The sequence below is a fragment of the Promicromonospora xylanilytica genome, assembly GCF_054782895.1.
Genome location: NZ_BAAGRP010000020.1, coordinates 1 through 115343 on the forward strand (window position 1 = coordinate 1; position 115343 = coordinate 115343).

Genomic DNA, 115343 nt, shown 5'->3' on the forward strand with positions numbered 1-115343 from the left:
GGGGGCGGGTGGGTGGGTGGGAACTGAGGGATGTCCACAACCAGGCCGTCCGCAACCGACCCTCCCGGGGCCACGCCATGTCTGAATCCTCCAAACGGCCCGCGCCGGGGTTGGTCTGGGCTCCAGACTTTTCGCCGGGTGTCCCGAGGCGGTACGTCGGCCCGGTACCAGCGGGTTACGGTGAGCCGTGCCCAGTTCCAGCCTGCCCCGAACCATCTCGAAGGTGCTCATCGCCAACCGCGGTGAGATCGCCGTCCGCGTGGCCCGTGGATGCGCCGATGCGGGGCTGACGTCCGTCGCCGTGTACGCCGACCAGGAGCGCGAGGCGCTGCACGTCCGCATCGCCGACGAGGCGTTCGCGCTCGGCGGTGCCCGCGCGGCCGACACGTACCTGGACCCGGCCAAGCTGCTCGACGTCGCGCGCCGCTCGGGGGCCGACGCCGTGCACCCCGGCTACGGGTTCCTGTCCGAGAACGCGGAGTTCGCCCAGGCGGTGATCGACGCCGGACTGACCTGGATCGGGCCGCCGCCGTCGGCCATCGAGTCGCTCGGCGACAAGGTGAGCGCGCGCCACATCGCGCAGCGCGCCGGAGCGCCCCTCGTTCCCGGCACGCCCGACCCGGTCAAGGACAGCAGCGAGGTCAGGGCGTTCGCCGAGCAGCACGGCCTGCCCATCGCCATCAAGGCGGCATTCGGTGGCGGCGGCCGCGGTCTGAAGGTCGCGCGGACCTTCGACGAGATCGACGAGATGTTCGACTCCGCGGTCCGCGAGGCCGTGGCGGCGTTCGGCCGGGGCGAGTGCTTCGTGGAGCGCTACCTGGACAAGCCGCGCCACGTGGAGACGCAGTGCCTCGCGGACACCCACGGCAACGTCGTGGTGGTCTCGACCCGTGACTGCTCGCTGCAGCGCCGCCACCAGAAGCTGGTCGAGGAGGCGCCGGCGCCGTTCCTGACGCCGGAGCAGGAGAAGACCCTGTACGCGGCGTCGGAGGCGATCCTCCGTGAGGCGGGCTACGTGGGCGCCGGCACCTGTGAGTTCCTCGTCGGGGTGGACGGCACCATCTCCTTCCTCGAGGTGAACACGCGGCTCCAGGTGGAGCACCCCGTGACCGAGGAGGTCACCGGCATCGACCTGGTGCGCGAGCAGCTGCGTATCGCGGCGGGCGAGAAGCTCGAGTACCACTCCCCCGCCGTGCGGGGGCACTCCATCGAGTTCCGCATCAACGGCGAGGACCCCGCGATGGGCTTCCTGCCGGCGCCGGGCCGCCTCAACACGATCGCCTGGCCGTCGGGCCCGGGCGTGCGCGTCGACACCGGTGTCGTCGCGGGCGACTCGGTGTCCGGGGCGTTCGACTCCATGATCGCCAAGCTCATCGTCACGGGCGCCACGCGCACCGAGGCCGTCGAGCGGGCCCGTCGCGCGCTGCGCGAGCTCGTGGTCGAAGGCATCCCGACGGTGGTCCCCTTCCACAAGGCGGTCCTCGAGGCCGACGCGTTCGTCCCGGCCGACGGCTCGCCGTTCCGGGTGCACACCCGCTGGATCGAGACCGAGTTCGCCGACACGCTCAAGACGCTGGCTCCCGCGGCGGCCGCACCGGCTCCGGAGGCCGACGAGGAAGAGGTGGCCGCGGAACGGGTGGTCGTCGAGGTGGGCGGACGCCGGCTCGAGGTCGTGCTGCCCGCAGGCCTCGGTGTCGCCGCCGGTCGCGCCCGGTCGGCCAACGCCGCTCGCCGGCCCACGCGACGCGCCGCCGGGGCGAAGGCCTCGGGCGGCTCGGCGGGAAACACGCTCGCGTCGCCCATGCAGGGCACCATCGTCAAGGTGGCGGTCGAGGACGGCACCCAGGTGGCCGAGGGCGACCTCGTCGTCGTGCTGGAGGCCATGAAGATGGAGCAGCCGATCCTGGCCCACCGCGCGGGCACGGTGCGGTCCCTGACGGCTGCGCCCGGTGCCGGGGTGACGGCCGGCGCCGCGATCTGCGAGATCGTCGACTGAGCCGGATTCGCCCTCTGATGGGTGAATTCGAGACCAGCTCGGGTGAAAAGCGCCCAATGAGCACGGATATCCACGAGAAGCGCGATGAAGGCTCCCTTTGATCCGCTAGGTTCTGCGACGTGACACACGTCGTAGTACTCAGCCCCGAAGAGGCCATCGCCCTCGTCCGTCCCCGCAAGTCCCTTCCGTCGTTCGTCAGCGAGCTGACCTGCGACGACGGGGTCATCTCCGTGACAGCGGACCTGCGCCGCCTGACCTATGCCCCGCTGCCCGTCAAGATCGCGGCCAAGGCCGTCCCGGTCGTGCACGCGTCAGCGCGGATCACCTCGTTCTGGCAGAACATCGCGGTGCTCCAGGTCGACGCCGACGCGGCGGGCCTGCCGGCCACCAAGCTGCTCCCGCTGGCCTCCGGCACGGTCGCCAAGATGGCGCGCAAGAGCGGACTGCCGGACAACGCCGTGCAGCTCCGCAAGGACGGCACCGTCTCGCTGGACGTGCTGGCCCTGATGCGCGGCCGGTTCACCGAGGTGACCGGCTTCCGGTTCGAGGGCGGCAAGGTGATCGTCGAAGGCGTCCCCGCCGACGTCTGAGCCGGCCGAGGCCGTGCCCCGCCACCGGCTCGATCCGACGGATCGGTGGCGGACACACCTCGGCACCCACCCGCCACGTCGCACGCCAAGACCTGACAGACTGGCGCTGTGCCGAACGCGACAGTGCCTCCGACCGACCTGCACCGGCACGGAGGCGACGGCTGGGTGACGTGCGGGGACCATCGGCACTGGGGGCTGTTCGGCGCCGCCGGACTGCTCCTCGTCCGCCGGGACCCCGACGGCAAGCCCTCGCACGTCGTGCTGCAGCACCGCGCACTGTGGTCGCACATGGGCGGTACATGGGGCATCCCCGGCGGTGCCCTCGCACCGGACGAGAAGCCGGCCGCGGGTGCGCTGCGCGAGGCCGCCGAGGAGGCCGCGATCGACCCGGCCGCCGTGCACGTCGTGGGCACGCACGTGCTGGAGCACCCGGCCTGGAGCTACACGACGGTCGTGGCCGACGTCGCACCAGGTCACCGCGTGGAGCCTCGCGCCGCGGACCCCGAGAGCCTGGAGGTCCGCTGGACGGGACTCGACGACCTCGGCGGGCTGACGCTGCTCCCCGCCTTCGGCGAGGCGCTCCCGCGGCTGCTGACCATGCTGCGCTGATCTGGATCGACCTGACGCGGGGCGGGCCGGCCCGGTAACACCCGACCCTTTTCGCCCGCTCTCGCACCCCAGGAAATGGCAGGAAGCGCAAGAATGAAAAGCGTGGCACCTCTGCCTGCTGACGCCGCGCCACGTCCAGGCGCCCGCCTCCCCGAGATCCACGGCCTCCGTGGTCTCGCGCTCGTGCTCGTCGCACTGTTCCATCTCTTCGGCAACGGCCGGGTCTCGGGTGGGGTCGACGTCTTTCTCGTGGTCTCCGGCTACCTGGTGACCCGCTCGCTGGTCCGCCGGGCCGACGACGGGACGCTCCGGCTCGGCGCCGTCTGGGCGCGGAACGCCGCACGCCTCGCGCCGTCGGCCCTCACGGTGCTCGCCGCCGTCGCGGTTGGCGCGTGGCTGCTCCTGCCGGAGTCCACCTGGGAGAGCATCTGGCGACAGGTCGTGGCCTCCGCGGTGTACATGGAGAACTGGGACCTCGTCACGAACGAGCTGAGCTACGGAGCGGCCGGCCCGGCGGCCAGCCCGTTGCAGCACTTCTGGTCGCTGTCCGTGCAGGGCCAGTTCCTCCTCGCGTGGCCACTGCTCGTGCTGCTCATCGGCCTGGCCGTGCGCCGTAGCCGCCTGCGCGTCGGCACCGTGCTGCTACCGCTGCTCGCCGTGGCGACGGCGGCCTCGCTCGTCTTCGCCGTCCAGCTCACCGCCGAGCTGCAGCCGGTGGCCTACTTTCACACGGCGGCCCGCTTCTGGGAGATGGGTGCCGGTGCGCTGCTCGGCCTGGTGCCGCTCGGCGCCCCCCGCCGCCTCCGTGCCGTCGGCGCCTGGGTGGGTCTCGGGCTCGTGGTCGCCTCCGGGTTCGTGCTCGACGGCGGCAGCCTGTTCCCCGGCCTGTGGACGCTCTGGCCGGTGGTCGGCGCCCTGCTCGTGATCGCGGGCGCCGGCACGCCGACGTCCTGGGGACCACGGAGCATGCTGGCGTTCCCGCCGCTGCGCTTTCTCGCGGACATCTCCTACGAGCTGTACCTGTGGCACTGGCCGATACTCATCTTCCTCATGGCGCTGACCGACGTGACCGCGGTCGGGTGGCAGGAGGCCACCGTGGTCCTCACCGTCTCGGTGCTCCTGGCCTGGGCCACCCAGCGCCTGGTGGCTCAGCCGGTGGCGCGGGTGGTACCGCGGACCCTGCCGACCGGCCGGGCGCTCGTGGCGCTCGGCGGTGCCGTGACCGCGACCGCCCTCGTCGTGGTGCCCGTGCTCAGCCTCCAGGCCGACCTCCAGCGCCAGGTCACCGCCGCGGCCGCGGAGTTCGGCCAGGTCGACACGGCGCATCCCGGCGCGACGGCGATCCGTACGGCGGACGCCGCACCGGTCACGGACCTCCGCCCGGCGGCCGAGGCCGCCCAGGCGGACAAGAGCCTGCACTTCACCGACTCCGACTGCGTCCAGCCGGGTGGCAGCGGCCCCGGCTACGAGGAGGCGGTCTGGTGCGATCTGCACGCCCCGGAGGAACCCACCGCCACGGTGCTGCTGGCCGGAGGGTCGCACACGTACCAGTGGTCGGACGTGTTCCTGGAGATCGCGCAGGAGAACGACTGGCGGCTGGTGCTCGCGGGCAAGGGGCAGTGCCGGGTCAAGCACGTCCCCGACCCGCAGCACGGGTGCGTGCAGTGGGGCGACAACGTGATCGAGCTGGCGGCGGAGCTGCGGCCGGACGCCATGGTCGTCGACGGCACGCACACCCACTACAAGGGCGAGCTGGAGGACATCCCCGCCGAGCAGGTGGCGGCGTGGCAGCTGCTCGACCAGGCCGGGATCCGGCTGATCGGGATCCGGGACAACCCGCGCAGCGGCGAGCCCCTCGTGCGTGACTGCCTCGCGGAGCACGGCGCGAGCACCGCCCTGTGCGACCTGACCCGGTCGAGGGTGTATCCAGAGGTGTCACCCGCGCTGACCACCCCGGGCGTGCCCGAGTCGATGGTGCACATCGACCTGACGGACTGGTACTGCCGGGAGTCCGACGACCGCTGCCCCGCCGTGATCGGCAACGTGCTCGTGTACCGCGACGCCAGCCACCTCACCAACACCTTCCTGATGTCGATGCGACCGATGCTCGCCGAGGCGCTCCGCGCGCAGGCTCCGTGGCTGTTCTCGCAGGTCCCTGCCGGGGGTGGTCTGTCGCGATAGGGTCGACCCGTGCATATCCGGATCGCTCCCGAAGAGGTGCTGGGCCTGGCGAGGATCGCCAAGCAGGCGCCGCCCGTCATCACGTCCGTCGTCGGCGACGGGGACGTGATTCGCGTGGTCGCGGACCTGCGCCGTCTCGAGACCCTCCCCGGCCCGCTCAAGCTGGCCGTGAAGATCGCGCCGATCGTGCGGGCCGACGTGAAGCTCGCCGCCTTCGAGCGTGGCGTCGCCACGCTCACCGTCGAGGTGAACGCCGCGGGTCTGCCCGCGCACCGGCTGCTCAGCCTCGCCGCGGCCCCCATCGAGCAGGAGGTCGCCAAGCAGGGGCTGCCCCCGGGTGTCGTGGACGTCCAGCCGGACGCGCGCATCGCCGTCGACGTCGAGCGCCTGCTGGAGGTCAAGGTGCCCGGCCTGACGGTCTCGGGCGCGAAGGTCGAGGGCGGTCAGATCGTCCTGGACGCGTCCGTCGCCTGAGCCTGAGCCCTACTTCCCCACTCGCGCGTCCAGCACTCGCGCACCCTCGGCGATCGAGCCGGACAGCGACGGGTAGATGGTGAACGCCGAGGCCACGTCCTCCACGGTGAGCCGGTGCTGCACGGCGAGCGTGATCGGGAAGATCAGCTCGGACGCCCGCGGTGCCACGACCACGCCACCGAGCACGACGCCCGCCTCGGGGTGCGCGAAGAGCTTCACGAACCCGTCCTTGACGCCGAGCATCTTGGCGCGCGGGTTCCGGGCGAGCGGCAGCGTCGTCGTGATGAAGCGGGAGCTCTGCGCGCGCAGCTTCTCCTCGCTGTAGCCGACGGTGGCGATCTCGGGCGCGGTGAAGATATTGGAGGCCACGGTGCGCAGCGCGAGCGGCTGCACGGCGTCGCCCAGGGCGTGTGCCACGGCGATGCGGCCCTGCATGGCGGCGACGGACGCGAGCGGCAGCACGCCGGTGCAGTCACCGGACGCGTAGATGCCGCGCACCGAGGTGCGCGAGACCCGGTCCACGACGACGTGGCCCGACTCCGACAGCCGCACCCCCGCCTCCTCGAGCCCCAGGCCCGCCGTTGCGGGCACCCCGCCGACCGCCACCAGGACGTGCGAGCCGTGCACCACGCGGCCGTCGGACAGCGTCACCTCGACGCCGTCGTCGGTGCGCACGGCCGACGCCGCGCGCGAGCGGGACAGCACGGTCATGCCCCGCGCACGGAACACGCCCTCGAGCAGCTCCGCAGCGTCCTCGTCCTCGCCGGGCAGCACCCGGTCCCGGCTGGAGACGAGCACCACGTCCGCGCCGAGGGCGTTGTAGGCACCGGCGAACTCCGCGCCGGTGACACCGGAGCCGACCACGATCAGCCGCTCCGGCAGCTCGCGCAGGTTGTACATCTGCGTCCAGGTGAGGATCCGCTCGCCGTCGGGCACCGCTGTGGGCAGGGTGCGCGGGGTGGCGCCGAGCGCGAGGAGGATCGAGTCCGCCTCGAGCGTCTCGGTGGCGCCGTCCGCCGTCTCGGCGACCACGCGCGCCGGGCCGTCCAGCCGGCCCTTGCCCGCGACGATCCGGATGCCCTCGCGCTCCAGGCGGCCACGGATGTCCGCGCTCTGCGCGCGCGCGAGCGCGAGCACACGCTTGTTCACGGCCTGCAGGTCCACGAAGTGCTTGCGCTTCTCCTCCGCCGTCCCGGCCGCCGACGCCGCCGCCTGCACCCCGGCGCCGCCCAGCGCAGGGGCCGCGTAGGCGGACACCACGGGGATGCCGCCGGTGGCCAGCGAGACGTTCACGTCGGACAACGGGTCCAGGACGTCGTCGGGCGTGCGGATGCCGAGCTCGGGGGCACGGTCGGCGATGGTCATCCACTCGGCGGTCGCGATGAGCGTCTTCGACGGGACGACGTCGGTCAGGACCGCCGCACCGCCCAGGCCCTGCTGTTCGACCACGGTGACCTGCGCGCCGTGGCTGCGCGCCACGAGCGCCGCCTCGTAGCCGCCGGGTCCACCTCCCACGACGACGACATGGGGCGGGACAGCTGCGGGATCGAGGGGGGTCACGGTTCCATTCTCGCATCGTCCGCGAGTGTCACGGATCCCGTGCGCTCGTGGGCGCGTGCCACGGCGAAAGTGGCGTTAACCTCGGACCATGAGCACGGAGCCAGATCTGGACGACCCGACGACCGACCCCTTCGACGTCGCCGCCGCCGCCGCCGAGTACATCGCGGCCAAGACGGGGGTGCCGGGGCACGACGTCGCGCTCGTCCTCGGGTCCGGATGGGGTGGTGCGGCCGAGCTGGTCGGCGACGTCGTCGCCGAGATCCCCACGGCCGAGATCCCCGGCTTCGTCAAGCCCGCGGTCGACGGGCACCGGTCGACGACCCGCTCGATCCGCATCGAACGGCCCGACGGCTCGGTACGGCACGCACTCGTGCTCGGCTCCCGCACGCACCTCTACGAGGGCATCGGGGTGCGCCGCGTGGCGCACGGCGTCCGCACCGCCGCGGCCGCCGGCTGCGAGACCGCGATCCTCACGAACGGTTGCGGCAGCGTGCACATCGGCTGGCGGCCCGGACAGGTGGTGCTCATCAAGGACCACCTGAACTTCACGGGGCAGACGCCGCTCGAGGGTGCCAAGTTCGCCGACATGACCGACATCTACACGCCGCGCCTGCGCGAGATCGCCCGGAGCGTCGACCCCGACCTGCCCGAGGGCGTGTACGCGCAGTTCCACGGCCCGCAGTACGAGACCCCGGCCGAGGTGAAGATGGCGAGCCTCCTGGGCGCCGACCTCGTCGGCATGTCGACGGCGCTGGAGGCCGTCGCCGCCCGCCACTGCCGCATGGACGTGCTCGGCATCTCGCTGGCCACGAACCTCGCCGCAGGCATCAGCCCCCGCCCGCTCTCCCACGAGGAGGTGCTGGAGGCGGGCCGGGAAGCCGGCCCGCGCATCAGCGACCTGCTCGCGCGAGTCATCAAGCAGATCTGATGCCCGTGTCCGCCAACCAGCCGACCACCGCGGGAGCGCTCGACGCGCCCGACCTCCTCGCGCGCGCCGAGGCCTGGATGGCCGCCGACGTCGACGCGGCCGACGTCGCGGACCTGCGCGCCCTGATCGCCAGGACCACCGGCAGCGGCGTGCGCTCGCGTGCGGTCGCCGAGCTCGCGGACCGGTTCTCCGGCACGCTGCAGTTCGGCACGGCGGGCCTGCGCGGCGCCATGGCGGCAGGGCCCAACCGGATGAACCGTGCCGTGGTGATCGCGGCCGCAGCCGGGCTCGCCGCCTTCCTCAGGGCTGAGGCCGGAGCGTCCCCGCGGGTCGTGGTCGGGTTCGACGCCAGGCACCGCTCCGCCGACTTCGCCCGCGACACGGCAGCGGTGCTCGTCGCCGCGGGCGCAGAGGTGCACCTGATGCCCGCGCCCGGTCCCACACCTGTGCTCGCCTTCGCGGTGCGCCACCTGGACGCCGACGCCGGCGTGATGGTCACCGCGAGCCACAACCCCGCAGCGGACAACGGCTACAAGGTGTTCCTCGGTGGGCGGGTCGTCACCGACGCGGGCCAGGGCGCGCAGATCGTCCCGCCTGCCGACATCCGGATCGCCGAGGAGATCGCCCGGGTCGGCCCGGCCAAGGACGTGCCGCGCGCCGAGTCCGGCTGGACGGTGCTGGGCTCCCGCATCACCGACGAGTACCACGCCGCGGTGGCCGGCCTGCACGACGGCGAGCCCCGCACCAAGCTCCGTATCGTGACCACGTCCCTGCACGGTGTGGGCGGCGCCGCCGTCGCACGCGTGCTGGCGGAGGCCGGATTCACCGACGTCGTACCGGTGGAGGAGCAGGCCGAGCCCGACCCGGACTTCCCGACCGTCGCGTTCCCCAACCCCGAGGAGCCCGGGGCCATCGACATGGCCCTCGCCCTGGCGCAGGACGCCCACGCCGACCTGGTCATCGCGAACGACCCCGACGCCGACCGGTGCGCCGTCGCCGTGCTCGACCCGCAGTACGGGACGTACCAGGGTGCCGAGACCGCGTTCTCGCAGGGTTGGCGCATGCTGCACGGCGACGAGGTCGGCATGCTGCTCGGCTGGGACGCCGCCGAACGTGCGGCGCGCGCCGGCACGGGCGGCACGCTGGCCTGTTCGATCGTGTCGTCGCGCGCACTTGCCGCGATCGCCGCACGGCACCGGCTCGACCACGCGACCACGCTCACCGGCTTCAAGTGGATCTCGCGGACCCCGGACCTCGTGTTCGGGTACGAGGAGGCGCTCGGCTACTGCGTGGACCCCGCGCACGTGCGCGACAAGGACGGCCTCTCCGCGGCGGTCGCCGTCGCGCAGCTGGCCAACCGGCTGGCCGCCGACGGCAGGACCCTGCTGGACCGGCTCGACGACATCGCCCGCGCCTGCGGGCTCCACGTCACCGGCCAGGTGTCGGCGCGGTTCGAGGACCTCACACAGATCGAGTCGACCATGGCGGCGCTCCGCACGTCGCCGCCGAAGATCCTGGCGGGCTCCCCCGTCAACTCGGTCCGCGACCTCGCCGAGGGCTTGGACGGCCTGCCCCCGACCGACGGCGTGGTGCTGCTGACCGCCGACGACACCCGGGTGATCGTGCGCCCCAGCGGCACCGAGCCCAAGGTCAAGTGCTACATCGAGGTGGTCTCGCCGGTCGAGCCGAACGCCTCGGCGAGCGCCCTGTCGACGGCCAGGGTCGCGGCACGCGACCGTCTGGCCCAGGTCCAGGCCGACCTCCGAGCGGCACTGGGCCTCTGACACGACCGGCCCCGCGGCCCCGAGGGTGCGGCGGGACCGGTCGCGGGATGTCAGGTCGTCCTACTGCACGACCGCCGGCAGCACGTCCATGGCAGCCGGGTTGTCGGCCAGGAAGTCCGGCACCTCGTCCTTCGCCACGGCCTTCATGAGCGGGTCGAACGTCGCGCGGTCGAGCACCACGATGGACTGGCCGTCGGCGCTTCGTCCGGTGCCCGAGTAGGGGGCCGTCATGAACGTGATCTCGTTCGTCGAGATGTCCCCCGAGCCCGCGAACAGCTCCTGGATGCGGTCGAGGGTGAGGTCCTGGTCGACCGCGACCGAGCTGGTGATGGCCTCGAGGAAGCTGGCCATCTTCAGGGGCTCGCTCATGCTGTTCTTGGCCTTCGCCACGATGGCCCGCATCCAGGCCTGCTGCCGCTGCACGCGGCCGAAGTCACCGTTGGACAGGGCGTAGCGCTCCCGGGTGAAGGCCAGTGCCTCCTCGCCGGTCATCGCCTGCCGCATGGAACCGCCCTCACCGTCGGGCACCGTGATCTCGACGCCGTCCAGGGAGTCGGTCAGGGCCTTGAACGACTCGAAGTCGGTGACGGCGAAGTGGTCGATGCGCACGCCCGTCAGCTCCTCGACCGTCTGGATCATCAGCGGCGGACCGCCGTAGGAGAACGCCGCGTTGATCTTCGCCTCGCCGTAACCCGGGATCGGCACCCAGGAGTCGCGAGGGATCGAGATGGCCGCCGCCGACTGCCGGTCCGCGGCCAGGTGCACGAGCATGATCGCGTCCGTGCGCTGCGCGCCGGCCTCCCAGGCGTTCGGGTCGCCGGCCGAGATCCGGCTGTCCGAGCCGAGCACCAGGATGTTGACGGGTGCCTTCGGTCCCTCTACCGGCTCCGCGCTGGGGCGGGTCGAGGGGTCGATCTCGGCGAACGGGTCGATGCGCTCCATGTTGTTGTCGAGGGACGCGCGGTACCCGAAGTACGCCGCGGCACCGCCACCAGCGACGAGCACGAGCGCCCCGATGACGAGGCCGGCGACGAATCCCTTGCCCCGACGGCGGCGGCGTGCGTGACGGAGAGCACCGTCGACAGGATTAGGTACGGCGAGAAGATCGTTCTTTCGATCGGGTGCGGCCATAGGTCGTGATCCTAGTGTTGTTTTGGGCTACTACCCTTATGCCTGCACCGCAACCGGAAGACGCCCTTCGGGGCGAAATTCGATGAGTCCTGGCGGGGCGCCGAACAAAGAGGGGAGTCGCAGTGATCGCTCGCGTGAAACGCTCGCAGAACCGCACGATCCTCCTGGTCACACACCATTATGCGCCTGAGTCGGGTGCGCCCCAGCGGCGCTGGGGAGCCCTCGCCGGCCACTTGGTACCTGCTGGATATCCGCTTACCGTTCTGACGCCCCCACCGCACTACCCGTCGGGAAAGATCACCCATTTTTCACCCGAATACCGCCCCGGATCAGTCGGTTCAGGAAGCCATGGGGAAAAGATCATCCGGGTGAATTACCGCGAGCATTCTCAAGGGCTCGGTTCGCGCGCCGCCGACCAGGTCGTCGCCGCCGTCAGCTCGGTGCTGCGTGGGGTCGGGCCGGCGGCTGGCCGACCCGCCGTCGTGATCGCGACCGTCCCCGGCATCCCGAGCGTCGTCGCGGGCTGGGCGCTCGCCCGGTGGCACCGTGCTCGCTTCGTCGTCGAGATGCGGGACGCGTGGCCGGACCTCATCCAGCCCAGCGGGATCCTGCGGCGTCGCGGACGCGGCGGCGGCCTGCGGCGCGGCCTGCGCGACCTCGCGGCACGCGTGGTGCACCGCACCGTCACACGGCTCCAGGCGCGCGCAGATCTCGTGGTCACCACCACCGCCGCGTTCGCGGAGGTGCTGCGGTCCCGCGGCGTGCGCAACGTCGCGGTGGTGCGCAACGGGACCGCGTTCGCGCCCGTTCGTGCCAACGCGTCCGTCGCCGTGACCGGTCGCCCGCTGCGGGTCGTCTACGCGGGCACCGTCGGCCGGTCCCAGGGCCTCGAGGTCGCGGTGCGGGCGGCCGCCCTGGTCAAGGCGCGCGGCCACGCGCTCGACGTGCGCATCGTGGGGCACGGCAACGAGCTGGAGCCGCTGCGCCTGCTGGCGGCCGAGCTGGGCGCGCCCGTCCGCGTCGAGCCCAGCGTGCCCTCCACCGAGGTGCGCGAGCTGTACGCGTGGGCCGACACCGTGATCGTCTCCCTGCGCGACTGGGAACCGTTCGAGTGGACCGTCCCGTCCAAGCTGTACGAGGTCATGGCGTCCGGCGTGGCCGCGTCGGCGTGCCTCGCCGGCGAGGCCGCCAGCCTGGTCGCGGCGAACGGCGCCGGCGCCGTCGTCGCGCCCGGCGACGTCGAGGGCCTCGCCGACCTGTGGTGCGGCTGGCTGTCCGACGGCGTCGTGCCCGCCGCGTCGCCGGAGGCCGCCACCTGGGTGGCGGAGCACGCGAGCGACGCGGTGCTCGGCCACCGCTACTCCGAGCTGCTCGACGAGCTGCTCCCCCACCCGTTGACGGCTGAGAGCGCCGGCCGAGGGGCACGGTACTGATGGCGCCATCGCTGCGGCGCGCGGGTGAGCTCGCGCGCAACCTGAGCTTCACCACGTCCTTCGTGGCCAGGACCCTCGTCGAGGACCCGCTCTGGCTCGCCGTCCAGACCGCCCGGCGCGCCCCGGAGCCGCTGCGCCGTCCGCTCGTGCGCGCCCTGGGGTTTTCGCCGACGCCGTCCGCCCCGCACGCCCTGGGCCGCATGCTCGCCGGCGATACCACGCGCGCCGTGGACGAGGCACAGGAGCTGCTCGCGCGCCGCGACGGCCGGGGCCTGCGGGTCGCGGCAGAGGTCGCGGTGGCGGTGGGCCGGCCTGATCTGCTCGACGGCGTCGACGGGGCCGGCCCCGCGCGCTACCGCGCGGCGTGGCTGCTCGGCGACGCCGACGCGATCGGTCCCGATGCACCCGCCGGACTGCGGGCGCAGGTGGCCCTGCTGCACGCCGAGCCGCAGGCCGACTCGCCTGGTCGGGCGGCCCCGGCCGGCGGTACCCGGAAGGGGCCGGCCCGGCCCACGAGCCCGGACCGCATCACCGTGCTGCACCACCTGACCAACTCGCTGCCGCACACGCAGAGCGGCTACACGCTCCGTTCGCACGCGATCCTGGTGGCGCAGCGCGCGGGCGGGCTCACCGCGTCAGCGACCACCCGTCCCGGCTACCCGCTGACCATCGGGTCGCTCGCGGCGCGCGGGACCGACGTCGTGGACGGCGTCGGCTACCACCGCCTGGTCCCTGCCCGCGTGCCTGCGGATTCCACGCTGCGGAGCGCGCAGGAGGCAGACCTGCTGACCGAGGCCGCCCGCGAGGCGGGTGCCTCCGTCCTGCACACCACGACGCCGTCGGCCAACGGCGTGCTGGCCCGTACGGCGGCTCGGCGCCTCGGGATCCCCTGGGTCTACGAGGTGCGCGGCCTGCCCGAGGAGACCTGGGTGGCCTCGCACGGCACGCCGGAGGGCCGTGCCCGGGCTGCGACGTCCCGTCGTCGCGCCCTGATGCAGGCCAAGGAGACAGAGCTCGCGCTCACCGCCGACGCCGTGGTGACGCTCAGCGGCACCATGCGTGACGCGCTCGTGGCCCGCGGCGTGCCCGCCGCGCGCATCACGGTGGTCCCGAACGCCGTGTCGGACTCCCTGCTCACCACCGAGCACCCGACGCCGGAGGTGGCGCGGGCCGCCCTGGGCCTGCCCGCGGGACCCGCGATCGGCACGGTGAGCAGCCTGGTCGACTACGAGGGCCTGGAGACCGTGGTCCGTACGGTAGCGACACTGCGAGCGCGCGGGCACGACGTGACGGGACTGCTGGTGGGCGACGGTGTCTCGCGGCCCGGGCTGGCGCGCCTCGCGCGCGAGCTGGGCGTGGCCGACCACGTGGTGCTTCCCGGGCGCGTGCCGTCCGGCGTCGCGCTGACCTGGCTGGCCGCGCTGGACGTCGTGCTGGTGCCGCGCCGTGACCACGAGGTCACCCGGCTGGTGACCCCCCTCAAGCCCGTCGAGGCCATGGCGGTGGGCCGCCCGGTGGTCGCGAGCGACCTCCCTGCCCTGGTGGAGGCGGTCGGCGGTGCGGGACTGCACGTCGGGGCCGACGACGCGGAGGGCTGGGCGACCTCCGTCGGCACCCTCCTTGAAGACGCGGGACGGCGCGCCGAGCTGGTCGAGCGCGGCCGAGTGGTAGCAGCCGAGAGGACATGGGTGCGCAACGCGGAGACGTATCTGGGGATCTACCGAGCCTGCCTGGGGGTGCCGGTATGAGCGGCCCCGAGACCGGGTCGTACGCGGCACTGTTCGACGCGTCGCCGACGACCACCAAGCTGGTGACGCTCGGCAACCTGTCGCGCGTCGGGGCACGGCCGCCGCTGGGCAAGTACATCGAGCTGCTCTGGGAGCGGCGGCACTTCCTGTGGGCGGACGCGCGGGCGAAGGTGACCAGCGGGACCAGGCAGAGCCTGCTGGGCAACGCCTGGCTGATCCTGAACCCGCTGATCAACGGCGCCGTGTACTACCTGGTGTTCGGTCTGCTGATGAAGAACGCGCGCGGCATCGACAACTTCGTCGGGTACCTGCTGATCGGTGTGTTCCTGTTCCAGTTCACCACCCAGTCGATCAACGGCGGTGCCCGTTCGGTGCAGGCGGGCAAGAACCTGATCCGCGCGTTCACGTTCCCGCGGGCGGCGCTGCCGATCTCCGTGATGCTGCGCAACCTCCTCAGCCTGGGCCCCACCCTGCTGACGCTGGCCGCGCTGATCTACTTCGTGCCACCTGCCGAGGAGTACACCTGGCGCATCGCGCTGGTGGCAGGTGCCCTGGCGCTACAGGTCATGTTCACGACGGGACTCACGCTCCTGGTGGCTCGCTGGGCGGCAGCTCTGCCCGACGTCACCAACCTCATCGGCATGGTGATGCGCATCTGGCTGTACGCGTCGGCGGTGTTCTTCTCGTTCGACCGGCTGGTCGACGACCCGGACCTGCTGGTGTGGCTCGAGGCCAACCCGATGTTCATCGTGCTGGACATCGTGCGGGACTGCGTGCTGTACGCCACCACGCCCGACCCGATGCGCTGGGTGGTACTCGGCGCCTGGGCGGTGGGCACCTTGGTGATCGGGTTCGTCACCTTCTGGCGAGCGGAGGAGAGCTATGGCCGCTGACCTCGACTACCCGATGCCCGCACAGCTCGGTCAGGGCGGCCCCGCCTCGATGCCGGTGCCGGCCCAGGGACCACTGTCAGCAGCAGCTCCCATGTCGGTGCAGGCGCCACCGCACACGGGTCAGATCGCGGCCGTCGCGCCGCGGTCCGGCAGCACCCCCGTGCTGTGGCCCACGGTCGCCGTGCAGGGTCTGCGGATGTTCTACCGGACGCCGTCGACCGACACGACCCGCGGACGCCGCGCCAAGCTGAAGCGGTCCGTGCTCAACGCACTGGGCCAGGAGCCCAAGGTGACGGTGCGCGCGCTGACGGACATCTCGTTCGTCGCGAACTCCGGCGAGCAGATCGGCCTCGTGGGTCAGAACGGGTCCGGCAAGAGCACGCTCCTGCGGCTCATCGCAGGCCTGGAGAAGCCCACCAAGGGCCAGGTGCTGGCCGAGAGCACGCCCGTGCTCATCGGCGTCAACGCCGCCCTGGTGCCCGATCTGCCGGGTGAGGAGAACGTGCGGCTCGGCTGCCTGGCCATGGGCCTGTCCCCCGCCGAGGCGGAGGCCGCCATCCCCGACGTCATCGAGCTCGCCGGCCTCGGCAAGTCGATCTACCTGCCCATGCGCACCTACTCCTCGGGCATGGCGGCGCGTCTGCGCTTCGCCATCGCGACGGCGGCTCGCCCGCACATCCTGCTCATCGACGAGGCCCTCGCCACGGGCGACGCCGCGTTCAAGGAGCGCAGCGAGGTGCGTATGGAGCGCTTGCGGAAGGAGGCAGGCACGGTGTTCCTGGTGAGCCATGCGGCGCAGACCATCGAGGAGTCGTGCACGCGTGCCATCTGGCTGCACCACGGCCGCCTGGTGCTCGACGGCGAGGCGCAGGACGTCGCGGTGCGGTACCGCAAGTGGGCGTGGGCCCACGCGAAGGACAAGCCGGAGGAAGCGAAGCGGGTCCTCGAGGACGCGTTCGCAGAACGACGGGAGACACAGGTGCGATTCGATACGCCCGAACCCCCCAAGGGGCGGGTCCGGGAGCGGCACGCGCGGCCCACGGGGCGCGACGCCAAGCAGGCCAGAGCCACGGCCGCCCGTGCCGCCGCCCTGCGCGCGGAGGTGGGCGACCTGTGAGCCGTCCCCTTGTCATGACGATCTACGGGACCCGCCCCGAGGCCATCAAGGTCGCGCCGGTCGTGGCGGCCCTCGAGGCCGACGACCGGTTCGACTCGCTGACCGTCGTCACGGGTCAGCACCGGGAGATGCTCGACCAGGTCAACGAGGTCTTCGGCATCGTGCCGGACCACGACCTGGACATCATGAGCCACGGTCAGACGCTCGGGCAGATCTTCGCGCGCGTCGTCAGCCTGCTCGACCCGATCCTGGAGGCACGCCGGCCCGACGCCGTCATCGTGCAGGGTGACACGTCGACCTCGACAGCCGCTGCCCTGGCGGCCTTCTACCGGCAGATCCCGGTGATCCACCTGGAGGCCGGCCTGCGCAGCGGCGACATCACGTCGCCGTTCCCCGAGGAGGCGAACCGCAAGATCACGTCGCAGATCGCGTCCCTGCACCTCGCGCCCACCCTGCGCAGCCTCGCCAACCTGGTGGCGGAGGGCGTCCAGCTCGACGACATCGTCGTGACCGGCAACACCGTCATCGACGCCCTCTACCTTGCCGTGGAGCGGCGGACGGCCTTCACGGACCCGGCGCTCGCCCGCGTCGCGGCGTCGGGCCGTCGCATCGTGCTGGTGACGACCCATCGCCGGGAGAACTGGGGCGACGCCATGGAGGGTGTCGGCCGTGCGCTGGCACGGATCGCGCGCCGGTTCCCGGATTCCGAGATCGTCCTCCCGGTGCACCGCAATCCCGTGGTGCGCGACGCCGTGCTGCCCCACCTCGAAGGGCTGCCCAACGTGACGGTCACGGAACCGCTCGGCTACGGCGAGTTCACGCATCTGCTCTCGCTGTCCACCCTGGTGCTCACCGATTCCGGTGGGCTCCAGGAGGAGGCGCCGAGCCTCGGCAAGCCGGTGCTGGTGATGCGGGACAACACCGAACGCCCCGAAGCGGTCGAGGCCGGTACCGCCCGGCTGATCGGCACGCTCGAGGAACGCATCGTCGGCGAGGTGTACCGGCTGCTGACGAACGAGAAGGCCTACGCCGCCATGGCACAGGCCGTCAACCCGTACGGCGACGGGCGCAGCGCCGGTCGGGTGCTGGACGCGACCGCACGGATGCTCACGCCCGTGCTGCCCGACGTCCTGCCGGACTTCGACCTGGTCGACGAACAATTCACCGCAGTTTCCGCAGAGGGTGGGGCATGAGCAAGACCAGGGTCTTCATCTACGGCTCGTGCGTGTCACGCGACACGTTCGAGCATCTCGATCCCGAGCAGTTCGAGCTCGTGGAGTACGTCGCGCGGCAGTCGGTGCTCAGCGCCTACACGAAGCCGGTGGAGCTGATGGCGCCGCCTACGCTCAAGTCGCGGTTCCAGCAGCGCATGATCACCGGCGACTTCTCGTCCAGCCTGCGTTCGCAGATGGCGACGCACAGCGCCGCCACGGACTTCGTGCTCGTCGACCTGACCGATGAGCGGCTCGGGGCGTACCTGCTGCCGGACGGCTCCATCGTGACTCGCTCGGTAGAGCTCATCGAGTCCGGCGGAGAGCAGTATCTGCCGCAGGGCACGCAGCACCTCGCCTTCGGCACCCAGCAGCACTTCGAGTACTGGACCACCGCGATGGAGTACATCGGCGAGCAGATGCGGACCCAGATGCCGCAGGCCACGATCGTGCTGCTCGACATCCCGTGGGCGGAGTGGTCCGAGTCGGGCACGGAGACCCCTGGCAGCTTCGGGATGCGGGCCGCGGACGCCAACCCTGTCTTCCGGACGTACGTCCGGACGGCCGCCCAGGCACTGGGCGCCCATGTGATCTCCATGGAGCCGTCCGAGGTGGTCTCCAGCCCGGACCATCCCTGGGGGGACGCGCCCTTCCACTACTCGGAGAACGTGTACCTGGAGATCGTCCGACGCCTGACGGGGGCTGAGGGGCGGGTGGTGTGGGGGCCGGGAGCCAAGGCCACCAACCCCTCGAGCACGCCGACCGCTGCGACCCGGCCGGCAACGCCCACCACACCGGCTACGCCTTCCTCTCCCGCGGAGAAGCCTCGTGTGGCACGCCTCCAGTACGGACCGAACCTGATCCTCGCCGGGACGCAGAAGGGTGGCGTGGAATGGCTCAAGCGAAACCTCGCGAACCATCCGGACGTCTTCATGGCAGACACTTCGGGATCCAACTTCTTCAATCAGCGCACACGCGTGCGCGACTCAGGGGCCGCTGCGTCCTACCAGGCGGCCTTCGCCGATGGGCGGCAGTCGCCTCTTCGGGTCGACGCGTCGCCGAACTATTTCTGGCAGGGTGACGGCAGCGCACTGTCGGTGACACCGCACGAGACGGCAGAGAACATACGCGCCATCGCACCCGACGACGCGCAGATTGCGATCATTCTTCGCAATCCGGTGGAACGGGCGCTTTCTGCCTACTGGGCGCAGTTCGCGACAGGATCGTTCGACCTGCCCCACAGCATCTTGCAGCGCCCGTCATCCGCCGGTGTCATCGATATCGGGTTCTACGAGCGGCACTACACCCATTGGGCCAACACCCTGGGCGAGCACAGGATCAACGTCTTTCTCTATGACGACCTGGTCGCCGACCCGCAGAACTTCCTGACCTCGGCACTGCGCGCCCTCGAGCTCGGCGACTCTCCCGAGTTCTGGGCCAAGGCCGTCGTCAAAGCTCCGAGCGACAGCACCAAGTGGGTGGTTCCGTTCAAGAAGCGCCACCCTGTGACGAAGCGAGAACTGTCGGTGCTCAGTCGGATATACGAGAGTGACATCAGATTCGTCGAGCAGCTCACCGGCCGAGATCTTTCCTCCTGGAGAAAGCTCGGGCAGTAGGAGAGAAAGGTGGGGGCAGCAGAAGCTGCACTCGTCAGGAGTTCCGGTCACAGGTGCGGGCTCGCGCCTGTGACCGGCGCACCCCGACTACCCCTTCGCCCGGGACAGACGCCGCTCGGCGCGCTCCCACATTCGACCAAGAACGAAATCTTCGTCGGCTGACGGCTGGTAGTGCTTACCAAAGTAGAACCCACCAGGGACGAGCGTCATCTCACCGAGCACCGCCCCCTCGGCTGTCGCGTACATGTCCACCCTGACGAAAGGTGTCGGGGCGGCCACCGAGGCCCTTCTGGCAAGCTCGAGGAGATCGCGCCACGCCTGAGGCCGGCTCGGCGACTCCTCCAGTTCTAGATACCGCAGGTTCGTCGTCACTCGAGAGAGATCCATCGGGTCGAAGTTCTCGTCGAACCACGACAGCCGGGTCTTCTTTCCGTTTCGGTCGAACCCGATGACGAACGCGATCTCGCCCTGGAACGCGTACGCCTTGTAATCCATCGGGACCGCACGCCCGGACTCGTCGACGATCCGCTCCTCGACAATGGTCATCCTGTTGGGCTTCGTCGACCGGTCATATATTTCCTGATGCCTGGCGACGATATCGTCGAACGACAGGTCCACGGACCGCATCGATTCATGGTAACCGTCGCCCGTGCGAGCAAGAACCATCACTCCAATTGAGGAGGACTCGTAGGTGGGCTTCAGCACGAACCTGTCCGGAAGTCCGTTCAGGTCGATCTGACCAGGGTCGTCGAACGTGCGGAGGATCTCGACGACTGGAACTCCGATGAGCTTGGCAAACTCGTAGCACTTGATCTTGTCGTGCAAGAACCAGGGAACTCGGGACTCTTTGCCGCTACCTCGCAGCTGAAGGTGCTCGATAAATCTCATGTCTTGATCCTTAGTTGACGACTGCAGACAGCTCGGAAACAAGTCGACGATCCACCTCGGACTGCGTTCGACCATTGCTCACGACGTCGCGTCCTGCCTTCTGAAAATGGCCGTAGGGCTCATCAGCCATGATTTCACGGAGAGATTCCGCGACCGACACGTTGAGATCCGCCGCGGGGACGTAGTCGCCGAAGTTGCAGTCAGCGGCGACCTCGAGCGCATCGGCCCCTGAGATCCCGACGCTCGCACGCGCACCGGCCCCGTACACCGGCGTGCCGACCGCAAGGGACTGGAGGGCTCCTCGACCGGCAGAGACACAGATCAAGGACGAGCCCAGCCGGCCGGGAACCTCAGCCGGGTCGAGCCATCCATCCATCGCGACCCGGTCGGCTCCGAGCGCGGCACGAAGCCTCCTCTCGAAGTCCCCTCGCCGAGGCCCGTCCCCCAGGACGCGGACCTGTGCGTGAATGCCGTGGTCGGACTCCAGTGTGCGAGCGACTGCGATTCCACCGTCGATCATGCGCAGCTTGTCATGGGAAAGCCGACCGACGATCGCGACGACGGGAGATGTCAGCTTGTCCGACAACGGGATCGTCGGCCGCTCGAGGATGGCGTCATCAATTCCATTTGGAATGACCGTGATCTTGTCTCGAGGCACGAAGGAGTATCCCTCGACTGCTGCACCGATTGACGGCGCTGTCACCAGCAGCCGATCCAGCCCGTCGTGCCACAGATGGATGTTGTCGTGCGCGATACCGTGAAACATGACAACGAAGCTTGCGCCAGTGGCTTCACTGATCTCCTGGCCCAGTTCACGGGAGTTGAATGGTTGCGAGAACACCAGGTCCGGGTGCCAGTCGATCGCTTGCTGACGGACCGCTGCGATACCAGTGTTCCAGTCAACACCGATGACGAACGGGATCCCGAGCCTTCGCGCCGCGTCACATACGGCGCCCTCGGTGCCGATGAACATCACCTGAGCACCTGCCTCGTGCAATGCCTTGCAGGCACCGATGACGTTCTCGTGCAGCCCGCCCCAGCTCGCCACCGTGAACGCCGTCAGCACGATCCGAACACCGTTCATCAGATTCCCTCCGCATCGAGCCGGACACCCGCGGACAGCGCCAGCCGCGCGGCAGGCAAGAGCTCTTTGGGCGACACGCCGTATCCGACGAGCCGAACATGACCGACGTCCAGCCGCGATGCTGCGAGAAGAGCCCCGGCGACGTCGACCCTCCACGCGTCCTGCAGACCGAGATGCGCCGCGAAGAACTGCGAGTTGGACGGGATCGCCAGCGCACCTCGTGATGCCTGTTGTCCGTAGTGCATGTCGCCGGCGACCAGGTGCAGGTTCAATGCATCGACCCCAGGTGCCTGATGATCCACCGCTTGACCGGAATGAAGCCGGAGTGTTTGTGCTCCCCGGCTCCGGACCGCGTCATTCGAGACTCTGACCGGTCTCAGATGCCGCTTTCCCAGGTAGACGAATACTGCTTCTGCCATATGGGATGACATCCCCCACGGCGGATCGAAGACCGAGCCCACAAGGTTCCCGAAGGCGAGGGCCGCGGCAGCGGCAGCCATGTCCGGAGTGGGATCGGCAAGAGGGCTGTCTATCCAGAGCCACGGGTTCCCGACCCTGCCGTCATCTGCGTCGAACCTGTCGACGCGGACACCGGCCCGCCCGTCGGGCTCGCGATGAAATTCGAAGCGCACGCTACAGAACCCCTTCAGTGACGTCACCGCTGAGGCTGTCTACAAGCTCCTGCGGATGGCTTCGCGCAAGTCGCGCCATCAATCCTTCGGACCGGTCCTGCTCGACGATCCACAAGGTGAGTTCGACGAGACCGGTCATGTCGGACCGAAGAACGATCGCGCAGGACTCGGTCACGACAGCGCCACGTGGCGTGTCGTACTCGCCGAACGCCACCACACCCACATGGGTGTGGGTCGGGCGTCGGTCCCGGACGATCGAGTTGAGAAGGATCCGCTCCCAGTCGACGATCGTGCCCCCACGCGACCGCCGCCGCTTGTGCAGGACCACGACATCGACGCCGCGCGACCGAAGCTCGCCGAGCTCACCGAGCGTGACATCACCAAGCACCACGAACTCGCTGCCGGGGCGACCCTCCTCGAGAACATTCGCCACCGCACGGACCTTTTCCTGGAGGCGTGCCTCGACGACGCCGTTGAACGGCCTCCCCCTCGCGATCACCACCCGTTCGATCAGGTGATCCGGAAGATCTCCACCCAGGTCGTCGAACGGCTTTGCCCTGTTCCTCATCACCGGCCAGCGATAGTCGGACTGGGCTGCGGCGACCGCGCGTCGATCCTCCTCGCGCAGCCCCACGCCCTGAAGGATCCGGGATATGCGCGCCGCGCTCTTCTGAGCGGTTCCGTCGACCGCGCTCACCTGCGCGTCATGGATACGCCGGAGGGTGACGACCTGACCGCAGTGGACCCACGTCGTCCCGAGACGGAGTGCCCGTGTCGCGACATCGTGGTCCACTGCCGACGTCAGGCGTTCGTCATAGGGGACGGCCTCGAGCAGTGAACGGCGCACGAGCCACGTTGGATGCCCTGGTGTCTGTCCGTTGTGCAGGACGACAGGCATCCCGAATCTCTGTCGTGTGAGGTGGACGAGCATCTCGCCGGTCTCGTCGTGAAAGTTGGCCCATGCACCGTACACAGCATCGGTTCCCCTGCTGAGGGTACGAAGCTGCAGCTCGATGCGGTCCGAAACCATGATGTCGTCGTCGTCGTGAACGGCGATCCACTCGCCGCGTGCCTGGGACGTCGCGAAGTTGCGTGCAGCGGAGATTCCCGTCGCCGGCCTGCTGAACCAGCGGAGACGAGGATCAGTGACCGAACGCAGGACGTCCTGCGTCTCATCGGCTGACCCGTCGTCCACAACGATCAGTTCCAGATTCGACATGCTCTGGCCGAGCACCGAGCTGATCGCATCGGGCAGGTACCTGGCGCGGTCGCGGGTCGCGATGACCACACTGACAAGTGGTTTCTCTGGAGCGAACTCCCAGCGGGGCAAGTTGGCAATGATCGGCCGGCCTTCGAGGAACTTGAACTGCGGTTCCTCGGGAGCGATCCATTCCCTCGACGAGTCCAGGTCGCCGACGCTACAGACGACGCGCCTTGCTCCCGTCCACTGGACTCTCTGGGCCAGGTCCTCGACACACTCTCCAAAGGCGCCGATGTTCTGGTCGACTCCGCGGACGGAGTCGTACGACGCGCTCGTCACCGTGAAGACACGGCGCGGGTCGTGCGCGTGGTACGCCAGCGCCTCTGGCCCCGCCGGCGTGCCGACACGCGACTCGAGCACGACCGAGTCCGAGGTCGCTGCCGCCCCGTCGATACCGTCCACCAGCTCAGTGACGGCACCGTCGAAGACGCCACTCGCGAATGTGTAGGTCGCAGCGGGCACCGCAAGTGCAACGGCATAGTTGATCCGTCGCCCTGGCGTCCATCCCGCCGGGCACTCGATGGCTCGAGCGTGGGCGCCGATAGGTGTGAGGGCGCCGGCTGACTCAGGCACCACGATCAGCACCTCGAACCCGCTGCTGACGAGCGTGTCGACGAACTCACCGATCTCGTGCCGGTCCAGGTCCGGCGTGTCGTAGAGGTCAAGGACGAACAGGCGATTCATGTCGCTCACCGCGTACCCGCCGTCATCCCCCGCGTATCGATGGCGTCCTTCTCCACGAGCCGCCCCACCACGGCGCGGAAGGCAGCGTGGTCCACCAGCAGCACGTGCACGTCGGCCTTTGCCAGCGCCTCCTCGGCGTCCACCAGCAGTACGTTGGGCAGCTCGGCCAGCTCGGCTGGCAGCTCGTCGATGTGCGGCTCCACTGCCAGTACCGTCGTGTGCGGGAACGTCGCCGCCAGCTCACGCACGATCCCGACCGCCGGCGACTCCCGCAGGTCGTCGATGTTCGGCTTGAACGCGAGCCCGTAGGCAGCGACTACCGGAGTCTCGATCCCGGCGACGGCGTCGAGCACCTTGTGCAACACCCAGCGCGGCTTCGCGTCGTTCACCTCGCGGGCCGTCCGGATCAAGCGCGCTTCCTCGGGTGCCGCGTCCACGATGAACCACGGGTCGACGGCAATACAGTGTCCACCGACGCCCGGACCGGGCTGCAGGATGTTGACCCGCGGGTGGTGGTTGGCAAGCCGGATGAGCTCCCACACGTCGATTCCCAGCTTGTCCGCCACCAGGGACAGCTCGTTCGCGAAGGCGATGTTCACGTCGCGGAACGAGTTCTCCACCAGCTTGGCGGTCTCGGCGGTCTCGGCGTCCGTCAGCAAGATCTCGCCCTGGCAGAACACCTGGTACAGGTCACGTGCGCGCTGAGCGGCCTCGGGCGTGATCCCGCCCACGATCCGGTCGTTCGTCACGAGCTCGACCATGACGCGCCCTGGCAGCACCCGTTCCGGGCAATGGGCGACGTAGATGACCGGCCGGCCGTCGGATCCGTCGAGGCTGAGGTCAGGACGCTCGGCCAGGATCCAGTCCGTCATGCGGCGGGTCGTTCCCGGCGGCGAGGTGGACTCCAGGATCACCAGCTCGCCACCCCGCAGGGAGGGCGCGAGCGCCTCCGCGGCCAGCTTGATGTACGACAGGTCGGGCTTGTGGTCACCCATGAACGGCGTGGGAACAGCCACGATGTACGCGTCGGCCGGTTCTGGCGCGGCGACCGCCCGAAGCTTCCCGGACGACACTCCTTCCGCGACGTATCCCGCCAGGTCCGGCTCCACGAACGGCACCTCACCGCGGTTCACCGCGTCGACGGTCTCCGGGTTCACGTCGACCCCGGTCACCGCCACCCCGTTCGCCGCAAGGATCGCCGCGGTCGGGAGCCCGATGTACCCGAGCCCGACCACGCCGACAGTGCTGATCCCCATAGTTCCCCGCCTCAGAAGATGACGTGCGTCGCCGCACGCCCGTAGTACTTGACCTCGCCGCTCGCGAGCAGCTCGGTCTCGGACGCGTCCCAGGAGTGCCCGCCGCCGGCGGACCGCACCTGGACGAAGTTGAAGCGGTCCGCGGAGTAGACCGTCCCGCCGGCCTCGACGAGGTCGGCCAGGAACGCCGTGTCCTCGCCGCGGGGCAGGTCCCGGAACCGCACGCTGGATGCCGCGCCGCGCCCGGCGACGATCGTCGGCCCCATCACGCGGTCGGTGTACCGGTGCTCCCGGTCCGCGAACCGCAGGATCGTCGCGTCCGGGCCCTCGAGGTACATGTAGTGCGCCTGCTTGCCCACCACGTCCGCCCCCGAGTACGCCATGGCGTAGAGCTGGTCGGACAGGTACTGCGGTCCGTACAGGTCGTCGTCGTCGACCTTGGCCACGACGTCGCCGTCGGCCGCCTCGAGCAGCAGGTTCAGGCAGGAGCCCAGCGGCACGTCGGACGGCGCCGACAACAGCTCAAGTCGTTCGATCCCTGCTTCCTTGGCCCGCGCCCGCAGGTCGGCGTCGTCCACGTCGAACCCGTGCGCCAGCAGGGCGACCTGCAGCTCGACGCCCTGCTGGGCGCCGAGCACCGCGAGCACGTGATCGAGCTGGTGCGGCCGGTTCGTCGAGACCAGGGCGGTCACGCTCGGCCGCGGGACGGCAGGAGCAGCGGCCAGTCCGGCGTCGTGCAGCACCTTCTGCGAGCGGGTGGCGTAGGTGTGCTCGCGCCAGATGCGGCGCTGCCCCTTGTGCACGGCGCGGTCGCGCAGCTCCGGGGAGCGCACGAGCGCACGGATCGTGTGCGCGGCGACCTCACGGGTGCCGGCGACGAAGACCTCGTCGCCGGGAAAGTACTCCCCCACCGCGGCGCTCGGCGTGGAGACGACGGGGGTGCCGCTGGCGGTGATCTCGAAGATCCGCCGCGCGCACATCGACGGCGAGCCGACCACGGAGTTCACGTTCAGGAACACCTTGTACTCGCGGTACGCCGTCAGCATGCGGTCGTAGTCCAGCGAGCCGACGACGCGCCCGTCCAGCGGCGCCGGGAACTGGTACTTCTGGTCCTTGCCGCGGAACCGGCTGAAGATCTCCAGGCCGTGCTCCATCCTCGGGGACACGTCCAGCGCCGCGCCGAGCAGCAGGTCCATCTGTTCGCGCCGCTCGGGGTACTTGTGCGCGAAGTACATTCCCGCGAACGCCACGTCGCGCTCCGGGCCGCGCCCGTGCAGGCGGACGGGGTTGTGGATGGCCGGCTGCGCGGCGAACTCCAGCACCCCCACCCGGTCGTGTCCGAGGGCCTGGGTATAGGCGGGCAGCCGGTCGACGTCGGTGGTGTACACACGGTGGAACAGCCGGGCGGCGTCGAGGAAGTCGTCGAAGTGGACCGGATCTTCCTTGTTCCAGAACACCGTGGGGACCGCGGCGGCGCGGCAGGCCTCGACGAGCTCGACGAACGCCGGCCGCGGGGCCGACGTGCCCGTCAGGTGGTACTGCCAGGCACCACCGTTGCCGTTCCACGCCGACTCCACGAACAGCAGGTCCAGGCCCGCCGTCAGCTCGTCACGCCACGTCGCGGGCGTCAGGGCTACCTGATCCCATTCGGAGGCGAACGCCAGCCGCGAGAAGTCGTCCAGGATCACGCCGACGCGCAGGTCCCGCCGGCCGGACACGGCCGGCCCGCCGAAGCCGGCGACCGGACGAGCGGGCCACGGGTCGAACGTCAGGCCGTTCTTCGTCAGCCGCGCCCCGCCGGCCTGTGCCGCCATGGGCACACGCTGCCGCCGCAGAAAGGTACGCAGCTGCTCGGGCCCACCCTGACGGAGGTGCCAGGCCGCACGACGGAACTGACGCACCAGGCCCGGCGCACGATCCTTCACAACAAGAATGTCCCTGTCTGCCCGAGAGCCATCTGGAGAGAAACAGCACCCCGCCAGGCGCAAGATTGGAGGTGCCAGACGTTCGGGATGCGCCATTGATCGGCTCATGTTACAAGCGGCAAATACCTTGCTTCAGCCACTTTCGGGTGAAAAGGAGCCCAGTTCACCCGGGTGACAAATACACCATCGGCCGCGGACGAACGCGCTCCGAACGCACTGACAGCCGTCCCGGGGAGACCTCGGCGCTACGGCTCGATCTGCTGCAGCTGCTCGTCGAGCGAGATGCGGTGGCCGAGGTAGGCCACGGCCCCGTTGGCGCACAAGAGCACCACGGCTGCGGCGACGAGCAGCGCCAGGAAGCGCCTGGGGCGAGGCGCACGTCGCCGAGGGCGCCGTGCGGGCTCGGAAGGCTCCGGCGCGGGGAGCAGGTCGGTGCCTCCGTGGGGCTCATGCATATCCATGTATTTACAGTCCCCGATACCCCGGCCGCATCACCCTTGACCGGAGATCACCCGCTCATTCACCCGGATGTCATCCGGGGACGCCAACGACCACCCGAACCATGGAAAGATCCGCCCCATGCGCGGAATCATTCTCGCCGGCGGCTCGGGCACTCGCCTGCACCCGATCACCCAGGGCGTCAGCAAGCAGCTCGTCCCGGTCTACGACAAGCCGATGATCTACTACCCGCTGTCCACGCTGATCCTGGCGGGGATCGACGACATCCTGGTGATCACCACTCCCCACGACGCGGACCAGTTCCACCGGCTGCTCGGGGACGGCTCCCAGTTCGGCATCTCGATCAGCTACACGACGCAGCCGTCGCCCGACGGGCTCGCGCAGGCGTTCGTGCTCGGCGAGGAGTTTCTCGGTGACGAGTCCGTCGCCCTCGTCCTGGGCGACAACATCTTCTACGGCCCGGGCCTCGGCACCCAGCTCACCCGCTTCGCCGGCATCGACGGCGGCGCCGTCTTCGCCTACCGCGTCGCTGACCCCACCGCGTACGGGGTGGTCGAGTTCGACGAGCGCGGCCGCGCGCTGTCGCTCGAGGAGAAGCCGGTCCGGCCCAAGTCGAACTACGCCGTGCCCGGGCTCTACTTCTACGACAACGACGTCGTCGCCATCGCGAAGGCCCTCGAGCCGTCGGCCCGTGGTGAGTACGAGATCACCGACGTGAACGCCGAGTACCTGCGCCAGGGGCGGCTTCAGGTCGAGGTGCTGCCACGCGGCACCGCCTGGCTGGACACCGGGACCTTCGACTCGCTGCTGGAGGCCTCCGACTACGTGCGTACCGTCGAGCGGCGCCAGGGCCTCAAGATCGGGTCTCCGGAGGAGGTGGCCTGGCGCCGCGGCTTCCTGTCGGACGACGACCTGCGTGCCCGCGCGGAGAAGCTGACCAAGTCCGGCTACGGCAGCTACCTGCTGGGCCTGCTGGACGACTGACCGGCGGCCGCGCGCTACGGAGCGCCCAGCACCGCGGGCGCCGCCGCCTTCCACCGTTCGGCCCAGTCGCCGATCGGCTCGACGCCGGCCGCGCGCAGCCGGTCGTGCCCGAGCACCGAGTACGCGGGCCGCGGCGCGGGCAGCTGGTAGGCGGCGCTCGTCGTCGGATCCACCGGTGTGGTCGACCCGGCGGCCGCCACCACCTCGCGCGCGAAGCCGCACCAGGTCACCTGGCCCGACGACGTGCCGTGGTAGACGCCGCCCGGGGCCTCGGCCGCGACGAGCCGCACGATCAGGTCCGCCAGGTCGGCGGTCCACGTGGGCTGCCCGGTCTGGTCGTCGACCACGCTCAGCCGGTCCCGCTCACCCGCGACGCGTGCGATGGTCCGGGGGAAGCAGCGTCCGCCCGCCCCGTACAGCCACGCGGTCCGCACCACGACGGCGTCGGGCGCCTCCGCGCGGACGGCCCACTCGCCGGCGGCCTTGGTCCGGCCGTAGGCCGAACGCGGGCGCACGGGAGCGTCCTCCGCGTAGGGCGCGGTCGCGCCGCCGTCGAACACGTAGTCGGTCGACACGTGGACCAGCCGCGCACCAGCTGCCGCCACGGCGCGCGCAAGGTTCGCCGCGCCGGCCGCGTTGACGGCGAAGGCCTCCGCCTCGTGCGCCTCGGCGTCGTCCACGGCGGTCCAGGCCGCGCAGTTGACGACGACGTCGTAGCCCACCACCGCGGCGCGCGTCGCGGTGGCGTCGGTGACGTCCAGCTCGCTCCGCCCAACGCCGGCGACGTGGTGCCCGGCGGCGCCGGCTGCCGCGACCATGTCCTGGCCGAGCATCCCGGCGGCCCCCACCACGAGCCATCGCCGCGCCGGCCGCTGTCCGTCGGTCACTCCGGGAGTCTCGCTCACCCTAGGATCCTATGGCGTACGCCCCACCCCGTGAGGAGCCCCATGAAGTACCGCGAGCTGACCGTTCCCGGCGCGTTCGAGATCACCCCCCGGCAGTTCGGTGACCCGCGCGGCCTCTTCCTCGAGGCGTTCAAGGCCGGCCCGTTCGCCGACGCCGTGGGGCACCCGTTCGACCTGCAGCAGGTGAACACCTCCGTGTCGGCCGCCGGGGTGCTGCGCGGCGTCCACTTCGCCGACGTGCCGCCCAGCCAGGCCAAGTACGTCATGTGCGCCAAGGGCGCGGTGCTGGACGTCGTCGTGGACATCCGCGTGGGCTCGCCCACCTTCGGTACGTGGGACGCCGTGCTCCTGGACGACGTCGACCGGCGGGCCGTCTACCTGTCCGAGGGCCTCGGCCACGCGTTCATGTCCCTGGAGGACGGCTCGACGGTGGTGTACCTGTGCTCGTCGGGCTACGCGCCGGGCCGCGAGCACGGCATCCACCCGCTCGACCCGGACCTGGCCATCGACTGGCCCACCACCGCCCGTGACGGCAGCCCGCTGACCCCGCTCCTGTCGGAGAAGGACGAGGCGGCCCCCACCCTCGCCGAGGCGCGGGAGCAGGGCCTGCTCCCGACCCAGGACGCCGTCCAGGCGTACCTGACCAGCCTGCGCTGACGGCCGGACCCGCCGTCGGCCGACCGGCGTCGCGCGGATGGTGCTGCGTGCCCGGTGCTGCGTGCCCGGCACCACCCCGAACGCCGAGTGCAGAGTTGGTCGCGGCACGACTGAGCGACTGCAGACATCGTCGCGGCCCGAGCAGCACTCTCCGCGACAAACTCTGCACTCGCCAGCAGGGGGCGTGCGCCCCGCCAACTGCCCTGCACAGCCCCAGCCCCAGCCCTGTAGTCCCCGCCAACTACCCCGCCCCCAGTTCCAGTCCGCGACCGACCCGGCCTTCTACTGACCCGCAGCCGCGTACTTCGCCTCCGTAGCTGCCTTCGCACCCCTCCACCAGGCCTCGTTCTCCCGGTACCAGCTCACGGTCGCCTCCAGCCCCTCGCGGAAGTCCGTGTACCGCGGCGCCCAGCCCAGCTCCGTCCGGAGCCGACTCGCGTCGATCGCGTACCGGAGGTCGTGCCCGGCCCGGTCGGTCACGTGGTCGAAGTCGTCGGCGTCCCGCCCGAAGATCTCCAGCAGCGTCCGCACCACGTCGAGGTTGCTGGTCTCGCCGTCGGCACCGATGAGGTAGGTCTCGCCCACCTCGCCCTTCTCGATGATGGCCCAGACCGCCGAGTTGTGGTCCTCGACGTGGATCCAGTCGCGCACGTTGAGGCCCGCTCCGTACAGCCGGGGGCGCACGCCGTCGATCAGGTTGGTGACCTGGCGCGGGATGAACTTCTCGATGTGCTGGTACGGGCCGTAGTTGTTGGAGCAGTTCGAGATCGTCGCCTGCACCCCGAAGGACCGCACCCAGGCCCGGACCAGCAGGTCGGAGCCCGCCTTGGTCGACGAGTACGGCGACGACGGGTTGTAGGGGGTCTCGGAGGTGAACCGCTCGGGGGTGTCCAGCGGCAGGTCGCCGTAGACCTCGTCCGTCGAGATGTGGTGGAACCGCACCCCGTGCTTGCGCACCGCCTCCAGCAGCGTGAACGTGCCCACCAGGTTGGTCTGCACGAACGGCGACGGGTCGTCCAGCGAGTTGTCGTTGTGCGACTCCGCAGCGAAGTGGACCACCAGGTCCGACTCCCCCACGAGCCGGTCCACGAGCGGCCCGTCGGTGATCGAGCCCTCCACCAGGTCCACGCGGTCGGCGACGCCGGCGAGCGAGGAGCGGTCGCCCGCGTAGGTGAGCGCGTCGAGCACGGTCACCCGCGCGTCGGGGCGCTCCCGCACCGTCTGCTGGACGAAGTTCGCGCCGATGAAACCCGCGCCGCCGGTGACCAGAACCTGCATTGCTCTCTCCTCGCGGTCGGACGTCGGGTCAGTCGCGACCGTAGATGTCGCGCGTGTAGACCTTGTCGGCGACGTCGTCGAGCGCCTCCGTGCGACGGTTCGCGACGATGACGTCGGCCCGGGACTTGAGCTCGTCGAGGTCCCTGACCACCTCGGAGTTGAAGAACTGGTCCTCCTCAAGGCTGGGCTCGTACACGATCACCTCGATGCCCTTGGCCTTGATGCGCTTCATGATGCCCTGGATGCTGGAGTCCCGGAAGTTGTCGGACCCTGCCTTCATCACCAGCCGGTACACGCCGACGGTCGTCGGGTTGCGGCGCAGGATGTCGGCCGCCACGAAGTCCTTGCGGGTGGTGTTCGCGTCGACCACCGCGTTGATCAGGTTCTGCGGCACGTCCGCGTAGTTGGCGAGGAGCTGCCGGGTGTCCTTGGGCAGGCAGTAGCCGCCGTAGCCGAAGGACGGGTTGTTGTAGTGCGACCCGATCCGCGGGTCCAGGCCCACACCCTCGATGATCTGCGCCGTGTTGAGGCCGCGGGTCACCGCGTACGTGTCGAGCTCGTTGAAGTACGCGACGCGCAGCGCCAGGTAGGTGTTGGCGAAGAGCTTGATCGCCTCGGCCTCGGTGGGGTCGGTCAGCAGCACCGGGGCGTCCTTGGTCAGAGCGCCCTCCAGCAGCAGGTCGGCGAACTGCTTGCCCCGCTCGGACCGGTCGCCGACCACGATGCGCGACGGGTGCAGGTTGTCGTACAGCGCCCGGCCCTCGCGCAGGAACTCCGGGGAGAAGAAGACCGCGGCGCCGTCGTGCTCCTCGCGCACTCGCTCGGTGAAGCCCACGGGCACCGTCGACTTGATCACCACGGTCGCCTCGGGCTCCCGCGCCAGGACGTCGTCGATCACCGACTCCACCGTCGACGTGTCGAAGAAGTTGGTCCGCTCGTCGTAGTTCGTGGGCGTCGCCACGATGACCATGGCGGCCCCCGCGTACGCCTCGTCCTTGTCGAGCGTGGCGGTCAGGTTCAGCTCCTTGCCCGCGAGGTACTCCTCGAGCTCGGCGTCCGCGACGGGCGAGATCCCGTCGTTCACCTGTGACACCTTGGCCGGGTCGACGTCCAGCGCCCAGACCTCGTGGTTCTGCGCCAGCAGGACCGCGTTGGACAGACCGACATAACCCGTGCCGGCAACAGCGATCTTCACGACGGGACTCCTGACAGAAAGTGGTCGATGACGTACCCAATGCTAGGCGGGCCGACGTACCCCGCCGTCACCTCCGGTGCCGGTCGCGGAAGGTTTCAGCCAGTGACGCACGCCACATCGGCCACCTGACCAAGGAGGTTAGGCTTACCTCACAATGACGCAGACCACGAACGCACCGAACGGGAAGCCCCGCACCAAGGGGGTCCGCACCACGGCGACCGTGACAGCTGTCCGGTATCTGACGCCGCACATGATCCGGGTGACGATCGGCGGCGAGGCGCTGGCCGCCGTCGACCCCACCCCGATGACCGACCGCTACATCAAGCTCGTCATGGCCGAGGCCCCGGAGCCGGAGGGCCGGCCCGTGCTGCGCACCTACACGATCCGCAGCGTCGCGGCATCGAGCTGGGACATCGACATCGTCACGCACGGCGACGTCGGCTACGGCGGCCCGTGGGCGCAGCGCGTCCGGCCGGGCGACGAGGTCTCGTTCCTCGGCCCCGGCGGCGACTACGCACCGGCGCCCGACGCGCCGTGGCACCTCATGGCCGGCGACGAGTCCGCCCTGCCCGCCATCGCAGCGGCGTGCGAGGCGCTGCCCGGCGACGCGGTGGCCCACGTCTTCATCGAGGTCGCCGACGCCACGGAGGAGCAGGAGATCGCGAGCTCCGCCGACGTGCGCCTCACCTGGGTGCACCGGTCCACGGGGGCCCACGTCGCCGACGTGGTGCAGGCCGCAGAGCTTCCCGACGGCGTGCCGCACGCGTTCCTGCACGGCGAGGCGGGCTGTGTCCGCGACCTGCGCCGCTGGGCGCGTTCCACGCTGGGGGTGCCGCGCGAGCTGCTGTCGGCGTCGGGCTACTGGCGCCGAGGCCGCGACGACGAGCACTGGCGCGCGGAGAAGGCCGAGTGGCGGGCCGCGGTGGAGCAGGACGACCTGGTGCTCAGCGCGCCCTGAGGTGAGCGGCCCGAGCGGTCACAGCCCACCGAGATCGGTCAGTACCCGTCCGATGCCGGGGCGTCCGCGCCGGCCCCCGCGTCGAAGCCGGCCAGGACCGAGGCGGTGCCCGACAGGCCGAGGCGTGTCGCGCCGGCGCCGATCATCGCGAGCGCCGCGTTCAGGTCACGGATGCCGCCCGAGGCCTTCACCCCGAGCTTGCCGCCGCCCGCCGCGCCGACGGTGCGCGCCATCAGCGACACGGCGTGGGCCGAGGCGCCGCCCGCGGGGTGGAAGCCCGTCGACGTCTTGACGAAGTCGGCGCCGGCGGTCTCTGCGGCCTTGCAGGTGCCGACGATCTGCTCGTCCGTGAGCGCCGCCGACTCGATGATCACCTTGAGGATCCGGTCGTGCGGCACGGCCGCGCGTACTGCGGCGATGTCGGCCTGCACGGCGTCGAACCGGCCGGACCGCGCGGTCCCGACGTCGATCACCATGTCGATCTCGTCCGCCTCGTCGGCCACGGCCCGGGCCGCCTCGAAGGCCTTCACGTCGCCCATGTGCTTGCCCGACGGGAACCCGCACACCGTCGCCACGGCGAGGCGTCCGGCCGCTACCTCGACCGCGAGGGACACGAAGGACGGTGAGACGCACACCGAGAACACGCCGAGCTCCGCGCCCTCCTCGACGAGCGTGGTGACGTCGCTGGCCGTGGCCTCCGGCTTGAGCAGCGTGTGGTCGACGAACGCGGCCAGCGTCGCCTTGTCCTGCGGTACGGCCGGGGAGCGGGGGGTTTCGGGCTGAGCGGTCATACGAGGGCACCTTCGACTTTCTGGAATCTGGGCAGGAGGACCTGCTCCACGAGGTCACGTCGCTCGTCGTGGTGCATGAATGCGCTCCAGGCGGCGGTGACGGTCACGTCGACGAGGTCGTCGAGCGTCCAGCCCGCCTCGTCGACGAGCAGCTTCATCTCGTGCGTCATCGACGTGCGAGACATCAGGCGGTTGTCGGTGTTGAGCGTGACCGCGAAGTCCAGCTCCTTGAGCCGGGTGATCGGGTGCTTCGCGATCGACTCCGCCGCGCCCGTCTGCAGGTTCGACACCGGGCACAGCTCGAGGGGGATCTGGTGGTCGCGAACCCAGTGCGCGAGGCGGCCGAGATCGGCGGCACCGCCGCGGCCGTCGGCCGACAGGCCCCGCACCGCGGGGTCGCCGTTCGGCACGAAGGCGATGTCGTCGATGATCCGCGCCCCGTGGCCGAGGCGGTCGGCGTGCCCGAGGTGCACCGCCTGCCCGATGGAGTCGAGGCCGTCCGCCTCGCCGGCGTGGATCGTCACGGGCACGTCGTGCTCCGCGAGGAAGCGCCAGATGCTGAGGTGGCGCGACGGCGGGAAACCCGCCTCGGGTCCCGCGATGTCGAACCCGACCACGCCGAGGTCCCGGTAGGTGACGGCGAGCTCCGCGATCTCCTGCCAGCGGTCCTGGTGCCGCATGGCGGTGACGAGCTGGCCCACGCGGATGATGTGCCCCTCGGCGGCGGCCGCCGCGATGCCGTCGTCGATCCCCGCCTGCACGGCCTCGACGGTCTCGGCGAGGGACAGGCCGCCGGCCACGTGCTGCTCCGGCGCCCAGCGCTGCTCGGCGTACACGACGCCGTCGGCCGCGAGATCCAGCACGGCCTCGCGTGCGACGCGGGCCAGGTTGTCGGCCGTCTGCATGACGGCGACCGTGTGCTCGAACGTCTCCAGGTACCGGACCAGCGAGCCGGAGTCGGAGGCGTCGCGGAACCAGCTCGCGAGCGACTCGGCGTCGGTGGCGGGCAGCGGGTGCCCTGCGGCGTCCGCGAGCTCGAGGACGGTCTGTGGCCGCAGGCCACCGTCGAGGTGGTCGTGGAGCACCACCTTGGGCAGGGCGCGGATCAGCGCCTCACCGGGGCGTGCCCCGGGGTCGTGCGTGGTCATGCTGACAACCTACCGTCTGGCTCAGTCCTCGTCGGCGCTCGCCTCGTCGCCCTCGTCCGCCGGGACGTCGAGGGCCTGCTCCACGACGTCCGCCTCCTCGGCGGCGCCGTCGTTGTCGGGGCGCGGGGCGTCCGGGACGTACTCGTCGGGCTCGTGCGTGGTGTCGACCTCCGCCTCCTGGGGAGGGTCCAGGCCGGCGTCACGCCAGGAGTCGGGACCGGGGAGCGTGCTCATCAGGTGCCTCCTCGTCAGGTGGCTTCCATCGTCACCCGGGCGTCGCCGCCCTGCCACCGGCCGGCGCGCTCGGGGAGCAGCACCCAGGCGACGTGCGGCCAGCCGCCGAGCGCGGCGGTCAGTGCCTTCCGCACCCGCGCGGCGGTGCGCTCGGCGGTGGACTGCGACGTCTCGGACCCGGCCGCCGGCGCAGGAGGCGGGTCGAGCAGGGCGGCGACGGGCACGGTGTGCAGCCCCGCGCCCGACGGCTCGTACAGGACGGCGTTGCCCTCCGCGCCCTCACCGTCGGCCAGGGTGAGCAGCACGACGTGGCGCGGCACCGCCGAGTCCCAGCCTCCGGTGACGTCACCGCCCGTGTACAGGGGAACGGGGACACCGGCGCGTGCGCTCGCGACGGCGGCCTCCAGCAGCGCCCGGGAGCCGGCCACCCGGTGGGTGTAGCGCACGCCGCCGTAGCTGGCGAGACGGGCTGCACCCCACGGTGGCGTGCCGTACGTGCGGGGCCAGCCCACGACCACCAGCCCGCGCCGGTTGGTCGCCGCCTGGACGGCGTGCTGCAGCCTCACGAACCGGCCCGCCGGGTCCTCGCTCGCGAGCCGCAGGGCCGCCCGCGGGTCGCCGGCCAGCCCGAGCATGGCCAGGACGGCCGACCCGCAGGTGGTCTCGTCGACCTGCACGGCGGCAGCCGTGGTCCCGTCCAGTGCCGGCAGGTTCAGCCGCCGCGGGAAGCCGACGGTGCCGGTGCCGCGCTCGCGGGCCAGGGGGTCGAGCACCGAACGCCGGGCCCGGGACGTCGCCGACTCGAGCTGCCGTTCGACGTCCTCAGGCACGGCGGGCCGCTCGAAGCGGCCCGGCGGAGGCGGTGGTGGCACCGGCCCGCCGAACGCACGCATACCGCCAAGCAGGGACGAAAGGCGCAATGTCGACGGCACGTCGACAGGCTAAGCCGGGTCGTGGCAACTCGCCGGTTCGCCACGCTGGGCGAACCGGGTGGTCCGTCAGACGATCCGGTCGAGCACCACCGACTGGTCCGCCGCCAGCGCCGCCCCCACCAGGGCACCCGCACCCACGTCGACGGTCGACAGCGCGCTGGCGGCGCCCGCCAGAGCACCACCGAGCACCCCGCCGCCCACGCCCTCCGGCTCCACGGTCCAGCCGCCCTCGAGCGCCTCGCGCGCCCGGGCGAACCGCTCCGGGGTGTCGGTGTGCATCGTGAGCACGGGCTGGCCGGCGGCGACCGGCTCCCCCGGCTTCACGTGGATCTCGATGCCCGCCGCGGCCTGCACCGAGTCCTCCTTGCGCGCGCGGCCGGCACCGAGGCGCCGTACGGCGACGCCCACGGCGTAGGCGTCCAGCGAGGTCAGCACACCGGACTCCGGTGCGACGACGGTCTCGGTCTCCTTCGCGACCGGCAGCGGAGCGTCGACGTCGCCGCCCTGCGCCGCGATCATGGCCCGCCACCTGTCCATGGCCCGGCCGTCGGCCAGGGCGGCGCGGACGTCCGCCTCCGCGACGGGGCGGTCGGCCGCGGCGAGCATCTCCACGGCGAGCGCGACCGTGAGGTCGACGACGTCGGACGGCCCTCCGCCGGCGAGCACCTCCAGGGACTCCCGGACCTCCAGGGCGTTGCCTGCGGTCCGTCCGAGCGGCACCGACATGTCGGTGACCAGGGCGACGGTGCGCACGCCGGCGTCGGTCCCGAGGTCGACCATGGTGCGGGCGAGCTCGCGCGCGCTGTCCAGGGTCTTCATGAAGGCGCCGGAGCCGACCTTCACGTCGAGCACCAGGGCGCCGGTACCCTCGGCGATCTTCTTGGACATGATCGAGCTCGCGATCAGCGGGATCGCCTCGACGGTGCCCGTGACGTCGCGCAGCGCGTACAGCTTGCGGTCGGCCGGGGCCAGGCCCGCACCGGCGGCGCAGATGACGGCGCCGACGGAGTCCAGCTGTGCCATCAGCTCGTCGTTGGTGAGCGACGCCCGCCAGCCCGGGATGGACTCCAGCTTGTCGAGCGTGCCCCCCGTGTGGCCCAGGCCGCGGCCGGAGAGCTGCGGCACCGCCACGTCGAACGCGGCGACGAGCGGGGCGAGGGGCAGCGTGATCTTGTCGCCGACACCGCCGGTGGAGTGCTTGTCCGCCGTCGGCCGGGAGAGGCCGGCGAACGACATGCGCTCACCCGACTGGATCATCGCGTGGGTCCACCGGGAGATCTCCGCGCGGGACATGCCGTTCAGGAGGATCGCCATGGTCATCGCGGACATCTGCTCGTCGGCCACCGCGCCACGGGTGTACGCGTCGATGAGCCAGTCGATCTGCGCGTCGTCCAGGGGCTCCTGGTCGCGCTTGGCGCGGATGATGTCGACGGCGTCGAACTGCTCGGTCATCGGGTTGCCTTCCGCACGTGGTCCAGGTCGCCCGGCCCGAAGGCCTGGGGCAGCACCTCTGTCATCGGCTGGACGCCCAGCGGGGTGTCGACCAGCAGCTCCGGTCCGCCGTGCTCCCAGAGGAGCTGGCGGCAGCGGCCGCACGGCATGATCGTCTCGCCGAGCGCGTTCACGCACGCGAAGGCGGCCAGCCGGCCCCCTCCGGACATCACCAGGGCGCTGACCAGGGAGCACTCCGCGCAGAGCGTCACCCCGTACGCGGCGTTCTCGATGTTGGCCCCGGTGAGGAGGCGCCCGTCGTCGGCGAACGCCGCGGCACCGACCTTGAAGTCGGAGTACGGCGCGTACGCCTTGCCGACCGCCTCGCGGGCCGCCGCACGCAGGGCGTCCCAGTCCACGGCGTCCGCTGTTCCCACAGGATCTGAGTCCATCGTGCTCATCCCTTGATGTACGGCTCGCCGGAGGCGGCCGGCGGGCGGGACCGCCCGACCAGGCCCGCCACGGCGAGCAGGGTGACGACGTACGGCACCATGAGCATGAACTGGCTCGGCACGGGCGAGCCCACCACCGACAGCACGTTCTGCAGGTTCGAGGCGAACCCGAACAGCAGCCCGGCGAACGCGGCCCGTACCGGGTCCCACTTCCCGAAGATGACGGCGGCCAGGGCGATGTAGCCCGCTCCCCCGGTCATGTTCTCGCCGAACTGGCTCAGGTAGACCGTCGTGTAGAACGCACCGCCCAGCCCGGCCACCGCGCCGGCGACGAGCACCGCGTTGTACCGGGTGCGCACCACGTCGATGCCCACGGTGTCCGCGGCCTTCGGGTGCTCCCCCACCGCGCGCAGGCGCAGGCCCCAGCGGGTCCGGTTCAGCGCGTACCAGACGGCGGGCACGGCGAGGAACATCAGGTAGATCAGCAGCGGCTGGTCGAACAGGATCGCGCCGATCACCGGGATGTCGGACAGCACGGGGATCGGGAGCGACGCGAACCGCGTGGTCGAGTTGAGCGTCGCGGCGTCGGCCTGCAGCACCTGCGAGTAGAGGAAGCTGGTCAGCCCGACGACCAGCACGTTGAGCACGACACCCACGATCACCTGGTTCACGTGGTACGTGATGGCGAACAGGCCGAGCACGAGCGAGACGAGCGCGCCGGCGAGCACCGCGGCGGCCAGGCCGATCAACGCGCTGTTGGTGACCGACGAGACGATGCCCGCGGTGAACGCGGCGCCGAGCAGCTGCGCCTCGATGGCGATGTTCACCACGCCCGCGCGCTCACCGATCACGCCGCCCAGCGCGCCGTACACGAACGGCACCGACCACAGCACGGCGCCGCCCAGCAGGCCCACCACCGACAGGTCGCGCGGGCTGCCGGCCCCGGCCCAGGCCAGGAAGCCGGTGAGGCCGGCGAACGAGTACACCGCGACGACCCACAGCGGAGTCCTGGACCCGCGTGCGGTGAGCACCACGGCGAACGCCGTCGCCGCGAGCATGATCGCGCCGCAGACCCACGCGAGCGGAGCGGCGGGCAGCACGACGACGGGGATCTGGAAGAAGTCACCACGCTGCGACAGCAGGAACCGGGTGTCACCCGAGTGCGGCACGGCGACGAGGAGCAGCGCGTACAGCACGGTCACCGCGAGCAGCACGCCCGCTGACTTCCACGACACCAGCGTGACCGTGCGCGTCGTCTCCGACAGCGGCGCGTCGAGCTGGGTCGTTGTGTGGTCGGCGCTCACGCTGCCGCCTCCTTCCGGTTCCGGTTCGCCTTCGTCCTCTTCGGTCTCCGGCGCCGGTTGGGGTCCGGCAGCCGGAAGATCGCCCGGATCAGCGGCGGCGCGGCGATGAACAGCACGATGAGGGACTGGACCACGAGCACGATGTCGCTCGGGATGCCCTGCGAGGCCTGCATGGTGGACCCGCCCGCCTTGAACGCGCCGAACAGGATGCCCGCCGCGAGCACGCCCCACGGGTTGGACCCGCCGAGGAGCGCGACGGTGATGGCGTCGAACCCGATGCCCGCGTCGATGTCGGAGCTGAAGCCCGTGGTGACGCCGCCCAGCACCTGCGAGGCGCCCGCCAGGCCGACGAGCCCACCGGCCACCAGCATCGAGTTCACCGTGGCGCGGCCCGTGTCGATACCGGCCACCCGGGCGGCGCGGGGGTTCTCACCGACGGCGCGGAACGCGAAGCCCGCCGACGACCGGCTCAGCAGCCACCACGTGAACACGACGGCGAGCAGCGCCAGCACGAACCCCCAATGGAGGTTGAACCGCTCGCCCACGAGCGGCGGGAGCTGCGCGGAGGCCGCGGTCGGCGGCGTCTTCGGGTTGGACGAGCCCGGCGCCTGCAGCAGGCCCGGCGTCGCCAGGAGGTAGGAGATGAGGTAGAACGCCACGTAGTTGAGCATGATCGTGACGATCACCTCGTGCGCACCGGTGCGTGCCTTGAGGAAGCCGGCCAGGCCGGCCCACAGCGCACCCGCCGCCATGCCGGCCACGAGCGCCATCAGCAGGTGCAGCGGGAACGGCACGCCGGTCACGCCGAAGCCCACCCAGCCCGCAGCGGCGGCCGCGACGAGCATCTGCCCCTGGCCACCGATGTTGAACAGGCCGGCCCGGAAGGCGAGCGCCACACCGAGCCCCGCCGCGATGAGCGGCGTCGCGTAGTTGAGCGTCTCGGTGAGCGGCCGGATCGCCGTCACGAAGTCGGGGGCCTGGAGGTTGACCACGGAGCCGCGGAACAGCGCGGCGTACGCGCCGCCGATCGCCTGGCCGAGGGCGACGAAGGTGTCGGCGGGCCGTGCGAAGAAGTACGCGGAGGCTGCCTTCACCTCCTCGTCCGTGAAGGCGATCATGATCGAGCCCGCCACGATGGCGAGCACGACGGCGCCCACGGACACGGTCCAGGGGCTGCTCATCGTCTGGTGCAGCGCCTTGGCGAGGCGGCTCGCCGTGTCGGGAGCCGCGTCGCCCACCGGCCCGGTGGCCTCGCGGGCCCGCTCCTGCTCCAGCTCCTCCACGGTGCCTGGATCGAGGTCGGCCTCGTGCTCGGGGCCCGTCTCCGAGCCTTCTGGCGCGTTCGAGCTCTCTGGCGCGTTCACGCGACCTCTCCCTTCGCGTCCTGGGGGGAGATCCCCGCCATCATCAGGCCCAGCACGTCGCGCGGGGTGTCTGCGGGCACGATGCCCACCACCTTGCCGCGATACATCACCATGATGCGGTCCGCCAGGGCCACCGCCTCGTCGAGCTCGGTGGAGACCACGACCACGGGCACCCCGGCGTCGCGCGTGGCGACGACGCGCTTGTGGATGAACTCGATGGAGCCCACGTCCACACCGCGCGTCGGCTGCGCCGCGACGAACAGGCGCAGGTCGCGCGACAGCTCGCGCGCGAGCACCACCTTCTGCTGGTTACCGCCCGACAGGCGCCCCACGGGTGTGGTGATGCCCTGCGTGCGGACGTCGAACTCCGCGATCTTCTCGCGCGCGAACCGGTCGCGGAAGGTGCGCTGCAGCGCACCGCGCCGCACGAACGGCGGACCGTCGGAGCGGTCCAGCATCAGGTTCTCCGCGATGGTGAACTCGGCCACGAGGCCGTCGTAGGTGCGGTCCTCGGGGACGAACCCGACGCCTTCGTCGAGGATCCCGCGGACCGAGCGCCCGATGAGCTCCTTGCCGTCGAGCGTGATGCTGCCCGACACCTCGTCCTGCAGGCCGAGCAGAGCCTCCGTCAGCTCCGTCTGGCCGTTGCCCTGCACGCCCGCGACGACGAGGACCTCGCCACCGCGCACCTCGAAGCTCACGCCGTCGACGGTGACGGCTCCGGTCGCCTCGGTGATGACCAGGTCGGTGACCTTGAGCCCGTTGTCGTGCAGCGTGGGCGCGTCCTTCCGCACCGTGAGCTCCACGGAGCGGCCCACCATGAGCGAGGCGAGCTCGCTGTCCGACGCCGTCGGCAGGGCCTCGCCCACGACCTTGCCGTGGCGGATCACCGTGATGCGGTCCGCGACCGCGCGCACCTCACGGAGCTTGTGGGTGATGAAGACGATCGCCGAGCCCTCGTCGCGCAGCTGGCGCATGATCGCCATCAGCTCGTCGGTCTCCTGCGGTGTGAGCACCGCCGTCGGCTCGTCGAAGACCAGCACGTCGGCGTTCCGGGAGAGCGCCTTGATGATCTCGACCCGCTGCTGCACGCCGACGGGCAGGTCCTCGACCACGGCGTCGGGATCCACGTGGAACCCGAACCGCGCGGAGATCTCGCGCACCTGTGCGCGGGCCGCCTCGAGGTCGAGCCGTCCGCCGCCGCGGGTCTGCTCGTGGCCGAGCATGACGTTCTCCGCCACGGTGAAGACGGGTACGAGCATGAAGTGCTGGTGCACCATGCCGATGCCCGCGCCCATGGCGTCGCCGGGGCCGGAGAAGTGCTGCACCTCGTCGTCCAGCAGGATCTCGCCCTCGTCCGCCTGGTACAGGCCGTAGAGCACGTTCATCAGGGTGGACTTGCCCGCCCCGTTCTCGCCGAGCAGCGAGTGGATCTCGCCCGGCTGGACCACCAGGTCGATGTGGTCGTTCGCGACGAGCGCGCCGAAGCGCTTGGTGATACCGCGCAGCTCGAGCCGCATAGGAATCCTTCCCGAAAGGGGTCCTGCTCATGACAGGTCCCGGGGCACACGGTTCGACCCGTGCCCCCGGGACCATCTTGCGTCACGTCTCGGTCATCGACCGATCCGGATCACTCGGCGAGGTACGACTCGACCTCGACCTCACCCGCGATGATCGACTCCTTGAGCGCCTGGGTCTCCTCCCACAGGGCCGGGTCCACCTTGTCCTCGAAGTTGTGCAGCGGCGCGAGGTCCACCCCACCGTTCTCGAGGGTGCCGATGTACGGCGTCGGGTCGAACTCGTCGTTGCCGGAGGCGACGACCGCCTCCTCCGCGGAGACGTCCATCCGCTTCAGCACCGACGTGAGCACCACGTTCTGCGTGGTGGGGTCGGTCTCGAAGAAGTCGGCGTCGGCACCGATGATCGCCACGTCCTTGCCGGAGTCGGCGATCGCGTCCATGGCGCCCTGGTAGATCGGGCCGCCCACGGGGAAGAGGACGTCGACACCCTGGTCCAGGATGTTCTGGGCGGTCGTCTTCGCCGCGGGGTCGGCGGCGAAGCTGCCCGTGAACGAGCCCTTCTTGCCGTCCCAGCCGACGAGCTCGACCTTCTCGCCCTTGGTCTCGTTGTAGTAGTCGATGCCCTGCTTGAAGCCGTCCATGAAGATGGTGACGGTCGGGAACTCCTGGCCACCGTAGGTGCCGACCTTGCCGGCCTCCGAGTAGCCGGCGGCGAGGTAGCCCGCGAGGAACGCGCCCTGCGCCGTGTCGTACAGGATCGGCTTGATGTTCTCGGCGTCGGCCTCACCGTCGAAGTCCGCGTCGGCCGCGTCGTCGATGATGATGTAGTCGATCTCGGGGTTGGCCGTGGCCGACTCGATGGTCGTCGCGGAGAGCGCGAAGCCGACGGTGACGATGGCGTTGCAGCCCTCGGCGACGAGCGACTCGACGTTGCCCTTGTAGTCGCTCTCCGACGCCGACTCGACCTCGTGCGGAGTAGTGCCCAGCTTCTCGGCGGCAGCGTTGACGCCCTCGTAGCTGAGCTGGTTGAAGCTCTTGTCGTCGAACCCGCCCTGGTCCGAGACGATGCAGGGCTTGAAGTCACTGGCGGCGGCGTCGCCACCACCAGTGGTCTCCTCAGGGGCGGCGCCGCACGCCGCGAGCGCGAGCGCCGCTGCTCCCGCGAGCGCGGTAAGCCGAACAGCCTTCTTCACTGGTGCTCCTTCAGATGGTCCAGACGGGCCCAATCCAAACAGATCTGGGCCCTATACCGCACCGAGGGTAGCCAGCGCATCCTGGATTTCGCGTTTCGAGACGGTAACCGGAGTAAGTCGTTACCGAAGCGTCATCGACAGGAACATCCAGCGGTCAGCGCGCCGCAAACTGGGCAAGGGTCCGCACACCGACGCCGATGGCGCGCTCGTCCACCACGAGATCGCCCTGGTGCAGGTCATAGGTGCGGCCGCCGGGCGTGCGCACGCCGAGGCGGGCCATCGTGCCCGGCACCTTGCGGAGGTACCAGGCGAAGTCCTCCCCGCCCATCGACTGCTCGGTGAGCTGCACCGCGTCCGGGCCGACGGCGTCGCGGACCGCGTCCTCGAGGTCGCAGGTGGCCTCCGTCTGGTTCTCGACCGGCGGCACGCCGTGCGTCACGGTCACCGACACGCTGACCTGGTACGGGGCCACGATCTGCTCGACCGCCTCGCGGACCAGCTCGCCCGCCTTCTCCCACGCCCGGACGTCGAGGCAGCGCAGCGTGCCCTTGATGACACCCGTCGACGGGATCGCGTTGGGCGTCGAGCCCGCCTGGACCGCGCCCCACGTCAGGTTCACGCCGGAGCGCGGGTCGAGCCGGCGGCCCAGCACGCCAGGGGTCTGCGTGATGACCTGGCCGAGCGCGAACACGACGTCGCCCGTCAGGTGCGGGCGCGAGGTGTGCCCGCCGGGCGACGAGACGGTCACCATCACGGAGTCGCTGGCCGAGGTGATCGGCCCGATGCGGGTGCCGACGTGCCCGACGTCGAACTTCGGGTCGCAGTGCAGCGCCGCCATCCGGTCGACGCCGTCGAGCTCGGAGGTGCGGTTGATGATGTCCTCCGCGCCGCCGGGGAACACCTCTTCGGCCGGCTGGAAGAAGAGCCGGACGCCGCGTCGCAGCCGCCCCTCCTCCGCGAGCCGGGCGAGCACGAGGCCCGCGCCGAGGACCACGGTGGTGTGCACGTCGTGCCCGCAGGCGTGGGCGACGCCCGGTTCGGTCGACGCGAACTCCACCCCGCTGGTCTCCTGGAGCGGGAGCGCGTCGAGGTCGGCGCGCAGGCCGACCCGGCCCTCGCCGTCCGGCCCGTGGTCGGGGCCGATGTCGCAGACGAGGCCCGAGCCGATCGGCAGCAGGCGCGGCTCGAGGCCGGCGGCACGCAGCCGCTCGGCGACGGCGCGCGTGGTGCGCGTCTCCTTGCGGGACAGCTCGGGGTGGGCGTGCACGTCGCGGCGGAACGCGATGAGCTCGGGGTCGAGGATCTCGGCCAGCTCGCCCACCCGGGCGGCCAGGCCTGCGACGACCTCCGTCGCGTTCCCTCCGGGCACGTCACCCACCGGCATCTGGTCGTTCGAAACGATCAGATCGAAATCGGCGAGATTGACGGGCGGCTGGGTCGGGTTCACCTGACCCACGGTATCGCTGTCCGGCCCGCGAGACACGGCGGTCCGTAATTCGTCCCACCATGCGGACGGCCGCGGGATCCGACACCCCTGTGTCAGAGCAGGTCCTCGCGGCCTCGCTCCCGCACCGCTGCCACGACGTCCTTCACCTGCTGCGCCCGGGCACGCGTGGTGACCAGCAGCGCGTCGGGCGTGTCCACGACGACCACGTCGTCCAGCCCCAGCACCGTCACCAGGCGGCCCGACGCCGGGACCACCACCGAGCCGGCGCTGTCGATGCGGAGCACGTCGGCCGGGTCCCCGAGCACCTTGGCGCCGCTCTCGTCGTCGGACGGCAGGAGGACGGCGAGCGAGTTGTAGTCCCCGACGTCGTCCCAGCCGAACGTGCCCGGCACCACGGCGACGCCGCCCGCCGCGGCGACCGGCTCGGCCACCGCGTGGTCGATGGCGATCTTCTCCAGACCCGGCCACACGTCCGCGAGCACGGCCGCACGGCGCGGGGTGTCCCACGCGTCCGCGACGAGCCGCAGCGAGTCGTGCAGCTGGGGGCGCTGCTCGGCGAGGTGGCCCAGCAGCACCGAGGTGCGCGAGACGAACATCCCGGCGTTCCACCGGTACTCGCCCGAGGCGAGGTAGGTCCGCGCGGTCGCCGCGTCGGGCTTCTCCGTGAAGCTCCGCACGTGCAGCGTGTGCGGTGCGCCGTCGACCCCGAGCGGCTCGCCCGAACGCACGTAGCCGAACGCGACCGACGGCCGGGAGGCGGCGATGCCCACCGTCGTCACGTAACCGGCCCGCGCCGCCACGACCGCCTCGCGCACCGCGAGGTCGAACGCGCGCGTGCCATGGATCACGTGGTCAGCGGCGAACGACCCGATGACGACGTCGCCATGGCGCTTCTCCAGCACGGCGGCCGCAAGGCCGATCGCCGCCATCGACTCGCGAGGCGAGGGCTCGGCGAGCACCGCGTCGTCGGAGAGGCCGGGCAGCTGCGCGCGGCAGGCCGCCACGTGCTGCTCCCCGGTGACCAGGATGACGCCGTCGGGCCCGGCCAGGGGACGCAGCCGGTGCTCGGTCGCCTGCAGCAGGGACCTGCCCGAGCCGACGAGGTCGTGCAGGAACTTGGGCTCCCCGCCCCGCGAGAGGGGCCAGAGCCGGGTGCCGGACCCACCGGCCGGTACCACTGCGAAGAAGTCGTCGATCGGGGACGATGGGGCGGCGGCCGAAGTCATGCCCCGCAATATGTCAGCCCGACCGCGTCCCCGCAGCCAAAACTTGCCAGAATCCGGGCGAACCCTGGCTGATCCCAGGGGCGGTTCCGGGCAGCAACGCGCGAGCAACCTGACGGGTGCCCGAAGCGACGACATCTCCCCTGTGGGATCAGTCACAAATGCCGTGTCTTGATGCCCGTAAGGGCTACCGGGCGGCGATCGAGGCGACCAGTTGTCATTACAGTGGGGACCAGCCACCCCCAGCCGTTTCAGCCATAGGAGGCTCCCGAAGTGCCCACCGCACCAGCAGGCACGTTATACCGCGGCCGTGAAGGCATGTGGTCCTGGGTCGCGCACCGCGTGACCGGCGTGCTGATCTTCTTCTTCTTGCTCGTGCACGTGCTCGACACAGCGCTGGTGCGCGTGTCTCCCGAGGCGTACAACGCAGCGATCGGCACGTACCAGACACCGATCATGGGGCTGGGCGAGGCGGGCCTCGTGGCCGCGATCGTCTTCCACGCCTTCAACGGCATCCGCATCCTCCTGGTGGACTTCTGGGCCAAGGGCCCCAGGTACCAGAAGACGATGCTCTGGGTGGTCATCGGTCTCTTCGTCGTGACGATGGCGGGCTTCCTGCCGCGGCACCTCATCAACGTCTTCACCGGGGGTCACTGATGGCGAACGCAACCGCGGCGAGGGTCGCCTCCCCCCGCTCCCCGTACGAGCGCCGCAGGACGACGCGCGGCAACTACGAGCTGTACTCCTGGGTCTTCATGCGGGCGTCCGGCGTGGTGCTGCTCGTCCTCATCTTCGGTCACCTGTTCGTGAACCTGATGGTCGGCGACGGCGTGCACGCCATCGACTTCGGCTTCGTGGCCGGCAAGTGGGCCAGCCCGATGTGGCAGGTCTGGGACCTGCTCATGCTGTGGCTGGCAATGATCCACGGCACCAACGGCGTGCGCACCATCATCAACGACTACGCCACCCGGGACCTGACCCGCGGCATCCTCAAGGGCCTGCTCTACCTGGCGTTCGTCGTCGTGGTCGTGCTCGGCACCCTCGTGATCTTCACGTTCGACCCGTGCCCCCCGGACGCTCCCGCTGAGCTGATCGCCTCCTTCTGCACGGCATAGCACCACGCACGTCCCCAGCCCCACACTCCGAAACTCTTCAGCAGGAGGCATCGAGCCCGATGCAGACCCATCAGTACGACGTCGTCATCGTCGGCGCGGGCGGCGCAGGTATGCGCGCGGCCCTCGAGTCGTCGAAGGAGGCCCGCACCGCGGTGATCTCCAAGCTGTACCCCACCCGCTCCCACACCGGTGCCGCCCAGGGCGGTATGGCGGCAGCCCTCGCGAACGTCGAGGACGACAACTGGGAGTGGCACACGTTCGACACCGTCAAGGGCGGTGACTACCTCGTCGACCAGGACGCGGCCGAGATCCTCGCCAAGGAGGCGATCGAGTCGGTCCTCGACCTGGAGCGGATGGGCCTCCCGTTCAACCGCACCCCCGAGGGCAAGATCGACCAGCGCCGCTTCGGTGGGCACACCCGCGACCACGGCCAGTCCGCCGTGCGCCGCGCGTGCTACGCCGCCGACCGCACCGGCCACATGATCCTCCAGACGCTGTACCAGAACTGCGTCAAGCAGGAGGTGGAGTTCTTCAACGAGTTCTACGTCCTGGACCTCATCACGGACCACGACCTCACGACCGAGGAGATCGCGGCCGGCGAGGAGGTCAACGCGACCGGTGTAGTGGCCTACGACCTGGCCACCGGCGAGCTCCACGTGTTCCAGGCCAAGTCGATCATCTTCGCCACCGGCGGCGCCGGGAAGATCTTCAAGACCACCTCGAACGCGCACACCCTCACGGGTGACGGCATGGCCCTGGCGTACCGCCGCGGCCTGCCGCTGGAGGACATGGAGTTCTTCCAGTTCCACCCGACGGGCCTCGCCGGCCTGGGCATCCTCCTGTCGGAGGCGGCCCGTGGCGAGGGCGGCATCCTGCGCAACTCCGAGGGTGAGCGCTTCATGGAGCGCTACGCCCCCACCATCAAGGACCTCGCACCACGTGACATCGTGGCCCGGTCGATGGCGAACGAGGTGCGCGAGGGCCGCGGCGCCGGTCCGAACAAGGACTACGTGCTGCTCGACCTGACGCACCTGGAGCCCGCGCACATCGACGCCAAGCTCCCGGACATCACCGAGTTCGCGCGCACCTACCTCGGCATCGAGCCGTACACCGAGCCCGTACCCGTGTACCCGACGGCGCACTACGCCATGGGCGGTGTGCCGACCAACGTCAAGGGCGAGGTGCTCCGCGACGGGGTCAACGTGGTCAAGGGCCTCTACGCCGCCGGCGAGGTCGCCTGCGTGTCCGTGCACGGGTCCAACCGGCTCGGCACCAACTCGCTGCTCGACATCAACGTGTTCGGCAAGCGCTCCGGCCGGGCGGCCGCCGAGTATGCCAAGACGGCGGAGTTCCACGAGCTGCCGGAGGACCCGACGGTCCGCGTGGTCGCGCAGCTCGACGAGATGCGCAACCGCCCCGACGGCGAGCGTGTGGCCGACATCCGCAAGGCGCTCCAGGACACCATGGACCTCAACGCCCAGGTGTTCCGCACGGGCGAGTCGCTGAACGAGGCCCTCGCGGACATCCGCGCGCTGCAGAAGCGGTACCGCAACGCCTCGGTGCAGGACAAGGGCAAGCTCTTCAACACGGACCTCCTCGAGGCCATCGAGCTGGGCTTCCTGCTCGACATCGCGGAGGTCACCGTGGTCGCGGCCATCAACCGCAAGGAGTCCCGCGGCGGTCACTACCGGGAGGACTACCCGGACCGCGACGACGCCCACTACATGCTGCACACGATGGCCTACCGTCGCCCGCCAGAGGCCTCGGACCAGGCCGAGGGCCACATCGAGGGCTACTTCGACCACGTCGAGGAGTTCGACGGCTACAAGGTCGTCCTGGGCTCCAAGCCCGTTATCCAGACCCGGTACGAGCCGATGGAGCGTAAGTACTGATGACTGCCACTCTCGAAGCCGCCGCACCGTCCCCCGCGGGCGAGATCCCCTCGTTCACGGTCACGCTGCGGGTCCGGCGATTCAACCCCGAGGTGGCCGAGGAGGCCACCTGGGAGGACTTCACGGTCGAGGCCCACGGCACCGACCGGGTGCTCGACGCGCTGCACAAGATCAAGTGGGACATGGACGGTTCGCTCACGTTCCGCCGGTCCTGTGCGCACGGGGTCTGCGGTTCGGACGCGGTGCGGATCAACGGCCGCAACCGCCTGGCCTGCAAGACGCTGCTCAAGGACGTCAACCCCGACAAGCCGATCACGGTCGAGCCCATCAAGGGCCTGCCCGTGATCAAGGACCTCGTCGTGGACATGGAGCCGTTCTTCGCCTCCTACCGCGAGATCATGCCGTTCCTCATCACGTCCGGCAACGAGCCCTCCAAGGAGCGCTACCAGTCCCCCGAGGACCGCGCCCGGTTCGACGACACCACCAAGTGCATCCTGTGCGCCGCGTGCACCTCGTCGTGCCCGGTGTTCTGGACGGACGGCCAGTACTTCGGCCCGGCCGCGATCGTGAACGCGCACCGCTTCATCTTCGACAGCCGTGACGAGGGCGGGTCGCAGCGCCTGGAGATCCTCAACGACAAGGAGGGCGTGTGGCGGTGCCGCACGACCTTCAACTGCACCGAGGCCTGCCCGCGGGGCATCGAGGTCACGAAGGCCATCCAGGAGGTCAAGCGCGCGATGATCACCCGCGCGTTCTGACCTGGTCCTGCCGAGGTAGTCGTCTGGCGAGGTAGTCACCCAGTTCGCGCTGGGTGACTACCTCGCTGGGTGACTACCTCGCCAGACGACTACCTCGGCGGGTCGGACATCCAGGCCGTGGCCAGCAGGAGCACCCTGGCCAGGAGGTTGACCAGGACCAGGATGGTGACCACCACCGCGAAGGACGCGAGCAGGGCGTTACGGGCCGCGGCGGTCGCGACGACCTCCGTGCCGAGGTAGCGCAGGACCCCGGCCACCACGCCGACGGCGAGGGATCCGGTCAGCAGGTCCCGCAGGGGCACGTGCATCCCGCCGACAAAACGCACGACGGCGGCGACGACCGCCGCATCGAGCGCGAGGGTGACCACGGCGCCCCCTGCCCGCACACCGAACGAGACCGCCGCGCCCTCCACGCCCAGGCTCTCCAGCGTCCAGGGCACCGCCACCGAGACCGCGACGCTCGCGGCCGCGGTGACCAGCACGCCGACGCCGAGCAGCACGAAGCCCAGGAGCTGCCGCAGGCGATCGGTCACCGGGTTGGCGCCGTTCTCGGTCACCCCGAACATCGCGCGCACCGACGTGCGCAGCGCCCCCATGAAGTTCGTGGCGGACCAGAGCAGCACCGCGACGGCGACGACGGACGTCCAGCTCAGGCCGGTCGAGAGCACCAGGTCGGCCGGCGATAGCACGCCCCCGTCTCCGGTGTCCACGAGCCCAGGGATCCAGGTGTCCACCTGGGTGAGCACGGCGTCCCGCAGTTCGGCACTCCCGCCGAGAACTCGCACGAACAGCGTGTAGCCGATCGTGAGGGCGGCGAAGAGGGAGAACAGCGCGGCGTACGCCATTCCGCCGCAGAGCACGGACCCGTTCGCGAGGTCGTACCGGGCCAGCGCGCGGCCGGCGCGCGTCGCCTCCCAGCGGGCCCAGGCCGCTTGCCCGAGCTCGATCATCCGTCTCATCGCCCAGAGCCTATGCGGCATGGACGCGCTCGGCGCTGGGTGAGCACCGTCGTCGGGGACGAACCGCGCGCGGCCGGACGCCGACCCCGGCGTAAACACCCGGTGACGGATGCGGACAGGGCCAAATGCCACCGAGCGCGGCAAATCGCCCGCACGTTAGCATCTATCGACGCTGGTCAGGCCAGCGACGACGTCGGCGGCCCTCGTGGGGGACGAATGGAGCTCTGCCATGCGCGTCAGAATCCTGGGACCTGTGGAGATCAGCGACGGCCGGACCTGGCGTCCGGTGACCGGCCGGGGAGGCGCCGTGCTCGGCAGCCTCGTCGCCCGAGCGCCGCGCCCGGCGACCGTCGACGAGATCATCGACGACGTCTGGGGCGGCCGGGCGCCGAAGTCCGCACCCACCCAGGTCTACGGCAGCGTGCACAAGCTCCGGCAGCTCCTGCGCGACGGTTGCGACGGTGACGACGGCGCCGCGCTGCGGCGGTCGGACAAGGGCTACCTGCTGTCCGTCGGGCACCTCGGCGTGGACGCCGACCGGTTCGCGTCCGGCATCGAGGCAGGGCTCGAGCTGTTCCGGACCGGCATGCCGCACGAGGCCTCGGCAGCGCTGGGCGAGGCCCTGGCTCTGTGGCGCGGGGCGCCGTTCGACGGCGTGCCGCCGGGCAGCGCCGCGACGGCGCTGGCCCTGCGCCTGGAGAACCTGCGGGCGACCGCGGTGCAGCACCGCCTGGAGGCGCGCATCGAGTGCGGCGAGCACGCCGACGTCATCGGCGAGCTGCACGAGCAGGTCGACCGGAACCCGTTCCGGGAGGACCTGTGGCGCCACCTGCTCGTCGCCCTCTACCGCTCCGGGCGCGAGGCCGAGGCACTCCAGGAGTACGGCCGGCTGCGCCAGACCCTGACCGACGAGCTGGGGACCGACCCGAGCCGAACCACCCAGGCCGTGTACCAGCAGATCCTGGACCGGAGGCTGCCGCCCGCGACGTCGTCGGCAGGTGCGGTGGCGCATCCCCCCGTTCCGCCCGGCCGGCCGGACACCGAGCCCACACCGGCGCCGGCGCCGGTCCGCCAGCTCCCGCCGGGCGTGGCGGACTTCGCCGGACGCACCCACGAGGTGGCGACCCTCGAGTCCTTCGTGGACGAGCACGGCTCCGCGGAGGCGCCCCTGGTCGTGGTGGTGAGCGGCGCACCAGGCACCGGCAAGTCGACGCTCGCCGTGCACCTGGCCCGCTCGATCCGCGACCGGTACCCCGACGCGCAGTTCTACCTCGACCTCGCCGGAACGTCCCCGAGCCCCCGCGAGCCCGACGAGCTCCTCGCGACGATGCTGCACTCGCTCGGGAGGTTCGGGCACCCGCTGCCCGGCTCGGTCGGCGCACGCTCGGCCCTGCTGCGCTCCCTGCTCGCCGAGCGGCGCACCCTCCTGGTGCTCGACGACGCGGCCGGCGCCGCCCAGGTGCTCCCCCTGCTCCCGCCGAACGGCGCGTCGACGGTCATCGTCACGAGCCGGTCCGCGCTCACCGACCTGCCCGGCGCCCGCCACCTGCACATCGACACGCTGCAGCCCGACGACGCCGGGCAGCTCCTCGCCCAGATCGTCGGCCGGGACCGGGTCGACCTTGAGCCGGCCGAGGCGCGCTCCATCGTGCGGCTGTGCGGCTACCTCCCGCTGTCGATCCGGATCATCGGCGGCCGGCTCCTCGGGCGGCCGTCCTGGCCGCTGCGCCAGCTCCGCCTCCGGCTCTCCGACGAGTCACGGCGCCTGGCGGAGATGCGGCTGGGCGATCTCGACCTGCGCGCCAGCCTCGACCTCTCGCTCACCTCCCTGGACCCCGGCACGACGCTCGCGTTCGACCTCTTCGGCCTCCTCGGCCCGCACGACGTGCCCGGCTGGGTGCTGGGCGCGCTCCTGGACCGGCCCGACCACGAGCACCTGCTGGACCTCCTGGTCGACGCCGGCCTGCTGCACCCGGCCCGGCAGGACGGCGTGGGCCAGGCGCGCTACCGGATGCACGACCTCGTGCGGGCGCACGCGCGCCAACGAGCACTCGACCGCGGGCCGGAGGTGTGCCGGGCGGCCGTCCGGCGCGTGGTGCGCACCTGGGAACAGCTCGTGCGGCACCAGCGCACCGGCCGCCCGCCGAGCCTGTTCGACCCGCTCGACACCGACCCGCTCGACACCGACCCGCTCGACGCTCCCGCGCACGGCGACCCCGCGCCGGTACCACTGCTCGCGCAGCGGCTCGACGGGGACGCGCCTGCCTGGCTCGCCGCGGAACGCCAGGCGCTGCTGGCGGCCGTGCGGCTCGCGCGGGACTGGGAGCTGGCCGGACCGGGCCGACGCCTCGTCAGCGCCCTCGCCTGCTTCTACGACGAGCAGGCACTCTACGACGACTGGCGCACCGGCCACGAGATCATGCTGGCCTGCCCCGGCCTGGACGCAGCGGACCGCGGGGAGCTGCTGCGTGGGCTGGGCCAGGTGCTCGTCTACACGGGCGACCTCGAAGCGGCCGCCGAACACTTCCAGGACGCGATCGCCGCTCACGAGTCGGCCGGCCAGACCACGGGAGCCGCGCTGGCCCTGGCGAGCCTCGGGACGATCCACCGCCTCCGCGGACGGCTCGCGCAGGCGGAGGACAGCGTGCGCACGGCGCTCGCCGTGGTGGTCGAGACCGGCGACGCTCCCAAGGAGTCGCTGCTCCGCGGCTCGATCGGCCGGGTGCTGGCGGCCCAGGGCAGGCCGGCGCAGGCGCGGCCCTGGTACGACGAGGCGCTGCGGCTCGCCAGGGCGTGCGGCGACGTGCACAGGGAGGCGGTCACCCTGCGGGACATCGGCGCGCTCGAGCACGAGTCCGGACGGTCGAGCCCGGCCGCCGCTTACCTGGAGCGGTCTCTCGCGCTCTTCCGCGAGCTCGGCGACGAGCGCTGCACCGCCATGACCCTGCTGCGGACCGGGCCGGTGCTCACCGACCTGGCCGACCCGGCGGGAGCCAGGTTCGCGCTGACCGAGGCCGCCAGGCTCTTCCACCTGGCCGGCCTGTGGGACGAGGAGGACCGGTGCCGGTCCCTCCTGAGCGACCTCGACGCCGCGCTGCTCACCCCTCCCGTGCCGTGATCGCACGGGTCCGTTCCCTGGCATAGGTCGGAGATAGATCGAAACAAGAAGTGGAGCGCACACTCGTGCCCGCACCCCCGTGATCCGTCTGGAACGAGCAAGGGAGCGACATGGAACAGGTGAGGAACCGTATGGCCGCGGCTTTCGTCGTGGTCCTGACGATGCTGGGCAGCCTCCTGGTAGGCACCCTGACCGCCGCACCGGCACAAGCAGCCACCCGCGACGGCGTCTGCGACGCAGGCGAGATCTGCTTCTACTACAACAGCGACAACGCCGGGTCCATCTCCGACCACGGCAAGTCCGACGTCGCCAACTACGGCACCGACCCCGCCACCTGCTACGTCTTCCGCACCGCAGGCAGGGCCGGCTACAACCAGTGCATCAAGAACAACGTCGCCTCCGTGTGGAACCGCACCGGCGTCAAGGTCCGCGTCCACTACAACTCCAGCTTCGGCGGAGCCTGGGACGCCGTCGCCGCCGGCGCCAAGCGCAACCTGTCCGCCGCCATCAAGAACAACAACGCCTCCCACGACGTCGCCCCGCTGCGCACGGAGACCTGCAAGAACTCCTTCGGCAACCCGCGGAGCTGCGCCGGCGCGGTGACCTGGGCCAAGAGCAAGGTCGGCGCCACCGGCTGGGGTGGCCTGTGCGACAGGTTCGTCGCGAACGCCTACGGCCACGCCAACAGCGGTTCGACGAGCGCCATCGTGCACTGGGGCCAGATTCCCTCCTCGCACCGGAACGCCGGTGACCGGAGCGTCCCCGCCGGCGGGCTGGCGTTCTTCCGGGGCGGCGAGTACGGCCACGTCATGATCTCGGTGGGCGGCGGCACGTTCGTCTCCAACGACATCGACGGCTACAACCGGATCTCCAACGCCACGATCGCGGAGGTCGAGAACGAGTGGGGGTACACGTACCTGGGCTGGGCGCAGCCCTGGTTCCAGGTCAACCACTGACCTGACGCCACGCCCGCGCCGCACGACGCCGGGCTTCTCATCACCGGGGACACGCCCGCACGGGCGTGTCCCCGGCACGTCCCGAACGATCCGTACCCAGCACCGGGAGAGAACATGGCACGAAGGATGAGGCGCCTCGCCGCGATCGCGGCCACCGTGGTCATGGTGGCCGTCGGGCTCGTCGCGCCGGGCACGGCCGCGCAGGCCGCCGGGACCCGCGACGGCGTCTGCGACAGCGGGGAGTTCTGCTACTACTACAACAGCGACCAGGCCGGGTCCGTGTCGGACTTCGACGTGTCGGTGAGCGACTACGGCACCGAACAGCCGTCGTGCTACGACTTCAAGGGACCAGGCGCCGGCCAGGGGTCGTGCATCAAGAACGACGCGGCCTCGGTCTGGAACCGCTCGGGCAAGGCGGTACGGGTCTACTACAACTCGGGGTACGGCGGCACCTACCAGCAGGTCGCGGCGGGCGGCAAGGCGAACCTGAACGCCACCCTGAAGAACAACAACGCCTCGCACCGGTTCGGCCCGTTCCTCACGGCGCCGCCGTCGCACGCGAGCTACTACATCTCGGTCCAGGACACCGGCTGGGCGTACGACACCGGCTGCACGATGGGGACGCGGGACGCGAACAGGTCCGGCACGCAGACCACCGTCGTGGTCCTCGCCTTCGGCAAGACGACGCTCAGCTCCAGCGGCGTGCACCTGCTGTCCTACTTCGGTGGCACCGACCGGAGGTTCAGCGCCGCACGGCAGATGGTCGTCGCGATGGGCAAGGGATACGACGCCTGCACCGGTGCCGACACCGCGTCTCGCCTGCGCATCGGCCTCGGCACAAACAACACCCCTGGCAGCGCGCTGACCGCGGCTGCGGGCGCCGCGCTGGCCACGGCGGCGAAGAACGCGGCGGCCGACCTGGCGAGCTACCCGCAGGCCACCGCGTGGGGCGCGAACGACTTCGAGGCCTGGGGCTCGACGTCCGGCCTGAACGCCCAGTCGCGCACGTGGCTGAACGGCTACAACGGGGTCTCGGGCCGGCGCCCGCTGGTCAACTTCGGGAGCGCGGACGGATGCCCGACGACGTCCGTGCCCTCAGCAGGCAGCTGCAACCCCGGGCTGACCGCCGACACCATCTGGTATCTCTCGACCAGCGGGGCCGCCAGGCCGCTGCCCGAGATCTACACCACGTCCGGCTCGCAGGCCAAGCAGTGGAAGTACCTCTCCCTCTACGCCTACGCCAGGGGCGCCAAGCTGACGTTCCCCGGTGTCATGTCGCAGCGCGGCGCCTGCGAGCAGCGCGGCTGCACAGGGACCGACAACACCCCGGCCGCCTCGTGGCTGCAGCTGAACGAGCAGGTCGACGGCGACAGCCGCACCGCGACCGACCCCGGTGCGCCGACCAGCATCTACTGGCAGGAGGACGTGGTCGCCGCGAAGACGTCGGCGACGGCGTCCGCCGGCACGCGCTCGGCGGTCCTGCCTGCCGGCATCCTCGAGGACACCGAGGCACCGGTCCGGGGCGCCGACCTGCTCGGCAGCAACCGGTGGGTCGGCCACGTGGACGGCCGCACGCTGATGGTCTGGGCCGGCCGCTCGGGCGAGAACGGCAGCATCGGGCGAGTGCTGGTCGCTCGGACCGGCACCGGTCTGATGGCGGCGGAGCAGGAGCTGCTCGACCTGCCGGGCAGCGGCGCGCTGCGGGTGGTCGCAGCGCGCGGCGGTGTGGTCGACCTGGTCGACGCGCACGGTGACCGCCACCTGCTCGACGTCACGACCGGGACGTTCGGCTGACCCTGCCCCGCATCACCGGCCTGCCGGTGCGCGCTGCCGGACCGGTCCAGGTCCCTGCCACGCGGCAGGGACCTGGACTGCTTCATCGTCCGAGGTAGAACGCCGCCTGGGGGCGCCAGATGCCGTCGTCGCCGTGCTCGTACTGGTAGAAGCGGTCGACGTCGAACTCCGCGGAGTAGTCCGACATCGCGTCGAACGCCTTGTCGAGGGCGACGTCGGGCACCTCGTGCGCGATGGTGACGTGCGGGTGGTAGTTGAATCGCAGCTCACCGCCGAGCACCCCGGTGCGCACGCTCGACTCGAGCTGCTCGCACTCCGAGATGCCCTGCGCCAGCGCCACGAACACCACCGGCGAGACCGGCCGGAACGTGGCCGTACCGCGCAGCTGCACGGTGAACGGTGGTGCGGAGGCGGCCACGGCCGCCAGGTGCTCCCGCGCCTCGGCGAGCTGCCCCGCGTCGAGCAGGGTCGGACCCAGCAGCGTGATGTGCGGGGGGATGAAGTCCGCGAGCGGGTCGTCGGCGGCCACCCGCGCCGCGCTGAGCTCAGCGGCGTAGGGCTCCGGGATCTCGATGGCGATCCCGATGCGGACCTGGCCGGGTCCCCGCTCGGGGAGATTCACCGGACGCCTCGTGCGGGCAGCAGCCCGAACCGTTCGTACATCCGGTCGAGCACCGGGGTCGCGATCGCACGCGCGCGGTCGGCCCCGTCCGCGAGCACGCGGTCCAGCTCGGCCGGGTCGGCGAGGTAGCTGTTGGCCCGGGCCTGGAACGGCTCGAGGAAGGCGACGACGGCGTCGGCCAGGTCCACCTTGAGGTAGCCGTAGCCGCGGCCGTCGTACTCCTTGGCGATCTCGTCGACGTCGCGGCCGGACACGGCCGAGAAGATCGTCAGCAGGTTCGAGATGCCCGGCTTCTCGACCGGGTCGAAGCGCACGCCGTAGCTCTCGTCGGCGTCGGTCACCGCCGACTTGATGGCCTTGACCGCCTTCTTCGGGTCCTCCAGCAGCCAGACGACGCCCTTGCCGCCCGCGCTGGACTTGCTCATCTTGGCCTTCGGGTCCTGCAGGTCCTGGATCTTCGCGACGGCCTTGACGATGTGCGCGTCCGGCACCACGGCCGTGCCTTCCCCGAAGCGACCGTTCAGCCGCGCCGCGAGGTCACGGGTGAGCTCCAGGTGCTGGCGCTGGTCCTCGCCGACGGGGACGAGGGCGGCGTCGTACAGCATGATGTCGGCCGCCATCAGCACCGGGTACGTGAACAGGCCGACGGTCGTGCCCTCGCTGCCCTGCTTCGCCGACTTGTCCTTGAACTGCGTCATGCGACCGGCCTCGCCGAACCCCGTCTGGCAGCTCAGCAGCCACGCCAGCTCCGCGTGCGCCGCCACGTGGGACTGCACGAACAGGATGGACCGCTCGGGGTCGATCCCGCCGGCCAGGTACTGCGCCGCGGTACGACGGGTGCGCTCGCGAAGCACCGCCGGGTCGGGGCTCACCGTGAGCGCGTGCAGGTCGACGACGCAGTAGAGCGCGTCGTAGGAGTCCTGCAGCGCGATCCACTGCGACAGCGCACCGATGTAGTTGCCCAGGTGGAGGGAGCCATCGGTGGGCTGCATCCCGGAAAAGATGCGCTTCCGGGTGGGGCGGTGGGCGGCTGTATCAGCGACCACCGCGGTCGAGGTTTCGGACGACATGGCGAACATTCTGGCAGGTCCCTGCGCGCTCACCGAATCGTCAGGTCGCTTCGTCGTCGTACGGCGCCTTCCCTGGTTCCGCGGACGCCCCGGCCGGTGCCGGCGGCGTGCCGTTGCGCTCCGCGGCCCGTTCGCCGGTCCGCCCCGAGGACGACGAGGGCGGGCTGTCGTCGAGCAGGGCGTCCCGGACGATCTTGCGCGGGTCGTACTGGCGCGGGTCCAGCTTGGACCAGTCCACGTCGTTGAACTCGGGCCCGAGCTCGTCGTCCACGCGCGCCTTCGCGTTCTGGAGGAGGTCGCGGCCCCGCCGTACGAGGGAGCCGAGCTGCTCCGCGTAGACCGGTAACCGTTCCGGGCCGATGACGAGCATCGCGACCACCAGAATGATCACGAGCTCCCAGCCATTGATGCCGAACACGCTCAGAGCCTACTCGTGTCTCGGGACCGCCCGGCGAACGCCGGATGAACCGGGCTCACTGGCCGCTCGAGCGTTCTTCGAGGACCACGCGGACGTCGCGCTCGTCGCCGCCGGACCGCACCGTGAGCGTCACGGGGTCGCCGGGCGCCTTGGCGCGGATGGCGACGATCAGCTCGTCGGCCACCGAGACGGGACGGCCGTCGATCGAGAGGATCACGTCGCCCGGTTCGAGGCCCGCCTGGTCGGCGGGGCCGTCCGGCGTGACGGCCGGCGTGCCCTGCTGCGCCTCCTGGGAGACCTGCACGCCCTCGCCCTGGTAGCTGGGGTCGAGCAGCACCCCGATGACCGGGAACGTCGCGGTCCCCGTCTCGATGAGCTGCTCGGCGGTGTGCCGCGCCTGGTTGGACGGGATGGCGAAGCCGAGCCCGATGTTGCCGGTGGCCGCCGCGGTGCCGGGCCCCTGGGCGATGGCCGAGTTGATGCCGATCACCTCGCCGGCGGAGTTCACGAGCGGCCCGCCCGAGTTCCCGGGGTTGATGGCGGCGTCCGTCTGGATGGCGTCGATGAACGCGGCCTCGGCCGCCTCCCCCGCCTTGACCGGGCGGTGCAGTGCGCTGACGATCCCGGTGGTGACGGTCGCCTCCAGGCCGAGCGGCGAGCCGACGGCGAGCACCGCGTCGCCGACGACCACCTCGTCCGAGTCGCCGAGGACGAGCGGCTCCAGGCCCTCCTCCTTGACCCGGATCACCGCGAGGTCGTAGTCGGGTGTGGCGCCCACGAGCTCGGCGGGCTGCTCGTGCCCGTCGGAGAAGGTCACGGTGACGTCCGCCCCCGCCTCCGCCTCGGCGACCACGTGGTTGTTCGTCAGGATGTAGCCGTCGGCCTTGAGGATCATGCCCGACCCCGTCGCGACGCCCTGCCGGGCCCGCACCTCGATCGAGACCACGCTCGGCAGCGCGGCGGCGGCGATGGCGGCCACCGAGCCCTCGGGACGCTGTACCTGCTCGGCGCCGTCGGCCGGCCGCGGCAGTGCGGCGTCCGCCGGGCGCACCGAGTCCTGGGCGTCCAGCAGCCCGTAGGCGGCGACGCCGCCGCCGGCACCGGCGACCAGCCCCAGCAGCACGACGGCGGACACGGCGCGCGCGCCGAACCCGCCGCGCCGGGACCGGGTGGCCGGCCGCGTGGCGTGCTGCTCGGTCGAGTGCGCGTCGGGTGCGTGCTGCCCCGCGTGGTGCTCCGGCGTGTGCGCCCCCGCCGACCCCACCGGGGACGGGGCGCGCAGCGTCGTCAGGTACCCCGGCGTCGGGAGCTGCTCGGTGCGCTGCTCCGCCACGGGCTCGGGCAGGGGTTCGGGCCGTGGGGCCGCGGCCGACGTCCTCGGCTCGTTCGCGGACGGCACTGCTGCACGCGGCGTGGGCGGCGCGAACGGGTTCTCGTCGGTCATGGGCTTTCGATGGCTCCTGTCACGGTGTGCCACCCGCGGGCGATGCGGGGCAGGACCCCGGCATCGTAGCCATGCTCACCGAACGACGCCACGAGGTCGCTCAATACCTCCTCCGGCGCGTCCGCGACGACGTCGACCACCATGTCGTCCGACTGCCACGCCACGTGGGCCGGCTCGGTGGCGAGCACCTGCACACCGCCGAGGGCCGCGGAACCGTTCTGGGCGAGCTGCCCGGGACGTTCGCGCACCACCGCGTGGCCGGACGGGCCCACCAGGTCGATCTCCAGGATCTGGCCCTGCTCGCCCACCAGGCGCATCGCCGAGACGGTGTACCCGGCCGGCAGGTCGGACGGGGCGGCCCAGCCGTTGTCCGCGGCCCAGTCGAGCGCAGCGGGCGTGACCTGCTCGGGTGCGACGTCGAGCGTGGCGAGCACATCCTGGCCGGCGGCCGTCGTGTCCGGGCCCGTACGCCCCAGCATGGTCATGCTGGTCTGGGCGGAGAGCTGGGGTGACACCACCGGGACGTCGCCGAGCGTGAAGAGTGCGAGTCCCAGCACGCCCGCACCACCGACGCCGAGCGCGGTGAACCGCGCGGCGCGACGCCGGCGCGCGGGGCGGTCGAGCCGGCCGTCGAACCCGTCGCCGCCGTCGAACGACGAGGTCTGCCACACCGGCACGGACAGCGGGTCCGGCCCGAGGAACGGGCGGCGCAGCGGGTCGTCGGAGGTGGGCGGGATGCTCGCCTGGAGCGCCATCAGCCGCGCGGTGAGCGCCGGGTCGGGCTCCACGTCGGCGGCCGACGAGAGGGCGCGCCGGGCCGCACGGGCGGAGTCCAGCTCACGGGCGCACAGGCGGCACATCGTGACGTGGGAGAGAGCCCGCTCGGTCTCGGCGGGCGAGAGCTGGCCGTCGGCCAGCGCGCTGACCAGGTCCCCGAGGTGGCTCATCGCGCGCCCCCGCGCGTGGGCGCCAGGTGCTCCAATGCGTCGCGGAGCTGGGCGCGGGCCCGGTGGATGCGGGAACGCACGGTTCCGAGCTTGACGCCAAGGGTCACGGCGATCTCCTCGTAGCTCAGGCCCTCGATGTCGCACAGCACGACGGCGGCGCGGTACTCGGGGCGCAGGGCGTCGAGCGCCCGCTGCACGTCCTGGTCCAGGTTGGCGTGCTCGTACCCGCGCTCCGGCCGGCCGAAGTCCCCGGTGTCGGCGACGTGGCCGTCGTCGTCCCCCATCGCCTCCATGCGGATGCGCTTCTTGCGGCGGGCGCCGTCCAGGAACAGGTTGGTGGTGATGCGGTGCAGCCAGCCCTCGAACGTGCCAGGGGTGTAGCTGGACAACGAGCGGAACACCCGGATGAAGGTCTCCTGCGTGAGGTCCTCGGCATCCTGCTTGTTACCGGTCAGCCGGTAGGCAAGCCGATAGACGCGCGCCGAGTGTTCGCGCACGATCTCTTCCCAGGTCGGCGGCTGCCACGGCAGGTCGGCCGCACCGGGACCCTGGGGTACCGGCACGCTTGCGTCTGCTGCTGCACGAGTGCTCACAGAAGTCATCGTCCTCTCAACGCGCATCGAAGCCCAGTCGTTCCCACGGGCTGTACCCTGACGCCGCACGTGATGTACACATCTGTCCGCTCCCTCCGGAGGAACCATCAGCACAGCGGAGCCGTCGGGCCACGGCAGGGTCGCGGCCTGGGTCTACAGCGAGGCCTTCGTCCCCGAGGACGAGGTGCTGCTGCGTGCCCGCGAGCGGGCCTCCGAGCTGGGCTGCCCGGCGGTCCTGCCCGGTGTCGGCGCGGTGCTGCGGGTGCTGGCCGCCGCCGCGAACGCGCGCTCCGTGGTGGAGGTCGGCACCGGCGCGGGCGTAGCGGCCCTCTGGCTGCTGCGCGGCATGCCGCTGGACGGCCAGCTCACCACCATCGACCGGGAGGTCGAGCACCAGCGGGCGGCGCGCACGGCGTTCGCCGAGGACCGCGTGGCACCCCAGCGCACGCGGATCATTCCCGGCCGGCCGGTGGACGTGCTGCCCCGCCTGGCGGACGGCGCCTACGACCTGGTGCTGGTGGCGAGCGATCCCCTCGGCTATCCCGAGTACGTCAACGAGGCCCTGCGTCTCCTCCGGCCGGGGGGAGTGCTCGCCGTCGACGGCGCCCTGCTGCGGGACCGGGTGGCGGACCCGGCGCGGCGCGACGAGCTCACCACCGTGGTCCGCGAGGTAGGCCGGACGCTGCGGAACGACGAGCGGGTCCTGCCCGCCATGCTGCCGAGCGGAGACGGCTTGCTGCTGGCCGTCCGCCGCTGACCGCCGGGTGGCCGGTTCGCGCGACGGACGGCCGGGAGGGCCCGGCCGACGGGTATCGGCTGAGCCTGCGGTGACCCTCAGGCGCGTGCCCTGTCCATCGGCCCGCGCCCCACGCTGCGCCCCTGGCTCAGCCGACGACGGTCTGGAGAGCGTCGCCCAGCTCGCTTGCCTCGGTCGCGTTGAGCTCGACGACGAGCCGACCGCCGCCCTCGAGCGGCACACGCATGACGATGCCGCGCCCCTCCTTGGTGACCTCGAGCGGTCCGTCACCCGTTCGCGGCTTCATCGCAGCCATGTGTGGCTCTCCCATTCCGTTGTCCGGTGTGTAGCAGCATTCATGTTCTCGGCGAACGCCGAGGGCACACACACATTCTAGTTCAATTGGCGCCCCTTACTTTCCACGCGCCTTTTCGTCGCCCTTGCTCGGATCAGGCGAGACCGCGCAGTGCGACGGCGGGGGGCGCCTCGTCGCGGACGGCCGCCACGAGGTCGAGAACGCGTCGTGTCGCGGCCACGTCGTGGGCGCGGAAGACCCGGGCGCCGAGCCACGCCGCGACCGCCGTCGCGCCCAGCGTCCCCTCCAGGCGTTCCTCCGGCGGGAGGTCCAGCGTCTCACCCACGAAATCTTTGCGGGAAAGCGCCATGAGCAGCGGAAATCCGAGGTCCGCCAGCGTGCCCGTGCGGCGCAGGAGGTGCAGTGAGTGCCAGGTGTTCTTGCCGAAGTCGTGCGTCGGGTCCACGAGCACGGACGCGCGCGGCACGCCGCACTCCACCGCCCGCTCGGCCGCGGCGCGCAGGGTGGCCACGACGTCGGCCAGCAGGTCCGGGTACTCCACGCGGTACGGGTCCGTCCGCGGGGTCGCCCCGCCCGTGTGGGAGCAGACGACGCCCACCCCGGCGGCGCCCGCCACCTCCACCAGCGCCGGGTCGTGCCCGGCCCAGGTGTCGTTGATCAGGTCGGCGCCCGCGTCGATCGCCGCACGGGCCACGCCCGCACGCCAGGTGTCGACCGAGACCAGCAGGTCGGGCACCGCGTGGCGGACGGCCGCCACGAACGGGACGACCCGGCGGATCTCCTCGGCCTCGTCCACCGGCGACCCGTTGCCTGCCCTGACGCCACCGACGTCGAGGATCTCGGCGCCCTCCTCGAACGCTCGCGCCGCGGCGGTCAGCGCCGCGGCGTCGTCCGGCACCCGGGCGGGCGCGTAGAACGAGTCGGTGGTGCGGTTCAGGACCGCCATCACCACGGGGCGCACCGCGCGGCCCTCGCGGCCCACCTCACGCCCGCGCAGCACCAACGGTGCCGAGGGCAGCGGAACCGTCAGGCCGGTGGCATCAGGACCGTCCACCTACGCGCCACCCAGGGTGCTCGGCAGCCCTGGCCCTTCGAGCGCGGCTTCCTCGGTGGCCCGCTTCGCGGCGACCGCCGCCTGCAGGGCTGCCTGCTCCGCCTCGATCTGGTGCACCCGCTCGACGACGTGGTGCACCGCCTCCGCGGGGTCGTCGGTGAGGTACATGATGTCGAGGTCGGCCTCGCTGATCGTGCCGTGCGTCAGCGCCGTGGACCGGATCCACTCCAGGAGCCCGCCCCAGTACTCCTTGCCCACCAGGACGAGCGGGAACTGGGTCACCTTGTGCGTCTGGACGAGAGTCACGGCCTCGAAGAGCTCGTCGAAGGTGCCGAATCCCCCGGGCATCACGATGAATCCCTGTGCGTACTTCAGGAACATCGTCTTTCGCGCGAAGAAGTACCGGAAGTTGATGCCGAGATTCACGTACTCGTTGACGCCCTGCTCGAAGGGCAGCTCGATCCCGAGGCCCACCGAGGTGCCGCCCGCCTCGGCCGCACCCTTGTTCGCCGCCTCCATGACGCCGGGCCCGCCACCCGTGATGACGGAATAGCCCGCCTCCACCAGGAGCCTGCCCACGGTCTCTCCCGCCAGGTAGTCCTCGTGCCCCGGTTTGGTGCGCGCCGAGCCGAACACCGACACCGCCGGCCCGAGCTCCGCGAGCGCACCGAAACCCTCGACGAACTCGCTCTGGATGCGCATCACCCGCCAGGGGTCGCTGTGCAGCCAGTCGGTCTCCTGGTCGGGGGCAAGGAGTCGCTGGTCCGTCGTGGTCTGCGGGATCTGGTTCCCGCGGAGCAGCACCGGGCCGCGGCGGTATCCGCGGCCGGACTGGGGTATGCCGTCGTCGCTCATGCGACCAAACTAGCCGCCGAGCAGCCAGGCTCGCAGCGCGTCACGGCACTGCGCGAGCTGCGCCACCGGAACGCGCTCGTCGTCCTTGTGCGCGAGCAGCGGGTCGCCCGGGCCGAAGTTCACCGCCGGCACCCCCAGCTCGGAGAACCGGGCGACGTCGGTCCACCCGTACTTCGGCGCCGGCGCACCGCCCGTGGTGGCGAGCACCGACTTCACGAACTGGGCGGCCAGCGGGTCGTCGAGGCCCGGCCGGGCACCGCCCGCCGCGTCGGTCACGACCAGGTCGAACCCCTCGAAGACCTCGCGCAGGTGCGCCTCGGCCTCCGCCACGGAACGCGACGGCGCGAACCGGTAGTTCACCTCGACGGTGCACGCGTCGGGGATGACGTTGCCCGCGATGCCGCCCTCGACCCGCACGGCGTTGAGGCCCTCGCGATAGACCAGGCCGTCGACCTCGACCTCGCGCGGCTCGTACCCGGCGAGAGCGGCCAGGGCCGGGGCGACCGCGTGGATGGCGTTCTCGCCCGTCCAGGCCCGCGCCGAGTGGGCGGCGACGCCGCGGGTGCGCAGCTCGACGCGCATCGTGCCGTTGCAACCGCCCTCGATCCCCGCGTTCGACGGCTCGCCGAGGATGGCGAAGTCACCCCGCAGGAGGTCCGGGTGGTTGCGCGCGAGCCGGCCGAGCCCGTTCAGGGCGGAGTCCACCTCCTCGTGGTCGTAGAAGATCCACGTGAGGTCGTGCGCCGGCTCGCTGCCCGGTGCGCCGAGCTCGGCGGCCAGCGCCAGCGCCACGGCCACCCCGCCGAGCATGTCGACGGTGCCACGGCCCCACAGCACGGCGTCGTCCCCCGCGCCGACCAGACGGGTGGGCAGATTGTCCGCGACGGGCACGGTGTCGATGTGCCCGGCCACGACCACACGCCGGTCCCTGCCCAGGTGGGTCCGTGCCACGAGGGCGTCGCCGTCCCGCAGCACCTCGAGGTGCGGGCAGCCGAGCAGGAGAGCCTCGATCGCGTCGGCGAGCGCCGTCTCCGCACCGCTCACCGACGGGATGTCGCAGAGGACCCGGGTGAGCGCGACGAGGTCGGACCCCGCGGCTGACGGGTCGAGCAGGGCAGGGTCGATCACGGTATCCACAGGGCAACCTTATGGGTTCCGATCGGCCGTTAGGCTGGAGCCATGACGACCGCATGGGGTTTCGGCCTTGCCACGATCGCCGACGACGGCACCACCCTCGACGCCTGGTACCCGGCGCCCGCCCTCGGCGAGGCGCCTGCCGGCGCCACACCGCCCGAGGCTCTCGCCGCGCTGGCCGGCGCGGACGAGACGCGGCGTGTCCGGCTCGAGGTCGTGACCACGCAGATCGATCTCGCCGACCCGCCCCAGGACGTCACCGACGCGTACCTGAGGCTCCACCTGCTCTCCGCCCGGGTGGTGCGCCCGCACGGCCTCAACCTGGACGGGATCTTCGGCGTGCTGACGAACGTCGTCTGGACCAGCGCCGGCCCGTGCGCCGTCGAGGGCTTCGAGGAGACCCGCCTGCGCCTGCGCTCGCGCGGCCATGTCACGGTCTTCGGCGTCGACAAGTTCCCGCGCATGGTCGACTACCTGGTCCCGTCGGGCGTCCGGATCGCCGACGCCGACCGGGTCCGCCTCGGCGCGCACCTCGCCCCTGGCACCACCGTGATGCACGAGGGCTTCGTCAACTACAACGCCGGCACCCTCGGCTCGTCGATGGTCGAGGGCCGCATCTCGGCCGGGGTCACCGTGGGCGACGGGTCGGACGTCGGCGGTGGCGCCTCGATCATGGGCACCCTGTCCGGCGGTGGCAAGGAAGTGGTGTCGCTCGGCGAGCGGTGCCTGCTGGGCGCCAACGCGGGCCTCGGCATCCCCCTCGGTGACGACTGCGTGGTCGAGGCCGGCCTGTACGTCACGGCCGGCACCAAGGTCACGGTGCTGGGCGCCGCCGTCGACCCCACGGGCGACGGCACCGCCACGGTCAAGGCGCGCGACCTCGCGGGGCGCAGCAACCTGCTCTTCCGCCGGAACTCCACGAACGGTGCCGTCGAGGTGCTCGACCGCACCGGAGTCGGGATCGAGCTCAATGAGGCCCTGCACGCCAACTGACCGGGCCGACAGGAACAGACCATGGCACTCGTGGCCGAGGCGGGCCTGCCACCCGTCGACGACTCCCCTCGGCGTCGTCCCGTGAGACGCGCGCTCAAGTACGTGGTGATCATCGGGTCGGTGTGCGCCGTCGCGACCGTCGGCGTCGTCGTGGGGCTGAACCGCCTCACGGGCGCCGGGCCGGTCACGGAGCGGTGCACCGCCGCGCTCGAGGGCTCCGACTGGTACCTGTCGCCCGACCAGGCGGACAACGCGGCGCTCGTCGCGGGCACCTCCGTGGCTCGCGGCCTGCCGGCGCGGGCCGCGACGATCGGGCTGGCCACCGCGCTGCAGGAGTCGAAGCTCATCAACATCGACTACGGCGACCGCGACTCCGTGGGCCTGTTCCAGCAGCGCCCCTCGCAGGGCTGGGGCACCGTCGACCAGATCCTCGACCCCGTGTACTCGACCAACGCGTTCTACGACGTGCTGGTCAAGGTCGAGGGGTACGAGGACATGGCGGTGACGGACGCGGCACAGACCGTCCAGCGGTCGGCCTATCCGGACGCGTACGCGCGACACGAGATGCGCTCGCGTGCCTGGGCCTCCGCCCTCACCGGGAACTCCCCCGGGACGTTGTCCTGCGAGCTGGCCCCGGTCGCCGACGCCGACCAGCTCGCGCCCGACGCTGCCCGCGACGTGGTGGCGGGCAGGCTGGGCCGCGATCTGGGCCTCGCCCCCGCGACCGGTGCGGCGGACCCGGACCGCACGGACCCCGCCTCGTCGACGGTGACGGTCGACGCGACGCCGCTCACGCCGGACGACCCGGAGCGCGGCGCCTGGGCCGCCGGCCAGTGGGCGGTCGCGACCGCCCGGGCCACGCAGGCCGTCGAGGTGCAGGTGGCCGACCAGGTGTGGCTGCGGGACCAGGCCGCCTGGGTCCGGGCGGAGACCCGGCTCGGCCCCGGCGAGGTCCGCATCACTGCGGACGCCGCCGAGTAACCGGGTCTCCGCGGCGCTACTTGCTCTCGTCGACGTGGAGCTCCGCCACCTCGTCGCCGAGCTGCGCCAGCAGGGCGTGCCGCGCCTCGCGCCGGCGGCGCTGCTCCAGCGGCTCCGGCACGGGCGCCGCCGCGAGGAGGCGCTGCGTGTACTCCTCACGAGGGCTGTGCAGCACCTGCTCGCGCGGGCCCTGCTCCACGATCTCGCCGTTCTGCAGCACCACCACGCGGTGGGCGAGCAGATCGATCACGGCGAGGTCGTGGCTCACGAAGAGGCAGGCGAACTTGTACCGCTCCTGCAGCGCCGTGAACATCTTGAGCACGTTGGCCTGCACGGACACGTCCAGGGCGGACGTCGGCTCGTCGGCGACCAGCAACTCCGGGTCGAGCGTGAGCGCGCGGGCGATGCTGACGCGCTGGCGCTGGCCGCCGGAGAGCTCGTGCGGGTAGCGGTTGTAGACGCTGCGGGGCAGCTCGACGGCGTCGAGCAGCTCCAGCACGCGTGCGCGCCGCGACTTCTCGTCGCCCTCCTTGTGCACCACCAGCGGCTCCGCGATCACGTCACCGATCGGCAGGCGTGGGTTCAGGGACGACGCCGGGTCCTGGAACACCACGCCGATGCGGCGGCGGATGGCCTTGAGCTCCTTGCCGCGCATCCTCGTGAGGTCGCTCCCGAGGATCGACACGGAGCCCGAGGCTGCCGGGATGAGGCCCAGGGCGCACTTCGCGATGGTCGACTTGCCGGAGCCCGACTCACCCACGAGACCGACGATCTCGCCCTTGGCCACCGACACCGACACGTCGTCGACGGCCCGGAAGGTCGGCTTGCCGATCCGGTGGTACTCGATGACGAGGTTGCGCAGCTCGAGCGCGGGCAGCTCACCCGCCGTGGCTCGCACCGGCGCGACGTCACCGAACTGGCCGGGGCCGGCCCCCAGGTGGGGCACGGCGGCCAGCAGGCGCTTCGTGTAGTCGTGCCGCGGGTGGTTCAGCACCTGGTCGGCCGTGCCGGTCTCGACGATGTCGCCCTTGAGCATGACGGCGACGCGGTCGGCCATGTCGGCCACGACGCCCATGTTGTGGGTGATCAGCAGGATGCCCGTGTCGAGCTTGTCCTTGAGCGAGCGGAGCAGGTCGAGGATGTCGGCCTGCACGGTCACGTCGAGGGCCGTGGTCGGCTCGTCGGCGATGATCACCTTGGGGTCGCAGGCGATGGCCATGGCGATGACCACGCGCTGGCGCTGACCGCCGGACAGCTCGTGCGGGTACTGCTTGAGCCGGCGCACCGGCTCGGGGATGCCGACCATCTCGAGCAGCTCGGCGGCCCGCGACATGGCCTGCTTGCCGTAGGCGAGGCCGTGCAGCTGCAGGCCCTCCGTGAGCTGGTCGCCGATGGTCAGCACCGGGTTGAGAGCGGTCATGGGCTCCTGGAACACCATGGCCACGTCGTTGCCGCGCATGGTGCGCAGGCCGCGGCCGTCGAGGCCGCCCACCACCTTGTCGCCCACGCGGACGGTGCCGCTGACGCGCGCGTTGCGCGGCAGCAGTCCCAGCGCCGTCATGGAGGTGACGGACTTGCCCGAGCCGGACTCGCCCACGAGGGCCACGACCTCGCCCGGTCGCACCTCCAGGTCGATGCCCTTGACGGCGTGCACGTCGCCGAACTCGGTCTTGAACGTCACGTCGAGGCCCTCGAACGCGAGGACGGCGTCGCCGGCCGCCGAGACGGGACCGGGAGCACTGATGTCGAGAGTGGTCATGCTCAGTCCTTGCTCCGGTTCTGACGGGGATCGAACGCGTCACGCAGGCCGTCGCCGATGAAGTTCACGCACAGGGCGATCGTCAGGATCATCAGGCCCGGCCACCAGAACAGCCACGGCCGCGTCGAGAACGCCGACTGGTACTCGCTGATCAGCGTGCCCAGCGAGGTGTCGGGCGCCTGCACACCGAACCCGAGGAAGCTGAGCGAGGTCTCCAGCAGGATCGCGGTGGAGATCGAGAGCGTCGCGGACACGATGATGACGCCGATCGCGTTGGGCAGCACGTGCCGGGTGATGATGCGCCACGCGCTGGTGCCGACCGCCTGGGCGGCGAGCACGAAGTCGCGCTCGCGCAGCGACAACACCTCGCCGCGCACGAGACGCGCCAGGCTGGTCCAGGTGACCAGTCCGAGCACGAGGGCCAGGCCCCAGATCCCGGACTCACCCGCCATGCGACCGAGCACGGCGGCGACGGCCAGCAGCGGGATCACGATGAAGACGTCGGTCATGCGCATGAGGACCGACTCGATCCAGCCGCGGTAGAACCCCGCCAGGGCGCCGATCACGGTGCCGACGACGGTCGAGATGATACCGACGGCGAACGCGATGATCAGCGAGAACTGGGTACCGCGCATCACGAGGGCGAAGTAGTCCTTGCCGCCCGTGTCCTGGCCGAACGGGTACGCCCAGGTGGGTGCGCCGTCGCCGATCTTGTCGTACTGGAGCGTGTAGTCCTTGGACCACCAGCCCGGGACGGGGCCGATGCCGATGGAGGTGAACGCCACGACGACGACGATGCCGAGCACGATCATCGCGGTGAGCGCGCCCCGGTGCCGGAAGAAGCGGCGCGCGACGAGCTGGCCCTGGCTGTAGGACTTGTCCTCGCCGGGCAGTGGGGCCGCCGATCCGCCGGCCGCGAGGCCGACCGCGTCGGTGCCGGTCGCCGACACCTGCGGCTCGTAGTCCTCGCCGCCGGGGTTGCTGTTCCTGATGTCACTCATGTCTGTGTCTCCTGCCTTCGCCCGCGCTCAGCGCCGGATCCGGGGGTCGAGGGCCGCGTACGCGATGTCTGCCAGCAGGTTCATCAGCACTGCCGCGATGCCGGTGACGAGGAAGAACGCCATGACCGGTGCGGGGTCGACGGCGTTGAGGCCGTCCTGGAACAGGGCGCCCATGCCCTTCCAGCCGAAGACCTCCTCGGTGATGATCGCGCCACCGATCAGGGCGGCGAAGTCGAACGCGACGATCGTCGTGATCGGGATCAGCGCGTTGCGGAACGCGTGCTTGACGATGACCTCGCGCTCGGACAGGCCCTTCGACCGGGCCGTCCGCACGTAGTCCTGGTTCAGGGTCTCGAGCATCGAGGAGCGCGTGTACCGGGAGTGCGTCGCCACGGAGACCAGGGTGAGCAGGATGGTGGGCAGCAGGATCTGGGTGCCCATGTCGAGCACGCGCTCCCAGAAGTCGCCGGTGAAGTTGGGCGTCTGCGAACCGATGGTCGAGACGGGCCGCGACTTGATGCCGAGGAATCCGCTCCAGTGCGCGATGAGAACGTCCGCGACGACCACGAAGCTGGTGATGACACCGGTGATGCCGGTGACGAGCATGGCCTGCTTGCGGGCGTACCCGCCCCAGGCGGCACCGATGGCCACCGAGACCACGACGGCCACCACGAAGAGTCCGACGAGCAGCAGCCATGACGGCTGGTTGACCAGCAGCGGAGCGGTGAACCAGTAGGCGGCCGTGCCGACGACGGCGGTGGTGAGCGCCGCGTAGAGAACCCGCTGGTTGCGCACGCCTGCCGTCAGCGCGGCGACGAGCACACCCGCGGCGGCCGAGACCAGGAGCACGCCGCCGATCCCGAACATCGGGTTGCGCCACCAGTCGAGCGCGTTGAAGACGAACAGCATGATGGTGACGAACCCGAACGCGACGGCCGCGGTGACCAGGCGTCGTCGCAAGGTCCCCCCGAGCACCGCCTGGAGCAGGAACCCGATGACCAGCGCGGCTATCACTATGGTCCATGGCGCGTACTGGCCCACGGCGATCCAGTTGTTGTACTGGATCGCCGCGAACTCCTTGAGCAGCGTCGCCGCCCAGAACACCGGCAGCGAGAAGAAGAGGAACGCGCTGAACGTCACCACGTAGTCGAACCCGGAGTACTGGCGGATCGCGGTGAGGATTCCGAGCGCTACACCGACGACGATGGCGAGCAGCGTGGAGAGTGTGATGAGCCGCAGCGTCGAGGACGCCGCCTGCTCCGTGAGGCCCAGCACATCGATGCCGTTGATGGTGACACCGAGATCGCAGTTGCCGGTGAAGCAACCGCCTACTCCGCTGAGCCAGTCCCAGTACCGCTCCCAGGGCGAGTCGTCGAGCCGCAGCCGCTCGCTGCGCTCGGCCATGAGCTGCTCGCGGTTCGGGTCGTTCGACTCGCGCAGGTCTTTGAGCGGGTCTCCCGAGTTGATGGTCAGGAAGAACATGAGCAAGGAGGCGCCGAGCAGGACGAGCGCCGAGGCGCCGATGCGCCGGAGGATGAACTTGAGCACGGGTTGGCCCTTCGAGGCGGACGCAGCACGGCGTCTGCTGGGGAAACGATCAGCGTGTCACTATAGGACACCGGATGAAAATTGCCGCGATTCGCCCAGGTATCGCCCGGAAATAATCCTGAATGGCGGCAGACAGCCCTGCGGGGAAGGGAACAGAGCTCCCTTCCCCGCAGGTCTGACGTCAGGCTCGCGTCAGGAGGCGCGAGACCACTGCTCGGCGTTCCACATCACGCCGCTCTGGGCGGCGGTGTTGCGCACGTTCTCCAGGCCGGAGCTGCTGGCGATGACACCGGGGTGGGCGAACAGCGGGATACCGAAGAGCGTGTCCCACAGCTGCTTCTCGATGATCACCGTCTGCTCCTGGTGCACCGCCTCGTCCGTCGTCGAGGACAGCTCCTTCCACGCCTCGTCGACGGTCTCGTCGGAGTACCCGCCGTAGTTCTGCGTACCCGGCGTCGAGTAGATGTTCTCGCCCGAGGCGATCTGGCCGGAGCCGGCCCAGGCGAACATCGCCACCTCGTAGTCACCGTTCGGCAGGGCCTTGTCGAAGAAGTCCGGCGCGGCGGTGTCGACGATCTCGAAGCCGACCTGGTCGCACGAGGACTTGATGGCCTCGACCTGGGCGGCACGGCGCGGGTTCGGCGCGGCGTAGCCGATGCGAACCTTCTCGCCCTCCTCGAGGCCGGCGGCCTCGAACTTCTCCTTGGCGGCGTCGAGGTCGACCTCGTCGTACCGGCCGTCGTAGGAGCCGGACACCACGTCCTCGTAGTTGTCCTGGAACGGGAAGACCTCGCGGGCGTTCATGATCGTCGCCTCGGGGGCGATCGGCTTGATCAGGTCGTCCACCATCTTCTGGCGCGGCACGCAGTGCGCGAACGCCTCACGGGCCTCCAGGCTGTCGGCGAAGATGCCCGAGTTGAAGTTGAAGTCGAGGTGCTCCCAGGTCAGGCCCTGGTCGGTGTCCACGTTGACCGCGTCACCGAGCTGCTCGAGCTGCGTCACCGTGTCGACGGTCGGGCCGTTCGGCTGGATGACGTCGAGGTCACCGTTGGCGAGCGCCTGGATCTGCGCGTCAGCGGCGACGAAGCGGAACGTGAGCTCCTTCGTGGCGGCCGGCGTGCCCCAGTACTCGGGGTTCGCCTCGAGGGTGATGTACTGGCCACCCTCCCAGCCGTCGGCCTTGAACGTGTACGGGCCGGTGACGGGCGCGATCGCCGGGTCGGGGACCTGGCCGGGCTGCGACAGCCAGCCCTCGTTCCAGAACTTGGCGGCCTTCTTCAGGACCGGCAGGTCGATCTCCTCGATGGCGGTGACGAGCTCCTCCGTGGAGACACCCGCCTGCTCCGCGACGACGTGCGCGGGCAGCGGCGGGTACGAGTTGATCTTCCAGTCCGCGTACACGCGCTCGTAGTCGTACGTGAACGTCTTGGCGTCCACGGAGTCCGCCTGCGGGCCCTCGGGCACGTAGTCGCCCAGCGAGAGACCGTCGATGTGGTTGAAGAGCGGCTTCTCGGTGCCGTCCTCGGTCACCTTGCCGTCAGCGGTGATCGCGCGGGCCGCCCAGTCGAGCATGTAGTCCGCGTAGGTGACCGGCGTGCCGTCCGACCAGGCCGCCTCGTCATTGAGGGTGTACTCGACCTGCAGGGGGTCCTCGGAGATGGCCTCGTACGTGCCGTAGGTCTCGTTGGGGCAGATCGTGCCGTCGGTGCCGAAGTAGTAGAAGGTGCTGAACAGCTGGTCGGTGACCGCGCTGTTGTACGTGGAGTAGGTCTCCGGGGTCAGCGAGTTGTACCCGAGGAACTCGTCCTCGACGGACACCTTGATCTCGCCGTCGGCGGTCTCGACCTCACCGAGGTCGGCCTTGCACGGGCCGTCGGCCTCGGCCGAGGACGCCGTGGACTCGCTCTCCGCCGGGTCGTCGCTGCCAGCCGGGCTCGTGCACGCCGAGAACAGCAGCGCGCCCGTGGCGGCCACTGCGACGGCGGCGCTCAGTCGCCTGATCTTCAATGTTCCTCCTCAAAAGGATGCCGGTGGCGGACTTCTGGCAGCCGCGCCGCGGCGCGCGCCAGGGTGAGACGTCCGTCACCGTCATGGTTTCCGGCCACGCTACTCACGCTGTGGGAGGATTTGCCCTAGTTCGCCGTGCGCCGGATCTGATCGTTACCGACCTGATATCGCCCCGTAGCGATACCGTCGCCGCGCATCAGAGAAGGAAACAGGCAGTTAACAACCCGTCCGGACGGTCAGATCCAGCCGTGCGAGCGCGCCACGGCGACGAAGGCGCCCCGGGTGGCGAGGACCTGCTCGGCAGTGAGGCTCGGTACGCCCGCGAGCAGCACCTCGGTGACCTCCACCGCGAGCTCCCGCTCGGACGGTGCCTCGCCGTCGGGCCTGGAGCCCGCGTCGGGCAGCGGCGGCAGAAAGGCCGGTGCCGGCGCTCCCGCACCGACGGCGGCCGTCGCCAGCGCAGGGGCCGGCGAGACGAGGGTGACGGTCGAGGCCTTCAGCCCCCGGTCACCGTCCTCCACCGTGAAGTCCACCACCGCGCCCACCGCGAGGTGGCGCTTGTCGAACTCGAGGTCGTTGACGTGGATGAACACGTCGTCACCGCCCGTCTCGGGGGCGACGAACCCATAGCCGCGAACTTCATCGAACCTGATGACCTTGCCTTGAACCACGACACACACTCCGCCTCGTAAGAATCCCTGCCCAGTCGAGTCTAGGACGCTTGTCCAACTCCGCCCCGTCAAACGCACGTCGTGTCGCCCAGGTTCCCTCGACCGAACATCGCGCGTAACGTGTCCGGCGTTTTTGTGCCGCACATCCGTCCCGAGGAGATTCCCCGCTGAGCAGCGACGTCTGGTATGTGAGCTACGGGTCCAACATGGCCAGGGCCCGGCTGGCCTGCTATCTGGAGGGCGGGCGTCCGCCCGGGGCGCGACGGCACTACGAGGGCGCGCGCGACCCCACCCTGCCGCGCGCCGACCGGGCGATCCAGCTGCCCGGACGCCTCTGGTTCGCGGGCGAGTCGTCCGTGTGGGGCGGCGGCACCGCGTTCTACGACCACGACGCGGTGGGCCCGACGCCGGCGCGCGCGTACCGCATCACCACCGCCCAGCTCGCCGACGTCGCGGCGCAGGAGATGCACCGCTCCCCCGCTGCCGACGGTCCGCTGGAGGCCGCGCTCCGCGCCGGGATCGACGGCCGGCACACGGCGGGGCCGGGGCGCTACGAGACGCTGGTCGCCGTCGGGCGCCTGGACGGGCTGCCCATGCTCACCTTCACCGCGCCGCACGGGTACGCGGACGTCGCCCACACGGCCCCGTCGGCCGCGTACGTGGCAATGATCGGCAGCGGGCTGCGCGAGGCGCACGGCTGGTCCGACGCCGAGGTCGCGGCCTACCTGGCGACCGTCACGCCGCAGCCGGCCACGCCCGCCGCACCGTCCCTCGCGCCGGCCTCTCCGGACGGCGTTAACGTGCCGACATGACGATCCGCGTGCTGGAGACCTCCGAGGTGCTGCGCCGCGCCGACGAGATCGCCGGGGTCTACCAGCGCGCCTTCGACTACTCCGACGAGCGTCGGGACCACTTCAGGGACACGCGGCTCGCCTACCTCCCGCTGTACGAGGGTGCGGTGACCCTCGGCGCGTTCGACGGCGACGCCCTGGTGGGGTTCGTGTACGGCTTCGACTACCAGCCGGAGCACTGGTGGCCCCAGCAGGTCGGCCCGGCGCTGACCAGCTCCGGGTACGCGGGCTGGACAGAGGACGCCTTCGAGCTGAACGAGCTCGAGATCCTGCCGGAGCACCAGGGCATCGGCCTCGGGACCGGCCTGATGCGCGAGCTGCTCAGACGGATCCCGCACCGGCACACCCTGCTGTCCACCACCGCCGATCCCGCGGACCGGGCCAAGGTGCTCTACCGCCGGCTAGGGTTCGTGGACCTCGTGCCGGGGTTCCGGTACGCCGGCATCGCCGAGCGCGCGAACATCATGGGCCTGCGGCGGTCCTAACGCTTCCAGCCGTAGGGCGTCGTCGTCGACACCTTGACGAAGCCGTAGCGCTCCAGGATGGGCCGGGAGTACTCGGTCGAGTCGCTGTGGATCAGCGTCTTGCCGAGCGCGAGGGCCGAGCGCGCGCGGGCCGCCGTCAGCGCCCGGTAGATACCGCGCCCGCGCCACTCCGGCCGGCTGCACCCACCCCAGACGCCCGCGAACTCGGTGCCGGCCACCGGCTCGAGCCGGCCCGCCGTGACGATCTCGCCCTCGGCCTCCGCGACCCAGAGCTCCATGCCGTCGTCCAGCTCCAGGCGGTGCAGGATCAGGTTCGCCGTCCTGTCGGACGGCGGGTCTCCGAACACCTCGTCGGACATCGTGGACATCGCACGGACGTCCGCCTCCTCGGTGATCCGGCGCAGGGTGACGCCGTCTGGCAGCGGGACGTCCACGGCGAGCGCCGCGGCGTCACCGATCATGATCGACTCCGGGTCCTCCGGAGTGAACCCGTGCTCGAGCAGGGCGTCGTGCAGGCCGGGGGCGACGTCGTGGCTGCGGGTCTTCCACTCGACGGACGTGATGCCGCCGTCGGCCCGGAAGTGGGCGACGGCCTCGGCGACCAGGGTGCGCACCGTGGCGGCGTCGGCCCCGCCCAGGTCGCGGTACGTGACGAAGCCACGGCCGCCCAGGAACGTGACCAGGCGCAGCGGCCCGAGGTGCGTGACCGAGAGCGCGCTCGGGGTCTCGGCGTCGGTACGGAGCTGTTCGTCGTAGGCCCGGAGCAGCCGGGTGGGATCTGTCATGGGCACACGGTCGTCGCTCGCCGCGAGGCGCGCAAAGGATTATGCGCCGGCCCTGGACGTGGCGGCGTGCGGGTCACCGGGGTGACCCGCACGCCGCCACGTCAGGTCAGTCCTTGCCGGCCTGTGCGGGCGCGACCGGTACGCCGTTCCCCGGGGTCGCCGGGGTCTCGTCGGAGTCGTCCTCCTCGGTGGCCGACGCCGAGGTGGAGAGCTCGAACGGCTCGCCGTCGTGCTTCTCCACACCGGTGTCCACGGTCTCGCGAAGCACCTGGACGGCCAGCTCGCCCTTGAGGACGAGCGGGTCGCTCGAGAGGTCCTTCCACACCGCTACGCACAGCACCAGCATCACCATGACGAACGGCAGCGCGGAGACGATGGTGATGTTCTTGAGCCCGTTCAGCGCGGCCGCCGGATCGTCCCCGCCGGCCAGCAGCATCGCGGCCGCCACGGCACCGGTGCTCACACCCCAGAAGACCACTGCCTTCTTGGTGGGTTCCTCCGCTCCGTTCTGGGAGAGGCCGCCCATGATGATGGAGGCGGAGTCCGCGCCGGTGACGAAGAAGATCGCCACCAGCACGACCGCCAGGCCCATCAGGACGAGACCGACCCAGCCCGGGACCGGCAGCGCGCCGAGCGTCTGGAACAGGATGAGGTCGAAGTTGATGTCCGCGCCGCCCTCACCGATGGCCGCGAGCGCCGCACCGGTGTCCTCCGCCTGCTCGGCGCGCTCCTGCAGGCCGATGGCGCCGCCGCCGAAGATCGCGAACCAGATCGTCGAGACGATCGAGGGGACCAGCAGCACACCGACGACGAACTGGCGCACGGTGCGTCCGCGCGAGATGCGGGCGATGAACGGACCGACGAACGGCGTCCAGGACACCCACCACGCCCAGTAGAAGATGGTCCAGGAGCCCATCCAGTCGGCGAGGGCCTGGTCGCCGGAGGCCGCGGTGCGGGAGGCCATCTCGGGCAGGTCGCCGACGAAGGCGCCGAGGGACGCGGGCAGCACGTTCAGGATGAACAGGGTGGGACCACCGATGAAGACGATGATCGCGAGCGCGAGGGCGAGCCACATGTTGGCGTTGGACAGCCACTGGATGCCGCGCTCGATGCCCGACACGGCGGAGACGACGAAGAGGATCGTCAGGATCGCGATGACGATCACGAGGCCGCTGGTGCCGATCGTCTCGACGAAGCCGGAGTGCTGGAGGCCGCCGCCGATCTGGAGGGCGCCGAGGCCGAGCGAGCAGGCGGACCCGAACAGGGTCGCGAGGATCGCCAGGATGTTGATGACGCGCCCGCCGACGCCGTTGACGGCCCTGCGACCGAACAGCGAGGTGAACATCGAGCTGAAGAGCTGGGCCCGGCCCAGGCGGTAGGTGCCGTAGGCCATGCCGAGGCCGACGATCGCGTACATCGCCCAGGGGTACAGGGTCCAGTGGAAGAGGGTCTGGCCCATCGCGCTCGCCGCGGCCGCCGGCGTGGAGCCGTCGACGGTGCCGGGCGGCGGGGCCATGTAGAAGTACAGCGGTTCTCCGACACCGTAGAACATCAGCCCGATGCCCATACCGGTCGCGAACATCATGGCGATCCATGACGGCGTCGAGTACTGCGGCTTCTCGCCGTCCTGGCCGAGCGGGATCTTGCCGAACCGGCCCATCGCGACGACGATGACGAAGATCGCGAAGATGGTGGCCGCGATGACGAAGAGCCAGCCGAAGTTCTGCAGGACCCCCTCGAGGGCGGTGTTCGCCACGCTGCCGAGGCCCGCCGGGTTGACGAAGCCCCACACGATGAAACCGAGCGCGATCAGTCCGGCGACGCCGAACACGACCTTGTCGGTCCCGACGCGCTGCTCGTGCGGACCGGACGCCGCCCGCTCGACACGGCGCGCGGCGCGCTGGACTCGTCCGAGCAGGGTCTTGGTGGATTCTGAAGTACTCATCACGGTGGCGCCCCCACCCGCCGGTCTCGCCGGCCGTCACACCGGGGGCGCCAGAACTCCTTTACATACGACACGGGGTCAACGAGCGGTGCCACGTTAACACCACATCGAATATTCACCCCCTGATCACGCGGAGCCGGCGGTGGCCTGCGGGAGCGTGCCGTGTGCCGCTGGCGGGAACCGTCGTACCCGCTGACGTTCCCGGAGCTCCGAAGGTAACCGGGCGATGACGACCGGGGCGGCTCAGCCCTTGAGCCCGCTGTGCGCGAGGCCCTGCACGAACTGCTTCTGCGCCACGAGGAACACCGCGAGGACAGGCAGCACCGTCAGCGTGGTCGCGGCGAGCTGCACGTTCCACATGGGGCCGCCGTAGGCGTCGACGTACTGCGTGAGCGCCTGCGGCAGCGTGAAGTTCTGCTTGCTGGACAGATAGACGATGGGCTCGAGGTACAGGTTCCAGGACTTGAGGAACGTGAAGATGGCGACGGCTCCGAGGGCCGACCGGGACAGCGGGAGGGCGATGCGCCAGAAGACTCCCCACCGCCCGAGCCCGTCGATCCGGCCCGCCTCCTCGAGCTCCACGGGGAGCGCGAGGAAGAACTGCCGCATGATGAACACGGCGAGCACGGCGGGCGCCCCGAGCATCGGGATGACGATGAGCGGCCAGTGCGTGTTGATGAGCCCGAGGCTGTTGACGACCCGGAACAGCGGCACGATGGTGACCTCGGACGGCACGAGCAGCCCCACGAGCACCAGGACGAACAGCGCGTTGGCGCCCGGGAACCGGATCCGGGCGAACGCGTAGCCCGCCATGGCGGCGACGAGCATGGTGCCGATCGTGACCAGGGCCGCGATGTACAGGGAGTTCCAGTACTGCTGCGCGAACGGCTGGAGCGCGAACACCTGGCCGTACGCGTCGAGCGACGGGTCCTGCGGCCAGATGGTCGGGACCCGGCGCAGGATCTCGCTCATCGGCTTGAGGCTGGACGTCGCCATCCACCAGGTGGGGAAGACGAACGGCAGGCTCAGCACGACGAGGAGCAGGACGAGCAGCCACTGCTTCCAGCGCCGCCGCGCCCTGGCTCCGCGTATCACGTCAGACTTCATGGAAGACCCACCTCTTGCGCGACTGCCACTGCAGGAGCGTCAGTACGAGGACGATGACGAACAGGAGCACCGCGAGAGCGCTGGCGTACCCGAAGTCGTTGAACTGGAACGCCTGCTGGTACAGGTAGTAGACGAGCACCGTCGTCGAGCTGCCCGGACCGCCGCCCGTGAGCACGTCGATCTGGGCGAAGACCTCGAGCGAGCCGACGATCGTGATGATCGAGACGAGCAGGATCGTCGGGCTGATCAGGGGCAGGGTGATCGACCGGAAGCGCCGCCACGCGCCCGCGCCGTCCAGCCGGGCGGCCTCCTGCAGCTCCTCCGGCACCCCTTGCAGCGCCGCGAGGAACAGGATCATGTTGAGCCCGACGTTCTTGAAGACCTGGACGATGATCACCGAGACCATCGCCGTCGTCGGCTGCCGCAGCCAGTTGGGCCCGTCGACGCCGAGCACCGCGAGGAACCCGTTGATGCCGCCGTCGGCCTGCAGCAGAAAGCTCCACACGATCGTCCACGCGACCAGCGACACGACCACGGGCGAGAAGAAGAACGTCCGGAACGTGGTCGTGCCGGGCAGCCGCTGGTTGAGCAGCACGGCGAGCAGGAGGGCCAGCGTGATGTTCAGCACGACGAGCCCGATCGAGAACCAGAGGCTCGCCAGGAGCGCGTTCCCGAGCCCCGGGTCGGACGCCAGCCGCTGGTAGTTGTCCGCGCCGGCGAACGTGAACGTGTTCGCCAGGACGTTCCACTCGTGCAGGGAGTACCAGACCACCATGCAGAGGGGCAGGACGACGAAGGCGAGCGCGCCGAGGACCACGGGCGCCACCATGGCGTACCCGACGAGCCAGTCACGGCGCACCGCCGCTGACACCGTCGCCATGGTCACTCCTCCATCAGCGGGCCGATCGCCGAGCAGGTGTCCGTCAGGACCGTCTCGACGTCGGCGTCCGCTGTCCACAGGGCGTCCAGCTCGGCGCGCACGGTCTGCGAGATCTTGGCGAAGTTCTTGTGCGCCGGCTTGGTCACGGCGTCCTCGACACCCTCGACGACCACCGCCTGCAGCTGCTCCTCGCTCAGGTTCGGGTTGGCGGCGCCGAGCGTCTCCGCGGTCAGCAGGGACTCGCGGGGCGGCGGGAAGTAGGCGGCGAGCTGCTCCGCGTTCTCCGGGCTGGTGAAGTGCGCGAGGAAGTCCGCCGCGACGTCGGGGTGCTCGCCGGCTGCGAAGACACCGATCCCGGCCTGTCCGATGACGTTCTGGCGGCCCGCCGGTCCCTCCGGCATCGGCACGACGTCCCAGCCGAACGAACCGTCGAGCGACGAGGCCCGGCTGATCTGGGTGACCGTCATCGCGGCGTCACCGGCGAAGAAGTCGGCGGTGGTCCCCGGACCCGGCATCGCCCCGTCCTTGAACGCCGCGTCGTGGATCCACGTCATGGCGTCGACCATCTCCGGCTCCGTCAGGGTGCACTGCGTGCCGTCCTCGCTCCACGGGGCGGCGCCCCAGCCGGACCACACCGTGGCCAGGTTCTCCCACGCCTGGTAGTCGAAGTCCCGCACCACGAGCCCCTGCTTGCCGGTGTCCTTCGCGGTCGCCGCCGAGATGTCCCGTGCGGCGTCGAAGGTCCACTCGCCCGACTCGACCAGGTCGGCCGGGTTCGGCTGGCCGGCGGCGGAGATCTGGTCGGTGTTGACGAACATGGCGAACGGGCTGTTGGAGAACGGGTAGGCGTAGAGCCCCTCGCCGTCCTCCCAGAGCGAGAGCGAGCTGGGCACGATGTCGTCCAGCGCGTAGCCCTCAGTGGACTCCAGCAGCGGGCGCAGGTCGACCAGCGCCCCGCTGGAGACGAACTCCGGGGCGTTGCTCTCGAAGATCCAGGCCAGGTCAGGGGCATTGCCACCCGCGAGCTGGGTGGTCAGCGCCGTCGTGTAGTCCTCGAACGGGATGGTCTCGAACGTCACGCTGGAGACCAGCTCGGGGTTCTCGGCCACGTAGTCGTCGGCGATCTCCTGGAACAGGCCGAGCTGGGTCTCGTCGGCCGTCCAGACGGTCATCCGCAGGTCGACGGGTTCGGACGGCGCGTCCGGCTCCCCGACGGGCGCGTCGGTTCCCCCACCGCAGGCGGTGAGGACGAGGGCCGTGGCGAGGGCGGCGGCGGTTCCCGCTGCCCGGCGGGGCGTGTGCTGTGCAGACATCAGTTCTCCTTTGGACTGATCCGCGACGGATGTCGCTGGGTGTGTCAGTAGGGGTAGACGCCTTCGGGCCACCGGAGCTCGACGCCGGCGGCGACCAGCTCGGCCTGGTACTCGGCGAGCAGGTCCGGCTCGGCCTGGACCGCGTGCGGGGTGCGGCCGGTGGCGAGGCAGTGCGCGGCGAGGTGGCCGGCTGCCTCCCCGACGTTCCACTCGACGGGGTGCAGGCGGTAGCACCCGTTGGTGATGTGGGTGGTGCCGAGGTTCTTGTTGCCCGCGAGCAGGTTGGTCGTCCGCTGCGGCAGCAGCGCGCCGAGCGGGATCTCGAACGGCGTGGACGGCACGTCGATGTACGTGTCCCCGCCGGTGGACGGGTGCAGGTCGATCCGGTACATGCCCACGCCGACGGAGTCCTCGTACCGCGTGGCGCCCCGGTCCCCGCGCACGGCGTAGGAGACGTCGTTCTCGGTGATCGTCGTCACCGCCTGGATCCGCCGGGACTCCCGGTGGTAGGCGGCCTGGGCCAGCCCGTCCTGGCTGCCCATGACGTCGGGCCGGAGGCGCAGCCCCGGGAACCCCGTTCCGCCGTCGGCCCGGGGGGCCTCCGTCTGCATCCAGTAGAGCATCGACAGGCTGAGCTGCCGCGCGTCGGCGATCCGGGCCTCCTCCACCTCCCGCGGCACGTCGAGCACGTGACCGAGGAAGTAGTCGATGCTCGGCCAGTTCACCAGGCACAGGTCGCTTCGGTAGGACCCGGGCTCGTGCAGGTCCCGCGCGGCGATGCGGCGGAACAGCCACAGGTTGCCGTCCCCGGCGTTCTTCGACTGGTCGGCGTCGACCGCGAGGACGTCGTCCCCGGGGTTCGGGGTGAACGTCCGGGTGTCCAGCGCGAGGGTGCGCGGGTTCGGCGCCGTCCACGAGAGCATCCGCTCGCCGCCCCAGGCCTTCGGCGTGTACGAGCTCCAGAAGTCGTAGCGCTCGGGCCGGTCGATCGTGTGCTCACCGTCGACGTGCTCGACGACGAAGCAGACGCTGAGGGCCTGGACGTTGTCCGGCTGCGCCTCCTCGGGTGCGCTCGGCTCCCCCGTCACGCGCGCCGACTCGAACCCCGTGACGTACTCCGTGCCGGTCAGCGGGAGCAGCTCACCCGTCTCCGTGGCGTCGATCGTGTACGCGGCGCTCACCGTCACGTCCGGAAGGCCGACGAGCGAGGTGAGCGTCACCGACGTCACCCGGTCACCGTCCGTGGTGGCCGCGCTGGGGCGCACCCGCTCCAGCAGCTGGATGCGTCCCGTCGAGCGGTACGGCGCGAGCATCTCCTCCAGCACCCCCACCGCGACCCGCGGCTCGTGGCACAGCTTCGAGACCCACCCGGCACCCGGGTTGAGCTCGGGCCAGGCCCGCGCGCCGGCGGTCAGCGGGTAGCGACGGCGGTAGACGTCCCGGATCCCGTCGCGCAGCGCGCGGTAGCGGGCGGTCACGCCGAACTGCTCCACCCAGGGGTGCTCGTCGGGCGGCACCGCCTGCGAGGTCAGCTGGCCCCCGATCCAGGGGTGCTCCTCGGTGAGCACGACGCGGGCACCCCGGTCGGCCGCCGCGAGCGCCGCGGCGATGCCGCCGAGCCCGGCGCCCACCACGAGCACGTCGGTCTGCAGATCTTGATGGGTCACGCCTGGTCCGTCCTGTCGTCGGTCTCTGGTCGGTGGTCGCGCGCCGGTGCGGCGGTGCCGCCCTCCACGTCCGGGCACACGAGGATCTGGTGGAGCTCGACGTCGGCCGCCGTGGAGGTGCGGCCGGTCTCGCGGTCCCGCCGGGGGCCGTCGTCGGCGACGAGGCGGGAGAGCAGGTACAGCGCGCGGGCGCCCATCTCCTCGCGCGGCACGGAGAAGCCGGACCAGGGCCTGCCGCCGCGGCGCGGGTGGTGCGGCTGTCCGAGCAGCAGCACCGAGACGTCGCCGGGCACCTGCTTGCCGCGGCGCTCGAGCTCGTCGGCGAGCTCCTCGGGGTGGTTCTCGGGTGCGACGACCACGGCGGTGAAGCGCTGCTCGACGATCTCGGCGGCGGTGGCGGCCACGTCGTCGAGCTCGACGAACCGGGTGGTGAGCGCGTGCGCCTTCATCGCGCTGCGGTACCCGTCGACGCGGTCGAGCGTCGGCTGGTCGGTGCCGCGCATACCGACGTAGCCGATGCGGCGGTGGCCGAGCGCGACGAGTCGGTCGATCTGCCGCACGGTTCCGCCGACGTAGTCGGCGCCCACGTACGGCAGCCGGCCGCCGTCGCTGCCCCGCTTGCCGATGAAGACGAACGGGTAGTTGGTGTCGAGCAGATGCTGCAGCTCGCCCCGGTGCTCGTGCTGTCCGAGCAGGAGGCAGCCGTCGGCCACGCCGAGCCGCTGCCAGCCCTCACGGGTGAGCCTGCGGCGCCCGTCGGAGACGGGGGCGCTCGTGAAGAGCAGCAGGTCGACGCCGAGCCGTTCGGCCGCGTGCTCGATCCCGACGAGGAACGGGCCGTAGAAGTCGCGGCTGGCGCTCGGGAAGGTCGCCTCGTAGGTGAAGACACCGAGGATCTGGGCGAGTCCGCCGCCCGCGAGGCGCTGGGCCGCCGGGTTGGCCGTGTAGCCGGTGATCCGGATCGCGTCGAGCACCCGCTGGCGGGTCTCCTCGCTGATGCGTACGCCGGCGGGCGTGCTGCCGTTGAGCACGAACGAGACGGTGGCCTGGCTGACGCCGGCCATCGCGGCGACGTCCGTCTGGGTGATGCGACGACGTGGCACGGCTCCTCCTTGAACCTGTTCCGTCGGGGCGGCTGATGTCAGGAGTGTCGAGGGTCGCGGATCGGCGGGTCAATCGGATGATGCGCATTATTAGCAGGTGCTCCGCCGGGACCCGGTGGTCCGGAACCACCCGTCCGCGCCGTCGCCAGGGGTGCGATGGGGCGCATTATCAGGCGCGTCGTTGCTGGATCTGATTACCTCCCTTGACCGCCGGTGGGCTCCGCCCGAAGGCTGGCGCCGTCATGACACCGCGACGAAGGAGTACGCATCATGGCTTTCAACACGGCGCGTCGCGCCCTTGCCGGCGCCGCCCTGGCCGCCATCGCCGGGCTGGTGCCCGGCGTGACCCATGCGGCGCCCTCACCGCACCCCGCTGACGGAGCGCCGGGTACCGAGCTGCCGGTCTTCACGCAGACGGGCGAGATCGTCGACCCGTTCGACCAGTCGCTCCCGCACAACCCCAACCAGGAGTTCATCTTCCCGTCCGTGTTCCACGCCGGCGCCCACCTGGAGGACCCGCTCGGCGAGTGGTACGTCTACTACGCGCCGCACGACGACCCGGGCGGCATCAACCTGATGTACGCGGACTCGCTCGACGGGCCGTGGACCCAGCACGAGGGCAGCCCCGTGGTAGCGAACCAGTGGGAAGGCGTCTACGACGTCCCGCACGTCTCGTCCCCCGATGCCGTGTGGAACGCCGACGAGGAGCGGATGTACCTGTACTTCCACGGCGACAACCGGGTGACCAGGTACGCGACGTCGACCGACGGGGTGACGTTCGACTACGGCGGCACGGCCGTCACGACGGCGATGGTCGACGCGGCGCAGCCCGGCCGGAACGCCACGGAGACGTCGTACGCGCGGGTGTTCCGCAACCCCGACCGTTCGTCGTCCCAGCGGTGGGGCATGCTCTTCATGACCAACTACGACACCAACGTGCGGCACATCAACCTCGCCTGGTCGCGGGACGGTCGCGACTGGCAGGTCGAGCCGGAGCCGATCGTGACGCCCGGTCCGGTGGAGGGCACGAACGTGTCGGCGGCGGACCTGTGGACGTGGCGCGGTCAGCACTACATCGTGTACGGCGCGACCGTCGGCACGATCCTCGCCCGGCCCGTCGACCGCACGCTGACCGAGGTGGGCGAGCCCGAGCCGCTGTTCGTCCCCCAGCCGGCCCCGCCGGAGGCCGGGCGCGCCACCTCACCGCAGATCGTGCGGGCGGACGGGACGGTGCACCTGATCTACGAGCACGGCGAGCGGTCGCACACCACCATCGCGCACGCGGTGCTCGACCCGGACGGGGTGCGCGACCCGCTGAACACCCGGCCCGAGGACCCGATGTACGCACAGTGCACGGGCGCCGGGTCGGACGAGCTCGACGGTGACTCGCTCGACCGGTCGCTCTGGTCGACGGCGGTCCGTGGCGACCTGGACCGCTCGGTGGTGGCGGACGGCGCGTGGCGCATCCCGACCTACGCGGGCAACTCGACGTCGGCGCCGCTCCTCCTGCAGCCGGTGCCCGACGTGCCCTGGGAGGTGACCACGCAGGTCACGCTCGACCCACAGGTCAACTTCCAGCAGGCGGGCCTGATCGTCCGGCGCGACGACGCCAACTCGGTGCGGATCGACATCTCGCACGTGGACGCCGGCAAGCGGTTCGACTTCGTGTGGCGCAACAACGGTGTCGACCGCAACAACGCCTGGACCGCGGAGGACTCGGCGCTCGCCCCGCCCGAGACCGGTGACACCGTGTGGCTGCGGATCACCAACCACGGCGAGTGGCTGACCGCCTCGTACAGCATCGACGGCGCGACCTTCGTCAACCTGGGCCGCGCGGCGCCCGCCGACGAGCTCGCCGCGACCGACGTGGGACCGTTCGCCTACCGGGGCCCCGCCGGCACGCCGGAGCTCACCGCGGCGTTCGACTGGGTCCGGTTCACCCCGGACGAGGCCGAGCTGGCCGGCTGCGCCTGACGGGACCCGGTGGCGGCGTCGGACGGGGAGCCGTCCGACGCCGCCACCGGCCCGCGCTCGGCTCGGTGCGCGCTCGGCTCAGTGCGCGCTCGGCTCAGTGCGCGCAGAGACAGAACGGGTGGCCCGCCGGGTCCGCGTAGACCCGCCAGTTGGCGTCCGGGTGCAGCTGGTCGGTGCGTTCCAGCACCGTCGCCCCGAGCTCCAGCACCCGCTTCTCGTCCGCCTCGATGTCGTCCACGTCGAAGTCGAGGTGCATCTGCTGCGGCGACTCCTGCCCGGGCCACTGCGGCGGGCGGTAGTCCTGCACCTCCTGGAAGGCCAGGGGCGTGCCCTCGAACCCGTGCACCTCGACCCAGCCCGGGTCGTCGGCGTCCACCACGACCCGGCCGCCCACCAGCTCCGCGTAGAACTCCGCGAGCCGGACCGCGTCCGGGCAGTCCACCGCGACCGCCTGCAGCTTGCGAATCATCCTTGACCCTCCTCGCTCTCGGTCCGCCGAGTCTCTCAGCGGACCGGGTGGCGTGCGAGGGTAATTCCCGCTCGCTGCTGTGAGCGGATCCGCCGCCGTCCGCGGGCGTCGACGGCTACGGTCCAGGCATGGAACTCCTCTTCGTCCACGGTGCCCTGGTACGTGACGGGCACTGGTGGTGGCAGCCCGCCGCGGACCTGCTCCAGGAGCGCACCGGTATCCGGAGCCGCTCCGTCGCGCTGCCGTCCTGCGGTGAGACCACCCCGGACGAGGTCGCCGGCGGGCTGGTGGCCGACGCGGCGGCGCTGCGCGCAGAGCTCGACGGCGTGGGCTCGGCGATCGTCGTCGGGCACTCCTACGGTGGCACCGTCATCGCGGAGGCCGGTGCGCACCCCGCGGTCGAGCACCTGCTCTACGTGTCGTCGTACCTCCCCGACGCCGGGCAGTCGCAGGCCGCGATCATGAGCGGCGAGAGCGACCCGGTGTCCATCGGCGACAACGGGGACGGCACGCTGAGCGTGTCCGGCTACGACGCGTCGTCGTTCGGCGAGCGCTTCCTGCAGGACGCCGACGAGGCGACCCGGCAGCAGGGGTGGGAGCGCGTGACGGCACAGTCGGCCGCCGCCTTCATGACGCCGACCAGCGTGGCCGGCTGGCAGGCGGTCGACTCGACCTACCTGGTGTGCGGGCAGGACCGCAGCACGTCGGTCGACCTGCAGCGCCACCACGCGGCGCGCGCGACGCGGTCCGTCGAGCTGCCGACCGGGCACCACCCCTTCATCACCCGTCCCGACCTGGTCGTCGAGCAGGTGCAGGCACTGCTGGAACCCTGAGCCGGACGCCCGGCGCCGCGGGGTCAGGAGCCGCCGTGCGGACCGAGCACCCGCACGCAGCAGTGGCCCGGGCGCGGCGCCAGCACCGCGCGGGACGGAGGCTGGCCGCTCCCTTCGAGGAGCCCCTGCACCAGGTGCAGGTTGAGCCCGCACACCACCTCCGTGTGCCGGCGAGCGATCTGGTGGAACGGGCAGTTGCGCAGCTCGACGTCACCGTCCGCGGTGGTAGCGGGCTCGTAGCCGCACGCTCGTAGCGCGACCGCGAAGTCGGGGTCGCCCGCGGCACGCCCGGCCGCGCGGGCTGCCGCCGTCACCGCCTCGCGCACCGTCCCGGAGTCGTCGGCGCTCATCGCCTCGGCGAGCACGCCGGCCAGCAGTCCGTAGTCACGGGGCGGCACGCTGACGGACAGCTCCTGCTGCGCACGGACGTACCGCTTGGCCGGTCTCCCGGCGCCCGGCCCGCCGCGCCCTGCCGGGCGCGCATAGCTGGTGACCAGCAGGCCCGCGTCCGCGAGCTTGTCCAGGTGGTAGGCCGCCAGCGTGCGGCTGATCCCGACGGCGGTCGCGGCGTCCTCGCGGGCGGCGGGCTCGTCCCGCGTGCCCACGTACTCGTAGAGCCGTCGGCGCACCGGGTCGCTCAGGCTGCTCAGCCCGTCGATCGGATCCTGGTCGCGCTCCTCGGCCTCGTCCACCTCAACAATCTAACACCAGCAGATCTTGACAAAAGTGGGTGGCGGCGACACTCTCTAAAAACAAACTTCACTAGCTATACAGGAGACCGACGATGAATGCTCCAGCCCTGCGCTCCGCGCCCACGAGTGGCTCGACCACCGTCTGGCAGCGGGTCCGCACCGACCCGGCCTACAGCGCATACCTGCTGATGCGCATCGGGTTCACGGTGCTGCCGATCTGGATGGGCGTCGACAAGTTCGTGGGCGCCCTCACCGACTGGCCGCGCTACCTCGCCCCGTGGACGGTCGAGCTGCTGCCGTTCTCCGCGCAGACCGCGATGTATGTCGTGGGAGCGATCGAGATCGTCGCCGGGCTCGCGGTGGCGATCAAGCCCCGGTACGCGGCGTACGTCGTGGCCATCTGGCTGGCCGGGATCATCCTCAACCTGCTGACCTGGTCCGGGTTCTACGATGTCGCGCTGCGCGACCTCGGGCTGCTCCTCGCCGCGCTCACGCTCGCGCGGCTGGCTGCCGTCTACGACCCGTCCTGGTTCGGCACCGGCGGCGGTGCACGTTGAGCGAGCTCTCCCTGGACACCGAGGCGGGCCTGCCCGCGGAAGCCCACGCGAGCAGGCCCGGCGCCCTGCACGTGGTCACCGACAGCACCGGGGTCGACCTGGACGCCGCCGAACGGGCCGCGCGGCAGTTCATGCGCGCCCTCGGCATCGCGCTCGACGACGAGGCGATGCGCGAGACGCCTGCCCGGATGGCTCGCGGCTACGCGGAGCTGCTGACGGCGCGCCCCTTCCGGCTGACCACGTTCCCCAACGACGAGGGGTACGACGAGCTGGTGCTGGCGCGCGACATCCCGGTCCAGTCGGTGTGCGAGCACCACCTGCTGCCGTTCGTCGGCGTGGCCCACATCGGCTACCTGCCGGGCCGGCGCATCCTCGGCCTGTCGAAGCTGGCCCGGGTCGCCGAGCACTTCGCCCGCCGTCCTCAGGTGCAGGAACGGCTCACCAAGCAGATCGCGGACTGGCTGAGCGACCAGCTCGACCCGAAGGGCGTCGGCGTCGTCATCGAGGCGGAGCACACCTGCATGACCCTGCGCGGGGTGCAGGCCACGGGATCGAGGACCGTCACGTCCACCCTGCTCGGGACGCTGCGCGCGGACGCGGCGTCGCGCCAGGAGTTCCTCGCGCTGACGGGAGTGCACCGGTAGCGAGCGCCCAGGGAGGCCGTTGACCCTCGACCCGGTCGAACCCCCAGAGTCGCGGGCATGCCCACTCCACCATCTCGCGCCTGGCCGGCCTTCGTCGCTGCCGGCACGCTCAGCCAGCTCGGCGACTCGGTGCTCTGGTTCGCGCTGGGCTGGGCCGCCGCGGCGCACGGCGGCCCGGTCGCGGCGCTCGTGCTCACCGCGTCCGGCCTGCCCCGGCTGCTCCTGGTCCTGCTGGGCGGGTCGGTCGCGGACCGGGTCGGCGCCCGACGGCTGCTCCTGTGTTCCGAGGCGCTCATGGTCGTCGCCTGCCTCGCCCTCGCCGTCGGGCTGCGCGCCACCGGTCCCGCGCCATGGCTTCTCGTCGCCGCGGGCCTGGCCTCCGGCGTGGTCTCGGCGTTCTCCCTGCCGGCGCTCGGCTCGATGCCTCGCCTCCTGGTGGGCGACGCCGCACTCCCCCGCGCGATGGCCCTGCGCCAGGGGCTGGGCCAGGTCGCCCTGCTCGCCGGCGCACCGCTGGGCGGCATCCTGGTCACCACGGTGGGCCTGCCTGCGATCGCGGTGGCCAACGCCGTCTGCTTCGCCGCGATCCTCGTCGTACTGGCGGTGATCCGGCCGGGACGCCGCGCCGCGCCGTCCACCGGACCCTTCTGGCGTTCCCTGTCCGACGGCGCCCGCGTGGTCACCCGCACCCACGGCCTGGCCGCCGCGCTCGCACTGACCGGCGCCACGGCCGCTGCCGTACTGCCCGTGTCGTCACTGCTCGTGCCGCTGCTCGCCCAGGAGTCCGGCTGGGACGCCGGAGCGGCAGGACTCGTGGTGGGAGCCCAGGCCGCCGGCTCGGTCGGGGCCGCCCTCGTCGTCGCCCGGACGGGAACCACGCACCGGACCGGCCGGGCCGTGGCGCTGGGACTGGCCACGGCGGCGGCGGGCGTGACCCTGGTCGCCTGCGGTGGCGGGGACGCGACGGCCCTGACGGCTGGCGCGGCCGTGGTCGTCGGCGCGGGGACGGGCGTCGCCGTCGCGCACCTGGGGCCGTTCGTGCTGGGCAGCGCGCCGCGCGCCCACCTGGCCCGGGTCCAGGCGTGGGCGGCGCTGGCGCAGCTCGCTCCGGTCGTGGTGTCCAGCAACCTGCTCGGCACCCTCGCCGACAGGCTCTCCCCTGCCGCCGCTCTGGCGTGCTGCGCCGCCGTGCTCTGGGCGTGCGCCGCGGGGGCCACCCGGCTCCGGTCGGCGCCGGGTGACGCGGTGGTGTGATGCGGCGCCGTGGACCCTCGACCCGGTCGAGGGTCCATGCTGTACCCGTGCACCACCCAGGGATGCTGACCGTCGGCGCGTTCTCACGGGCGTCGGGCCTGCCCGTCAGCGCCCTGCGCTACTACGACACCGCGGGCCTGCTCCGTCCCGCGCACGTGGACCCGGCCACCGGGTACCGCTGGTACACGCCCGTCCAGGTGGAGCGCGCGGAACTCATGGCACGGATGCGTCGCACCGGCATGCCCGTGGCCGACATCCGCCGAGCCATCACCGCCGACCCGGTCACCGCCCGGCGGGTCGTCGACGCCCACCAGCGACGGCTGGAGGCCGAGCTCGCCACGGCCACGGCCCACCTCGCCGGCGCGCGGGCACTCCTTTCGGCGACCACCCACCTCACGGTGGAGATGGCCGCGCTGCGCGCCGCACTCCGGTCCGTCCGGCACGCGGTCGGCGACCGTTCGTCCTGGCGGGCGCTGCGTGGCGTGCTGTTCGACGCCGAGGGAGCGCACCTCCGGCTCGTCGCGACCGACCGCTACCGGCTGGCCGTATCGAGCGTGCCGGCGACCGGCGTGGACGGTCCGCCCGTGCGGGTGATCGTGCCGGTCACGGTCGTGGACGAGTTCCTGGCCCGCGAGACGACGCCGCGGGTCGGCGTGGCCCTGGCCGCGGACCGGGTGGCGCTCGGGCACATGGACGGCGCGCCCGTCGAGGAGATCTACCCCGACTACCGGAAGATCCTCGCGGCACACGGACCCGGCCGCGCCCCTGGCCCGGCGCCGGACGCGGCGGGTGCCACCGTCACCGCCCCCGACCTGCTCGCCCAGGTCTCGCGGGGGCGGTGCGCCTCCCCCGGCGGCGTCCGGAGCGGGCGGGGTACCGACCTGGTCCGGTTCGGCCCCGGCCCGGCCGAGATCCGCATCGGCGGTATCCCCCGCGCCATCGCCTTCAACCGGGAGTACCTCACCGACGCCCTCCGCTCGTTCGGGAGCTCCGAGCTACGGCTGACGGTCGGCGACCGCGACGCCCTGCGCCTCGCCTCCGTGCGCGCGCCCGACGCCGTCGCGCTCGTCATGCCGGTGCGCCCCGACTCCCGGGCGGCGTGAGCCGAGCTCAGTCCTCGACCGATGCGGCCACCAGCCAGGCCGTGAGCAGCACGATCACGACCATCAGGGTGGTCTCGCGGCCCGCGCTGCGCCGCAGCGTGCCGCCCGCCCGGTGTGAGCGTCCCGCATGCTGTACCACCGCGCGGCGTCGGGCAGTGAGCCTCGGGACGACCTGGAAGTGGTTGTACGCGCCGATCGTGCTGACCACCACCACGACGCCGACCTTGGCCAGCAGGAGCAGCCCCCAGCTGGTCTCCCACAGCTGGGCCGGGCGGTCGAGGACGCCGACCGCCAGCACCACCCCGGCCACTCCGACCACCGTGACGGATACGGCCGCGACGACGGAGAACCGGGCGCCCATCAGCGCGGCGTCGAGGTCGTGCCCGTCCCGGCGCCGGGCGCGCAGCAGGAGACCCATCGCGACCACGCCGCCCACCCACGCGGCCGCGGCCGCCAGGTGTGCGACGTCGGCGGTCACGACGAGCCACCGTGGCTCGACGGTGTTGCTGTGGCCCCCGAGAACGTGTCCGGCGCCCACCAGGACGACGCCGATCACCGCGAGCCACGAGCCCTGGAGGGTTCGCCGGGCCCCCGCTGCGAGCGCGAGCGCGCCGACGGCCTGCAGGCCCAGCTCCCACAGCGTGCTACCGGTGAACGAGTCGGCGATCGCGGCGGGCGAGACCGACGCGGCGAGGTCGCCGTGGGCGACGAGCACCGATCCGGCCAGGACGCGGACGGCGAGCCCACCGAGGATCACGACCCCCGCCCAGCGGGCGAGCCGCAGCACGACCGGTGCGTCCGCCTCGTCCCGCCCGCGCAGCACGAAGGCCACGAACGCCAGACCACCGCCCGCGACCAGCCCGCCCCAGAGCGCAGCCGCACCGCCCAGCCGGGCCACCGCACCCGCGATCCTGGTCGCCGGGGAGTCCATCGCGGACGCGTCGTGACCCATGTCGTGGTCCATACCGCTCATGTCGTGGTCCGTGCCGGAGCTCGCCCCGGCGCCACCGCTGTGCTCCTCGCCGCGGTCGTCCTCCGGGGTAGCCGTCGCGCCGGTGCCGCCGGCGGTGTCGGTGGGGGTGCCGCTGGGGGTGTCACTGACGGCGAAGCCGAAGGTGCCCTCCAACGGGTGACCGTCCTGGGCAGCGGCGGTCCAGGTCACGGTGTAGTCACCGGCGGTCAACGCGTCGGACGGCGTCGCCACCAGGACGAGGCCGTCCTCGGCCGCCGCGACGTCGACCGTGACGCTGCCTTCAGGGCCTTCGATCACGACACCGTCGCCGAGCGGGCTCACCGGCAGCGTGAACCGGAGCGTGACCTCGGCGACCGGAGTGTTCGACGTCGAGCCGGCGGCGGGTGCCGACGACTCCAGCCTCGTGTGTGCGGTGGCCTGCGGTGCGCACCACAGCGCGAGTGCGAGCGCCGCAAGAAGGGCTGCGGCCGTTCGGGTCAGCACGGCGCCGGACCGCACGTCGGCGAGGGCTCGACGCATGTGCAAGCTCCTTCGAGCAGGGGTGGTGCGCCGGCTCGCACCGGCGCACCACCCGTGGGGTCACATCGAGGCGAGGAGGGCTTCCATCGTCTCGATCTCGGCCTGCTGCGTGTCCACGATCGTCTGCGCCATCTCGATCGCGTCCGCGTCCTGACCGGACTCGATCTCGGTCCCGGCCATCTCGACCGCTCCCTGGTGGTGCGCGATCATCTGCTCGAGGAACTGGCGGTTCGCCTCGGGGCCCGCGGCGTCGCTCAGCGTCCGCAGGTCCTCCTCCGACATCATGCCGTCCATCCCGGCATGGCCGGAGTGCTCCGAGGTGCGCTCAGCACCCCAGGCGTCCAGCCACTGGCCGAGCACCTCGATCTCGGGTGCCTGGGCCGCCTTGACCTGGTGGGCGAGCTCGGTGATCTCGGGGTCGACGTCGGGCTTGGCGAGAACGACGTCGGCCATCTCGATCGCCTGCTCATGGTGCGGGATCATCATCTGCGCGAACATGACGTCCGCGTCGTTGTGCTCTGCCTGCTCACCAGCCACGGCGGCGGTGTCCTTCGCGGGCTCCTCGGTGCCCGAACAGCCCGTCAGGACAAGGGCTCCGGCCAGGGCGATGGCAGACATCAGGGTGCGCTTCATGGGGTCTTCCTCCAGCTCGTCTCGTGGGTAGCACTCACTGGCCCGACCGCGCTGGGGCACGGCAGGCTGTCGGGTCGGCGCGGGTGGGGCGCCGTGCCCGTGTCTACGTCCGCGAGATGCAGAGCTCGTGCAGGGAAGGGGCGCCGTGGGTGCCGGCACCGGCGTGCTCCAGGCGCAGCAGCGGCACCGATCCTTCGATCGGGGCGCGCCACAGGAGGCGCCGTGCGGGCACGACGAGGGCCAGGAGCGCGACGAGGATCATGAGGCACATCGCCGTGGCGAGGTCGTGCCCGCCGCACCCGTCGTGGCAGGCGCCCGTACCCGGCTGGCTCGCGGTGTCGGCGTGCTCAGCCGTGGCCGGTCCCGTCACGGCCGTGGCCGGCTCTGTCGCGGACCGCTCGGCAGAGGCGACCGATGCCTCGTGCGGCACGTGGTGCATGTGCAAGGTCGGCGACCCGCTCATCGAGTGCATCGTGACCACGCCGAGGATCACCGTCAGGATCGCCAGCACGCCGACCGGGCGTCGCCGAGGCCTGACTACGACCGAACGGAGGAGCGAGATCACGTGCACGGCACGGAGGCTACCCCACTACCCGACCTGCGCGACGGCCGCCACGAACTCCCAGTGCCACGGTTCGTACGGTCCGGAGCCGCCCGACTGCGCCCACTGCGGGTTGTCCCACCCGTGCTCCGGGGCGTGCGCCTTGAGCCAGTCCCACCGCTCACCGGCATAGCTGTCGGCACAGATGTCCACCGCGAGGCCCCAGCCATGGTTGGACCGGCCCGGAGTCGCCGTCAGCGTCGGCTTCTCCGCCTTCGCGGTGACCTGCTGCGCGTAGCTGCGGTAGCCGTCCGTGAGGCACATCGGCTCGCCGAACCGCTCGGTGTACTCCTGGTTCAGACGGGCCAGGGCGACCGCCGCGTCGGCACGGATCGGCGGGTAGCCGTTCCACAGGTCGCACAGCTCGCTCTCCGGCACCTGACCGTTGAGCCCCGCGCCCGTCACCTCACCATCGCAGCCGGGCAGCACCGGCGGAGCCTCGACCTGCACGGGCGCTGCCTCGTCGACGGGCATCGACGCGTCACCGGGCACGGTGATTCCTACGCCGGACGTTCCGCGAGGGGAACGGTCCTGGTTTCGCGACGCGCCGCTCTCCCGGTCAGGCATCGACGACGGCCCGGTGAACGCCGCCGCGGCGTCGGCCCCTCCTGGCTGGTCCCGGTCGCCGCCCCAGGGCCCACCTGCAGCCACGACCGAGAACGACGTGGTGGTGGCCAGAGCGATTCCCAGTCCGAGCGTCAACGGCAACCAGCCCCGGGCAGTGGTCTGCGCACGGTGCGGCGTGGCCGAGTGCCGGCCCTTGCTGTGGCGGCCCCTGGTCCGCACGGGGACGGCGACGGCCGGGGTGGGGCGGCTCGCCGCGCTATGACGACCACGGCGGCTTGCCGTCCGGTTCTGCGTGAAGCTGGGCTCCATGGAGCTGGGACCTTTCGGATCGGAGTAGTACCACTGGCGCGACCCGGCCACGGGCGCGCTGAAACCGGCCGAGACCTGGGGTGTCGGCGGTGTCGCGTGGGCTACGTCCGGGAGATCCCCAGAGCATGGAGCGACGGCGCGTCCGCCACCGCCACGCTGGAAGCCGTCCGGTGAACCTGGCGTGCACCGATGAGTGCCATCCGGGCGGCGGCATGCTCCGGCATCGCGGCAGGAACCGGAGACGGTGGCACCGGATCGGACTGCGCCGTGGCGGTGTCATGGTCGGCGCACCCGGACGGGCCGTCGGCCATGCTCTCGGCCGGACTCACGGTCACGGACTCGGCGCGGCCAACCGTGGTCGTGCCCTGCACGACAGCGCCGGTGGGCTCGGCCGCCTGCACACCGCACGCCGCCTGACCGCCCGCTGCGGCCAGCACCAGGAGCATCGCGGCCGCCACGGCCGTCGCCCGGTGCCGGGAACCGGACAGCACGGGGCGGAGACGATGTGGCAGGCGCATGGTGGGACCTACTGTAACGGAAGAGTAACGGCGTGGAACCATCGGCTCCGCGTGCCGACCGGCCGGTCAAGGTTCGGTGCCGGTCGAGCAGCACTGACGAGCCTGCGACAATAGGTCGAAGAAAGACCCGAACCATCAATGAAACAAAGACAGCAGCAAAGCCATGTCGCATCCATTGTGCAGAATGTGAGAACTTTACCCCTTGAAGAGCCCGGGATCGAACAAAGCCGTCGGAGAATTTATCAGCTCGAGCCCGCACCACTGGCCCAGGATCGACAAGAGCCTCAACCACCTCACCTTCGGCCTCGCCATGTTTCTGCCGGGCCTGTATTTGGCCCTCAACAACCTTCCCGAGACGTCGAGCCGTCTCGCGCAGCTCACCCTCAGCGGGATTCCTACGACGTTCGGCGGCATCAGCATCTTCTTCGGCTGCGTCGGCCTGGCAACCGCCGTGCGGGGCAGCGTCCGCAAGGGAGATGACGCGATCGACCTGAAGCTCTCCTCACGAGGGATCACCGTGCGGGGAGGTCAGGAGATCCCCTGGGACTCCATCGCCCGCGTCACCGACATTCGGTACAGCAACCATGCAGCAATCCAGCTGCTCTGGGATCGGGCCGACCTGAACAGCGCCTTCATGGTTCACCTCAAGGAGCCCCTGGACATTCCAGGGATCAGAACGAAGGACGGCGAGCATCGGCTGAAGATCAACGTGCTCCGGTACCCGGCCGTCGACTACAAGCCCCTCTATGAGTCGGTCGTCGCCGAGTTCGAGCGCCGGCGCATCCCGGTCGACACCGAACGGACGACCAAAGAGACGTAGCTCGTGCGCGCGGCCACGAGGTCTCGATCATCGAGGGGGCACGTCGCCCCCGGGGGTGAGCGGGGTCGTAGCTCGACCGTCTGGGTAACGCCAGGGAACTCCGCCGGGTGACGACGGTGCTCAACGATTTCCGGTGCCTTCGGCTGCGCGCCCCAAGCCCTTGACCAGGCCGGAGAGCAGGCCGGAGGGTGCGGAGGCGCTGGGCGACGGCTCCGGCGCGTGCGGAGCCTCACCGCTGCTCGGGGTGGGCGTCGGGCTGGGCGCCGGATCCGACGGCGTAGGGCTGCCGGACGGCTCGGGGCTGGGTGGCTCCGGCGTCGGCGATGCTGACGGCGGGAGCGACGGCTCCGGGCCCGGGTGCGTCGGGCTGGGGGACGGGGCAGGGCTGGCCGGAGGCGCCGCCGGCGTGGACATGCTCGGCTCCGGCTCCGGCTCCGGCTTCGGCTTCGGGTCGGGGCTGGGCTTGGCCGGCTGCGACGGCGGGCCGGCAGCTGGCTTGCCGACCGCCTTCTTGCTGGGCTTGCGGACCTCATCGGCGGGGCGGTCCTTTGGCTGGTTGTCTGCTGCCGCCTCGTGACGCGGGCCCGTGGACGCCTTGCCGTCCACCGCGTCAGCCGTGTCAGCCGTCCTGACCGCACCGGACGACGTGGACGGGCGGCCCCACGTGCCGACGTCGGACGGGTCGATGGCCCGATCGGGGACAGGCCCGGCGGCGAAGAACTCGAAGTGCCACGGCTCGGGCTTGGCGCCGTCCCGCCGAGCCCAGGACGGGTTGTCCCACCCGTAGTCCGGGCCGTGCACCCGCAGCCACACGTACTCCTTCGACGTACCGCCGGAGATCGGGTCACTCAGATCCACCGCCAGGCCCCACCCGTGGTTGGACGTGCCCGGGACCGCCGCCAGGTGCGGCTTGGCGTGGGCCACGGCGACCTGCGCCACGTAGGAGCGGTAGGAGTCGGTGATCGGGATCGGGTACCCGAACTCCCGCATGAACGCGTGGCTCAGTGCTGTGAGCCGCTCCGCGGCGTCGCACCGCAGCATGTGCCCCGGCGCGAAATCCAGCGGGCACAGCACCGTGGCGGGGATGCGGCCGTTGGCATACCCCAGGGTGGAGCCGCCGAACGCCTGGACGGCGTCGAGCAGTCCGGCACGCAACGGGAGGTCCTGCGTCGCGCCGCGTGCGTGTGCCCGAAACCATGTCTCCCGGGGCGTCTTGTACTGGTCGGGGCGCTGTACCTTTACCTGGCCGGCGGGGGCCGGGGCGTCGAGCAGGTTCGCCAACCGCACCGCCGCGACCACCACCTCCTCATAGGTGACATACCCACCGTGCGCGTCACGCTCGGCGCGGCCCGCGTCCGGCTCGGCACTGCTCGCACCCAGGTCCGTCTCCGAGGCGGGCATGTACGACACCTGCACGGCTGAGGCCGCCGTTCTGCGGTCCTCCTCACCACGGCCGTCACCGTAGACCTTCGTACCGGCGTCGCCTGCACCGCTGTCTCGCGACTCGCGTGCACCTGGCGCGTCCTCGACCCGCAGACCGTCGGCACTCTCGGTCAGCGCCAGCTGCTGCGCCATGTACGTGGTGTAGAGCATGCCGAGCTCGGCGGCGGCCTGCGCCACCGTCGGGCTGAAGTCTGACCCCTGTTCCTGCGCCTGGCGCTCCGCGCGCTCCAGGACGGCCACCACCTGCGCCGGGCTGACTCTCTCGGCGAGGGATCCAGTTCGAGCGACCGGTACGCCGTCGACCAGCTCCGGGGCCTCGGCCACGGGACCACGAGAACCATCGGGCGCATGGGAGCCATCGGGAGTGTGCGAGGCCGGAACGCTCGGCAGCGCGCCGAGCAACAGACCTCCCGCGGTCGCGGCGGCGACGACGCCCGCCCACGCGGTCCGCATCACCCTGCGTGGGCTCGGGCTGGAGATGGTTCTTGCGGGGTGCTGTACCTGGTCCTTCACGCGTCGCTCCCTCTGCCGGTGCGTTGCTGGATGGTGCGCGGTACGGGTGGTGCGGGGGGGAAGCCCCTGCCCACGAGCTGTGCCCGTGGGCAGGGGCTTCCGGTGTGGCGTCAGCCGATCGTGCGGCGGTGACGCGAGATGACCATCGCGGCGGCACCGAGCAGGATCAGGAGTGCTGCCCCTCCGGTGATCCACCCGATGTTGGCGCCTGTCATCGCGAGGGGCGGCGAGCTGCCCGGCGTTGCAGGCTTGACGGGCTCGTCAGGCACGTCCGGGGTGCCGGGCTCGTCCGGCGTGCCCGGCTCCGCGGGCTTGCCCGGCTCCTCCGGTGTGGCGCACGCGTCCGCGCTGTCGGTCAGGTCGTTGTGACCGATGCCAGCCGTGTTCGCGAATCCGCCCGGCTTGCCGGATCCGGACGGCGGGCACGTGAACGTGGACTCGTTGGCGGCATCGCCGTCGACGGTGGCCTGGACCTTGACCCGGTACGTGTGGGTGGCTCCCGCACGCAGGTTCACGTCGGCGGCGACCACGTTCGCGTCGTCACCCTCGACACCCTGACCGGTCCACGGCTCGGCGGCCGTCACGCCCTTGGGCGTCGCCGTCACGTCCGCGGACGTGACCTCGATGCCCGCACCGAACCGCAGGCGGTCGGTGAGCGTGTACGTGCCCTCGGCGTCACCGCTGTTGGTGGCCTTGATCTCGTAGGTGATCGTCCACTCCCCGTCCTTGCCGGCGACAGGGTCACCGACGACGGACTTGGTGATGTCGATCGACGGGATCGGCGCACACGCCTGATCGTCCTCGACCTGGCCGGCCGGGTCGGTCATCGCGGACGTGTTGTTGAACGCCGTGTCGGAGTCGTCACCGTCGGGGCCGCACATGGTCGGGTCGTCCGCCGAGCCCGCACCGGGCACCTGCAGCGGGACGTCGGCGATCACGGTCAGCTCGTACCGGTGCGGCTCGTAGTCCCCGTCCTCGTTGCCGGCGAGCGGCACCGCGGAGGCGACGGTGAGGTTCTTCTGACCGTCCCAGGCAGGTTCGGCCAGCGTCACCCCGTCCGGGGAGGACGTCACCTCGGCCGAGACGATGGTCGCGGCCTCGGCGAAGTGCAGCTCGTCGTCCAGCGAGTACGACGTGGCCGCGGCCTTCGTGTTGGTCACCTCGAGGCCGTACACGACCTCCCACTGACCTTCACCGATCGGCTTGGCCGAGACCAGCGTCTTCTCGTGCGCCGGGTCACCGACGATCGTGAGTCCTGCCGGGTCGCAGTTGATCGTCGGCGGGACCTCGGAGTCGTCCGGCTGGGCGGCCTCGGCACACGCGGTGTTGACGATGCCCTCACCGGCCGAGGCGTCAGCGGTGATCTCGAACTCGTGGCTCTCGGAGGCACCGGGCTCCAGCGAGTCGATCGTGAAGGAACCGAGCTCGGGCTGCTTGTCGTCGGAGACGACGACGTCCGTCAGCGTGCCCTGGCCGGTGTTCTCCACCACGATCCGGTAGCGGATCGTGTCGCCGTCACGGAAGACCGGGTAGTCCGCGACGTCGTTCGCGTCACGCCAGTTCCCGTCGAGGTCCTGCACGTACTTCTTGAGCGACGCGGAGTACATCGTGCCCATGGTCAGCGGCTCCGACGTCCGCATCACCAGCCGGGTGTGCTCCGCGCGCGCCTGGGAACGGTTCACCCAGGTGTCGCCCGGGTCGGCGCCCTCCGTCTCGATGTTGACCTTGAAGGCCAGCGTCGCGCCCGGAGCAAGCTCTCCACCGATCACACGGATCGCGGTCGGGTTGGCCGGCATTGTCGTGGACCACATGGCCGACGGCTCGCCCGCTGCACCGTTCGCCTCGGCTGCCGGGTCGTCCGAGAGCGTGGCCGGGTCCGCGTCGGTGTAATAGACCGTCGCACCCTCCGGCACCTCGACGCCCGTCAGGGCGTACGTGCCCTCGAAGTCCGTCCCGCGGCCGTCACCGTTGTACGGGAGGATGTCGATGGTGTCCGTGTAGGCCTGCGCCTGCGGGTCCTCGGACTTGAGCGTCACCGTCCACGACCCCGTGCCGTTGCCCGAGCCGTCCGGGTTGGCGATGAACCACTGGTCGGTGGTCTTGGCGATCAGCGTGTTACCGCTGCTGCTGATCGTGACCTGGGCGGTCGCGGGCCGGGACGTCTCGCCGGCGAGCGAGCTGGTGGCCGTGTTCGTGAGCACCTGGCCCGGCTCCACCGAGTTGCTCGCCACCGCCTGGTACGTGAGCTCCTGCGGCTCGTTCGTCGGTACGCCGTCGATGGACCAGGTGAGAACCTGCTGCCCCTCGCCGTTCGTGGTCACGGTCGGCTCGGGATCGGCGGACCCGCCGACATAGGACATGCCCACCGGCAGGGTGTCCACGATCGAGTAATCGTCGACCGTGTCGGGGAGTGCGCCCGACCCGTTCGCGGAGTACGTCAGCGTGAATGTCGCCGGCTCGCCAGGCCTCACCGTCGACCTGTCCGCGCTCTTCTGGATGGCGGGCGTCGCGTAGATGATCCGCAGGATGTCGCGGCGCCCGCTGGTCGCCGGGTACCGGGCACCAGGCGTAGGCGTGATCACCTGCGAGTTCCACGGCTCACCCGGCCCCTCCCACACACCACTGACCGGGTTGTAGACCGAGCCGAACATCCACACGTCCTGACCGGTCGCCACGTCGTCCTCGATCACGGGGTACGCGCGGAGCTGCATACCGTTCCACCCCTGCTCCGCCGGGAACGAGTCCGGGTAGAGGATCCGGACGGCCCCGACCGTGGTCAGGTCCGCCGGCTCCGTCGTCGTCCAGCTCGCCGGGTTGCTGCCGCAGTTGAACGCGTTCGGGTCACCGACGTCACCCACGTAGTACTGGACGGCCGGCGGGTTCTCGATGGGACCGGATCCGCCACCCTGGTTGTATCCGATGACCATCGGCTGCCGCCCCTCAGGCACCGGGCTGTAGTCCACGTAGTCGGTGTCGAACACCAGGCACTGACCGTGCTGCGCCGTAGGCGGCGCGTTCAGGCGGTAGGGGTTGTTGTTCACGTACTGCATGACCTGCGTCCCGGCGGGCACCCGATAGGTGTCGTCCCAGTTGGTGCCACCCGCACCGGTGTACTCCCGCCACCACGGTGCGGCCCAGCGACCCGGCAGCACATAGGACTTGCTCGTGGAGTTGTTGCCCGTGAGGTCGGTGAACGTCAGCCCGGTCGTCGAGGTGTAGGTCGGCGCATTCGACTGCAGCGTGAGGGAGCCGGCCTGGTTCGTCGCGACGTGGAGCCAGACACTGCCGCTGGCGATGTAGTTCCAGTCCGTCGGCAGCGGGTCGCGACCGATCGTCGAGTCAAACCTCGGCACGTCGGCGAGGTCGTAGTTGATCCCGCTCAGCGTCAGGTCGAAGACACCTGGCTGACCGGCGACCGGGGTGAGCGTGCAGCTGTCCACGAAGGACGTCTGCTGGTCGGCCGGGTAGCCCGGCAGCTCCGACCACGGGACACCGCTGGCCCGGTGGGCGTTGAACGGGGAACAGCCGACATCGCCGTTGACGGCCGTGCCGACCGTCACGGTGCCGCTGTTGCTCTCGGTCAGCTGTAGCCGGTAGGTCACGCTGTCCGGTCCGGGGTCGGAACCCTTGCCCAGGCGCAGCGCCCACTGCAGGTCGACGTCGACCGTCGTGTAGTCGTCGTTCCACCTGTAGTTGGCGGTGTTGCCGCCGAACTGCATGTCCAGCGAGAAGTCGTTCACGATGTCGATCGGGTCCAGCGGAAGCTCCTGGCCGTTGATCTCGCCGACGGCGGTGAGCTGCTCGCCCGTCTCGCCGTCGACCACCACGGGCGTCTGCACCACCACGGCGGTGCCCTGCAGGACGGTGCCCAGGTTGCACGTCAGCGTCCTGCCGTCCTCGGAGATCACCGAGGCGGGGTCGACGTCCGCGGTGAGGCAGACGTCGGGGATCTCGTTGAACCGCCCCTTGTCCAGGGTCGCGGTGAACACGACGTTGTCCACCGGATCGTTCGCCGGGGCCTCCTCGTCGTCGTTGACGTTGACCCGCCACACGGCGTTGACCACGTCCCCGCGGCCCACCGTCGCGGGCGTGCCCTCCTCCCACTCACCCTCGATCTCGTACACGGTCTCGGCGTACGCCGGCGGCGCCGCCACAGCGACCATCCCGGTGCCGGCGATCACGGCGGCCATCGCACCACCGATCACCCGCTCGAGACGGCCGTGACCTCCGCCGCGCGCTCGCGGCGTCCTCCTCAGACGGCTTCTCATGCGACCGGCACGACGACCTTCAGACGAGCTCTGCATGGTGTCCCTTCCTGTTCGCACGCGCCCATCGCGTGCCTCCTGCGCTTCCCATAGGACGCCGAAGTGCACACCGGCCGTCGGTTGAGACGGCAAAAATCATCAGTTGTATCATCAGTTTGAACCCGGATTTCACCCGCTCCCACTGGGCGGCACCAAGAAGGCAAAGGCATGATCCAAAGCGTGCCTATATCGCCTGACGGACCGGACTCACTGACCGACACAGAGATACGCACAAGGATTCAAAGGGCGGATCTCGACCAAATCGAAACCCTCTTCGACGCGTTGTGGTACGACCTCCCCCACAGGTTCGCGCCCGAAGTCCTGCGGGCCGCCCAGGGCGTCCCCGCCAGCACGTTCGACGACCGGCCTCGGTTGCTGCACGCCGTCCTGCTCGCCCACCACCGTATGAACCACGCCGAGGACGACCAGCAGCAGCTGCGACGCGTGCTCCAGTTCTACGTGGCGACCGGACAGCGTTACGGCAAGCGCCTGGCGACGCTCAGCCGCACCAGAGACCTCCTCACGGCCGGCGCGGCCGCAGTGGTCTCCGGACGCATGCGCGGCGACTACAACGGGTCCGAGCTCCTGGGCTCGTGGACCGACGGCCAGCTCACCCTGGGCACCGTACGCCCTAGCCTTCCCTGGCTCAGTGCCCGAGCGGCGGCGCGGCCAGGGTGGCTGTCGTCCGAACGCGGGCTCACGGCCATGCTCGCAGGCTCGCTCGACCGGGCGACCCAGCTGTTCACGAGAGCACGCGCCGAAGCGGGCGATCCGCCCTACGCTCACTACGCCCGGTCGAGCGCCGTCGCGAACCTCGCGCTCCTCGCCGCGTATCGCGGCCACCTCGATCTCGCTCGCACCTGGCTCGCCGAGCTCGAGGCCCAAGAGCCCCTCCCCGGCTGGATAGACCAGGTCACCGCGACCGGCGCGCAGATCACCCGCACGCTCATCGCCGTCGACGAGGGTGACCCGTCCACGGCGGCGAAGCTCTTGGACCGGATGGGACGCGCGACACCGGACACGGAGCTGTGGCCGTTCATCGCCTTCGCGAACGCCTGCTACGAGGCAGACTTCGGAGACCCGCACAAGGGCCTGCGCATGCTCGACACAGCGCGGCTGCAGCATGGAGCCCTCCGGCCCGAGCCGACCACCATGACCGGTGAGCTCGTCCTGCGCGCCGAGGCCAAGCTTCTCCTGCGGGTCGGCTACGGCACCCGCGTGCTCAACCTCGCCGACCGCCACGCGGAGGTCGAGTCGCTCATGCTGGAGGCTGCCTGGGCACACCTTCTGGCCGGAGAGCACCATGAGGCGATGCGCCGGTCCTCCGAGGCGCTGCAGCACCATGACCTACCGGTGAACGACCTGATCGGCCACCACCTCGTCCAGTCGGTCGCGAACCTGCGGACCGGGCAGTCCGAACGCGCCGGGTCCTCGTTCGGGGCAGCGATGCGACTACGCTCCACTCCCTCCCACGTCTCGCCGTTTCTCGCGCTCCGGGACGACGAGCTCGACGAGCTCACCAAGCTCGCGCGCGTGGCGAACCCACTGCACGTCGGCACCGTCACCGCGACCGCCCGACGCAACACGCCACCGTCGGGCCCGCTCGTACACCTGACCCCGCGCGAGCGCGAGGTGCTCCGCGCGCTGAGCTCTGGCATGACCGCCGGGCGGACGGCGGCGCAGTTCGGCGTCTCCGTGACCACGGTGCGCACCCAGATCCGCAAGATCTACCAGAAGCTCGGTGTCTCGCACCGCAGGGAGGCGCTCGCGAAGGCACAGCACCTCGGCCTGCTCCGGGCGCCTCGCTTCGCACCGCACGACCGGGCGGGCTGAACTCTGTCCGGGCATCTCGGCGAGCGGTCCAGGACGGCCGAGCTCCACAGGTGTCGCCGCCACGTACCAAGGGACGCCCGGCGTCACGCTGCCGACGGGATCACGACGCCTCCGCGTCCGCCTCGTCGTCTGCTGCTGGTAACCGCACGTCGCTGATGACCAACGCACGCAAGATGGTCTCGGCGATCTTTCGCCGCGACACGTTGCTGCGCAGGGAAGCGGATTCGATGATGTGCATTGCTGTGTGCTCGGGACAGTCGTTCGCCTGCATGACGGCCCAGATCGCGCGCTCGGTCAAGATGGCGTCGGACACCCGGCTGTAATAGCCCACCGCGGCCTCGTCGAGCTCGGCGCGAGCCAGGTTCAGGCCCAGCATGTCCGCGCCGAGCCGCGCGTACCGTTCGGCCGCATCAATCAGCTCCGGCGTCGAAAAATCGGCGGAACGAGAATACAGGTTCAGTGCCACCGCGATGTCGTCATCCACGATTGCGGGGACTGCCAGCCCGGAGACGAAACCCTCCCGCCGGGCCTGACGGCGCCACGCCGCCCACCCGTCGCCGTCGGCGATCGAGGGCACGGTCCGCACCGCCCGAGCATCCATGGCGTCGATGCAGGGGCCGCTGTTCGCCAGGGACTCAGCCTGATCGCACCTGCCTGCGGCCGGGGTGCTGCTACCAGCGCGTACCGTGACGCCGTGCTGGCGCACTGTCATGCTCACCTCGAGCCCGGGACCCAGGACAGCACCGGCGCGCTGTGCAAGCTCGTGCGGAAACGCTGAAATCGCCATGACACCTGACCCATCTCGCCGACGCTCGCACGTGGGGTGCTGACAATGCCTCCCCTGGTCCAGACGTTGGCTGCCGGTTTTTCACGATACGCGCGTATACCCAGTGACGCCGCGCCGAACTCCTGCCCACGACCGCGCCGTGCGGACCCTGGGCCTCATGTCCGTGCCTGCCGCAACGTCCGTGCCCACCGAACCACTCCTCGGACACCCCGGTAGACGACGACGCCGGCGAGCACCCACGGGCCCACGACGATGACGGGATCGAGGATCTGGTGGCGCACGTCCACCCGCCCAGCCCGGGACCGGAGCGGATGGTGCGACGGCTCTCCCAGCACTCCGGTCTCGGTCACCGGGTTGTCGGGGTGGAGGGTGGCGAAGGACGCGAGGTGGCTCTCGACGGCGTCGACACGGTCGGCCGCGATCAGCAGCAGCCAGTGCGCGGCGCGGCCCTCGCTGAACCGCTCGTACGCGTACCTGCGAACCACGCCGGACAGACCTTTGAGCGGCACCGAGGTGCCGAAGACGGGGGTCAGGCGTGTGTGCTCGATGGAACGCTCGCGCGGCTGGTGCTCCTGTTGCTGCTCGGGCAGGTCCCAGTGCGCGCCGGTCTCCAGGCCCTGGACCTCGCGCGGGTAGGAGGGCCGGTCGGCAGGGTCGAGGTCGGCGCCCCAGCCGGGGATACGGGCCCGGAGCTGCTCGGGGGTCTCGGGCAGCGGCGGTCTGTCCGCGGTGTATGGCATCTTCATCGCTCCCTCATGCGGCGTCCGGTACGACGAGCGGCTTGATGCAGCCATCGAGCTTGGCAGAGAACATGTGGTACCCGTCGGCGATGTGTTCGAGGGGGATCCGGTGGGTCACGATGTCGTTCGGCTTGAGGTACCCGTTGCGCATGTGCTCGAACAGCCGGGGCCACTGACGCTTCACAGGAGCCTGGTTCATGCGTAGCGTGAGGCCCTTGTTCAGGGCGTCGCCGAACTTGACCGCGCTGAAGATGGGCCCGTAGGCACCCAGCACCGAGACGGTACCGCCCTTGCGCACGGCGTCGATCGCCCAGTTCAGCGCGACGGGCGATCCGCCCTGAAGCTTGAGCTTCGCGCCCGTCACGTGCTGCAGCAGGTTGCCGTCCGCCTCCGCACCGACGGCGTCGATCACCCGGTCGGCGCCGAGCCAGCCGGTCGTGCGCTTCATCTCCACGACGATGTCCTTGTGGTGCGTGAAGTTCGACGTCTCGGCGTAGGCGAACGTGCGGGCCATCTCCAGCCGGTCGTCAAGGTGGTCGACGACGATGACGCGTCCGGCCCCCATCAGCCAGGCCGACCGGGCGGCGAACAGCCCGACCGGGCCGGCGCCGAGCACGATCACGACGTCGCCCTCGGTGATGTCGGCGAGCTGGGCACCGAAGTAGCCGGTGGCCAAGGCATCCGTGCACAGGACGGCGTCCTCCTCGTCCATCCAGTCCGGCACGATCGTGGGCCCGACGTCGGCGAAGGGAACTCGGACATATTCCGCCTGGCCGCCGTCGTAACCGCCGGTGGTGTGCGAGTAGCCGTAGATGCCGCCCACCGCCGTGGCGTTCGGGTTCACGTTGTGGCAGTTGGAGTACAGGCCACGCGCGCAGAAATAGCATGTTCCGCAGTAGATGTTGAAGGGCACCATCACGCGGTCCCCGACGGCGAGGTTGCGCACCGACGGTCCGACCTCGTGCACCACGCCGACGAACTCGTGCCCGAACGTCGACCCAACGCGCGTATCTGGCATGAGGCCGTGATAGAGGTGCAGGTCCGACCCGCAGATCGCCGCGGTCGTGACACGCACTATCGCATCGTTCGAATGTTCGATACGAGGCAGGTCCTTCTCCTCGACACGGATCTTGTAAGGTCCGCGATACACCATCGCTCTCATTGCGACCCCCGTGACACCGAGATCCGAGTCGTAAGGCGTGCCGGGGCGTCAAGCCCTGCGTCGTCGTCGACCCCGACGCCGAGCCTGCCGACCAGCTCGCCACCCAGCCACCCGGTGCTCCCCGCGATGACCAGAGCGACCAGCCCCAGCAGAAAAGCTGGGGTGCCGGGCATGTTGTCCGGGCTCCCGGCACGGACCAACGCGCTGGCCGTGAACAGCGCCAGCATGACGATGTTGCCGCCGCCGTGCAGGACTGCCACGCGCTTGGCCCGTGTGCCGCGCGGTATCGCGAGATAGTCGATCAGGCCGAAGACCGACGCGGCCAGGCCCGTCACGACCGCCACGACGATCATCAGGTACGACGCGAACGCCAGCCGGCCGTCGTCGGTCACCAGACCGACCACGTCGAAGGCGACCGCCGTCGCGAGCAACCCGAGCGGTAGGACGACCAGCTGCTGGTGCACCGCGTGCCCCGCAGCCTTGGCTCTGCTCTCCATCTGTGACCTCTCCCGTGAGTTCACCGGCACTACACGCCCGTGAGGCGACGCACTTCCCTTTTGGGGGGCAGACCGGCCAGGCCTCGCGCAGAAACCCGGCCGGGCTGCCATTCGACCTGTCGTTTCTTACGTGTCACTCCTTGTGGAGTGCGTCCTGCGCGACGCCCATGGCCTTCTCCACCGATTCAGGCCGGCCGGTCGTGCCATGGAACCGCACGTCGGGCTTGGTGGGCGGCGGCGCCGGCACACCAGCAGGCGGCTCGGCCACGTACTCGAACTCGCCCTTGCCGTCCGGCGTCGGACCACTGGCCCAGCTCCCCTCGCTCGCAGCCTGGCCGTCGGAGAAGTTGATGTACTGGTAGGACGCCTCGCGGTGCTCCTTGCTGAGCGGGAACGTGCTCGGCACAGGGAGGTCCTCGACACCCTCCGCGCGCAGCTCCTGTGCCGCTGCGATCCACTGGTTCTGGTGCATCGTGTCGCGCGCCAGCAGGAAGGCGAGCAGGTCGCGCACACCAGCGTCGTCGGTCATGTGATAAAGCCGGGACACCTGCAGCCGGCCCTGCATCTCGGCGTTCGCGTTGGCAGTGAAGTCCGCGAGCAGGTTGCCGCTGGCAGTGACGTACCCGGCAGTCCAAGGATTGCCGTTGGAGTCCACGGGCCGGGCTCCGGCCCCGGCGACGATCGCGTGCTGCGGGTCGGTGCCGCCGATGATCGCCGCGACCGTCGGGTCGTTCTGCATGGCTCCCTCCGTGACACCGAGCGGTGCCTTCTCGAGCAGCTGGGCGATCATCGTCGCGAGCATCTCGACGTGCCCCATCTCCTCCGCACCGATCCCGTAGAGCAGATCGCGATATTTTCCGGGCATGTGGGCGTTCCAGGATTGGAAGCCGTACTGCATGGCCACGGTGATCTCGCCGTACTGGCCACCGAGCACCTCTTGCAGCTTGTGGGCGTAGACCGCGTCCGGCTTGTCCGGTGTGGCCTTGTGCTGCAGCTCCTGACGATGAAAGAACATGGACGTGCCCCTTCGGTTGGCTCAATGCGATACGGACCTCGCACCGGAGACCCGCACCGCTCGGACCCGCTCACTTCCGCCCCCTTGCGAACGGTGTCTCCACTGTCGCCACCCGGTTCGCCACTCGCACATCAGGCAGCACCAGGCGCCGACGCCCTTCCCGAGCTTCGGTCCGACAGGTGTGCCGGAGTCACGTCAGGTGGTCGAAGTCTCTCCGCGTCCAGGCCGCGTGGCGTTCCGCGGAGCGCAGCACGATCTCGCGCGCGTCGACCGGGATCACGCCCTCCAGGTTGTTGTAGAGCCGGTCGAACGTGAACCGGCTGACGTGGCGGGCCACGCGCTGCACCACAGGTCCGGACAGGGGGATCCGGTTGGGGTAGCTGCGCATGAAGGACACCGAGGTCCGGTCGGGGTTGGCGAAGATGGTGTCGCCGCTGAGCAGCACACCCTTGCCGGCGGCGCCGGAGGCCCAGTGCGCGACCGCGGAGCCGGGAAAGTGCCCGCCCGGCTGGCTCAGGGTCACCCCGGGAAGTATCTCCCGGTCGCCCGTCCACAGCTCAATGGCTTGGTCGGTGCGGGCCAGCCAGCCTGCGTCAGCCTTGCTGACCAGGATCGGGACACCTCCCAGGCGCCGGCTCCACTCGACCTGGACTCCATACATGTGCGGGTGGCTGGCCACGAGGTAGGCAAGACCACCCAGATCACGGACGGCTGCGAGAGCGTTGTCATCGAGGTAGCCGGGCACGTCGAACATGAGATTGCCGCCCGCGGTCCGCACGATCTTCGCCGTCGGGCCGATACCGACATCAGGCACGGTGGTCACACCGAACAGGTCAGGCTCCAGCTCCCTCACCCGGAGGCTTCGCCCGTCGGCCTCGAGCTGGGACAGCGTGGTCCAGCACTGCCCTTCCTCAGGGACCAGCTCGCGCTCGTCAGCGCACACGGCGCAGACGTCGGGACGGACCTCGTGCTCGAGCCCACACCTGCAGCAGATCCAGAACGTCACGCGACAGCTCCCCTGGTCGATCGGGCCGGCGGGCTGCGCCTCGTGCGAGCCGGCTCGAGCCCCGCCCGGCACCCCAACCACAGATCCATGGAACGGCCTAGACCGACGGCTGCGCCGGCCGACAGATCCCGCCAAGAACGAACGATGTCCGGCGATCGTAGTCCGACCGGGACGGTCGGGCGCCGTACTTGAGGGCAAGTGCGTTGTCGAGCGTCAGCGCGTGGAAATCACCCGGCGTGAATCCGCGGACCAGAACGCCGGCGGCATGCCCTTCCGCGACCAGGTCGTCGTGAAAGGCCCCTCCGACGTCGCAGAGAGCCATGAGCTGCTCGGAGTCGGGGAACTCCTTCAGCAGGACGTCGTTGACCGCCGGCAGTCGGTACTGGATATCCCGGATCGCACCGATGTAGGAGCAGATTCGAGTCCGGATCTCCACGACGGACCGTGCATCGCCGATGACGCTCCTCAGCTCCGCAGCGACGACGTCGTCGAGGACGGCGTCGATCAGTCCGACTCTCCCCCCGAACCTGTTGAAGATGGTCGCCTTGCTCACCTGGGCAGCCGCAGCGACCTCCTCGAGCGGCGCAGAAAGACCCCGCTCTCGGAACACCTGCACCGCAGCGACACGGATCCGGTCGACATTGCGGCGGGCATCGGTGCGAAGCGTTGGCGCGGACCGCGTACTGGCCACCACCGTCCTCCTTGCTCGACGAGAGAACTTGACCACGCGGGTCAACTTCGTCCATGCTACCTGACAGGAAGTTGACCTGGTCGGTCAAGTTTCGCGCGCGGAATCCCTCCGGGCTGCCCGCGCGCTCTCCCCCACAGCGCAGGCCCTAGGGGCCGCGCACGAAAGGACGCCATCATGATCATCGTGACCGGAGCGACAGGCACCCTCAACGGTGCAACGGTCGATCACCTCCTGAAGCAGGTTCCTCCAACGCGCGTCGGCGTCAGCGTCCGCGATCCCGAACGCGCAAAGCACCTGGCCGACCGGGGCGTCCGGGTACGGCAGGGGAGCTACGACGATCCTGCGGCCCTGCGTCATTCGTTCGCCGACGCCGAGCAGGTGCTCCTCATCTCCTCCAGCGACGTCACCGCCGACGTCGTCGCCCAGCACCGGACGGCGATCGATGCTGCCGTCGCCGTCGGGGCGCAGCGAATCCTGTACACCAGCGCCCACGGGACCGGCTTCGACGCCCCCTATCCGCCGCTCGCGATCCACGCCGCCTCCGAGCAATACCTCGCGGCGTCAGGCGTGGCATGGACCGCGTTGCGCAACGGCTTCTACGGAGATCTCGGACAGCTGCTCGGGCCCTGGCAGGAGACGGGAGTGATCGCCAAGCCGGCTGACGGTCCGTTCTCATGGGTCGATCGGCGTGATGCCGCGGAGGCCGCCGCGGCGATCCTCACCAGCGACTCCCCGTTCGACGGTCCCGTCGACCTGACACTGCCCTCGCCTGTCACTCTCGCGAGCTTCGCCTCGGTGGCATCCGAGATCACCGGCCGCCAGGTCCGTCGCATCGTTGTCGACGATGAGAAGTGGGTTGCCGACGAGGTGGCGAGCGGCGTACCGGAGGCGGCCGCACGCTTCACTCTGTCGATGTTCCAGGCGACACGGAGCCGCCACTTCGCTCCAACCGATCCCACGCTCACCCGGCTCCTCGGTCGGGAGCCGCGCAGCATTGCCGATCAGCTGGCGGACCAGCTTGCCGGTCACGACTAGACGTTGAAGCGTGTCATGTGGCCCTGACCTCGTGGTTCACCGTTGGGCTTGGTGCCTTGGGGGAACTGTGGGGGAATCGGGTCGGTGTGCCACTCCCTACGAGTGGGAAAGCGGCTAGGACTGCGACGGGATTGTCGTGATCTCTGGAAACAGGCACATGTCTGCTCGGCAGTAAGGCTATCGTCGACGCTCCCGATCTGACCTGGGATGCGGAGGCGGGGCCGTCGAAGCTCACGGCAGTCACCTCGGGGCGACGTCAGAGATCACGCCATACGTGCGGCTCCTGGTACGCGTGCCAGCCGCGGAAGAACCAGTCGGCCAGGTCGCGCAGTCGCTCCAGGCAGTCTTGGTAGTACTGCACCGGCTCCGGGCGAGGGAAGTTCGGGTGACTGGTCCACTCCGCCACGAAGTGCGACACCTCGTAGAACCCCTCAGCCATCCAGCGCGGCAGATCGTCACGGCCCTCGTACTGTTCGCAGGCCGTCCGCATCGCCTGCTCCAAACGACTGAAGGCCGCCCGGTCCCAGACGAGGCCGTCGCCTCGTAGGCACAATAGGAAACCAGCCTCTGCCGACTCGAACTCTCTTCTCAGCACGGTCAACGCGTCGTCCACGTCCGCATCCTGGCAGCCGAGTGCCGCAATCATCACACTGTCAATCGATTCCGACACGCGACCTCGCGTGAAGGACCGACCCAGCAGACGACGACTCAACGAAGGGATCTCCGACGACGTGGGACTGCCGGGGGCCGCGAACCGGGAAGGCGCCTCCCGATGGCTCAGCCACCTCCTACACGCCCAGCTCCACCTGCTCGTCGGGTTCGACGCCGAACCCCGACCTGAACAGCACCGCCAACGGAGTGGCGCGGGCTCATGGCCCGGTCGGCCGGTCGTCGTAGGTTGACGCCGTCCATCGAACTGAAGTAGCGGAAGAGATGCTCTTCCTGCCCCGGTCAGTGGGCGCTACGTCGCACACAACGTAGGTAGGGCTCGACATGACTTGCCAAACCGTCAGTTCGGGCCTGAAGCGCCCAGTGCACGACGACGACCAAGGTCGGACCGCCGCCCGCTCGAGTCTCGGGTCGAAACGCTCGGAGCTCACTCCGTAGCCACCTACCGGCTATTCGCTGCGTAGGCCCTGGACGGGAGAGAGGCGGGCGGCACGCATGGCCGGGTAGATGCCGGCCAGGGTCCCGACGAGGACGGACAGAGCGATGCCAAGTCCGGCCGCGGTTAGGTCTGGTCGGGGTGAGGTGTCCTGTAATGCGCCGTAGACGAGAACGGCGAACAGGCCGAGGACAGCTCCTGCGGTGCCACCGCCGAGCCCGAGAAATCCAGCTTCGAGCATGAACTGACCTCGGATTTGCGTCGCGCGTGCGCCGACGGCGCGGCGCAGGGCGATCTCGGCGCGGCGCTCAAGGACGGCGATGATCATGGTGTTGACAATTCCGATCGCACCGACCAACAGCGCGACGCCGGCCAGACCGAGGGCGAGGTTCTGGAAGGTGTCGTCGACGGCCTTCTGCGCGTTCGCGAGCTGTGAAGGCGGAGACACGGTCACAGCGCGTGGCACATCAGGGTTGACGGTGTCGTCCAGCACGTTGTGCACAGCGTCTACGGTGCCAGTACGAGTCCGGACGTAGATGGTGCTAATTGGCAGGCCGGGGTGCTGCGTGAGGGCCCACGTCTCGCCGATCAAAGCCGCAGAATCCAATTGCGGGACTAGGCGAGACGGTGCCAGGACGCCGATCACGGCGTACCAGGTGTCGTCGACCCAGACGCGTTGCCCAAGCTCCGTCACTCCGAGTTGCTCCGCCGCGACCGGGCCCAGGACGGTAGTCGGCATCGTGACCGAAGCGTCGTCGAACCAGGCGCCCTGGCTAACCGTGAGGTCCATCGCACGAGCAAGTTCGGACTGCACGGCCATCGCGGTCAGGCCGCCGCCCATGGACGTCGGGACCAGGTCGCTGCGGTAGACGCCGGCCTGGTCAATCTGTCGCACGGCGGCGGCGTCCAGGACCGGGCCGATGCGGCGAATCATCGGCGTAGCGCTCTCGGGCAGCGGTACCGGTTCCATATCTGGGCCGGTGCCCGGCCGAACCTCAAGCACATTGGAGCCCATAGCTTCGAGCTCGGCCTGCAGACGTGCCTGGTTGGTGGCGGTAATGCCCATGATCGCCACGAGGGTGGCGATACCGATCGCGACCCCGAGCATCGACAGCAGCGACCGAGACGGCCGTGATCGGGGTCCCAGGGCAGCCGTGGCCAGCGCGTCACGAACAGTCAGGCCGGCCATCAGATCGTATTCCCGGGCGCCCGCCGGGCATCGTGCTCGATGCAGCCGTCGCGGATGGCGACTTGGCGGCCGAACCGCTGCGCCACCACCTGGTCATGAGTGATGACCACCAGCGCAACGCCTTCAAGTCCGACCAGCAGGTCGATGATCGCAGTCCCCGTGGTCTGGTCCAATGCCCCGGTTGGCTCGTCCGCCAGGACGATC

Annotated in this window: 103 protein-coding genes (1 of these 103 running past the window's edge); 37 read left to right on the forward strand and 66 right to left on the reverse strand. The window is 70.8% G+C overall.

What is annotated here, in order from left to right:
* The first annotated feature begins 187 nt into the window (after window positions 1-187).
* From ACYVK7_RS16540 to ACYVK7_RS16560, 5 genes are all read left to right on the forward strand, one after another.
* A complete protein-coding gene (locus ACYVK7_RS16540) occupies window positions 188-1996 on the forward strand; it encodes an acetyl/propionyl/methylcrotonyl-CoA carboxylase subunit alpha (protein ID WP_460888818.1) in 1809 nt (602 codons plus the stop codon).
* Between the two features lie 119 nt (window positions 1997-2115).
* Window positions 2116-2586, forward strand: a complete 471-nt coding sequence (locus ACYVK7_RS16545) for a hypothetical protein (protein WP_460888819.1) — start codon at window positions 2116-2118, stop codon at window positions 2584-2586.
* A 108-nt stretch (window positions 2587-2694) separates the two neighbouring features.
* Window positions 2695-3195 (forward strand): NUDIX domain-containing protein, encoded by a 501-nt coding sequence (locus ACYVK7_RS16550; RefSeq protein WP_460888820.1) that lies wholly within the window; start codon window positions 2695-2697, stop codon window positions 3193-3195.
* A gap of 102 nt (window positions 3196-3297) precedes the next feature.
* On the forward strand, window positions 3298-5376 hold the full coding sequence (locus ACYVK7_RS16555; protein WP_460888821.1) for an acyltransferase family protein: 2079 nt from the start codon (window positions 3298-3300) through the stop codon (window positions 5374-5376).
* Window positions 5377-5385: 9 nt separating this feature from the next.
* Entirely contained in the window at window positions 5386-5850 is a 465-nt protein-coding gene (locus ACYVK7_RS16560) for a hypothetical protein (protein ID WP_460888822.1), read from the forward strand.
* A 9-nt stretch (window positions 5851-5859) separates the two neighbouring features.
* On the opposite strand, the gene ACYVK7_RS16565 is transcribed toward ACYVK7_RS16560, so the two are convergent.
* Entirely contained in the window at window positions 5860-7410 is a 1551-nt protein-coding gene (locus ACYVK7_RS16565) for an NAD(P)H-quinone dehydrogenase (RefSeq protein ID WP_460888823.1), read from the reverse strand.
* An 88-nt stretch (window positions 7411-7498) separates the two neighbouring features.
* Between ACYVK7_RS16565 and ACYVK7_RS16570 the strand changes: the two genes are divergently transcribed.
* Both ACYVK7_RS16570 and ACYVK7_RS16575 read left to right on the forward strand, forming a co-directional pair.
* Window positions 7499-8338: a purine-nucleoside phosphorylase gene (locus ACYVK7_RS16570; protein ID WP_460888824.1), complete on the forward strand. Its 840-nt coding sequence runs from the start codon at window positions 7499-7501 to the stop codon at window positions 8336-8338.
* Entirely contained in the window at window positions 8338-10122 is a 1785-nt protein-coding gene (locus ACYVK7_RS16575) for a phospho-sugar mutase (RefSeq protein WP_460888825.1), read from the forward strand. The genes ACYVK7_RS16570 and ACYVK7_RS16575 overlap by 1 nt, the downstream gene beginning before the upstream one ends.
* 60 nt (window positions 10123-10182) lie before the next feature.
* Here ACYVK7_RS16575 and ACYVK7_RS16580 read toward each other — a convergent pair whose 3' ends face one another.
* A complete protein-coding gene (locus ACYVK7_RS16580; protein ID WP_460888826.1) occupies window positions 10183-11253 on the reverse strand; it encodes an LCP family protein in 1071 nt (356 codons plus the stop codon).
* Window positions 11254-11387: 134 nt separating this feature from the next.
* Between ACYVK7_RS16580 and ACYVK7_RS16585 the strand changes: the two genes are divergently transcribed.
* The 6 genes from ACYVK7_RS16585 to ACYVK7_RS16610 are packed head-to-tail and all read left to right on the forward strand — an operon-like array spanning window position 11388 to window position 19271.
* The gene (locus tag ACYVK7_RS16585; protein WP_460888948.1) at window positions 11388-12686 is read left to right on the forward strand and encodes a glycosyltransferase family 4 protein; all 1299 of its coding nucleotides are present in this window, start codon (window positions 11388-11390) and stop codon (window positions 12684-12686) included.
* Window positions 12686-14434 carry a glycosyltransferase gene (locus ACYVK7_RS16590; protein WP_460888827.1) on the forward strand — a complete coding sequence of 583 codons (1749 nt, stop codon included), beginning with the start codon at window positions 12686-12688 and terminating at the stop codon, window positions 14432-14434. Before ACYVK7_RS16585 ends, ACYVK7_RS16590 begins: the two co-directional genes overlap by 1 nt.
* A complete protein-coding gene (locus tag ACYVK7_RS16595) occupies window positions 14431-15327 on the forward strand; it encodes an ABC transporter permease (protein ID WP_460888828.1) in 897 nt (298 codons plus the stop codon). Before ACYVK7_RS16590 ends, ACYVK7_RS16595 begins: the two co-directional genes overlap by 4 nt.
* The gene (locus tag ACYVK7_RS16600) at window positions 15317-16444 is read left to right on the forward strand and encodes an ABC transporter ATP-binding protein (protein WP_460888829.1); all 1128 of its coding nucleotides are present in this window, start codon (window positions 15317-15319) and stop codon (window positions 16442-16444) included. Before ACYVK7_RS16595 ends, ACYVK7_RS16600 begins: the two co-directional genes overlap by 11 nt.
* Before the next feature lie 14 nt (window positions 16445-16458).
* Complete coding sequence (gene wecB / locus ACYVK7_RS16605; protein WP_460888949.1) at window positions 16459-17637, forward strand: non-hydrolyzing UDP-N-acetylglucosamine 2-epimerase; 1179 nt, start codon at window positions 16459-16461, stop codon at window positions 17635-17637.
* Window positions 17634-19271, forward strand: coding sequence for a DUF6270 domain-containing protein (locus ACYVK7_RS16610; RefSeq protein ID WP_460888830.1), 1638 nt, complete (start codon window positions 17634-17636; stop codon window positions 19269-19271). Before wecB ends, ACYVK7_RS16610 begins: the two co-directional genes overlap by 4 nt.
* 87 nt (window positions 19272-19358) lie before the next feature.
* Here ACYVK7_RS16610 and ACYVK7_RS16615 read toward each other — a convergent pair whose 3' ends face one another.
* The 7 genes from ACYVK7_RS16615 to ACYVK7_RS16645 all read right to left on the reverse strand — a co-directional run bounded on the left by ACYVK7_RS16615 (window position 19359) and on the right by ACYVK7_RS16645 (window position 27462).
* Window positions 19359-20159 carry an ATP-grasp fold amidoligase family protein gene (locus tag ACYVK7_RS16615; protein ID WP_460888831.1) on the reverse strand — a complete coding sequence of 267 codons (801 nt, stop codon included), beginning with the start codon at window positions 20157-20159 and terminating at the stop codon, window positions 19359-19361.
* A gap of 10 nt (window positions 20160-20169) precedes the next feature.
* A complete protein-coding gene (locus ACYVK7_RS16620) occupies window positions 20170-21243 on the reverse strand; it encodes a glycosyltransferase (RefSeq protein ID WP_460888832.1) in 1074 nt (357 codons plus the stop codon).
* A complete protein-coding gene (locus ACYVK7_RS16625; RefSeq protein WP_460888833.1) occupies window positions 21243-21875 on the reverse strand; it encodes a hypothetical protein in 633 nt (210 codons plus the stop codon). The genes ACYVK7_RS16620 and ACYVK7_RS16625 overlap by 1 nt, the downstream gene beginning before the upstream one ends.
* A 1-nt stretch (window position 21876) precedes the next feature.
* Window positions 21877-23820 carry a glycosyltransferase family 2 protein gene (locus tag ACYVK7_RS16630; protein WP_460888834.1) on the reverse strand — a complete coding sequence of 648 codons (1944 nt, stop codon included), beginning with the start codon at window positions 23818-23820 and terminating at the stop codon, window positions 21877-21879.
* A 5-nt stretch (window positions 23821-23825) separates the two neighbouring features.
* Window positions 23826-25076, reverse strand: a complete 1251-nt coding sequence (gene wecC / locus ACYVK7_RS16635) for a UDP-N-acetyl-D-mannosamine dehydrogenase (RefSeq protein ID WP_460888835.1) — start codon at window positions 25074-25076, stop codon at window positions 23826-23828.
* 11 nt (window positions 25077-25087) lie between these two features.
* Window positions 25088-26890: a CgeB family protein gene (locus tag ACYVK7_RS16640; RefSeq protein ID WP_460888836.1), complete on the reverse strand. Its 1803-nt coding sequence runs from the start codon at window positions 26888-26890 to the stop codon at window positions 25088-25090.
* 356 nt (window positions 26891-27246) lie between these two features.
* Complete coding sequence (locus ACYVK7_RS16645) at window positions 27247-27462, reverse strand: hypothetical protein (protein ID WP_460888837.1); 216 nt, start codon at window positions 27460-27462, stop codon at window positions 27247-27249.
* Between the two features lie 118 nt (window positions 27463-27580).
* Between ACYVK7_RS16645 and rfbA the strand changes: the two genes are divergently transcribed.
* Window positions 27581-28444, forward strand: a complete 864-nt coding sequence (rfbA, locus tag ACYVK7_RS16650; protein ID WP_460888838.1) for a glucose-1-phosphate thymidylyltransferase RfbA — start codon at window positions 27581-27583, stop codon at window positions 28442-28444.
* A gap of 14 nt (window positions 28445-28458) precedes the next feature.
* On the opposite strand, the gene rfbD is transcribed toward rfbA, so the two are convergent.
* Entirely contained in the window at window positions 28459-29349 is an 891-nt protein-coding gene (gene rfbD, locus ACYVK7_RS16655; RefSeq protein WP_460888839.1) for a dTDP-4-dehydrorhamnose reductase, read from the reverse strand.
* A 42-nt stretch (window positions 29350-29391) separates the two neighbouring features.
* On the opposite strand from rfbD, the gene ACYVK7_RS16660 reads away from it, so the two are divergent.
* Window positions 29392-30006: a dTDP-4-dehydrorhamnose 3,5-epimerase family protein gene (locus ACYVK7_RS16660; protein ID WP_460888840.1), complete on the forward strand. Its 615-nt coding sequence runs from the start codon at window positions 29392-29394 to the stop codon at window positions 30004-30006.
* A 282-nt stretch (window positions 30007-30288) separates the two neighbouring features.
* Here ACYVK7_RS16660 and rfbB read toward each other — a convergent pair whose 3' ends face one another.
* Together rfbB and ACYVK7_RS16670 are read right to left on the reverse strand one after the other, a co-directional pair.
* Window positions 30289-31284 (reverse strand): dTDP-glucose 4,6-dehydratase, encoded by a 996-nt coding sequence (gene rfbB, locus ACYVK7_RS16665; protein ID WP_460888841.1) that lies wholly within the window; start codon window positions 31282-31284, stop codon window positions 30289-30291.
* A 28-nt stretch (window positions 31285-31312) separates the two neighbouring features.
* Window positions 31313-32479: a nucleotide sugar dehydrogenase gene (locus ACYVK7_RS16670; protein WP_460888842.1), complete on the reverse strand. Its 1167-nt coding sequence runs from the start codon at window positions 32477-32479 to the stop codon at window positions 31313-31315.
* A 154-nt stretch (window positions 32480-32633) separates the two neighbouring features.
* Here ACYVK7_RS16670 and ACYVK7_RS16675 point away from each other — a divergent pair, with 154 nt between their 5' ends.
* Window positions 32634-33437, forward strand: a complete 804-nt coding sequence (locus ACYVK7_RS16675) for a siderophore-interacting protein (RefSeq protein ID WP_460888843.1) — start codon at window positions 32634-32636, stop codon at window positions 33435-33437.
* 38 nt (window positions 33438-33475) lie between these two features.
* On the opposite strand, the gene deoC is transcribed toward ACYVK7_RS16675, so the two are convergent.
* From deoC to ACYVK7_RS16735, 12 genes are all read right to left on the reverse strand, one after another.
* Entirely contained in the window at window positions 33476-34228 is a 753-nt protein-coding gene (deoC, locus tag ACYVK7_RS16680) for a deoxyribose-phosphate aldolase (protein WP_460888844.1), read from the reverse strand.
* Window positions 34225-35376 (reverse strand): adenosine deaminase, encoded by a 1152-nt coding sequence (locus ACYVK7_RS16685; protein WP_460888845.1) that lies wholly within the window; start codon window positions 35374-35376, stop codon window positions 34225-34227. The genes deoC and ACYVK7_RS16685 overlap by 4 nt, the downstream gene beginning before the upstream one ends.
* Before the next feature lie 21 nt (window positions 35377-35397).
* A complete protein-coding gene (locus ACYVK7_RS16690) occupies window positions 35398-35610 on the reverse strand; it encodes a hypothetical protein (RefSeq protein ID WP_460888846.1) in 213 nt (70 codons plus the stop codon).
* 14 nt (window positions 35611-35624) lie between these two features.
* Window positions 35625-36440: a hypothetical protein gene (locus ACYVK7_RS16695; RefSeq protein ID WP_460888847.1), complete on the reverse strand. Its 816-nt coding sequence runs from the start codon at window positions 36438-36440 to the stop codon at window positions 35625-35627.
* A 168-nt stretch (window positions 36441-36608) separates the two neighbouring features.
* Window positions 36609-37994 carry a thymidine phosphorylase gene (locus tag ACYVK7_RS16700; protein WP_460888848.1) on the reverse strand — a complete coding sequence of 462 codons (1386 nt, stop codon included), beginning with the start codon at window positions 37992-37994 and terminating at the stop codon, window positions 36609-36611.
* Complete coding sequence (locus ACYVK7_RS16705) at window positions 37991-38425, reverse strand: cytidine deaminase (RefSeq protein WP_460888849.1); 435 nt, start codon at window positions 38423-38425, stop codon at window positions 37991-37993. Before ACYVK7_RS16705 ends, ACYVK7_RS16700 begins: the two co-directional genes overlap by 4 nt.
* Window positions 38426-38430: 5 nt before the next feature.
* On the reverse strand, window positions 38431-39729 hold the full coding sequence (locus tag ACYVK7_RS16710) for an ABC transporter permease (RefSeq protein WP_460888850.1): 1299 nt from the start codon (window positions 39727-39729) through the stop codon (window positions 38431-38433).
* Window positions 39726-41093 (reverse strand): ABC transporter permease, encoded by a 1368-nt coding sequence (locus ACYVK7_RS16715; RefSeq protein ID WP_460888851.1) that lies wholly within the window; start codon window positions 41091-41093, stop codon window positions 39726-39728. Before ACYVK7_RS16715 ends, ACYVK7_RS16710 begins: the two co-directional genes overlap by 4 nt.
* On the reverse strand, window positions 41090-42613 hold the full coding sequence (locus tag ACYVK7_RS16720) for an ABC transporter ATP-binding protein (protein ID WP_460888852.1): 1524 nt from the start codon (window positions 42611-42613) through the stop codon (window positions 41090-41092). The genes ACYVK7_RS16715 and ACYVK7_RS16720 overlap by 4 nt, the downstream gene beginning before the upstream one ends.
* A 110-nt stretch (window positions 42614-42723) precedes the next feature.
* Entirely contained in the window at window positions 42724-43806 is a 1083-nt protein-coding gene (locus ACYVK7_RS16725; protein ID WP_460888853.1) for a BMP family lipoprotein, read from the reverse strand.
* 154 nt (window positions 43807-43960) lie between these two features.
* Window positions 43961-45190 carry an amidohydrolase gene (locus ACYVK7_RS16730; protein WP_460888950.1) on the reverse strand — a complete coding sequence of 410 codons (1230 nt, stop codon included), beginning with the start codon at window positions 45188-45190 and terminating at the stop codon, window positions 43961-43963.
* Window positions 45191-45345: 155 nt separating this feature from the next.
* Window positions 45346-46479, reverse strand: coding sequence for a mannose-1-phosphate guanylyltransferase (locus ACYVK7_RS16735; RefSeq protein WP_460888854.1), 1134 nt, complete (start codon window positions 46477-46479; stop codon window positions 45346-45348).
* Window positions 46480-46749: 270 nt separating this feature from the next.
* Between ACYVK7_RS16735 and sdhC the strand changes: the two genes are divergently transcribed.
* Genes sdhC through ACYVK7_RS16755 form a run of 4 tightly spaced genes read left to right on the forward strand, consistent with a single transcriptional unit; the run spans window position 46750 to window position 50241 of the window.
* Window positions 46750-47133, forward strand: coding sequence for a succinate dehydrogenase, cytochrome b556 subunit (gene sdhC, locus ACYVK7_RS16740; RefSeq protein WP_460888855.1), 384 nt, complete (start codon window positions 46750-46752; stop codon window positions 47131-47133).
* On the forward strand, window positions 47133-47591 hold the full coding sequence (locus tag ACYVK7_RS16745) for a succinate dehydrogenase hydrophobic membrane anchor subunit (protein ID WP_460888856.1): 459 nt from the start codon (window positions 47133-47135) through the stop codon (window positions 47589-47591). The genes sdhC and ACYVK7_RS16745 overlap by 1 nt, the downstream gene beginning before the upstream one ends.
* A gap of 59 nt (window positions 47592-47650) precedes the next feature.
* Window positions 47651-49483 (forward strand): succinate dehydrogenase flavoprotein subunit, encoded by a 1833-nt coding sequence (gene sdhA / locus ACYVK7_RS16750; protein WP_460888857.1) that lies wholly within the window; start codon window positions 47651-47653, stop codon window positions 49481-49483.
* Window positions 49483-50241 (forward strand): succinate dehydrogenase iron-sulfur subunit, encoded by a 759-nt coding sequence (locus ACYVK7_RS16755; protein ID WP_460888858.1) that lies wholly within the window; start codon window positions 49483-49485, stop codon window positions 50239-50241. The genes sdhA and ACYVK7_RS16755 overlap by 1 nt, the downstream gene beginning before the upstream one ends.
* 89 nt (window positions 50242-50330) lie before the next feature.
* Here ACYVK7_RS16755 and ACYVK7_RS16760 read toward each other — a convergent pair whose 3' ends face one another.
* Window positions 50331-51200 (reverse strand): YihY/virulence factor BrkB family protein, encoded by an 870-nt coding sequence (locus tag ACYVK7_RS16760; protein WP_460888859.1) that lies wholly within the window; start codon window positions 51198-51200, stop codon window positions 50331-50333.
* A 229-nt stretch (window positions 51201-51429) separates the two neighbouring features.
* On the opposite strand from ACYVK7_RS16760, the gene ACYVK7_RS16765 reads away from it, so the two are divergent.
* The 3 genes from ACYVK7_RS16765 (at window position 51430) to ACYVK7_RS16775 (ending at window position 57068) form a co-directional block, all read left to right on the forward strand.
* Window positions 51430-54318, forward strand: a complete 2889-nt coding sequence (locus ACYVK7_RS16765; protein WP_460888860.1) for an AfsR/SARP family transcriptional regulator — start codon at window positions 51430-51432, stop codon at window positions 54316-54318.
* A gap of 131 nt (window positions 54319-54449) precedes the next feature.
* Window positions 54450-55274: a peptidase inhibitor family I36 protein gene (locus tag ACYVK7_RS16770; protein WP_460888861.1), complete on the forward strand. Its 825-nt coding sequence runs from the start codon at window positions 54450-54452 to the stop codon at window positions 55272-55274.
* Between the two features lie 114 nt (window positions 55275-55388).
* The gene (locus tag ACYVK7_RS16775) at window positions 55389-57068 is read left to right on the forward strand and encodes a peptidase inhibitor family I36 protein (RefSeq protein WP_460888862.1); all 1680 of its coding nucleotides are present in this window, start codon (window positions 55389-55391) and stop codon (window positions 57066-57068) included.
* 82 nt (window positions 57069-57150) lie between these two features.
* Here ACYVK7_RS16775 and ACYVK7_RS16780 read toward each other — a convergent pair whose 3' ends face one another.
* Genes ACYVK7_RS16780 through sigE form a run of 6 tightly spaced genes read right to left on the reverse strand, consistent with a single transcriptional unit; the run spans window position 57151 to window position 62171 of the window.
* Window positions 57151-57690, reverse strand: coding sequence for a 2'-5' RNA ligase family protein (locus ACYVK7_RS16780; RefSeq protein ID WP_460888863.1), 540 nt, complete (start codon window positions 57688-57690; stop codon window positions 57151-57153).
* Window positions 57687-58760: a tryptophan--tRNA ligase gene (gene trpS / locus ACYVK7_RS16785; protein ID WP_460888864.1), complete on the reverse strand. Its 1074-nt coding sequence runs from the start codon at window positions 58758-58760 to the stop codon at window positions 57687-57689. The genes ACYVK7_RS16780 and trpS overlap by 4 nt, the downstream gene beginning before the upstream one ends.
* A gap of 40 nt (window positions 58761-58800) precedes the next feature.
* Window positions 58801-59178: a twin-arginine translocase TatA/TatE family subunit gene (locus ACYVK7_RS16790; RefSeq protein WP_460888865.1), complete on the reverse strand. Its 378-nt coding sequence runs from the start codon at window positions 59176-59178 to the stop codon at window positions 58801-58803.
* Window positions 59179-59233: 55 nt separating this feature from the next.
* Window positions 59234-60622, reverse strand: a complete 1389-nt coding sequence (locus ACYVK7_RS16795; RefSeq protein WP_460888866.1) for a S1C family serine protease — start codon at window positions 60620-60622, stop codon at window positions 59234-59236.
* Window positions 60619-61569, reverse strand: coding sequence for a zf-HC2 domain-containing protein (locus ACYVK7_RS16800; RefSeq protein WP_460888867.1), 951 nt, complete (start codon window positions 61567-61569; stop codon window positions 60619-60621). The genes ACYVK7_RS16795 and ACYVK7_RS16800 overlap by 4 nt, the downstream gene beginning before the upstream one ends.
* Window positions 61566-62171: an RNA polymerase sigma factor SigE gene (sigE, locus tag ACYVK7_RS16805; protein WP_460888868.1), complete on the reverse strand. Its 606-nt coding sequence runs from the start codon at window positions 62169-62171 to the stop codon at window positions 61566-61568. The genes ACYVK7_RS16800 and sigE overlap by 4 nt, the downstream gene beginning before the upstream one ends.
* A gap of 175 nt (window positions 62172-62346) precedes the next feature.
* Here sigE and ACYVK7_RS16810 point away from each other — a divergent pair, with 175 nt between their 5' ends.
* Window positions 62347-62919, forward strand: coding sequence for an O-methyltransferase (locus tag ACYVK7_RS16810; protein ID WP_460888869.1), 573 nt, complete (start codon window positions 62347-62349; stop codon window positions 62917-62919).
* A 127-nt stretch (window positions 62920-63046) separates the two neighbouring features.
* Here ACYVK7_RS16810 and ACYVK7_RS16815 read toward each other — a convergent pair whose 3' ends face one another.
* The 4 genes from ACYVK7_RS16815 to dapE all read right to left on the reverse strand — a co-directional run bounded on the left by ACYVK7_RS16815 (window position 63047) and on the right by dapE (window position 66260).
* On the reverse strand, window positions 63047-63214 hold the full coding sequence (locus ACYVK7_RS16815; RefSeq protein WP_084467633.1) for a DUF3117 domain-containing protein: 168 nt from the start codon (window positions 63212-63214) through the stop codon (window positions 63047-63049).
* A gap of 133 nt (window positions 63215-63347) precedes the next feature.
* Entirely contained in the window at window positions 63348-64268 is a 921-nt protein-coding gene (gene folP, locus ACYVK7_RS16820; protein WP_460888870.1) for a dihydropteroate synthase, read from the reverse strand.
* The gene (locus tag ACYVK7_RS16825; protein WP_460888871.1) at window positions 64269-65123 is read right to left on the reverse strand and encodes an LOG family protein; all 855 of its coding nucleotides are present in this window, start codon (window positions 65121-65123) and stop codon (window positions 64269-64271) included.
* 9 nt (window positions 65124-65132) lie between these two features.
* Complete coding sequence (gene dapE / locus ACYVK7_RS16830) at window positions 65133-66260, reverse strand: succinyl-diaminopimelate desuccinylase (protein WP_460888872.1); 1128 nt, start codon at window positions 66258-66260, stop codon at window positions 65133-65135.
* 42 nt (window positions 66261-66302) lie between these two features.
* Between dapE and dapD the strand changes: the two genes are divergently transcribed.
* Both dapD and ACYVK7_RS16840 read left to right on the forward strand, forming a co-directional pair.
* Window positions 66303-67250 carry a 2,3,4,5-tetrahydropyridine-2,6-dicarboxylate N-succinyltransferase gene (gene dapD, locus ACYVK7_RS16835; protein ID WP_460888873.1) on the forward strand — a complete coding sequence of 316 codons (948 nt, stop codon included), beginning with the start codon at window positions 66303-66305 and terminating at the stop codon, window positions 67248-67250.
* Window positions 67251-67271: 21 nt separating this feature from the next.
* Window positions 67272-68231, forward strand: a complete 960-nt coding sequence (locus ACYVK7_RS16840) for a hypothetical protein (RefSeq protein ID WP_460888874.1) — start codon at window positions 67272-67274, stop codon at window positions 68229-68231.
* 16 nt (window positions 68232-68247) lie between these two features.
* On the opposite strand, the gene ACYVK7_RS16845 is transcribed toward ACYVK7_RS16840, so the two are convergent.
* The 5 genes from ACYVK7_RS16845 to ACYVK7_RS16865 form a co-directional block, all read right to left on the reverse strand.
* Window positions 68248-69990: an ABC transporter ATP-binding protein gene (locus ACYVK7_RS16845; protein ID WP_460888875.1), complete on the reverse strand. Its 1743-nt coding sequence runs from the start codon at window positions 69988-69990 to the stop codon at window positions 68248-68250.
* Between the two features lie 2 nt (window positions 69991-69992).
* On the reverse strand, window positions 69993-70991 hold the full coding sequence (locus tag ACYVK7_RS16850; RefSeq protein ID WP_460888876.1) for an ABC transporter permease: 999 nt from the start codon (window positions 70989-70991) through the stop codon (window positions 69993-69995).
* 27 nt (window positions 70992-71018) lie between these two features.
* Window positions 71019-72539: an ABC transporter permease gene (locus tag ACYVK7_RS16855; protein ID WP_460888877.1), complete on the reverse strand. Its 1521-nt coding sequence runs from the start codon at window positions 72537-72539 to the stop codon at window positions 71019-71021.
* 192 nt (window positions 72540-72731) lie between these two features.
* Window positions 72732-74546: an ABC transporter family substrate-binding protein gene (locus tag ACYVK7_RS16860; RefSeq protein WP_460888878.1), complete on the reverse strand. Its 1815-nt coding sequence runs from the start codon at window positions 74544-74546 to the stop codon at window positions 72732-72734.
* A gap of 236 nt (window positions 74547-74782) precedes the next feature.
* Window positions 74783-75217, reverse strand: coding sequence for a cold-shock protein (locus ACYVK7_RS16865; protein ID WP_460888879.1), 435 nt, complete (start codon window positions 75215-75217; stop codon window positions 74783-74785).
* 188 nt (window positions 75218-75405) lie between these two features.
* Between ACYVK7_RS16865 and ACYVK7_RS16870 the strand changes: the two genes are divergently transcribed.
* Window positions 75406-76029: a histone deacetylase gene (locus tag ACYVK7_RS16870; RefSeq protein WP_460888880.1), complete on the forward strand. Its 624-nt coding sequence runs from the start codon at window positions 75406-75408 to the stop codon at window positions 76027-76029.
* Window positions 76026-76553: a GNAT family N-acetyltransferase gene (locus tag ACYVK7_RS16875; protein ID WP_460888881.1), complete on the forward strand. Its 528-nt coding sequence runs from the start codon at window positions 76026-76028 to the stop codon at window positions 76551-76553. The genes ACYVK7_RS16870 and ACYVK7_RS16875 overlap by 4 nt, the downstream gene beginning before the upstream one ends.
* Here ACYVK7_RS16875 and ACYVK7_RS16880 read toward each other — a convergent pair.
* The 7 genes from ACYVK7_RS16880 to ACYVK7_RS16910 form a co-directional block, all read right to left on the reverse strand.
* On the reverse strand, window positions 76550-77338 hold the full coding sequence (locus ACYVK7_RS16880) for a GNAT family N-acetyltransferase (protein ID WP_460888882.1): 789 nt from the start codon (window positions 77336-77338) through the stop codon (window positions 76550-76552). The genes ACYVK7_RS16875 and ACYVK7_RS16880 overlap by 4 nt on opposite strands.
* 106 nt (window positions 77339-77444) lie before the next feature.
* Window positions 77445-79283, reverse strand: coding sequence for a BCCT family transporter (locus ACYVK7_RS16885; RefSeq protein ID WP_460888883.1), 1839 nt, complete (start codon window positions 79281-79283; stop codon window positions 77445-77447).
* Window positions 79284-79526: 243 nt separating this feature from the next.
* Window positions 79527-80390 (reverse strand): carbohydrate ABC transporter permease, encoded by an 864-nt coding sequence (locus ACYVK7_RS16890; RefSeq protein ID WP_460888884.1) that lies wholly within the window; start codon window positions 80388-80390, stop codon window positions 79527-79529.
* Window positions 80380-81270 carry a carbohydrate ABC transporter permease gene (locus ACYVK7_RS16895; protein ID WP_460888885.1) on the reverse strand — a complete coding sequence of 297 codons (891 nt, stop codon included), beginning with the start codon at window positions 81268-81270 and terminating at the stop codon, window positions 80380-80382. Before ACYVK7_RS16895 ends, ACYVK7_RS16890 begins: the two co-directional genes overlap by 11 nt.
* A 2-nt stretch (window positions 81271-81272) precedes the next feature.
* Window positions 81273-82583, reverse strand: coding sequence for an ABC transporter substrate-binding protein (locus ACYVK7_RS16900; protein WP_460888886.1), 1311 nt, complete (start codon window positions 82581-82583; stop codon window positions 81273-81275).
* A gap of 44 nt (window positions 82584-82627) precedes the next feature.
* Window positions 82628-84250 (reverse strand): FAD-dependent oxidoreductase, encoded by a 1623-nt coding sequence (locus ACYVK7_RS16905; protein ID WP_460888887.1) that lies wholly within the window; start codon window positions 84248-84250, stop codon window positions 82628-82630.
* Window positions 84247-85353, reverse strand: coding sequence for a LacI family DNA-binding transcriptional regulator (locus tag ACYVK7_RS16910; protein ID WP_460888888.1), 1107 nt, complete (start codon window positions 85351-85353; stop codon window positions 84247-84249). The genes ACYVK7_RS16905 and ACYVK7_RS16910 overlap by 4 nt, the downstream gene beginning before the upstream one ends.
* 270 nt (window positions 85354-85623) lie before the next feature.
* On the opposite strand from ACYVK7_RS16910, the gene ACYVK7_RS16915 reads away from it, so the two are divergent.
* Window positions 85624-87327, forward strand: a complete 1704-nt coding sequence (locus ACYVK7_RS16915) for a DUF1349 domain-containing protein (RefSeq protein WP_460888889.1) — start codon at window positions 85624-85626, stop codon at window positions 87325-87327.
* 94 nt (window positions 87328-87421) lie between these two features.
* Here ACYVK7_RS16915 and ACYVK7_RS16920 read toward each other — a convergent pair whose 3' ends face one another.
* Window positions 87422-87796: a VOC family protein gene (locus ACYVK7_RS16920; protein WP_460888890.1), complete on the reverse strand. Its 375-nt coding sequence runs from the start codon at window positions 87794-87796 to the stop codon at window positions 87422-87424.
* Between the two features lie 128 nt (window positions 87797-87924).
* Here ACYVK7_RS16920 and ACYVK7_RS16925 point away from each other — a divergent pair, with 128 nt between their 5' ends.
* Complete coding sequence (locus ACYVK7_RS16925; RefSeq protein WP_460888891.1) at window positions 87925-88629, forward strand: alpha/beta hydrolase; 705 nt, start codon at window positions 87925-87927, stop codon at window positions 88627-88629.
* 23 nt (window positions 88630-88652) lie between these two features.
* Here the strand turns inward: ACYVK7_RS16925 and ACYVK7_RS16930 are convergent, their stop codons facing one another.
* Window positions 88653-89321: a helix-turn-helix transcriptional regulator gene (locus ACYVK7_RS16930; protein ID WP_460888892.1), complete on the reverse strand. Its 669-nt coding sequence runs from the start codon at window positions 89319-89321 to the stop codon at window positions 88653-88655.
* 92 nt (window positions 89322-89413) lie between these two features.
* Here ACYVK7_RS16930 and ACYVK7_RS16935 point away from each other — a divergent pair, with 92 nt between their 5' ends.
* Genes ACYVK7_RS16935 through ACYVK7_RS16950 form a run of 4 tightly spaced genes read left to right on the forward strand, consistent with a single transcriptional unit; the run spans window position 89414 to window position 92879 of the window.
* Window positions 89414-89878 (forward strand): hypothetical protein, encoded by a 465-nt coding sequence (locus ACYVK7_RS16935; RefSeq protein WP_460888893.1) that lies wholly within the window; start codon window positions 89414-89416, stop codon window positions 89876-89878.
* Window positions 89875-90522 carry a GTP cyclohydrolase I FolE gene (gene folE / locus ACYVK7_RS16940; protein ID WP_460888894.1) on the forward strand — a complete coding sequence of 216 codons (648 nt, stop codon included), beginning with the start codon at window positions 89875-89877 and terminating at the stop codon, window positions 90520-90522. Before ACYVK7_RS16935 ends, folE begins: the two co-directional genes overlap by 4 nt.
* A gap of 57 nt (window positions 90523-90579) precedes the next feature.
* Entirely contained in the window at window positions 90580-91776 is a 1197-nt protein-coding gene (locus tag ACYVK7_RS16945; RefSeq protein ID WP_460888895.1) for an MFS transporter, read from the forward strand.
* A gap of 47 nt (window positions 91777-91823) precedes the next feature.
* Window positions 91824-92879: a DNA polymerase III subunit beta family protein gene (locus tag ACYVK7_RS16950; RefSeq protein ID WP_460888896.1), complete on the forward strand. Its 1056-nt coding sequence runs from the start codon at window positions 91824-91826 to the stop codon at window positions 92877-92879.
* 7 nt (window positions 92880-92886) lie between these two features.
* On the opposite strand, the gene ACYVK7_RS16955 is transcribed toward ACYVK7_RS16950, so the two are convergent.
* The 5 genes from ACYVK7_RS16955 to ACYVK7_RS16975 all read right to left on the reverse strand — a co-directional run bounded on the left by ACYVK7_RS16955 (window position 92887) and on the right by ACYVK7_RS16975 (window position 96999).
* Entirely contained in the window at window positions 92887-94371 is a 1485-nt protein-coding gene (locus tag ACYVK7_RS16955) for a CopD family protein (RefSeq protein ID WP_460888897.1), read from the reverse strand.
* 60 nt (window positions 94372-94431) lie between these two features.
* Window positions 94432-95004, reverse strand: a complete 573-nt coding sequence (locus ACYVK7_RS16960; RefSeq protein WP_460888898.1) for a DUF305 domain-containing protein — start codon at window positions 95002-95004, stop codon at window positions 94432-94434.
* Window positions 95005-95107: 103 nt separating this feature from the next.
* Window positions 95108-95575, reverse strand: coding sequence for a DUF6153 family protein (locus ACYVK7_RS16965; protein WP_460888899.1), 468 nt, complete (start codon window positions 95573-95575; stop codon window positions 95108-95110).
* An 18-nt stretch (window positions 95576-95593) separates the two neighbouring features.
* A complete protein-coding gene (locus ACYVK7_RS16970; RefSeq protein WP_460888900.1) occupies window positions 95594-96097 on the reverse strand; it encodes a M15 family metallopeptidase in 504 nt (167 codons plus the stop codon).
* Window positions 96098-96582: 485 nt separating this feature from the next.
* Window positions 96583-96999: a hypothetical protein gene (locus ACYVK7_RS16975; protein ID WP_460888901.1), complete on the reverse strand. Its 417-nt coding sequence runs from the start codon at window positions 96997-96999 to the stop codon at window positions 96583-96585.
* Window positions 97000-97201: 202 nt separating this feature from the next.
* On the opposite strand from ACYVK7_RS16975, the gene ACYVK7_RS16980 reads away from it, so the two are divergent.
* Complete coding sequence (locus tag ACYVK7_RS16980) at window positions 97202-97819, forward strand: hypothetical protein (protein ID WP_460888902.1); 618 nt, start codon at window positions 97202-97204, stop codon at window positions 97817-97819.
* A 120-nt stretch (window positions 97820-97939) separates the two neighbouring features.
* On the opposite strand, the gene ACYVK7_RS16985 is transcribed toward ACYVK7_RS16980, so the two are convergent.
* Window positions 97940-99775 (reverse strand): M15 family metallopeptidase, encoded by a 1836-nt coding sequence (locus ACYVK7_RS16985; protein WP_460888903.1) that lies wholly within the window; start codon window positions 99773-99775, stop codon window positions 97940-97942.
* A 110-nt stretch (window positions 99776-99885) separates the two neighbouring features.
* Window positions 99886-103965, reverse strand: a complete 4080-nt coding sequence (locus ACYVK7_RS16990) for a DUF7507 domain-containing protein (RefSeq protein ID WP_460888904.1) — start codon at window positions 103963-103965, stop codon at window positions 99886-99888.
* Between the two features lie 396 nt (window positions 103966-104361).
* Between ACYVK7_RS16990 and ACYVK7_RS16995 the strand changes: the two genes are divergently transcribed.
* The gene (locus tag ACYVK7_RS16995; RefSeq protein WP_460888905.1) at window positions 104362-105912 is read left to right on the forward strand and encodes a LuxR C-terminal-related transcriptional regulator; all 1551 of its coding nucleotides are present in this window, start codon (window positions 104362-104364) and stop codon (window positions 105910-105912) included.
* Between the two features lie 100 nt (window positions 105913-106012).
* Here the strand turns inward: ACYVK7_RS16995 and ACYVK7_RS17000 are convergent, their stop codons facing one another.
* From ACYVK7_RS17000 to ACYVK7_RS17030, 7 genes are all read right to left on the reverse strand, one after another.
* A complete protein-coding gene (locus ACYVK7_RS17000; protein WP_460888906.1) occupies window positions 106013-106699 on the reverse strand; it encodes an ANTAR domain-containing protein in 687 nt (228 codons plus the stop codon).
* A 155-nt stretch (window positions 106700-106854) separates the two neighbouring features.
* Window positions 106855-107439, reverse strand: coding sequence for a hypothetical protein (locus tag ACYVK7_RS17005; RefSeq protein ID WP_460888951.1), 585 nt, complete (start codon window positions 107437-107439; stop codon window positions 106855-106857).
* A gap of 13 nt (window positions 107440-107452) precedes the next feature.
* Window positions 107453-108601 carry a zinc-dependent alcohol dehydrogenase gene (locus ACYVK7_RS17010; protein WP_460888907.1) on the reverse strand — a complete coding sequence of 383 codons (1149 nt, stop codon included), beginning with the start codon at window positions 108599-108601 and terminating at the stop codon, window positions 107453-107455.
* Entirely contained in the window at window positions 108598-109098 is a 501-nt protein-coding gene (locus tag ACYVK7_RS17015; protein WP_460888908.1) for a DUF2231 domain-containing protein, read from the reverse strand. The genes ACYVK7_RS17010 and ACYVK7_RS17015 overlap by 4 nt, the downstream gene beginning before the upstream one ends.
* Before the next feature lie 133 nt (window positions 109099-109231).
* Window positions 109232-110113 carry a manganese catalase gene (locus ACYVK7_RS17020; RefSeq protein ID WP_460888909.1) on the reverse strand — a complete coding sequence of 294 codons (882 nt, stop codon included), beginning with the start codon at window positions 110111-110113 and terminating at the stop codon, window positions 109232-109234.
* Window positions 110114-110303: 190 nt separating this feature from the next.
* Window positions 110304-111119, reverse strand: coding sequence for an MBL fold metallo-hydrolase (locus tag ACYVK7_RS17025; RefSeq protein ID WP_460888910.1), 816 nt, complete (start codon window positions 111117-111119; stop codon window positions 110304-110306).
* A gap of 97 nt (window positions 111120-111216) precedes the next feature.
* A complete protein-coding gene (locus ACYVK7_RS17030) occupies window positions 111217-111810 on the reverse strand; it encodes a TetR/AcrR family transcriptional regulator (protein ID WP_460888911.1) in 594 nt (197 codons plus the stop codon).
* A gap of 174 nt (window positions 111811-111984) precedes the next feature.
* Between ACYVK7_RS17030 and ACYVK7_RS17035 the strand changes: the two genes are divergently transcribed.
* Window positions 111985-112845: an NAD(P)H-binding protein gene (locus ACYVK7_RS17035; protein WP_460888912.1), complete on the forward strand. Its 861-nt coding sequence runs from the start codon at window positions 111985-111987 to the stop codon at window positions 112843-112845.
* A 256-nt stretch (window positions 112846-113101) separates the two neighbouring features.
* On the opposite strand, the gene ACYVK7_RS17040 is transcribed toward ACYVK7_RS17035, so the two are convergent.
* The 3 genes from ACYVK7_RS17040 to ACYVK7_RS17050 form a co-directional block, all read right to left on the reverse strand.
* Window positions 113102-113458 (reverse strand): hypothetical protein, encoded by a 357-nt coding sequence (locus ACYVK7_RS17040; protein ID WP_460888913.1) that lies wholly within the window; start codon window positions 113456-113458, stop codon window positions 113102-113104.
* Between the two features lie 505 nt (window positions 113459-113963).
* Complete coding sequence (locus tag ACYVK7_RS17045; protein WP_460888914.1) at window positions 113964-115139, reverse strand: ABC transporter permease; 1176 nt, start codon at window positions 115137-115139, stop codon at window positions 113964-113966.
* Window positions 115139-115343: the 3' end of an ABC transporter ATP-binding protein gene (locus tag ACYVK7_RS17050; RefSeq protein WP_460888915.1), read on the reverse strand. 506 nt of this gene lie beyond the right edge of the window; only the last 205 of its 711 coding nucleotides appear in the window; the start codon falls outside the window, past its right edge — the gene reads right to left on this strand; its stop codon occupies window positions 115139-115141. The genes ACYVK7_RS17045 and ACYVK7_RS17050 overlap by 1 nt, the downstream gene beginning before the upstream one ends.

Excerpts from the sequence above, each read along its gene's own strand:
- ACYVK7_RS16570 (WP_460888824.1), top strand. The coding sequence starts at position 7,499 with ATGAGCACGGAGCCAGATCTGGACGACCCGACGACCGACCCCTTCGAC.
- ACYVK7_RS16575 (WP_460888825.1), top strand. The coding sequence starts at position 8,338 with ATGCCCGTGTCCGCCAACCAGCCGACCACCGCGGGAGCGCTCGACGCG.
- ACYVK7_RS16580 (WP_460888826.1), bottom strand. The coding sequence starts at position 11,253 with ATGGCCGCACCCGATCGAAAGAACGATCTTCTCGCCGTACCTAATCCT.
- ACYVK7_RS16590 (WP_460888827.1), top strand. The coding sequence starts at position 12,686 with ATGGCGCCATCGCTGCGGCGCGCGGGTGAGCTCGCGCGCAACCTGAGC.
- ACYVK7_RS16595 (WP_460888828.1), top strand. The coding sequence starts at position 14,431 with ATGAGCGGCCCCGAGACCGGGTCGTACGCGGCACTGTTCGACGCGTCG.
- ACYVK7_RS16600 (WP_460888829.1), top strand. The coding sequence starts at position 15,317 with ATGGCCGCTGACCTCGACTACCCGATGCCCGCACAGCTCGGTCAGGGC.
- wecB (WP_460888949.1), top strand. The coding sequence starts at position 16,459 with ATGACGATCTACGGGACCCGCCCCGAGGCCATCAAGGTCGCGCCGGTC.
- ACYVK7_RS16610 (WP_460888830.1), top strand. The coding sequence starts at position 17,634 with ATGAGCAAGACCAGGGTCTTCATCTACGGCTCGTGCGTGTCACGCGAC.
- ACYVK7_RS16615 (WP_460888831.1), bottom strand. The coding sequence starts at position 20,159 with ATGAGATTTATCGAGCACCTTCAGCTGCGAGGTAGCGGCAAAGAGTCC.
- ACYVK7_RS16620 (WP_460888832.1), bottom strand. The coding sequence starts at position 21,243 with ATGAACGGTGTTCGGATCGTGCTGACGGCGTTCACGGTGGCGAGCTGG.
- ACYVK7_RS16630 (WP_460888834.1), bottom strand. The coding sequence starts at position 23,820 with ATGAATCGCCTGTTCGTCCTTGACCTCTACGACACGCCGGACCTGGAC.
- wecC (WP_460888835.1), bottom strand. The coding sequence starts at position 25,076 with ATGGGGATCAGCACTGTCGGCGTGGTCGGGCTCGGGTACATCGGGCTC.
- ACYVK7_RS16640 (WP_460888836.1), bottom strand. The coding sequence starts at position 26,890 with ATGGCGGCACAGGCCGGCGGGGCGCGGCTGACGAAGAACGGCCTGACG.
- ACYVK7_RS16645 (WP_460888837.1), bottom strand. The coding sequence starts at position 27,462 with ATGGATATGCATGAGCCCCACGGAGGCACCGACCTGCTCCCCGCGCCG.
- rfbA (WP_460888838.1), top strand. The coding sequence starts at position 27,581 with ATGCGCGGAATCATTCTCGCCGGCGGCTCGGGCACTCGCCTGCACCCG.
- ACYVK7_RS16660 (WP_460888840.1), top strand. The coding sequence starts at position 29,392 with ATGAAGTACCGCGAGCTGACCGTTCCCGGCGCGTTCGAGATCACCCCC.
- rfbB (WP_460888841.1), bottom strand. The coding sequence starts at position 31,284 with ATGCAGGTTCTGGTCACCGGCGGCGCGGGTTTCATCGGCGCGAACTTC.
- ACYVK7_RS16675 (WP_460888843.1), top strand. The coding sequence starts at position 32,634 with ATGACGCAGACCACGAACGCACCGAACGGGAAGCCCCGCACCAAGGGG.
- deoC (WP_460888844.1), bottom strand. The coding sequence starts at position 34,228 with ATGACCGCTCAGCCCGAAACCCCCCGCTCCCCGGCCGTACCGCAGGAC.
- ACYVK7_RS16685 (WP_460888845.1), bottom strand. The coding sequence starts at position 35,376 with ATGACCACGCACGACCCCGGGGCACGCCCCGGTGAGGCGCTGATCCGC.
- ACYVK7_RS16690 (WP_460888846.1), bottom strand. The coding sequence starts at position 35,610 with ATGAGCACGCTCCCCGGTCCCGACTCCTGGCGTGACGCCGGCCTGGAC.
- ACYVK7_RS16700 (WP_460888848.1), bottom strand. The coding sequence starts at position 37,994 with ATGACCGAGCAGTTCGACGCCGTCGACATCATCCGCGCCAAGCGCGAC.
- ACYVK7_RS16705 (WP_460888849.1), bottom strand. The coding sequence starts at position 38,425 with ATGGACTCAGATCCTGTGGGAACAGCGGACGCCGTGGACTGGGACGCC.
- ACYVK7_RS16720 (WP_460888852.1), bottom strand. The coding sequence starts at position 42,613 with ATGCGGCTCGAGCTGCGCGGTATCACCAAGCGCTTCGGCGCGCTCGTC.
- ACYVK7_RS16730 (WP_460888950.1), bottom strand. The coding sequence starts at position 45,190 with ATGCCGGTGGGTGACGTGCCCGGAGGGAACGCGACGGAGGTCGTCGCA.
- ACYVK7_RS16735 (WP_460888854.1), bottom strand. The coding sequence starts at position 46,479 with ATGACTTCGGCCGCCGCCCCATCGTCCCCGATCGACGACTTCTTCGCA.
- ACYVK7_RS16745 (WP_460888856.1), top strand. The coding sequence starts at position 47,133 with ATGGCGAACGCAACCGCGGCGAGGGTCGCCTCCCCCCGCTCCCCGTAC.
- sdhA (WP_460888857.1), top strand. The coding sequence starts at position 47,651 with ATGCAGACCCATCAGTACGACGTCGTCATCGTCGGCGCGGGCGGCGCA.
- ACYVK7_RS16755 (WP_460888858.1), top strand. The coding sequence starts at position 49,483 with ATGACTGCCACTCTCGAAGCCGCCGCACCGTCCCCCGCGGGCGAGATC.
- ACYVK7_RS16760 (WP_460888859.1), bottom strand. The coding sequence starts at position 51,200 with ATGAGACGGATGATCGAGCTCGGGCAAGCGGCCTGGGCCCGCTGGGAG.
- ACYVK7_RS16765 (WP_460888860.1), top strand. The coding sequence starts at position 51,430 with ATGCGCGTCAGAATCCTGGGACCTGTGGAGATCAGCGACGGCCGGACC.
- ACYVK7_RS16770 (WP_460888861.1), top strand. The coding sequence starts at position 54,450 with ATGGCCGCGGCTTTCGTCGTGGTCCTGACGATGCTGGGCAGCCTCCTG.
- ACYVK7_RS16775 (WP_460888862.1), top strand. The coding sequence starts at position 55,389 with ATGGCACGAAGGATGAGGCGCCTCGCCGCGATCGCGGCCACCGTGGTC.
- trpS (WP_460888864.1), bottom strand. The coding sequence starts at position 58,760 with ATGTCGTCCGAAACCTCGACCGCGGTGGTCGCTGATACAGCCGCCCAC.
- ACYVK7_RS16795 (WP_460888866.1), bottom strand. The coding sequence starts at position 60,622 with ATGACCGACGAGAACCCGTTCGCGCCGCCCACGCCGCGTGCAGCAGTG.
- ACYVK7_RS16800 (WP_460888867.1), bottom strand. The coding sequence starts at position 61,569 with ATGAGCCACCTCGGGGACCTGGTCAGCGCGCTGGCCGACGGCCAGCTC.
- sigE (WP_460888868.1), bottom strand. The coding sequence starts at position 62,171 with ATGACTTCTGTGAGCACTCGTGCAGCAGCAGACGCAAGCGTGCCGGTA.
- ACYVK7_RS16815 (WP_084467633.1), bottom strand. The coding sequence starts at position 63,214 with ATGGCTGCGATGAAGCCGCGAACGGGTGACGGACCGCTCGAGGTCACC.
- ACYVK7_RS16825 (WP_460888871.1), bottom strand. The coding sequence starts at position 65,123 with ATGAGCGACGACGGCATACCCCAGTCCGGCCGCGGATACCGCCGCGGC.
- dapD (WP_460888873.1), top strand. The coding sequence starts at position 66,303 with ATGACGACCGCATGGGGTTTCGGCCTTGCCACGATCGCCGACGACGGC.
- ACYVK7_RS16840 (WP_460888874.1), top strand. The coding sequence starts at position 67,272 with ATGGCACTCGTGGCCGAGGCGGGCCTGCCACCCGTCGACGACTCCCCT.
- ACYVK7_RS16845 (WP_460888875.1), bottom strand. The coding sequence starts at position 69,990 with ATGACCACTCTCGACATCAGTGCTCCCGGTCCCGTCTCGGCGGCCGGC.
- ACYVK7_RS16850 (WP_460888876.1), bottom strand. The coding sequence starts at position 70,991 with ATGAGTGACATCAGGAACAGCAACCCCGGCGGCGAGGACTACGAGCCG.
- ACYVK7_RS16875 (WP_460888881.1), top strand. The coding sequence starts at position 76,026 with ATGACGATCCGCGTGCTGGAGACCTCCGAGGTGCTGCGCCGCGCCGAC.
- ACYVK7_RS16880 (WP_460888882.1), bottom strand. The coding sequence starts at position 77,338 with ATGACAGATCCCACCCGGCTGCTCCGGGCCTACGACGAACAGCTCCGT.
- ACYVK7_RS16885 (WP_460888883.1), bottom strand. The coding sequence starts at position 79,283 with ATGAGTACTTCAGAATCCACCAAGACCCTGCTCGGACGAGTCCAGCGC.
- ACYVK7_RS16890 (WP_460888884.1), bottom strand. The coding sequence starts at position 80,390 with ATGAAGTCTGACGTGATACGCGGAGCCAGGGCGCGGCGGCGCTGGAAG.
- ACYVK7_RS16895 (WP_460888885.1), bottom strand. The coding sequence starts at position 81,270 with ATGGCGACGGTGTCAGCGGCGGTGCGCCGTGACTGGCTCGTCGGGTAC.
- ACYVK7_RS16900 (WP_460888886.1), bottom strand. The coding sequence starts at position 82,583 with ATGTCTGCACAGCACACGCCCCGCCGGGCAGCGGGAACCGCCGCCGCC.
- ACYVK7_RS16915 (WP_460888889.1), top strand. The coding sequence starts at position 85,624 with ATGGCTTTCAACACGGCGCGTCGCGCCCTTGCCGGCGCCGCCCTGGCC.
- ACYVK7_RS16920 (WP_460888890.1), bottom strand. The coding sequence starts at position 87,796 with ATGATTCGCAAGCTGCAGGCGGTCGCGGTGGACTGCCCGGACGCGGTC.
- ACYVK7_RS16925 (WP_460888891.1), top strand. The coding sequence starts at position 87,925 with ATGGAACTCCTCTTCGTCCACGGTGCCCTGGTACGTGACGGGCACTGG.
- ACYVK7_RS16935 (WP_460888893.1), top strand. The coding sequence starts at position 89,414 with ATGAATGCTCCAGCCCTGCGCTCCGCGCCCACGAGTGGCTCGACCACC.
- ACYVK7_RS16945 (WP_460888895.1), top strand. The coding sequence starts at position 90,580 with ATGCCCACTCCACCATCTCGCGCCTGGCCGGCCTTCGTCGCTGCCGGC.
- ACYVK7_RS16955 (WP_460888897.1), bottom strand. The coding sequence starts at position 94,371 with ATGCGTCGAGCCCTCGCCGACGTGCGGTCCGGCGCCGTGCTGACCCGA.
- ACYVK7_RS16960 (WP_460888898.1), bottom strand. The coding sequence starts at position 95,004 with ATGAAGCGCACCCTGATGTCTGCCATCGCCCTGGCCGGAGCCCTTGTC.
- ACYVK7_RS16975 (WP_460888901.1), bottom strand. The coding sequence starts at position 96,999 with ATGCGCCTGCCACATCGTCTCCGCCCCGTGCTGTCCGGTTCCCGGCAC.
- ACYVK7_RS16990 (WP_460888904.1), bottom strand. The coding sequence starts at position 103,965 with ATGGCCGCCGTGATCGCCGGCACCGGGATGGTCGCTGTGGCGGCGCCG.
- ACYVK7_RS17000 (WP_460888906.1), bottom strand. The coding sequence starts at position 106,699 with ATGGCGATTTCAGCGTTTCCGCACGAGCTTGCACAGCGCGCCGGTGCT.
- ACYVK7_RS17005 (WP_460888951.1), bottom strand. The coding sequence starts at position 107,439 with ATGCCATACACCGCGGACAGACCGCCGCTGCCCGAGACCCCCGAGCAG.
- ACYVK7_RS17010 (WP_460888907.1), bottom strand. The coding sequence starts at position 108,601 with ATGAGAGCGATGGTGTATCGCGGACCTTACAAGATCCGTGTCGAGGAG.
- ACYVK7_RS17015 (WP_460888908.1), bottom strand. The coding sequence starts at position 109,098 with ATGGAGAGCAGAGCCAAGGCTGCGGGGCACGCGGTGCACCAGCAGCTG.
- ACYVK7_RS17020 (WP_460888909.1), bottom strand. The coding sequence starts at position 110,113 with ATGTTCTTTCATCGTCAGGAGCTGCAGCACAAGGCCACACCGGACAAG.
- ACYVK7_RS17035 (WP_460888912.1), top strand. The coding sequence starts at position 111,985 with ATGATCATCGTGACCGGAGCGACAGGCACCCTCAACGGTGCAACGGTC.
- ACYVK7_RS17045 (WP_460888914.1), bottom strand. The coding sequence starts at position 115,139 with ATGGCCGGCCTGACTGTTCGTGACGCGCTGGCCACGGCTGCCCTGGGA.